Genomic DNA, 114,855 nt, shown 5'->3' on the forward strand with positions numbered 1-114,855 from the left:
GTACGGGGGGCTTTTTTCATTGTTCTTCAGGGCCCTTTCGCTGGCAAGCCAGCTCCCACAGGTACTGCACGGGCCTCAAGCTCGGTGATATCCCTGTGGGAGCTGGCTTGCCAGCGAAGGTCGCGCTGCGCGGTCAGCGGCTGCGCAGGCTTTCCAGCAGCTTGTGCGTCGGGTAGCCATCAGCCGGCCAGCCCTGCGCCTGCTGGGCACTGCGGATCGCCTTGCGCGTGTTCGCGCCGATGATCCCGTCTGGCGCACCCGCATCGTACTGGTGGGCACTCAGCAGCTCCTGCAACTCGATGCGCTCGCTGCGGCTCAGCGGCAGGTCATCCTTGGGCCACGAGCCGCGAATGAAGCCGGCGCTGTCAAAACGCTCGGCCAGCAGGCTCACCGCCAGGGCGTAGGACGACGAGTTGTTGTACTTGAGGATCGCGCGGAAGTTGTCCAGCACCAGGAAAGCCGGGCCACGTGCACCGGCCGGCAGCAGCAGGGCTGCAGACAGCTGCTCGGTGCCGGCCGGTGCGCGTGCGTCGGCCGGCAGGGTCACGCCCATCTGCTGCCACTCGGCCACGCTCTTGCGCAGGCTGCCGTCGGCCAGCCAGTAGTCGAAACCACTTGGCACCTGCACTTCGAAGCCCCACGGCTCGCCACGCTTCCAGCCGGAGCTTTGCAGGTAGTGCGCGGTGGAGGCCAGCGCATCGGCCGAGCTCTTCCAGATATCGCGGCGACCGTCACCGTCGAAATCCACGGCGTGGGTGTTGTAGGTGGTGGGGATGAACTGGGTCTGGCCCATGGCGCCGGCCCATGAGCCAAGCATGGCCTCGGGCTGGATATCGCCGTTCTGCAGGATCTGCAGCGCGGCAGTCAACTGTGCCTGGGCAAACGCCGGGCGACGCCCTTCGTAGGCCAGGGTCGCGAGTGAGCGGATCACCGACTTGCTGCCTTGGAACTGGCCGAAATTGCTTTCCATGCCCCACACCGATACCAGCACGCGCCGGTCGACGCCATAGCGTTGCTCAAGCTGGCTGAGCAGTACCGCGTGCTGCTCGAGCAGTTTCTTGCCGTTGCGCACGCGTACAGGCGACAGCGCACCGTCGAGGTACTCCCACACCGGGCGAGCGAATTCGGGCTGGCTGCGGTCGGCCTTGATCACATCCAGGTCAGGTGTGACGCCCAGGAATGCACGGTCGAAGGTGGTCGGGTTGATACCGGCCTGCAGGGCCTGCTGGCGAAAACCTGCCTGCCATTGGGCAAAGGTCTGCAGCGGCTGAATTTCAGGGCTGGCGTCTGCGCTCGGGGTGGGCAGGGTGACCACCGGGTTGGGTTGCGCGGGAGCCAGGGGCAGGGTGTCGGCGACGGTAGGTTGCTCGGCACAGGCGACGAGCAGGATGAGGCTGGAGGCTGCAGTCAGCTGGCGAAGTTGCCGGCGACGGGAAAGGCAGAAGGGCATGCATGGGTCCAGGTATTTCAGGTCAGGTGCCGACCATACCACGCCTGTGGGTTTCTTGCTTTCATGCGGCCAAAAAGTAAGAAGCCTCCCAATCTCTCGATTGGAAGGCTTCGCGGCGGTAGCTGCCTTTGCCTTTGCCGGCGGGTTCCTGGCGGCTGCGGAACAAGGGCTGGGCGACGATGGATTTGGCCTTGTTGGGCCGGTTTTTTGCTGGCTTTTTGCTCATGGCAGTGGTCCTGCTGAGTGGATGTCCGGCGCAATATAGGCGCTGAATCCTTCGCTGGCAAGCCAGCTCCCACAGGGATTTGCGGCGCTCATGAAAAACCTGTGGGAGCTGGCTTGCCAGCGAAGGCCGCGCCACAGTGAGTCAGGCTTACTCGGCCGGCAACGCCAGGCGCTGCCCTGCCATCAGCAGCGACAACCGCGACAGGCTCACCCACGGCGAACCCTGGGCCTGGCCCTTGATCTGCGCATCGATGCGCTGGGCATCCTGCAGCAATTGCCCCCAGCGTTGCGCCGAATGGCGTTGCAGGGCCTTGCTCATCAGCGGCCTGCGCTTGTCCCACACCGGGGGGCGGGCCTGGCTGAAAGCCTTGTCCAGCGGCACGCCCTGGCTGAACTGCTGGGCCAGGCCGGCCAGCACCCGCAACTCGCGCGCCAGCGCCCACAGAATCACCGGCGGCTCGACCCCTTCACCGCGTAAGCCCTGCAGCATGCGCAGGGCATGTGCCGCCTCGCCATTGAGGATCGCGTCGACCAGGCCAAACACGTCAAAGCGGGCACTGTCGGCCACCGCTCCCTGTACGGTTTCGACCGTGATCTGATTGCCATCGGCCAGCAGCTTGAGCTTTTCGATTTCCTGCGCCGCCGCCAGCAGGTTGCCTTCGACACGGGCGGCGATCAGTTCCACCGCATCGCGCTGGGCCGACAGCCCGGCCTGGGCCAGGCGCTGGTTGATCCATTGCGGCAACTGGTGGGTGTCCACCGGCCAGATCTGCACGAACTGCACCTGCTGGCCGTCGATCAGCGCCTTGCCCCACTTGGTCTTCTGCGCACTGCCGTCGAGCTTGGGCAGGCTGATCAGCAGCAGGGTGTCTTCGGCGGGGCGCGTGCAGTACTCGATCAGCGCGGCCGCGCCCTTGTCCCCCGGTTTGCCCGACGGCAGGCGCAATTCCAGCACCCGCTTTTGCGCGAACAGCGAGAGGCTGGCCCCGGCCTGCAGCAGGGTGCCCCAGTCGAAGTTGGCATCGGCACTGAATACCTGGCGTTCGTCGAAACCTTGCTGGCGGGCAGCCAGGCGGATGGCGTCGGCGGCTTCCTGGCACAGCAGCGGGTCGTCGCCACTGATCACGTAGACCGGCGCGAGGCTGCCTTGCAGGTGCTTGGGGAGTTGGGCGGGGGTGAGCTTCATGGGGTCAGGCGGGGCGCCGAAGCGCCCCGTTCAGGCTCAGTTGGCCGGCAGTTCCAGCGGCGATTGCTGGGGCTGCGCGTCTTGTGCACGGCGGGCAGCTTCGACCGCCTGGGCCTCGGCCTTGGCGCGTTCGTCGGCTTCCTGTTGCAGGGCGTTGAGTTGTTCCGGCGTCAGCAGTTGCAGGCGCAGGACCATCTTCTGCACCATTTCGCGGCGCATTTCATCACGAATCTGATCGGCTTCCTGGTCGGAGCCGGCCAGGTTGTTGCTGTCATGCACGTAGGTCTTCTGCACTTCGAGCTTGTCGGTCAGCAGGCTCAGGTTGTCCAGGCCGCGGATCTCGTAGGTCAGCTCGCTGTTCAGTTCGTATTCTGCCGAGCGCCCGCCGCCAGCGTAGCTGGCCGCGCGCCGGGTTTCCTGTTCGTTGGTCAGAATCAGCTTGTAAGGCGCACCCTTGTGCACGTTGACACCGCTGTTCTCGAGTACTTCACGCAGTTGCGTGACGGTCGTGCCGTAGGCATTGCGCGCGCTCAGGTCCAGTTCCTTCAGGCTCAGCTCGGTAACGCCGGTGCCGCGCAGGTGGAAACCGCAGGCGCTGAGCAGGACAGCCAGGCCCATCACCAGCAGATTGCGTTTGATCATCTTGTTGCTCCCTTGAACCTTGTGGGCTGTGCGGGCGCCGCTCAGGGCGCCCGTTGCTGTCAGTTGGCGACGATATTGACCAGCTTGCCGGGTACCACGATCACCTTGCGGATGCTCAGGCCTTCTGTGAAGCGCAGCACGTTCTCGTTGCTGCGCGCCGCGGCCTCGACCTCTTCGCGGCTGGCGGTGGCAGGCATCTCGATATGCCCGCGCAGCTTGCCGTTGACCTGGATTACCAGTGCAATGCTGTCCTGCACCAGTGCGCTTTCGTCCAGTACCGGCCAGCCGGCATCGATGACCGCGCCGTCGTGACCCAGGCGCTGCCACAGCTCATGGCTGATGTGCGGGGTGATCGGTGCCAGCAGCAGGGCGACGGTTTCCAGGCCTTCGTGGATCAGCGCACGGTCCTGTTCGGTGGCGTGCGAGGCTTTTTCCAGCACGTTCATCAGGGTCATCACCTGGGCGATGGCGGTGTTGAACTTGTGGTGTTGGCCCACATCGACGCTGGCCTGCTTGATGGCGGCGTGGATGGCACGGCGCACCAGCTTCTGGGCGTCGTCCAGGCTGGACAGGTCCAGCGTGCCCGGCAGGCCCTGGCCAACGTGGGCCTGGGCCAGGCGCCAGACACGGCGCAGGAAGCGGTTGGCGCCCTCGACACCGGAGTCGGACCATTCCAGGCTCATGTCCGGTGGCGAGGCGAACATCATGAACAGGCGGCAGGTGTCGGCGCCGTAGGCATCGATCATCGCTTGCGGGTCGACGCCGTTGTTCTTGGACTTGGACATCTTCTCGGTGCCGCCGATTTCCACCGGCAGGCCGTCGGTCTTCAGGCGCGCGCCGATGATCTTGGCCTTGGCATCACGCTCGATTTCGACGTCGGCCGGGTTGAACCAGTCCTTGCCGCCGTTGCTGGCGACACGGTAGTAGGTTTCGGCCACGACCATGCCCTGGGTCAGCAGGTTCTTGAAGGGCTCGTTGGAGGTGACCAGGCCTTCGTCGCGCATCAGCTTGTGGAAGAAGCGTGCGTACAGCAGGTGCAGGATCGCGTGTTCGATGCCGCCGATGTACTGGTCCACCGGCAGCCAGTGGTTGGCGGCCTTGGGGTCGACCATGCCGTGCTCGTAGTTCGGCGAGGCATAGCGTGCGAAGTACCAGGACGACTCGACGAAGGTGTCCATGGTGTCGGTTTCGCGCTTGGCGGGTGCGCCACAGGTCGGGCAACTGCATTCATAGAATTCGGGCAGGCGCGCCAGTGGCGAACCGGCGCCGTCCGGCACCACGTTCTCTGGCAGGGTGACGGGCAACTGGTCCTCTGGCACCGGCACGTCGCCGCAGGTGTCACAGTGGATGATCGGGATCGGGCAGCCCCAGTAGCGCTGGCGGCTGATGCCCCAGTCGCGCAGGCGGAACTGGGTGCGCGACTTGCCCAGTTCCTTCTTGATCAGGGCGGCTTCGATGGCGTCGAACGCACCGGCGAAGTCCAGGCCGTCGAACTCGGCCGAGTTGATCAGTTGGCCATGCTCGCCGTAGGCGGCCTGCCATTCGCTGCCCACTTCATCGCCGGCGCTGGTGCGCACCACGGCCTTGATTGGCAGGTTGTACTTGGTGGCGAACTCGAAATCGCGCTCGTCGTGGGCCGGTACGGCCATGACCGCGCCGTCGCCGTAGTGCATCAGCACGTAGTTGGCGACCCACACCGGCAGCTTCTCGCCGGTCAGCGGGTGTTCGACCAGCAGGGAAGTGGCCAGGCCTTTCTTCTCCTGGGTGGCGATGTCGGCTTCGGCGACGCTGCCGCCCTTGCAGGCATCGATGAACGCTTGCAGCTCGGGGTTGCCCTGGGCGGCGAGGGTGGCCAGCGGGTGCTCGGCGGCGACCGCGACGTAGGTCGCGCCCATCAGCGTGTCGGGGCGTGTGGTGAAGACCTTGAGTGCGCCGGCCTCGCCGATGCTGGCCTGGTCGTAGGGGAACGACACTTCCATGCCGCGCGACTTGCCGATCCAGTTGCGCTGCATGGTCTTGACCTGTTCAGGCCAGCCCGGCAACTCGTCGAGGCTTTCCAGCAGCTCGTCGGCGTACGCAGTGATCTTGAAGTAGTACATCGGGATTTCGCGCTTCTCGATCAGCGCGCCCGAACGCCAGCCACGGCCGTCGATGACCTGCTCGTTGGCCAGTACGGTCTGGTCGGCCGGGTCCCAGTTCACGGTACCGTTCTTGCGGTAGATCACGCCCTTTTCGAACAGGCGGGTGAACAGCCACTGTTCCCAGCGGTAGTAGTCCGGCTTGCAGGTGGTGACTTCGCGGGACCAGTCGATCGCCAGGCCCAGGCTCTTGAGCTGGGTCTTCATGTAATCGATGTTTTCGTAGGTCCACTTGGCGGGCGCGACGTTGTTCTTCATCGCGGCGTTTTCCGCCGGCATGCCGAAGGCGTCCCAGCCCATTGGCTGCAGGACGTTCTTGCCGAGCATGCGCTGGTAGCGCGCGATCACGTCGCCGATGGTGTAGTTGCGCACGTGGCCCATGTGCAGCTTGCCGCTTGGGTAAGGGAACATCGACAGGCAGTAGTACGTGTCCTTGCCTGGCTGTTCACTGACTTCAAAAGACTTGTGCTCGTTCCAGTAAGACTGGGCGGCGGCTTCGATTTCGCGGGGCTGATAGAGTTCGTGCATGGCTACTTTGCGCTGAGAAATGGGAGACCTTATCCAGGCTGGTTTAAAACCGTAGCGCCCGGCAATCCGGTGTCAAGAGTGAACGCCGTAGCATACATGACCCCCATCCATCGTGGGAAACCCTGATTGCATCAGTGTCGGCGTCGCGGGCCGTTGGTCGCGGCGCCGGGCCGGTTTTTCGAGTGCCGCTAAGCTGACGTGTGGGGGAGATGAATTCTATCTTCAATGAGGTGAACGGATGGGAGAGTCGCAGCTACAAGCACTGAAACCGGAGCTTTACGAGCGGTTGATCGACCGTCTGGGGCTTGCCCTGGACACCGCGCGCACCGCCGTTCGATTACGCGATGAAATGCCTGCTGAGTTGGAATTGCGTGGCCTGAGCCGCGCCGAATTCGATGTGATCAAGGCCTACCTGGAGTCGCTTCCAGCAGGCCGGCAGGGAAGCACCGGCGCGACACAGCAAGCGCAGTCGTCGCCTTCGGCCAGGGTTGTCTGGCTAAAGGACAAGGCCCGCTCCACCACCACGGAAAAACCCAGAACGCTGCACTGCAAATAACCGTTCGGGACAGTCAGGCGCAGCCGGAGTGTGCCACGTACATGTCAATCTCGCTGATCGGCGCCTGGTGATCGTTGTTGCCAGGCGTCGTTTCTCTGTAGCCTTGGGCATCCCTGGAGGTGCCTGATGCCATTGCGCTATTTCATCAAACAGATCCTCTTGCCGCCCGGCGTGCTGTTGCTGCTGCTGTTGGCTGCCTGGTGGCTGCGTCGTCGTTGGCCACGCACTGCGCTGCTGTGCCTTGTCTCGGGGCTGGGCGGGTTGTGGCTGATGAGCCTGCCGGTGGTGGTCGAGTTCGCCGCGCGCCAGTTGGAGAACGTACCGGCCATCGAGCCTGCGCAGTGGCCGGCGCTGGCCGCCCAGGCCGACGCGATCGTGGTGCTGGGCGCGGGGCGTGAGCGCGGGGACCCGGCGTGGGGCAATGCCGACCAGCCCTCCGGTGTGGCCCTGGAGCGCATGCGCTATGCCGCGCAACTGGCCAGGGCCAGTGGCTTGCCGCTACTGACCACGGGTGGTTTGCACTACGGCACGCCGCCCAGCGAAGCCAGGCTGATGGCTGATTCGCTGCAGCGTGATTTCGGCGTGAGTGTGCGCTGGCAGGAGGAGCAAAGCCGCACCACCTGGGAAAACGCTCAGATGAGCGCTGCGGTGTTGCTGCCGCAGGGCATCAGGCGCGTGGTGGTGGTGACCCAGTCCTGGCACATGAGGCGCTCGGTGTGGAGCTTCGAGCGTGCAGGCTTCGAGGTGATGGGCGCGCCGGTCGGCTTTCTGGGCAATGACAACGCCCGCCCGTTCGGCGGCTGGATGCCGGAGAACAAGGCGATGTGGCAAAACGGCCAACTGCTCAACGAAGCGGTCGGCCTGCTCGGCTATCGCCTGTTCTACTAGTGCGTCTAGACCGTCTTGGCGATTCGGCTGGCCAGCAAGGCCCAGCCGAACAGCAGCATGCAGACGATCAGCATGGGCCATGAGCGCCATTGCAGGTACGGCGTGAGCCCCTGCATCGGCACCACCTCGCCATAGAGAATGGCGCGTTCGAACTGCGGGATCTGCACGCTGATCCTGCCGAACGGGTCGATCAGCCCGGTGACGCCGTTGTTGGTTGCGCGGATCATCCAGCGCCCGGCTTCAAGGGCACGCATCTGCGCCATCTGCAGGTGCTGGATCGGGCCGATCGACTTGCCGAACCAGGTGTCGTTGCTGATGGTCAGCAGAATGTCGCTCCTGGCCGCAAGGCTGGCGGCCAGCTCCGGGTAGACCACTTCGTAGCAGATCATCGGGGCAAAGTGGTAGCCCTTGGCCTGCAGCATCGCCTGGTCTTCGGGGCCGCGGGCAAAGTCCGACATCGGCAGGTCGAAGAAGGCGATCAGGCCGCGCAGCATGTCCTGCAGTGGCACGTACTCGCCAAACGGCACCAGTTTCTGCTTGAGGTAGGTGCCATCGCCTTCGCCCACCACGGTGATGCCGTTGTAGTAACGGCGCTGCTGGTGCACCACTTCACGAATCGGTACCCCGGTGATCAGTGCCGAGTGGCGGTCGCTGGCGAAGCTGCCCATCATGTCCAGGTAACCCTGGGCCTGCTCCTTGAGCACGGGCACCGCTGTTTCCGGCCATACGATGATGTCCACCGGCCTGGAACTGAAGCTCATGTCGCGGTACAGCGCCAGTTGCCGGTTGAGCTGCTCGGGGTCCCACTTGAGTTCCTGTTCGACATTGCCCTGGATCGCCGCCACGCTCAGCGGCTCGCCCGCCGGCGTGGTCCAGGCATGGCCCTTGAGGGCCTGGCCGGCCATCCATGGCGCGAACAGCAGCAGCGCGCCGAGGGCCATGAAGCCCTTGCGCTCGCGCAGCCGGTGCAGGTTGCACAGCAGCGCAGCAGTCAGTGCCAGGGTGAACGACACCAGCCACATGCCGCCCAGCGGGGCCAGCCCGGCAAGCGGGCCGTCGAGCTGGCTGTAGCCGGCATAGAGCCACGGGAAACCGGTGAGGAACCAGCCGCGGAAGGCTTCCTGGCCCAGCCACAGGGCGGCAAAGCACAGTGCGTCTGCCAGTGGCGCCTCGGGGCGACGCAGCCAGCGCGCCCATAGCCAGGCCGGCAGGGCGAAAAACCAGGCAATGGCGGCGAAGAACAGCAGCATCAGGCCGCCGGCCAGCAGCGCCGAGGCGCCACCATAGTCGTGGATGCTGACGTAGATCCACCAGGTACCGGCGCCGAACAGGCCAAAGCCATAACACCAGCCGCGCCCCAGCGCCTGGCGCGGGGTGAGGTCGCGCAGCCCCAGATAGAAGAGCGCCAGCGACAGCAGCGACAGCGCCCAGATGTCGAAGGGCGCCAGCGTCAGCGGGGTCAGGGCACCGGCCGCCACGGCCAGCAGGTTACCGGGCCAGCCGGGGCGGGTGATCCAGCGCATGGTTGTCCTTAGCGGTTGATGGGGGTCAGGCGCAGCAGGTGGATCCGGCGGCTGTCGGCATTGAGGATGCGGAAGCGATACGGCCCGATCTCGGTGGTTTCGTTGCGCTTGGGCAGGTGACCGAAGGCACTCATCACCAGGCCGCCCACGGTGTCGAATTCGTCGTCGGAGAACTCGCTGTCGAAGAAGGTGTTGAAGTTCTCGATCGGGGTCAGTGCCTTGATCAGGAAGTCGCCGCTGGGCAGCGGCTTGATGTAGCTGTCCTCTTCGACGTCATGCTCGTCTTCGATGTCGCCGACGATCTGCTCGAGCACGTCCTCGATGGTTACCAGGCCTGCCACACCGCCGTATTCGTCGATGACGATGGCCATGTGGTTGTGGTTGGCGCGAAACTCGCGCAGCAGCACGTTCAGGCGCTTGGACTCGGGCACGAAGGTGGCCGGGCGCAGCAGGTCCTTGATGTTGAAGGTGTCGCCGTTCTCCTTGAGGATCAGCGGCAGCAGGTCCTTGGCCAGCAGCACGCCGAGCACGTCGTCATGGCTTTCGCCGACCACCGGGTAGCGCGAGTGCGCGGCGTCGATCACTGCCGGCAGGAATTCGCGCGGGGTCTGCGAGGCCTTGATGCTCATCATCTGCGAGCGCGGCACCATGATGTCGCGCACTTGCAGGTCGGCGACCTGGATCGCACCTTCGACAATGGTCAGCGCTTCGCTGTCGAGCAGCTTGTTCTGGTGCGCTTCGCGCAGCAGCTCGAGGAGCTCCTGGCGGTTTTTCGGCTCATGGGCAAAAGCCTGGGTCAGTTTGCCCAGCCAGGACTTTTGCCCGTTGCTCGATCGATCTTCGCTCATGGCGGTTACTCGTGATCCTTGCAGATATCAGTGTGGGGTGCGTCGTGTTCGTCGTCGGCGTACGGGTCGGGATGACCCAGTTCGGCAAGCAACGTTCGTTCCAGTGCTTCCATTTCCTCGGCCTCATCGTCATCGATGTGGTCGTAGCCCAGCAGGTGCAGGCAACCGTGGATGACCAGGTGCGCCCAGTGGGCCTCGAGGGCCTTGCCCTGTTCGGCGGCTTCGCGCTCGACCACCGCGATGCAGATGACCAGGTCGCCCAGCAGCGGGATGTCGAGCAGGTCGTCGGGCACGTCGGCGGGGAAGGACAGCACATTGGTGGCGTAGTCCTTGTGCCGCCAGGTGTGGTTCAGCTCGCGACCTTCGGCCTCGTCGACCAGGCGAATGGTCAGTTCCGAGTCGGCCGTGCGCTGGCGCAGGGCCAGGGCGCACCATTGGCGGAACTGGTCTTCGCTCGGGGCGGGCGCATCGCTTGCCAGTTGCAGATCGAGTTCAAGCATTGCGCGGTTTGCCTTCGGCCGGGTCCTGCTGAGCGTTCTCGAAGCGCTCATAGGCTTCGACGATGCGCTGTACCAAGGGGTGGCGCACGACGTCTTTAGGCTGGAAATGGGTAAAGCTGATGCCCGGTACGTCCTTGAGCACGCCGATGACGTGCGCCAGGCCCGACTTGGTGCCGCGCGGCAGGTCGACCTGGGTGATGTCGCCGGTGATCACGGCCGTGGAGCCGAAACCGATACGGGTCAGGAACATCTTCATCTGCTCGACGGTGGTGTTCTGGCTTTCGTCGAGGATGATGAAGCTGTTGTTCAGGGTGCGGCCGCGCATGTAGGCCAGCGGGGCGATCTCGATCACCTGGCGCTCGATCAGCTTGGCCACGTGCTCGAAGCCGAGCATTTCGTACAGCGCGTCGTACAGCGGGCGCAGGTACGGGTCGATCTTCTGGGCCAGGTCACCGGGCAGGAAGCCGAGCTTTTCGCCCGCCTCGACGGCCGGGCGCACCAGCAGGATGCGCCGTACCTGTTCGCGTTCCAGCGCGTCGACCGCGCAGGCCACGGCCAGGTAGGTCTTGCCGGTACCGGCCGGACCGATGCCGAAATTGATGTCGTTGCCGAGAATTTCCTTCACGTAGCGCTGCTGGTTCAGCCCGCGCGGGCGAATCATGCCCTTGCGCGTGCGCAGCGACACGCTGACTTCGTTGACGGCCGGGTGTTCCAGCGCTTCAACGGCCGATTCCTGAAGGAACAGGTGGACCATTTCCGGCGACAGCTCGGTGGCCTTGGTCTCGCGGTAGAGACGGCGCAGCAGCTGTTCGGCAGAGGAGGTCAGCTTGGGTTCGCCGATCAGTTCGAACTGATTGCCGCGGTTGCGGATCTCGATGGCCAGGCGCTGTTCGATCAAGCGCAGGTGCTCGTCGAATTGCCCGCACAGATTGGCGAAGCGATGAGCCTCGAAGGGCTCGAGGATGAAACGATGAGGTTCTATGGGTGCGTTCAAGGTCGTTTTTAGCCGCCCTACGGCAATGTGGATGAAACCAAGGATAACCCCACGCGCGCAACGGTGAAAGCGCTGAAACGATCAAGGGTCGCCGGGCCGTTCGTCGGGCCCGGCGTAGCGCCTTTACTGCACCAGCGAACCGAACAGCGAGTGCGGACGTGCATCGTCGATATGAATGTCGACGAACTGGCCGATCAGGGTGGGATTGTCGCTGCGGAAGTTGACGATACGGTTATTCTCGGTGCGCCCTTGCAGTTGCCCCGGGTCGCGGCGTGAATAGTCGGTGACCAGGATGCGCTGCAGGGTGCCGACCATCTGCCGGCTGATTTCAAAGCCCTGGTGATCGAGGCGGTGCTGCAGGGCGGCCAGGCGTTCCTTCTTGACGGCCTCGGGGGTGTCGTCGGGCAGGTCGGCGGCCGGGGTCCCCGGGCGCTGGCTGTAGATGAACGAGTAGGAGAAGTCGAAACCAACGTCGGCCACCAGCTTCATGGTGTTCTCGAAGTCTTTTTCGGTTTCGCCGGGGAAGCCGATGATGAAGTCGGAACTGATGCAGATACCCGGCACCGCGGCCTTGAGCTTGCGCAGCTTGGACTTGTATTCGAGCACGGTGTGCCCGCGCTTCATCGCCGCCAGTACCCGATCGGAACCGGACTGCACCGGCAGATGCAGGTGCTTGACCAGCTCGGGCACCTCGGCGTGGGCCTGGATCAGGCTGTCGGAGAACTCCAGCGGGTGCGAGGTGGTGTAGCGGATGCGGTCGATGCCGTCGACAGCGGCCACTACCCGGATCAGCTCGGCCAGGTCCGCCAGGCGGCCGTCGTGGGTCTGCCCGCGGTAGCCGTTGACGTTCTGCCCCAGCAGGGTCACTTCACGCACGCCGTTCTCGGCCAGGTGGATGATCTCGGCCAGCACGTCGTCGAACGGGCGGCTGACTTCTTCGCCGCGGGTATAGGGCACCACGCAGAAGGTGCAGTACTTGCTGCAGCCTTCCATCACCGACACGTAGGCGGTGGGGCCGTCGATACGCGGCTCGGGCAGGTGGTCGAATTTTTCGATCTCGGGGAACGACACGTCGACCTGGGGCAGGCCGGTGCTGCGCGCCGCGTCGATCATCTCGGGCAGGCGGTGCAGGGTCTGGGGGCCAAACACCACGTCGACATACGGCGCGCGCTTGCGGATCGAATCACCTTCCTGGCTGGCCACGCAGCCGCCGACGGCAATCACCATGTCGGGCCTGAGGTCCTTCAGTTCGCGCCAACGGCCGAGCTGCGAGTAGACGCGGTCCTGGGCCCGTTCGCGGATGGAACAGGTATTGAGCAGGATGACGTCGGCGTCTTCGGCCCGTGCAGTCACTTCCAGGGCTTGATGTTCACCCAGCAGGTCGACCATGCGCGAGCTGTCGTACTCGTTCATCTGGCAGCCGTGGGTTTCGATATAAAGCTTCTTGGTCATGCGGGATCATCAGGTGATTCAAAGAACCGCGCATTATAAGCGGCGTGGCCGAGGCTTCCTAGCGTTGTCGGCCGGGTGCCTATGTTATAGTTTGCGACTTATTTCCCCCTGCGATCGTTCCTGCCGACAATGACCAAGCGCGAAGCCCCCATCTATAAAGTGATCTTTCTCAACCAGGGTCAGGTGTTCGAGATGTACGCCAAACAGATCTACCAAAGCGATCTGTGGGGCTTTCTCGAAATCGAGGAATTCGTGTTCGGCGAGCGCACGCAGGTCGTCGTCGACCCCAGCGAAGAGAAGCTCAAGGCCCAGTTCGAAGGCGTGGTGCGCAGTTTTGTGCCGATGCATTCGATCGTGCGCATCGACGAAGTCGAGCGTCTGGGTACGCCGAAGATCAGCGAAGCGCGGGGTGTGAGCAACGTGATGCCGTTCCCGATGCCGATGCCGGAAAAATAGCCGGACGTCTTACGGCAGCGGGGCGAAGGGGGTGCGACCGTCGATGGTCTGCAGTTCCAGCAGGTACTTGCGAAAGATCTGGCCAAGTACCTGGGTGGCCACCTCCAGCTCGTCGCGCTGCATCTTGGCAGACACTTCGTCGGCCAGGTCCAGGGCGTCTTCGGCGCCATTCACCGCAGCCATCTTCAGCACGATATACGCCTGCACGTTGTTGGCTGCCACGCCTTCGCCGCGAAAGAACATGGTACCCAGCAGGTATTGCGCCTGGGCATGGCCTTGCAACGAGGCCTGCTCGAAGTAGCTGAGCGCCTTGTTCAGGTCTTGCGCAGTGTTCTTGCCGTCGTAGTAGAACTCGCCGAGCTCGAATTGTGCCTGGGCATCACCCGACTGCGCAGCTTGCTGGCAGCTGGCCAGGGCCTGTTGCAGCTCGTCGGCAGGCGTATTGAGGGTGCAGCGGCCTGTTGCCGGGATCAGCAACGAGTTACCGCCTGCGGTGGCCAGCAGGGGCTGAAGTAGCAACAGGCAGCCCAGTGCGAGGGCGCGGCCGGCGCGGTTCATGGTGATCGACTTACCTCTGCGAAGCTGCGGCCAATGTGTCTGGTGGCACATTATGGGATAAGCAGCGCCTACCTTACAAAGTCTTTACTCGATTTTCTGCTGAGGGGGGGCGAGCGGGGCGGTGTGTGACGCCTGTTCCGGCCTCTTCGCTGGCAAGCCAGCTCCCACCGGGCACGTGCAGGTCCCGAGTACAATGCACTACCTGTGGGGGCTGGCTGGCCAGCGAAGGGCTGCAGGGCAGCCCAGGGTTTCAGAGCTTGGCGAATGCCCGCTCGGCCGCATCCAGGGTGATCTGCAGCTCGGTTTCACCGTGCGCGATCGAGGTGAAGCCTGCTTCGAACGCACTCGGCGCCAGGTACACGCCGCCTTCGAGCATCAGGTGGAAGAAGCGCTTGAAGCGTTCGGCATCGCTGGCCATCACATCCTCGAAGGTGACGATGTCGTCGGCACCGCTGAAGTACAGGCCGAACATGGCGCCCGCCTGGGTGGTGACGAATGGCACGCCGGCCGCATCGGCACGCTGCTGCAGGCCCTCGAGCAGGCGGCTGGTGAAATCGCTCAGTTCGGCATGGAAGCCCGGGCGGCTGATCAGCTTCAGCGTGGTCAGGCCGGCCGCCATCGCCAGCGGGTTGCCCGACAGGGTGCCGGCCTGGTACACCGGGCCCAGCGGTGCGATCTGCTCCATGATGTGGCGCTTGCCGCCAAAGCAGCCCACCGGCATGCCGCCACCGACGATCTTGCCGAACGTCGACAGGTCCGGGGTCACGCCGTAGTGCGCCTGGGCGCCGCCCAGTGCGACACGGAAGCCGGTCATCACTTCGTCGAAGATCAGCACCACGCCGTGCTGGTCGCACAGGCTGCGCAGGCCTTCGAGAAAGCCCGGTGCCGGCGGCACGCAGTTCATGTTGCCGGCCACTGGCTCGACGATGATGCACGCCACTTCCTGGCCGACCTCAGCGAGCATCTTTGCCACCGCGTCGATGTCGTTGAACGGCAGGGTCAGGGTGTGTCTGGCGAATGCCGCCGGCACACCGGCCGAGCTTGGCACGCCCTGGGTCAGCAGGCCGGAACCTGCCTTGACCAGCAGGCTGTCGGAGTGGCCGTGGTAGCAGCCTTCGAACTTGATGATGCTGTCGCGGCCGGTGAAGCCACGGGCCAGGCGAATCGCACTCATGGTGGCTTCGGTGCCGGAGCTGACCATGCGTACCATTTCCATCGACGGCACGATCGCGCAGACCAGGTCCGCCATCTCGGTTTCCATCGCGGTCGGCGCGCCGTACGACAGGCCGTGGGCCAGTTGCTTGCGCACCGACGCGAGCACGTCCGGGTGGCTGTGGCCGAGGATCATCGGGCCCCAGGAACCGACGTAGTCGACATAGCGCTTGTCGTCTTCATCGGTGACATAGGCGCCTTCGGCATGCTTGAAGAACAGTGGCGTGCCGCCGACGCTCTTGAACGCACGCACGGGCGAGTTCACGCCACCGGGGATGTGCTTCTGGGCTTGGGCAAACAGGGTTTCGGAACGAGACATGTCGGGCTCTCTCAATCAGGCAGATGCGAACAGGGCGTTGAAGGCGCGGGCGCGGCGAGTGACCTCGGCCGTGCTGTCAGCGCCGAACAGGCCGTGAATCACCGCCAGCAGGTCGGCGCCATGGGCGACCAGCGGGGCGGCGTTGTCCAGGGTGATGCCGCCGATCACGGCAATCGGCAATTTGACCCGCGCCCGGGCCTGCTCCAGCAGGGCCAGGTCGCAGGCCGGGGCACCGGGTTTGGTGAGCGAGTTGAAGAAGCGGCCGAAGGCCACATAGCTGGCACCTTCGCGGGCCGCCTGTTCGGCCAGCTCGAGCTGGGCGTGACAGGTGGAGCCAATGATTGCATTGCGCCCCAGCAGGGTACGCGCAGGCGTCAGCGGGCCGTCGGTCTGGCCCAGGTGCAGGCCCACGCCCAGGCGCGCGGCCAGCTCGGCGTCGTCGTTGATCACCAGTTGGGTGCGATAGCGCTCGCACAGCTTCATCAGGGCCTCGGCCTCGCGCAGGCGGCGTGCCTCGTCCTGGCTCTTGTCGCGGTATTGCAGCAGGGTGACGCCACCCTCGAGGGCCGCTTCGACGTAGGGAAGAAAGCGTCCAGCCAACAGTTGGCTGTCGGTGATGGCATACAAACCACGTAACTTCATCGTGCAGGCCTCGGGGCGGTCGATCAGGAACAGAAATCCAGTGGCAGGCGGCGCGGCACGTACTGGCCCTTGCCCAGTTGCTCGGCGTCACGCAGGGTGCGCCAGGTGTAGTCCAGTGCCGAACGCACCGCACTGTGCAGCTGTTCGCCCAGCGCCAGGCGCCCGGCCAGGGCGCTGGCCAGGGTGCAGCCCGAACCATGGTAGTCCCCCGGCAGGCGCTGGCAGGTCCAGGTGTGGTGCTGGCCGTCGCGGCTGTACAGGCGGTTGTGGATTTCGTGCTCGTCGCCGTGGCCGCCGGTGATCAGCAGGTGCTTGACGAAGGGCAGCAGTTTTTCTGCGCACTGGTCGGCCGTGCCGTCCGGCAGCTCGGCCAGGATACGTGCCTCGGGCAGGTTCGGCGTGGCGATGGTGGCCAGCGGCAGCAGGCGCTCGCGCATGGCATAGCCGACCTCGTCCTTGCCCAGGCGGCCACCGCCGCCGGCGCGCAACACCGGGTCGCACACCAGGGGCAGGTGCGGGTGGGCGCTGAGCAGCTCGACCACGGTATCGACCATGTCCAGCGAGCCGAGCATGCCCAGCTTGACCGCCGCGACGGTCGAGTCGTTGAGCACGGCATTGGCCTGGGCCAGTACCCACTCGCGGTCGAGCACGCGAAAGTCAGTCACATTGACGGTATCCTGCACGGTCAGGGCGGTGACGGCCGGGGCGGCGTGACAACCTTGCGCGATCAGGGCTTCGATATCTGCCTGCAAGCCGGCGCCGCCACTGGGGTCGTGGCCGGAGAGACAGAGGACAACGGGGCGGGAGCTGTAGGTATTCATGGTGCGCGAGCTTACCACCAAACGCTTTTGGCGGGTCTGTCGGGCCGATGCAGTTTTTGAGCGGCGGGTCAGCTAATGCCTGAAGAAATGCCTGTAAGTGCCGATATAGAGCCTCTGTTTTGAGTTCCAAAGCCTCTCTGGCCGCGCCCGAAAGCTGTGCTAGAGTGCTCACAAATCGATAACAGGTACTGCCGCGACTCGTCGTCTCAAATGGACAGGAGGCCACCACGACGCGACCGCGCAGACCATGCTGGGGCTGTATGCGCACTGTGCTGATTGTTTTGCTGGGCTGGCTGCCACTGCTGGCCGGCGCGGTCGATTTCGACGATGCCACCCGCCAACTGCCGCTGGGGCGGCTGATGCAGGTGTATGAAGACCGTGACGGCAGCGCGAGCATCGCCCAGGTCAGTTCGCCGGCGTTTGCCGCGCAGTTTCGCCCGCACCAGGCCCAGGTGCTGAACGCCGGCTACTCGACATCGGTGTTCTGGGTCCGGTTAGACCTGCATTACGTTGCCCTGCCACAGGCCGCCCCGCGCAACTGGTTGCTGGAGCTGGCGTACCCGCCGCTGGACCATCTGGAACTCTACCTGCCCGATGCAGCCGGCCATTACGCCCTGGCACAGCGCACCGGTGATGCCTTGCCCTATGCCAGCCGACAGCTGCGCCAGGACAATTACCTGTTCAACCTGCCGTTTACCCCGGGCCAGTCGAGCACGCTGTACCTGCGCCTGCACAGCGAGGGCTCGGTGCAGGCGCCGCTGACCCTGTGGTCGAGCGATGCGTATCTGGAGGCCCAGCCCACCCGGCTGTACATGCTCGGGCTGATCTACGGCGTGCTGCTGGGGATGCTGGTGTACAACCTGTTCATCTATCTCAGCGTGCGCGATACCAGCTACCTCTACTACATCCTCTACATCGCCTCGTTCGGCCTGTACCAGGTGTCGGTCAACGGTGCCGGGGTGGCGTACTTCTGGCCCGACAGCCCCTGGTGGGCGAATGCGTGCACACCACTGTTCATCGGTGCGGCGGGGCTGTTCGGCTGCCAGTTTGCGCGCAGCTTCCTGCAGATGGCCAGCCTCAGTCGTGGTTTCGATACCTTCCTCAAGGTACTGATCGGCTGCTCGGCGCTGGTGATGGTGATGTCGCTGAGTTTCAGCTACGGCATCGCCCTGCGCCTGGCCACCGCGCTGGCGCTGGTGTTCACCGTGAGCATCTTTGCCGCCGGGGTGTTCGCCTGGCGCCGTGGCCTGCGGGTGGCGCGCTACTTCATCATCGCCTGGTCGGCCTTTCTGCTGGGCGGCCTGGTCAACACACTGATGGTGCTGGGCTACCTGCCCAACGTGTTTCTGACCATGTATGCCAGCCAGATCGGTTCGGCGCTGGAGGTGGGCCTGCTGTCGCTGGCGCTGGCCGATCGCATCAACAGCATGCGTGACGAGCAGGCCCGTACCCTGCGTGAAGCCGGGCAGACGCTTGAGCAGGCCAACCTGCAGTTGGCCCACAGCAACCGGCTCAAGGACGAGTTCCTGGCCACCGTGACCCATGAGCTGCGCACCCCGATGAACGGCGTGATCGGTTCGCTGGAGCTGATGCAGATGGTCTCCAGCGAGCAGGAACTGACCCAGTACCAGCACACCGCCAGTGCCGCGGCGCAGAACATGATGCGCATGGTCGACGACATTCTGATCCTTACCGAACTGCAAGCCGGCCGCCTGCGTGCGCAACCGGAGCTGTTCAACGTGCGCGGCCTGCTGCACGAGCTGCGGGTGCGCTTCCTGCCACTGGCGCAGGAAAAGGGCCTGTTCTTCAACCTGGACGCCGGCATGGACCTGCCGGACATGGTCTGGGGCGATCGGCGCAAGCTGGCGATGTGCCTGAGCTACCTGCTCGACAACGCAATCAAGTTCACCCACCGTGGCGGCGTACTGCTGACCGTGCGCATCCGCCAGCCCGCCGCGCCGCAGCCGGGCCTGACCTTCAGCGTTCGCGACAGCGGCATCGGCTTTGCGTGCCTGGATGACGCGGTGCTCTACCAGCGCTTCTTCCAGGTCGATGGCTCGATGAGCCGCGAGTACGGTGGCCTGGGCATCGGCTTGTCGATCTGTCGCAAACTGGCGCAGTTGATCGACGGGCACTTGCGCCACGAGTCACGCCCGGGCGAGGGCAGTTGCTTTGAACTGAGCCTGGCCACGCCGCTGCCGTGCGGTGTTGCCGCTGGGCTGGCGCCGGGGCAAGTCGTGGCGAATTAGGCGGTTTTGTCACTTTGAGTCGGGGGCAGGGCGTGATTCACTGAAAACCACGTCCGGATCAGCCAGGAGTCCCCGATGAACCTGCACCAGTACGCCGAAACCCACACGGTCACCAATCAGCCGCCGAGCCTGGATGGCGCCAACCTGTACCGTCTCGACCTGCCGTTGCAGGCGTGGGCCCGGCGCTATGGCGCTGGCTGGGCGCAGGCACGGATCGATGCCTACGGGGCGCTGGCGGGTGGCCCCCTGATGGCAGCAGGGTTCCTGGCCAATGCGCACAAGCCGCAGTTCAGCAGCCATGATCGCTATGGCCACCGGGTCGACCTGGTGGAGTTTCATCCCGCCTATCACGAGCTGATGCGCACGGCCATCGAGCACGGCCTGCCGTCATTGCCCTGGGCCGAGCCGCGCGCCGGGGCGCACGTGGCACGTGCCGCGATGACCTACCTGCACAGCCAGGCCGAAGCCGGCAGTGGCTGCCCGCTGACCATGACCTTCGCCTCGGTGCCTGCGCTCAGGCTGCAGCCCGAGCTTGCACGGTACTGGTTGCCCAAGGTGCTGGCCACTGCCTACGACCCGCGCAACATCGGCGACCGGCACAAGGTGGGGGTGACCCTGGGCATGGCCATGACCGAGAAGCAGGGCGGCACCGACGTGCGAGCCAACACCACACGCGCCTATCCGGTGGGCGCGGCGGGGCCGGGCCAGGCCTACGAGCTGGTGGGGCACAAGTGGTTCTGCTCGGCGCCGATGTGCGATGCGTTCCTGACCCTGGCACAGACCGACAAGGGCCTGAGCTGCTTTCTGCTGCCGCGCCATCGCCCCGATGACAGCCACAACCAGTTCTATATCCAGCGCCTGAAGAACAAGCTGGGCAACTGCTCGAACGCCTCCAGCGAAGTCGAGTTTCGGGGTGCCCTGGCCTGGATGATCGGTGAAGAAGGGCGGGGCGTGCCGACCATCATCGAGATGGTCGCCATGACCCGGTTCGACTGCATGGTCGGCTCCAGTGCATTGATGCGCCAGGCACTGACCCAGGCGGCGCACCACTGTGCGCACCGCACGGTGGGCGGCCGGGTACTGGCCGAGCAGCCGTTGATGCAGAACGTGCTGGCGGACCTGGCGCTGGAAAGCGAAGCGGCGCTGGCCCTGAGCCTGCGCATGGGGCACGCACTGGACCAGCCACAGGACGCGCATCAGGTGCGCTTTGCCCGGCTGGTGACCGCCGTGGGCAAGTACTGGATCTGCAAGCGTGCGCCGGCCATGATCAACGAGGCCGCCGAGTGCCTGGGCGGCGCCGGTTATGTGGAGGACAGCATCCTGCCCAGGCTGTACCGCGAGGCGCCGGTCAACTCCACCTGGGAAGGCTCGGGCAACGTGCAGTGCCTGGACGTGCTGCGCGCCGTGTCCAAGGAGCCCGGGGTGCTCGACACGCTGTTCGCCGAGCTGGGGGACGGCCATGGCGACCCGCGCCTGGCGGCGCATATCGGCAACCTCAAGGCGGCCCTCGCCGATACCGCCGACATCCAGTACCGGGCGCGCCAGCTCACCGAAGACATCGCGCTGGGGCTGCAGGCCAGGCTGCTGCTGGAGGCGGGCAATGCCGCCGTCAGCGACGCGTTCATCGCCAGCCGCCTGGGCGCTAGCGCACGGGTATACGGTGCATTGCCGCGCGGCGTCGATGTGGCGGCGCTGGTGCAACGCTCGACGCTGAACTGGCCGCTCTAACGTGCGTGCCTTTGCCGGCGGATGTAGGCAAGATGGGCCCATGCATGTCAGACAGGAAGTACATTGTGAGCCGTACTGATGAAGCCTTCGTTGTCGTAGAAACCGCCGAGCAAGCCGTCGATCGTCTGGCGGCGTTGCACGCGTGCGCCACTGCCGCCCTTAGCCAGGCGCTCAAGCGTTACCTCAAGGACCGTACCGAGCCGGATGCCGCTGAGCGTGCGCAGTTTCGCTACCCCGAACTGCGCCTGACCTACCAGTACCAGGGCGAGGTGCCGGTGATCACCCGCGCTTATGCCAAGGTACAACTGCCGGGCACCTACAGCATCACCGTGACCCAGCCGGCGGCCTTTCGCGGCTACCTGCTCGAGCAGCTCGGGCCGCTGATGCGAGACTTCACCGTGATGGTCGAGGTGGGCCTGAGCGAACAGAATATTCCCTACCCCTATGTGGTCGAGCAGGGTGATGAGCTGGCCGGCACCGGCATCACCGCCGCCGCGCTGGCGCGGGTATTCCCCAGTACCGACCTGTCGGCGGCCACCGACGGCATTGCCGACGGCCTGTACGACTGGGCCAATGTCGACCCGCTGCCGCTGGCGCTGTTCGACGCGGCGCGAGTCGACTTCTCGCTGCGCCGGCTGGTGCACTATACCGGCAGCGACTGGCGGCATGTGCAGCCGTGGATCCTGCTGACCAACTACCACCGCTACGTCGACCAGTTCATCACCCATGGCCTGGAGCAACTGCGCGAAGACCCGCGTTTCGTGCGTATGGTGCTGCCCGGCAACGTGGTGATCGAAAAGGCCATGGACAACGGCGAGGCCCAGGCGCTGGTGGCCGGGGTGGTGTGGCACCGTTACCAGATGCCGGCCTATCACCTGATCGCCGCCGACGGCCATGGCATTACCCTGGTCAACATCGGCGTGGGCCCCTCCAACGCCAAGAACATCACCGACCACCTGGCGGTGCTGCGCCCGCACTGCTGGCTGATGATCGGCCACTGCGGCGGCCTGCGTCAGTCGCAGACCATTGGCGACTACGTGCTGGCCCACGCCTACATGCGCCGCGACGGCATTCTCGACCGCGTCCTGCCCCCCAACATCCCGATCCCGGCACTGGCCGAGGTGCAGTTGGCCTTGCAGGAGGCTGCGGCACAGGTCACCGGTGAACGTGGCGACGAGCTGAAAAAACGCCTGCGCACCGGTACCGTGCTGACCTATGACGACCGCAACTGGGAGCTGCGCTGGGCTCAGGAGCGACCGCTGATCAACCTGTCCCGTGCCGTGGCCGTGGACATGGAAAGCGGCACCATTGCGGCCCAGGGCTATCGCCTGCGCGTCCCGTACGGCACGCTGCTGTGCGTGTCGGACAAGCCGCTGCACAGCGAGATCAAGTTGCCGGGGGCGGCCAACGCCTTCTACAACCGGGCGGTCAGCCAGCACCTGAAGATCGGTATCGCCGCACTCGACCTGCTGCGCACCGAACTCAATGCGCTGCACTCGCGTAAACTGCGCAGTTTCGACGAGCCGCCGTTCCGCTGAGGCCCCATGCCGTTACCCCCACGTTCCAAGCCGCGCCCTGGCGCGGCCAAACCCGCCGGCCCGCGTCGCCCGCCCAAGACACCGCCGGCCGAGCCGAAGCTGATCCTGTTCAACAAGCCGTTCGACGTACTGACCCAGTTCAGCGACGGCGAGGGCCGCGCCACGCTCAAGGACTTCATCGCCATTCCCGGCGTGTACCCGGCCGGGCGCCTGGATCGCGACAGCGAAGGCCTGTTGCTGCTGACCAATGACGGCCAGTTGCAGGCGCGCATCGCCGATCCCAGGCACAAGCTGCCCAAGACCTACTGGGTGCAGGTAGAGGGTGAACCGAGCGAAGCACAGTTGCAGCGCCTGCGTGAGGGCGTGGAACTGAACGATGGCATGACCTTGCCGGCCGAGGCGCGCCAGCTCGACGAGCCTGAGCTGTGGCCACGCAACCCGCCGGTACGCTTTCGCAAGAGTATCCCGACCGCCTGGCTGGAACTGGTGATCAGGGAAGGGCGCAACCGCCAGGTGCGGCGCATGACGGCCGCCGTCGGCCTGCCGACCCTGCGCCTGGTGCGCGTGCGGATCGGCGACTGGAGCCTTGACGGGCTGGCGCAGGGCCAGTGGCGCGAAGTGCCGGCACGGCGCTAGACGCCTTCGATGTAGCCGATGACCACGCTTTTGATGACGAAGGCGAGGATGCCCAGGCCCAGCACGAAAAACAGGATGAAGGTGCCGAACTTGCCGGCCTTGGATTTTTTCGCCAGGTCCCAGACGATAAAACCCATGAAACCAATCAGGAGGGTGACCAGGATGGTCATCATCCATTCTTCGAACAACGCAGGATCCATCGATCTTCTCCGGCAGGTTGAAGCGCGCCAGTATACGCCCGCCCTCCGGTGCTGACTAACGCAGGTGCGTGAGCGGCATTTCGGTGCTGGCCAGTACCTGGTTGAGCACAAAGCTGGAGCGTACGCTGGTGACGCCTTCGATACGGGTCAGGTGGCCGAGCAGCAGCTTCTGGTAATGGTCCATGTCGGGCACCACCACCTTGAGCTGGTAGTCGGCATCCATCCCGGTGACCAGGCTGCATTCAAGCACCTGGGGCAGGCCGCGAATCGCCGCCTCGAAGGTCTCGAAGCGCTCGGGGGTGTGCCGGTCCATGCCGATCAGTACATAGGCGGTCAGGCTCAGGCCGAGCTTCTTGCGGTCGAGCAGAGCCACCTGGCGCGAGATGTAGCCATCGTCCTCAAGCTGTTTGACCCGCCGCGAACAGGGTGAGGGTGACAGGCCGATGCGCTCGGCCAGTTCCTGGTTGGAGATGCGCGCATCGCGCTGCAGTTCGGCAAGAATGCTCAGGTCATAGCGGTCAAGCTTGCTCATGGATGAAGCCTTTTCTGTTTCGATTGCGGTGGATTATCAATCTTTAGTTAAAAATTGCGCAAGTGCTGTTTTGTTGAGCAATTTTAGCAATCCTCTGTCGTGCGACTTTCTTATTATGGTCAACAGAATCACTGCCCGGACAGATGTCCACGGCGGCGCCCCAATCAGGGGCGCTGCGGCCAGCAACCCCACCGGGTTGTGCTTGGCCCCCGGGCTGCACACTGTCCACCAGACGGCGTGAGGTGAGCAGGCGCCACAAGCGCCGAGCAAGGACGAAATTCTCGAAGGGTGGCCTCAGGGTCACCCTTTTTTGTTGCCTGTGATTTTTCATCGAGCTGGCGATACTGCGTTGCAAACGGCCTGATAAAGTGAAGGCCAACCGCGAGCGGGAGAGTAACGCATGAAGTCGCGCATCTGGCAGTTGGCAGGTGTTGGTTTGCTTTGTTTGAGCCTGAATGTGCAGGCGCTGGGTGATCGCCATGGTCCACAGCAGGACCCCAATGGCGGGGAGCGTGCGCCGGCGTCTTCGCCACTGAATTCGCGCCCCGACGAGGTGCAGCAGACCCAGCCGCCACGCCAGGGTTATTACCGTGATGTACCACGGCGCAACGACGGCAATCAGCATTGGCAAGCCGGCGGGCCCGGCCAGCGGCCGGGCAATGGTAATGGTCACGGCAATGGCAATGGCTGGGGCCCAGGGCCGCAGTATCGGCCGGGGCACACCATCGACCGCTTCCCCGACCCGTACCGGCGCGTGCCGTATCGCGGTCACGACTATTACTACTCCGGCGGCTATTGGTATCAGCCGCAGGGGCCACGTTATGTGGTGGTGGCGCCGCCTTACGGGGTGCGGGTGAACTACCTGCCCGACTATGCGCGGCAGGTGTGGGTGGGCAGTGCGTTGTTCTTCCTGGCCGCCGGCACCTACTACCAGTACCAGGAGGACAGCCGTGAGTACGTGGTGGTGAACCCGCCGGTGGCCAGTGCCCCGGTGCAGCAGGGCAGCGGCTATGACGTGATTGCCTACCCGGCCTACGGGCAGACGCCGCAGCAGGTCGAGCAGGACCGTTACCAGTGCCATCGCTGGGCGGTGGAGCAGACCGGGTTTGATCCGGCCGCAGCGACCTATGCACCGCCGGCGCAGGTGGCGGACAGCTACCGCAGGGCGTTGGGCGCGTGCTTGAGCGGGCGCGGTTACAGCGTCAACTGACGATCAACAGCTTCGCTGGCTTGCCAGCGAAGAGGCCCTTGGTTACCCCACCGGGTCGGCATGCACCAGCACTTCGGCCTTGGGATACGCGCGGTGAATCGCCGCTGCTGCTGCATCGCACAACCCGTGCGCCTCGGTCAGTGGCATCGCCCCCGGCAATTCCAGGTGCACCTGCACGAACCAGTGGTTGCCCGACACCCGAGTACGCAGGTCATGTGCACCCACCACCCCGGGCACGCTGCAGGCCAGGGCCAGCATCTGCTCGCTCACGTCGCCGGGCAGTTCCTTGTCCATCAGGATCGCCGCGCTTTCACGGGCGATCTGCAGTGCGCTCCACAGGATGTACAACGCGATCCCCAGCCCGAAGAACGCATCCAACTGCGGCCAGCCAAATCGCGCCAGCACCAGCGCCAGCAGAATGCTGGCGTTGAGCAGCAGGTCGGAGCGGTAGTGCAGCGAGTCCGCACGCACTGCCGTGGAGCCCGTGATGCGTACCACCCGCGCCTGCAACAGCAGCAATGCCACGGTCAGCGCCAGCGACAGCAGCATGACCACGATACCCAGCGTTGCATCGCCCAGCGGCTGCGGGGTCTGCACGCGTTCCAGCGCCTGTGCCCCGATCAGCACCGCGCTCACGCCGATGAACAGCGCTTGCGCCATACCGGCCAGCGCCTCGGCCTTGCCGTGTCCATAGCGGTGATCGTCGTCGGCCGGGCGCAGCGCGTAGCGCACCGCCAGCAGGTTGAGAAACGAGGCCACGCCGTCGAGCAGCGAGTCGGTCAGCCCGGCCAGCAGGCTCACCGAGCCGCTGAACCACCAGGCGATCGCCTTGCTCACGATCAGGATGGCGGCCACCGCCAGCGAGGCGCTGGTGGCCAGGCGCAGCAGGCGGGCGTGTTCTGCGCGGGTGTGCATCACGCCGCCGGCTTGAGGCCGTACATCGCCAGTTGCTCGACACTGCCCTTGTGCTGGATCAGGCGTGGGTCGTTGAGCGGCAGGCGCTGGCCCAGTTCGCTTTCCAGGATGGCCTGCAGGCGCGCATTGTCGACCTTGCCGTCGGCACCGATGGCCTGTTGCAGCGACTGCGGGTCGACCTGAGCGGTGGTGCCGCCAGGCAGATAGATGGCGCCAGTGGCGAAGTCGATGCCGAACGCGATCAGCCCCGGGATGACATAGAACAGGATGCCAATGGCATCCAGCGCGACGATGACCGGGTCCACCTTGCCTTCGATCTGGCCGCGGCGGTCGGGGTAGAACAGGGTGCCGCAGGCGCTCAGCTGGGTCAGCAGGGTAGCGACCAGAGCGCCGCCGATGACACGTGAAGGAATACGCATGTGAATCTCCGCAAAGAAGGCCGCAACGATACCGGCAAAATGCCGGGGCATGCGGGTAAGACCATGATAAGTCAGGCAGGGTTCGCCGTTATACTCGGCCGACTGTTCGAGGGCTACCATGAATTCATTACCGATCGATGCCGTATTGCCCGCCTTGCGCACGGCGTTGCAGCAACGTCACGAGGCCGTGCTCGAGGCGCCGCCCGGCGCCGGCAAGACCACCCGTGTGCCGCTGGCCCTGCTCGACGCGCCGTGGCTGGCCGGGCAGCGCATCCTGATGCTCGAGCCTCGCCGATTGGCTGCACGTGCCGCTGCCGAGCGCCTGGCCAGCGAGCTTGGCGAGGCGGTGGGCGAAACCGTGGGCTACCGCATACGGCTGGACAGCAAGGTCGGCCCGCGCACCCGCATCGAAGTGGTCACCGAAGGTATCCTCACCCGGCGCCTGCAGGACGACCCGGCGCTGGAGGGGGTCGGGCTGCTGATCTTCGACGAGTTTCACGAGCGCAGCCTGGATGCCGACCTGGCCCTGGCCCTGAGCCTCAATGGTCGCGAACTGCTACGTGACGAGCCACCGCTGAAAATCCTGCTGATGTCCGCCACCCTGGAAGGCGAGCGCCTGTCTGCGCTGCTTGACGATGCGCCGGTGATCAGCAGCGAAGGGCGCATGTACCCGGTGCAGATGCGCTGGGGGCGGCCGTTTCAGCCGGGTGAATTCATCGAGCCGCGCGTGGTGGATAGCGTGCTGCAGGCGTTGGCCGACGAGGCCGGCAGCCTGTTGGTGTTCCTGCCCGGCCAGGCGGAGATTCGCCGCGTGCATCACTCGCTTCAGGACGCGCTTGGCGATCGTCGCGACATTCTGTTGTGTCCCTTGCATGGCGAACTCGACCTCAGTGCCCAGCGTGCCGCGATCGAAGCGCCGGCCAAGGGCCTGCGCAAGGTGGTGCTGGCCACCAACATCGCTGAGACCAGCCTGACCATCGACGGCGTGCGGGTGGTGATCGACGCCGGGCTTGCGCGCGTGCCGCGCTTCGACCCCGGCAGTGGCATGACCCGCCTGGACACCCAGCGCATTTCGCGCGCCAGTGCCACGCAACGGGCCGGGCGCGCCGGGCGCCTGGAGCCGGGGGTGTGCTACCGGCTGTGGTCCGAAGCCCAGCATGAGCAACTGGCCGCCTACGCCAGTGCCGAAATCCTGCAGGCGGACCTCGCCGGGCTGGCGCTGCAATTGACCCGCTGGGGCGTGACCCCGGCGCAGTTGAGCTGGCTCGACCTGCCGCCTGCCGCCGCCTACGCCCAGGCCCAGGATCTGCTGCTGCGCCTGGGTGCGCTCAAGGCGGGGCAGTTGCTGGCCCTGACCGAGCATGGCCAGGCGATGGCCGAATTGCCGGCCCATCCGCGTATCGCGCACCTGCTGCTGCGCGGCCAGGACCTGGGGCTGGCCGCGATGGCGTGTGACGTGGCGGCCTTGCTGGGTGAACGCGATATCCTGCGCGGTGGCGGCGCCGACCTGCACAGCCGTCTCAGCCTGCTGGCCGGTGAAACCCGGGGGGCACGCGGCGGCCAGGGCGGGGTACAGCGTGCGCGCCAGCTTGCACGCCAATACCGCAGTTACCTGCGCGGCAAACCGACTTCGGCGGTGGCCGAGCCGCAGCATGAACGCTGGCTGGGGGCGCTGCTGGCGCTGGCCTATCCTGACCGGGTCGCGCAGCAGCGCCGTGCCGGTGGCGCCGAGTACCGTCTGGCCAATGGCCGGGCGGCGTTGTTCGGTGAGGCCGACGCCCTGATGAAGTCACCCTGGCTGGTGATCGCCGACCTGGGCAGCCGCCAGGGCCAGCGGGAAGAGCGTATCTACCTGGCCGCCGAATTCGATCCGGCGCTGTTCGACGGTGTGCTGGCCGAGCAGGTGCGCACGGTCGAGCAACTGGACTGGGACGAGCGTGAAAACGTGTTGCGTGCCGAGCGCCAGCGCAAGGTCGGCGAGCTGGTGCTCAGCCGCGAGCCGTTGACCGGGCTGGATGAAGAAGCGCGTGCCCGCGCGCTGCTTGAGCTGGTGCGTCGCAAGGGCCTGGAACTGTTGTCATGGACCGCGGAGCTGCGCCAATGGCAGGCCCGGGTGGCCTTGCTGCGCCAGCTTGACCTGGCCGCCGGCGGAGCAAGCGAATGGCCGGACCTGAGCGATGCCGCGTTGTTGGCAAGCCTTGGCGACTGGCTGCAGCCCTATCTGGGCAAGGTCACCCGTCTCAGCCATTTCGCCCAGCTGGACCTGTCGTCGATACTGCGCAACCGGCTGCCCTGGCCGTTGCCGCAGCGCCTGGACGAGTGGGCACCGGCGCACCTGAGCGTGCCGTCGGGGTCGAACGTGCGGCTGGACTACAGTGAAACCCCGCCGATCCTCGCGGTACGCCTGCAGGAACTGTTCGGCCTGGCCGAAACCCCGCGCATTGCCCAGGGCCGCCAGCAGGTGCTGCTGCACTTGCTGTCACCGGCGCGGCGCCCGGTACAGGTCACCCAGGACCTGGCCAACTTCTGGCGCAGTACCTATGCCGAGGTGAAGAAAGACCTCAAGGGTCGCTACCCCAAGCATTACTGGCCGGACGACCCGCTGGTGGCCGAGGCCACCGCACGGGTCAAACCGCGCAAGTGACCTACGGCGGCGTCGGCAACAGCAGGCGCACGCTCAGCGGCAGGTGGTCGGAGATCTGCAAGGTGTCCTGTTGCAGCACCCGCGCACCCAGGCGCTGCAGCTTGGGGCTGTGGAACAGGTAGTCGAGGGTGCGGTCCGGGCCCTCGAGTCGCGGATCGTTGGGGTAGTGGGTCAGCCAGGCGCTGCGCTCGGCGCCACCCGCCTCGGCATTGCTGGGGATCATCGGGTACTTGTCCCACAGCAGGTGCAGGTCGCTGTCGGCAGCATAGTGCTGGCGCTGGGCCGGGTTCAGGCGGCGGTACTGGCCCAGCGGCAACAGGTTGAAGTCACCGCCGATCAACCACGGCGTGCCTTGGCTTTCCAACGTGTCGAGCAGGTCGCTCAGGTGCTGAACCTGCTGGCGCTGCACATCACCGCCGGGGATGTACGGTGCGAGGTGGGTGTTGAGTACCGCCAGGTGGCCGCCATCGCGCAGCGGCAGGTAACTGGCCAGTACCGCCTGTTGCGGCTGCAGCAGGCGGCTCAGTGCATTGTCTGGCGCGGAAGGCAGGGCCAGGCGCTCGGCCTGCTTGATCGGGTAGCGGCTCAGGGTCGCCAGGCCGCGCCCGGCACTGCCGAACACATGCCAGTCGGGGACAAAGTCGGCCTTCCAGTCATAGGCCTGCGCAGCGCAGGGGTAGAGATCGACCAGGCGCTCGCGCAGCAGCGCCAGCTGGTCCTGATAGGCACTGGCCTTGGCATCGGTATCGAGTTCCTGCAGCAGCACGATGTCGGGGTTGTCGGCGCGGATCACCCGCGCCACCTCGTCGAGGTTGAAGGCCAGGTCCTGCTCGGTGGGGCGGGTGTCGCTACCCTGGCCTTCGTCGTACCAGAACACGTACCCCTTGCCAGCCAGGTACTGGATGTTCCAGCTCATGACCTTGAGCGCCTGCCCCGGCACCAGCGTTGGTGCCGGGCCGCGACAGGCCACCGGCAGCGCCTCGCGCGGTTCGGGTTGCCAGCCCAGTTGGTCGGCCAGCAGCCACAGCAGGGCGAATATCAACAGCAGTAGCAGCAGGGCGTTGCGCAGTAGTCGGATCATCGGCTCGGCTTGGCTTCGCAGGTGAGCTGCGAGCATACCCGAGCCGTTCGTCGCGTGCTCGCTTCAGCGTTCGGCGCGTTGCAGGGCGGGGTCGGTGACCAGCATGAACAGGCGGAAACTGACCAGGGTACTGAATAGCGTCAGGAAGCCATTGAGGCAGTCAACCAGCACACTCAGCAACGCGGTCGGGTTCTCGCCCAGCAGGCTCTGCAGCAGCGCACTGATCAGCCACAGCGGCAACATCACGCCGATGATGCACACCAGGATCTGCCAGAAATGCCCTTTGCAGAGCACGAAACTCTGGCGAATCGCAGCCAACGGCTGCAGCCCGCGCAGTACCAGCAGGTACTCGGCGAACACCAGGTTGACCATGACCCAGATGCCCGGCAGCACCAGCAGGCTGATACCGGCCATGATCATCAGCATGCAGATGATCACCAGCAGCGCGAACGAGGGCCACAGGCGCAGGGACGTGGCCAGCAGGTCCCGCTTGCGTGGTTCCTCGCCCTGGCTGCGGGCGTCCATGTAGAGAATCAACGCGCCGCTGTAGAGCGGATAGAAGATCAGCCCCAGCAGTACGCTGTAGGCCAGCGTGCTGGGCTGTTCGCCCAACTGGACATAGAGCACATGCCCCAACAGCGTTTCGAGAACCACCAGCGGCAGGCACAGCTTGGCGATGCTGAGCAGGTGGCTACGGAAGAAGTACAGGGAGTCTTGCAGAACACTGAGCGGATTCATCGGTCGATATCGCAGTAAAAGAGCAGGCCGCTACTTTAGCCCAGTGACATAACCTGAACAAAGTTTCATGCCATGGGTGCATTGAATCACCGATGCTTGAACCCCATCTTGCGTACACCCGAATTCCCCGGCTATCCAGTGAGGTCGCCCCATGAACCACGAAGAGCAAACCCTGATCGACGGCCTGTTCGGTCGCCTGCAGCAAGCCGAGCGTGAAGGTGCGCCACGTGATGCGCTGGCCCAGGCGCGCATCGCCGAGCACCTGCAGCAGCAGGCCTCGGCGCCGTACTACATGGCCCAGGCCATCCTGGTGCAGGAAGCGGCGATCAAGCGCCTGGACGAGCAGAACAGGCAGTTGCAGGGCGAACTGGCCCAGGCTCGTGCCCAGACGGCGAGCGCACCGAGCGGTGGCGGCTTTCTGTCGAGCATCTTCGGCGGTGCTGCCCGTCAACCCGAGCCGCAACGCCAAGTGCAAGCGTCCTTCAACCAGGCCCCGGCGCCGCGTGCGGCGAGCACGGGGGGTGGCTGGCGTGAGCCGTCCAGCGGCCTCAATGGCCCGGGCGTCGCGCCCCAGCAGCAGGGCTTCAATGCAGCGCCACAAGCCGCGCCGGCCCGCGGCGGCGCCAGCAGTTTCCTCGGCGGTGCCTTGCAGACCGCGGCCGGTGTGGCCGGCGGGGTGATGCTGGCGCAGGGCATCAGCAGCCTGTTCAACCATAATGCCGCGCAGCCGCAGGAAGTCACCGAGGTGATCAACGAGGCACCGGCACCGGTCAGCGACAGCGGCTGGGGCGGCAACGAGGAACAGCGCCTGACCGCCGACAACGGAGGTTACAGCCAGGACCAGGGTGGCTTCACGAATACCGATTACGCCGATGAGGGGGGTGGCTTCTTCTCCGACGACGACTCCTTCGTCTGACCGCGTGCATACCCGTGCAGCCGCGAGGCTGGCATACTGGGCGCCGAAACGGCCCCGGTATGCGCGGCCGGCCCCTGGCGTGACGAGGAAGTGCGGTGAAGAAGATTGCGGTGTTCGCCGATGTCCAGAACCTCTATTACACCGTGCGCCAGGCCTACGGTTGCCACTTCAACTACGCCGCCTTCTGGGCTGACGTCAGCCAGCGCGGCGAGATCGTCGAGGCGGTGGCCTATGCCATCGACCGCGGCGACAGCAAGCAGCAGCAGTTCCAGCAGATCCTGCGCAACCTCGGTTTCACCGTCAAACTCAAGCCGTACATCCAGCGCAGCGACGGCTCGGCCAAGGGCGACTGGGACGTCGGCATCACCCTGGATGTGATCGACGCCGCCTCGCGGGTCGACGAAGTGGTGCTGGCCTCCGGCGACGGCGACTTCGACCTGCTGCTGGAGCGGGTGATCAACCGCCACGGCGCCGAAGCGGTGGCCTATGGCGTGCCGGGGCTGACCGCCAATTCGCTGATCCGCGCTGCCAGCCGCTATGTGCCGATCGATGGCGCACTTTTGCTCAAGCACTGAGTTCATCCCGAGGTTTTTTGTGGAACGTATTGCCGTCATCGACTTTGAAACCACCGGCATCTCGCCGGGTGCCTACTGCCGCGCCACCGAAGTGGCGGTGGTGATGCTGGAGCGTGGGCGTATCGTCGATCGCTACCAGAGCCTGATGAATGCCGGCGTGCCGGTACCGGCGTTCGTCGCCGGCCTCACCGGCATCACCACCGCGATGCTGCGCAGCGCACCGGCCAATGCCCAGGTGATGAACGAGGTCGCCGGCTTCGTCGGCAGTACGCCGCTGCTGGCGCACAACGCCTCGTTCGACCAGAAGTTCTGGGACTATGAACTGGGCCTGATCGGCCGTTCACGGGTGCAGTCGTTCGCCTGCTCGATGCTGCTGTCACGCCGCCTTCTGCCGGCGGCACCGAACCACAAGCTCGGTACCCTGACGCGCTGGGCCGGCCTGCCGGACACCGGCACCGCGCACCGGGCCATGGCCGATGCCGAGATGGCGGCCAACCTGGCCCAGCACCTGGCCGGCGAGCTGCGCCAGCGCCATGGCATCAGCGAGGTCTCCCACCCGCTGTTCTGCAGCCTGCAGAAAGTCCCCGCGGCGAAAATCGCCGAAACCCTCAAGCGCTACCGCTAGGCTTTCTTGCCATTGCCCTCCAGCTGACCGAGCGGTACCCGCCGTTCGACTGCACTGGACAGGATGATCGAGGTCTTGCTGAAGCCGAACTGCGCCACGCGGTTGATCAGCTCTTCAAGTTCAGGCATCGAACCCACGGCGGCTTGCATGATCACGCAAGGGTCGCCCGTCACGCGGTGGCACTCGGTGAGCTGCGGGATGCGCGTCAGGTCTTCATAGGCTTGCTGGTTGCCGTGGCTGGTCAGGCGCAGTTCGATCACGCACTGGATCGGCAGGCCGATCTTGCTCATGTCGACCTTGGCCTGGTAGCCGGTGATGACCCCGCTGGCTTCAAGCTTGGCGACCCGCTCGGCCACGGCCGGTGCCGACAGGTTGACCTTGCGCGCAAGCTCGGCGAACGACGCTCGGCCGTTGTCCAGCAGCGCGGCGAGGAGGGTGCGATCGTACTTGTCCATACAGGGTTGCTCCTGGCTTTTGAATCCATGGCGGAACTGGAAAACATCCGTTTTTTCGAAAGTATGCCACCGCGATAAACAGGCTTTGTAACTTAAAATTGCACGTTCAGCTTTCTAAACTATCGCCACACAATCATAAGCTCGAGCCTCCCATGCCTGCCCCCCGTCGCGTTCCGTTGGTGCTGATCGGTGCCTTCCTGGCCCTCTACCTGGTATGGGGGTCGACCTATCTGGTGATTCGTATCGGCGTGGAGTCGTGGCCGCCGCTGCTGATGGCCGGTGTGCGCTTTGTGCTGGCCGGCGGCCTGCTGTACGGGTTCCTGCGCTGGCGCGGCGTGCCGGCGCCGACCTGGGCGCAGTGGAAGGCAGCGGGGCTGATCGGTGTGTTGTTGCTCAGTTGCGGCAACGGTGGCGTCACGGTGGCCGAGCATGCCGGTGTGGCCTCTGGGGTGGCGGCGTTGGCGGTCGCGACGGTGCCGTTGTTCACCTTGCTGTTCGGGCTGTTCTTCGGGCACCGCAACACCCGTCTGGAGTGGGCCGGCATCGGTCTGGGCCTGCTGGGGATCGCGTTGCTCAACCTGGGTTCGAACCTGCAGGCCAGCCCGCTGGGGGCGGCACTGATCCTGTTTGCCGCAGCGTCGTGGGCATTCGGCTCGGTCTGGAGCAAGAGCCTGCCGCTGCCGGCAGGGCCGATGGCCAGCGCTGCCGAGATGCTGGTGGGGGGCGCGGTACTGCTGCTGGGCAGTGCCCTCAGTGGTGAACGCATGACCCATGCGCCGACCGCCGCGGGCTGGGGGGCGTTGCTCTACCTGGTGTTCTTCGGCTCCATCCTGGCCTTCAGCGCCTACATGTACCTGCTCAAGCATGTGCGCCCTGCAGCCGCTACCAGTTATGCCTATGTGAACCCGGCGGTGGCGGTACTGCTGGGCATCGTGTTCGCCGGCGAGCAGATCGGTGTCGAGGAGTGCCTGGCGATGGCGGTGATTATCGGCGCGGTGGTGTTGATCGGACTCCCGCAATGGCGCAAGGTGCCAGCCAGCGTGGCCACCCCGGTCGACGCCTTGAGGGGTGAGTTGTCCAAGTGAAGCGGCGTATTACCATGGCCGGCGTGTTGGCTGGCGTGTTGTCCGGTTGCAACGAGCAGGAGGTGGGCCTGAGTTTTCAGGTGTCGGTGATCGACCCTTACACCTATGGCCATGTGGACGTCTACTACGACGAGGCGGTACGTAGCCTGCTGGCCGAGCAGCAGATCGACCCGGCCCAGGTGCAACTGTGGGCCGATGAGGATAACCCGTGGGTGGTGAACCTGCGCCTGCCGGGCGACACCTTGACCCCGGTGCGGCGCGAGGCCTTGCAGGCAACGGTCGACGCCGTGCAGGCGGCGCGCCAGGCGGTTACCGGCAACGTCACGCTGACCCTCGCGGATCGACCGGACGAACCGATCGCGCTGCGCCTGGCCTTCCCCAACGATATCGCGATCAAGAGTGACACCACGCTCAGTGAAGCGCTGCGCTCGCTGACCGAGAACACGGCGCGTGCCCGGGTCGATTGCCGGGTGCCGGTCAGGCTCAGGGCCAACCTGCCTTTTGAAGTGCTCGACTACCGCCAGGGCGTGATGACCCTGCGCACCCCGGACCAGAAACTCAGGCGTACGCCGGTGCGTCTGGAGTTCGCCGATGGCGGGTTGCGCAATCAGGTGGGGCGCGGGCAGGTGACGGTCAGTTTCAGCCGCGACAAGGACCGCGACCACATGATCTTCGAATTGGGGTCGCTGGGCATGCAGAGCTGGACGCCGATGTCGGCGCGCGATTCGAGCCTGAACGAGATCTATGGCCTGTGCCGTTCACGCGCCACCCAGCTGGGGCGGCCGCTGTCGCTGTTTGTCGGCAATGGCCTGGACCGCCTGACGTACCTGTACCTGCCGCCCGCCGATTGAAGCTCGGTGAAGCAGCGCCGAACAGGGTAAACTTGCGCCATTGCTGAAATCCCCTGACGGTATTGCCATGACATTCGCCAAACTTGGCCTGATTGAACCCTTGCTGCGCGCGCTCGACACCCTCAAGTACACCACGCCGACCCCGGTGCAGGCTGCGGCGATCCCGGCCGTGCTGGCTGGCCGCGACCTGATGGCCGCCGCGCAGACCGGCACCGGCAAGACCGCCGGTTTTGCCTTGCCGCTGTTGCAGCGCCTGGTGATGGAAGGCGAAAAGGTCGCGAGCAATTCGGTGCGTGCGCTGGTGCTGGTACCGACTCGCGAGCTGGCCGAGCAGGTGCACGCGAACATCGCCGAGTATGCCGAGCACCTGCCGCTGCGCACCTACGCGGTGTACGGCGGGGTGAGCATCAACCCGCAGATGATGAAGCTGCGCAAGGGCATCGACCTGCTGGTGGCAACGCCGGGGCGCCTGCTCGACCTGTTTCGCCAGAACGCGGTGAAGTTTTCGCAGTTGCAGGCGCTGGTGCTCGATGAAGCCGACCGCATGCTCGACCTGGGCTTTGCCGAAGAGCTGCGTTCGATCTACGCGGCGTTGCCGGTCAAGCGCCAGACGCTGCTGTTTTCGGCGACCTTCTCCGACGAGATTCGCCTGATGGCCGGGCAGATGCTCAATGACCCGCTCAGTGTCGAGGTCAGCCCGCGCAACGTGGCGGCCAGCAGCGTCAAGCAGTGGGTTGTGCCTGTGGATAAAAAGCGCAAGCCTGAACTGTTCATGCACCTGCTGCGCAAGCAGCGCTGGAAGCAGGTGCTGGTGTTCGCCAAGACCCGCAATGGCGTGGACGCGCTGGTGGAGCGCTTGCAGGCGCAGGGCGTGAACGCCGACGGCATCCACGGTGATCGCCCGCAAGCCACGCGTCAGCGTGCGCTGGACAGCTTCAAGGCGCGTGAAATCCAGATCCTGGTGGCCACCGATGTGGCGGCGCGCGGGCTGGATATCGATGACTTGCCGCTGGTGGTCAACTTCGACCTGCCGATCGTGGCCGAGGACTACATCCACCGTATCGGGCGTACCGGGCGAGCTGGCAACACCGGCGAGGCGATTTCGCTGGTGTGCGCCGACGAGGTGAACATGCTGTCGGCGATCGAGATGCTCACGCGCAAGACTTTGCCGCGCCATGAAGAGCCGGACTTCGTGCCAGAGCACCGTGTGCCCGAGACCGATGCCAGCGGGCAGGTGGTGAAGAAGCCGAAGAAGCCTAAAAAGCCCAAGCAGAGCGGCAGCAAGGGCAGCCTGGGGCGTTGGACCGACAGCGGTGATGCGCCAGCAGCGGCGCCGCAGGTCAAGCCGGTGCGCAAGGTGCCGACCTTCAATACCGGGCCGCGCAAGCGCAAGCCTTGAAATAGCTAGGGGCTGCGCTGCAGCCCCTTCGCTGGCAAGCCAGCTCCCACAGAGTTCTGCGGCGCACATAGAACCTGTGGGAGCTGGCTTGCCAGCGAAGGGCTCAGCGTCGCAACCACTCCAGCACCCCCAATCCCGCCTGCCGCCCGCTCGCAAAACACGCCGTGAGCAGATACCCCCCGGTGGGCGCCTCCCAGTCGAGCATCTCGCCCGCACAGAACACCCCTGGCACCTGGCGCAGCATCAAGCCCTGGTCCAGCGCTTCAAACTTCACCCCACCCGCACTGCTGATCGCCTCATCCAGTGGGCGAGGGCGCACCAGTTCGATCGGCAAGGTCTTGATCGCTGCCGCCAATCGCGCCGGGTCTGCGAATACCTCAGGGCCGGTCAGCTCGCGTAGCAATGCCGCCTTCACGCCTTCCAGCCCCAACTGGCCTTGCAGGTGCCTGGCCATCGAACGTGAACCGCGCGGCTTGCGCAGTGCAGCCTCGATCTTGTCCACAGGCTTGCTCGGCAACAGGTCCAGCAACACGGTGGCCGCGCCCTCGCGGTTGATGGCTTCACGAATCTGCGCCGACCAGGCATACACCAGGCTGCCTTCCACGCCACGTTCGGTGAGCACGAATTCACCCGCACGCGGACTATGCCCGGCCAGGCTCAGGGCGATGTTCTTCAACGGCGCGCCAGCGAACTTGCTCGTCAGCAGCTCGCTCCAGCCCGCCACCTCAAAGCCGCTGTTGGCCGGCTGCAGCGGCGCGACATCCACACCGCGCGCCTGCAGCCATGGCAGCCAGGCGGCGTCAGAACCCAGCCGGGCCCAGCTGCCGCCGCCCAATGCGAGTACCACGGCATCGGCCTGCACGCTCAATTCGCCCTGTGGATAAGCCAGCCGCAGTGCACCGTCGGCGTTCCAGCCCAGCCAACGATGGCGGGTGTGGATAACTACGCCGGCATCGCGCAGGCGCTTGAGCCAGGCGCGCAGCAGCGGGGCGGCCTTCATGTCGGTGGGGAACACCCTGCCGGATGTACCGACGAAGGTGTCGATGCCCAGGCCGTGTATCCACTGGCGCAATGTTGTGGCATCGAACCCCTCCAGCAGTGCCGCAATCTCGTCAGCGCGTTCGGCGTAGCGCGAGATGAAGGCCGGGTACGCCTCGGAATGGGTGATGTTCATGCCGCCCACGCCGGCCAGCAGGAACTTGCGCCCCACCGACGGCATGGCGTCGTACAGGTCGACCTTCGCGCCCGCCTGGCTGAGCACCTCGGCGGCCATCAGGCCGGCCGGCCCGCCTCCGATAATGGCAACGTGGGGGGCGGCGTTTGGGCGGGTGTCGGTCATGGGCGGCTGCAGGCTGGGGATAAAGAGCCGGCATTCTACCCGACGCAGGCCCGTGCAGGCACTGTACAAAAAACACTCAGTGTTCTACAGGGCCCGCATTCAAAGGGCTGGAAGGGCTTGCGCGCAGGTTATCCACAGGCGGTTCCACAGTCATTGTGGGTAATTGAGTACCCGTTGCGCACTGTGGTGCAGGATGCCGTGGCGCCGTGCCAGGGCCTGGCGGTCCTTGCTGTAGCCGCCGCCGATCACGCCCACCACCGGGATGTCGCGGCCCAGGCAATGGCGCAGCACGGCTTCGTCGCGCGCGGCGACACCGGCGTCGGTCAGTTGCAGGTAGCCCAGCGCGTCGTCCTTGTGCACGTCGACGCCGGCGTCGTACAGCACCAGGTCGGGTTGATAGAGCGCCAGCAGGTAGTTGAGCGCATCGTCCACCACCTTCAGGTACGCCGCGTCGCCCATGCCGCGTGGCAGCGGGATGTCCCAGTCGCTCTGCGCCTTGCGCGCGGGGAAGTTCTGTTCGCAGTGCAGCGATACGGTGATGGCGTCCGGGGTGTCGTGCAGGATGCGCGCGGTGCCGTCGCCCTGGTGCACATCGCAGTCGAAGATCAGCACCCGGTGCACGCGCCCGGCTTCGAGCAGGTAGCGGCTGATGACGGCCAGGTCGTTGAAGATGCAGAAGCCGGCCGGGTGATCGTAATGGGCATGGTGGGTGCCGCCGGCCAGGTGGCAGGCGATGCCCTGCTGCAAGGCCTGCTCGGCGGCCAGCAGCGAGCCGCCGACCGCGCGCACCGTGCGCCGGGCCAGCGCTTCGCTCCAGGGCAGGCCGAGGCGGCGCTGGTCTTCGCGGCTGAGCTCGCCGTTCATGTAGCGCTCGATGTAGCCGCGATCATGCGCCAGCGCGAGGATGTCGTTGGGGCAGATCTCGGGGCGCAGCAAGGCCGCGTCGGTGGTCAGGCCGCTGTCGACCAGGTGATCGCGCAGCAGGCGGAACTTGTCCATCGGGAAGCGGTGCTCGGCAGGGAAATCCGGGCTGTAGTCGTCGTGGTAGATCAGGGGCAGGTGCATGGCAGCTTCTAACCGGGGCAAGCCTCGATCTTGCCAGTTGCTGCCTGCCGCGCGCCAGCGTTCTACACTGGCGGCAGGATTGAGGAGCAGGCGATGACCCCGATACTGGAAATGGAGAGCGCGCGGCTGCGGCTGCGCCAGTGGCAGGACGATGACCTCACCGAGTTTGCCGCCCTGTGCGCCGACCCGCAGGTGATGCAGTATTTTCCAGCAGCGTTGAGCCGGGTCGAGGCCGCTGCCCTGATTGGCCGCATTCGTGGTCATTTTGCCGAGTACGGTTTCGGCCTGTGGGCACTCGAGCGCCAGGACTCGGGCGCGTTCATCGGCATGACCGGGCTGCTGCATGTGGGCTTCGATGCTGCCTTCACCCCCGCAGTGGAAATCGGCTGGCGCCTGGCGCGCCGTCACTGGGGCCAGGGCTTTGCCAGCGAGGCCGCCTGGACCTGCCTGCGCTGTGCGTTCGCCCAGCTGGGCCTGGATGAGGTGGTGTCGTTCACCACCCAGGGCAACCTGGCGTCGCAGAAGGTGATGCAGGCGATCGGCATGCACCCCGACCCGCTGGGCGACTTCGAACACCCGCGGCTGGAGCCTGGCCACCCGCTGCGCCCACACGTGCTGTACCGCATCAGCCGCGCCCAATGGCAGGCCACCCTACGTGGCTGAATCGCAGAACATACAGGCCGCCAATGGCAAACCCTGTATTATTTGCGCCCTGGGCCTTGCTTTGGAGAATCTCGAATGAGCCACGTGTTGGACGACCTGGTCGACCTGTTGAGTCTGGAAGCGATCGAGGAAAACCTCTTTCGCGGACGTAGCCAGGACCTGGGCTTTCGCCAGCTGTATGGCGGTCAGGTATTGGGCCAGTCGCTGTCGGCGGCCAGCCAGACGGTAGAAGAGGCGCGTCATGTGCATTCGCTGCACGGCTACTTCCTGCGCCCGGGCGACGCGTCGATGCCGGTGGTGTATTCGGTGGACCGCGTGCGCGATGGCGGCAGTTTCAGCACCCGGCGGGTGACGGCGATCCAGAAGGGTCAGCCGATCTTCACCTGCAGCGCGTCGTTCCAGTACGACGAAGAGGGCTTCGAGCACCAGGGCCAGATGCCGCAGGTGGTCGGCCCCGACAACCTGCCGTCGGAGGTGGAACTGGCCCAGCGCATGGCCGACCAGTTGCCCGAGCACATCCGTGACAAGCTGCTGTGCGCCAAGCCGATCGAAGTGCGCCCGGTGACCGAGAAAGACCCGTTCAACCCCAAGCCGGGCGATCCGGTGAAGTACGTGTGGTTTCGCGCCGACGGCAACCTGCCCGACTCCCAGGCGCTGCACAAGTACATGCTGGCCTACGCCTCGGACTTTGGCCTGCTGACCACCGCGCTGATGCCCCATGGCAAGTCGGTGTGGCACCGCGACATGCAGCTGGCCAGCCTGGACCATGCCCTGTGGTTCCACGGCAACCTGCGCGCCGACGACTGGCTGCTGTACGCCATGGACAGCCCATGGGCGGGCAATGCGCGCGGGTTCTCGCGCGGCAGCATTTTCAACCGTGCCGGGCAACTGGTGGCCTCGTCGTGCCAGGAAGGGCTGATCCGTCAGCGCAAGGACTGGGCATGAGCCTGCAGCAGATCCGTCACTGGGTGTTCGACATGGACGGTACGCTGACAGTGGCCGTGCATGATTTCGCGGCGATTCGCGTTGCGCTGGACATCCCTGCACAGGACGACATCCTCACCCACCTGGCGGCGTTGCCGGCGGCAGAGGCTGCGGCCAAGCATACCTGGCTGCTGGCGCACGAACGCGAGCTGGCAGTGGCTTCGCAAGCGGCGCCGGGCGCGGTGGCGCTGGTGCGGGAACTGGCCGCGCGGGGTTGCCGGCTGGGCATCCTCACGCGCAATGCGCGCGAGCTGGCGCATGTGACGCTGGAAGCCATCGGGCTGGCGGACTGCTTCCCGGTACAGGACATCATCGGCCGTGACGAGGCGCCGCCCAAGCCGCACCCGGGTGGGTTGCTGCACCTGGCCCAGGCGTGGGACGTGGCACCGGCCGAGATGGTAATGGTCGGCGATTATCGCTTCGACCTGGACTGCGGCCGTGCGGCGGGTGCGCGTACGGTGCTGGTGAACCTGCCCGATAACCCGTGGCCGCAGTTGGTGGATTGGCATGCGGCGGATTGTGGCGTATTGCAGGCGATGTTGGAGCGCTGAAGCCGTGGCGCCCTGATCGGGCTAAATGGCCGTCATCGTGGTTTGCTGGCGGATTGTGCACGTGCTGGTGCTTGACCTGTGGCGGGCGTAGGCAAAGACTGGTCGACCCTTCATTTGCATGAGCGAGGCGCGTCCCATGAGCCACAAGGCCATTTACGTTCAACCCGGCGGTGGTTACGACAAGGTGCTGGTGGGCACGTGCGAAGCGGCGGCGCCACAGGCGGGCCAGATCACGGTGCGCGTGCGCGCCAGCTCGCTCAACTACCATGACTTTGCTGTGGTCAGTGGCATGTGGGGGCCGGCGGTGCCGCGCATCCCGATGGCCGATGGCGCCGGTGAGGTGGTGGCAGTGGGCGCCGGGGTGACCGAGTTCGCCGTGGGTGATGCGGTGGTCAGTACCTTCTTCCCGGACTGGCTGGATGGCGAGCCGCTGATCGAAGGCTTTGCCACCGTGCCGGGTGATGGCGTCGACGGCTATGCCCGCGAGCAGGTGACCGCCCGCGCTACTTCGTTTACCCATGCCCCCAAGGGGTGGAGCCACGCAGAAGCGGCCACCCTGACCACCGCAGGCGTTACCGCCTGGCGCGCATTGATGGCCGACGACGCGCTCAAACCGGGCGATACGGTATTGGTGCAGGGCACGGGCGGGGTGTCGATCTTTGCCCTGCAATTGGCCAAGCTGGCAGGCGCCACGGTGATTGCCACGTCGTCCAGCGATGCCAAGCTCGAGCGCCTCAAGGCGCTGGGTGCCGACCACCTGATCAACTACCGCACCACCCCCGCCTGGGGCGAGAAGGTACGTGCCCTGACCGGCAATCGCGGGGTGGACCACGTGATCGAAGTGGGTGGCCCGGCCACGCTGGAGCAATCGATGATCGCGGCGCGTATCGGCGGGCACATTTCGCTGATCGGCATTCTGACCGGCGTAGCAGGGGAGCTGCCGCTGGTGCAGGCGCTGGTGCGTCAGTTGCGTCTGCAAGGGGTACTGGTGGGCAGCCGCGCCCAGCAGCAGGCACTGGTGCGCGCCATCGATGCCAATGGGCTGCGCCCGGTGATCGACAAGCACTTTGGCCTGGAGCAGATCGCCGAGGCGTTCCGCTATCAGGAGACCAATCAGCATTTCGGCAAGATCGTGCTGGATATCTGAGGTACACCACACACAACAAAGCCCGCTTCTGGCGGGCTTTGTTGTGTGTGGCAGTTGCGATCAGAAGTCGTAGCGCACGTTTGCGGTGAACGTATCCGCGTCGAAGCCGCTGCTGGTCAGGTAGTTGTACGAACCGCCCACGCTCCAGGCACCTACGCGGTAGGTCGCGCCCAGGCCCAGCTCGTAGCTGTCACGCGCCGGTGTTGCGCCTTTGGTGGTGAACGGGGTACCGCCAAGCACGAAGGTGGAGGTGGTACCGGCCTTGTCGCCGATGAAGTCGTGCCAGGCCATCAGCTTGGCTTCCGGCTCCAGGCTACCTACGCCGACGTCGAATGCGCCCGCCAGGCGTGCACCCAGGCCCATCTCGCCGATCTCATAGCGCTGGCTGCCGACATTGAGGGCCGCCGAGCTGCCTTTTTCACGGTACGAGTCGATCGAGACGTTGGCGTAGCGCGCGCCGATCTGTGGTTCGAGTACCACTTGGCGGTCGAGCTGGAAGGTATAACCGGCCAGCGCGTTGACCCCGAAGATCTCGCTGTCGTAGTCGGCCTTGGCGCGGCTACCGGCGATGTAGCGCTTGGACTCGTTGTCGTTCCAGCCATACATCAGCGAGGTATCGACGAAGAAGTTGTCGTGGGTCCAGTTGCCATACAGGGTCAACGCGTGGCCGCTGACATCGGTCTTGTTGCCGCGGTCGGTTTTGACGTCGCTGGTCAGGTTGCTGTATGCCAGGCCCACCGTGGTGTTGGCATCGAGCTTGCCATCGGCACCCACGGCGATGCCGTTGGTGTTGGCATCGTAACCGTCGATGCCGTTGCGGCGATCCTGGTCGGCATCGCTGGACAGCGCTTGCAGCCACACGCCGGTATCGGCCAGGCCTTCGCCGGACGACAGGCCGTTACGCGCATTGCTGGAACGGCGGGTGACGGCGTTGCCTACCAGTGTCTGGCTGCTGGTGGCTGCATTGATCGCGCCGCGGCTGACGTCCGGAGTCAGGGTTTCGGCAAGCTTGGCCAGCTCTGCGTCGCTGCTGGCATTGGCGAAGGCCTGGAACACCGGGTCGCTCTCGCCCAGTTGGCCCATGACGCTGTTCTTGAACGGCTGAATGGCATTGACCGCATTGCGCGACGCGTTGGCGCCGAGCAGGTTCTGTGCAATCACATCATCGCTGCGGGTAGAAACCAGCGCCTTCACATCCTGGCCTTGGATGCCGAAGTTCTTCACTTCAAGCAGCGCGGAGGACGAGACCACCGAGAGGTTCTGCGCCTCTTCCCAGGTGCCGGAATTGAGCAGGGTGTAGCGGGTGCCTTGTGCCGACGTGCGGAAGTCGTCGGAGCGCGCCTGCAATTCGATCTGGCTGCCTTTGGCGAAGTAGGTATTGCCGGTGACTTTCAGGATCGGTGCGTTGGGCTTGGTGTCGTTGTCCAGCAGCAGGCGCAGGCGCGAGGTGCTGTTGTCCAGGTCGAGGTCACCGATGATGGTGGTTTGCGGGCGCAGCAGGGTCAGGCGGGCATCACCGACATCCACGTAATCGGCACGGATGGTCGAGCCGTCGAAGGCCACGTCACCCTGTACCAGTACGCCGGTCAGGCCCAGCAGGTCGCCTTTGACATCGCCGCCCTTCCAGTAGAAGAAGGACTGGTTGCGTGTGCTGTCGGCCTTGATGGCGGCAATACCGCCTTCCAGCAGGCCGGCGGTCTGGGTGACCGAGAACTGGCTGTTGTCCTTCAGGTTGACCAGATGGATGCCGATGCCATCCGCAGAAAGGGTGCCGCTGTTGTTGATGCTGCTTTTGTAGGGCGGTGTGGTGGCGCTGGTGAACGTAGCGTTTTCGATTTCGATACCGGCCGAGTCGACGCCCTGCGCGATGATGGTCCCGCTGTTGTTGATGCTCGCCTGAGTGGAGGTGATCATCATGCCGTTGGCATTTTTGCCGGACACGGCGATGTTCCCGCTGTTGGTCACATCGCCGGCGATGGTCGTCTGGTACACATCAAGCCCCATTGCACCGTTGCCGGTCACGGTGATGTCGCCCTGGTTGATCAGGCTGCCACCGATCTTGTTGTCGAGGCTGAGAGTGATGCCCGATGGGATGTCGTTGGCGTTCGCCGCGCCCAGGTTGATTGCGCCTTTGTTGGTGAAGTCGCCCGCAACGGTCGCGCGGTCCATTGTTACACCTGTTTGCTGCGACGTTCCGCTGAAGGTAGCGCTGTTGAAGACACCACCGAGGTTGCTGTAGGCGCCCGTGCTCAGGTCGTGATTCAGGTCAGGCGCGGGGGCGGCATGGGCGGTGGTAGCGGCGGCAACGGACAGCGCCAGCAGCGAGCGGCGCAGGTGTGAAATAGTCAAGGCGTTATCCCTTCCAAGCTCGGAAACCGACGGGGAGTAACGGGCGCATCGGCGTCTGTTTCGAGCGTCCCTGCCGGCTTGTCAGTAAAAAAACAGAATCAAGCGCGGCGACTGTACAGGAAGGTTGTAGGACAATTCACACGGAAAGGTCTGGAAACGACTAAAAATCATAAAAATGTGAATTAGGCGAAGTTTGAGCAAAATAAGCTGAAATTCGATGGAATTTTGCCAAAAGGGTGCGGTCCCTTGGTGTGGCTTTTTCTTCACGGTTGGTGGCTTTTGGCCTGAACGAGGCCGGCCAGGGCTGCCCCGAGCACCACGACGGTGATCAGGGCATTCATGGCCGGTTCATGCGCAGGTTATGGGTCAGGCGAAGCTGATGTTGATGCGCTGCTGACCATAGACGACTTTTGCGGCCGAGATCAGCTGGTGCGGAATTTCCACGAATGGGATGTCGGAGTTGGTCAGTGCGATATCCACCATTTGCACCATGATCGAGTTCTTGCGCACCAGGATCACGTCCGACCAGTCGGTATTGGTCATTGCCAGGGGAATGAAGTCCGAGCGTTTCATGAAGCTGCTCAACGCCTCGAGCACCCCCAGGTTCTGCTTGGTGCCGTTGACGCTGTGGCAGCAGTCGTTGAGCAGGATGAAGCCGTCCGGGCCGACCAGTTCCTGGTAGTACATCAAGTCGCGCAGGATGAATTCGTACTGGTGGCTGGCATCGATATAGACGACATCGAAGGTATCGATGCCGGTACGGGGCTTGATCGCGTCGATGGCGCTGATGGTGTCGGCGCGGATCACGGTGACGTTGTCCTTGTCGGCGAAGCGGTCCAGGCATTCCTGGTAGAGCTTGTCGAAGGTCGCCTGCTCATACATCGGGCCGCCGTAGTAGTAAGCGTATTTCTCTGGTGGCTCGACCCAGGGTGGCAACTGGTCGAACGGGCTGTAGTCGTCATTGGAGGCAGGGTTCCAGCTGTCGATCAGCACCATCTTTTCCGGGGTAAGGGCCTGGTAGAGCTTCATGGCGTTTTCGCCGCGCAGCACGCCCAGTTCTGCCACCACCGGCTGCTTGCCATAGGCGGTGAATACGGCATTGAGTACGTGATAGAAGGTTTCACGGTAGGTAGTGCAGACTTTCATCGGGGACCTGCTCTGCTGCTTGTTCGATTGCCAAGTGTATCGGCCTGAAGTTCGATTTCGAGAGGGCAGGTTCAATCAATTTGTGGGCGCGCCGGTTCAGCGCGCCACGATCGATCGTTCAAGCCACCCAGGGCTGGAGTTCGCCATCGGGCATATCTATCTGGCTGAAGGCGAGGAGGGGGGAGCCCCCCATGCCCGGCCGCTCAGGTGGTTAGCGCGAGGCCCAGGCGTTGAAGCGTTGCTCCAGTTGCTCGCCATGGTCTGCCCAGAACAGGGGGTCTACCGGCACCTGCTGGGCGAGGTTCGCTGGCGCGGTGGGCAGTTCGGCGATGCGGGCTGTGTCGAGCAACTGCATGGCCTGCAGGTTGGCGGCGCCGTAGTCGATATGCTCGGCGAAGTTTTTCTGCTGCGTGGGGTCGAGCGTGAAGGCAATGAACTCGCGGGTCTTCTCTTGCCGTGAAGCGCCTCGCGGGATAGCCCACGAGTCGAATTCGTAGAGGCCGCCGGACCAGACGATGTCCAGGTTATACTTCTTCTTCTGCTGGGCCGAGAGACGGCCGTTATAGACCGAGCTCATCACCACGTCCCCCGCCGCAAGGTACTGAGGTGGCTGGGCGCCGGCCTCCCACCACTGGATGTGCGGTTTGATCTCATCCAGCTTGGCGAACGCGCGGTCTTGCCCGGCTTTGGTGGCCAGTAGCGCGTAGACGTCTGCGTGCGCTACCCCATCGGCGATCAGGGCGAACTCCAGGGTTGATTTCGCCAGCTTGCGCAAGCCGCGCTTGCCCGGGAATTTCTCCACATCCCAGAAATCCTTCCAGCCGGTGGGGGCTTGCTTCAACTTGCTGGTGTTGTAGGCCAGTACCGTTGAGTAGACGAGGAAACCGATGCCGCAGGGTTGAATGGCACCGGGAACGAAATGCGTGGTGTCGAGGCCGATCTGAGCGGGGTCCAGCGTCTCGAACATACCCTCTTCGCAGCCCCGGGCGAGCTCGGCGGACTCCACCTCCACGGCATCCCAGGAGACGCTGCGGGTGTCGACCATGGCTTTGACCTTGGCCATTTCGCCGTTGTACTCGCCGGAAATGATCGTGCTGCCCCGGGCTTGCTGCCAGGGCTTGTAGAAGGCCTTTACCTGGGCCTCCTTGTTGGCGCCACCGAAAGAGACGATGGTGAGATCGGCCGCGAGGCCGTGACTGGCAGTGAGTATCCCCGTTGCGAGTGCTGCGAATTTCAGAGCTTTGATCATTATTGTTATCTCCTACTGTTCAAGGGTGATTGCACATCACTCGAGACACCGGGATCAATCGGTCCTCCCAGACGAGAGACATCCGGTTCTCGTTCCCTACGCCGCAGAGCAAGCCGCACGGGCCATCAGCAGGGCTCGCAACGAAACGTAGTTTGTATGCCTGTGGTCCTTTTTAGTGCCCTGTAAGGTTTCATGGGGGTAAGGAGGGTAAAAGCTGACTTTTCCGATTCTTGGGTCGGGGTTTACTAAACTATGCAAGGGAGGGTGGGCGGGTGACGCCTCTGGGTTCAGGTTGAGCTGCCGTTGGCTCGGCTTCAGCGGGTATGGGTGCTGCGCTGGGTGGATTGCCTGGAACACGGGCACACTCAGGCGCCTCCACCATTCAAGAGCAAGACAGCCTTTTACGGGATCGATTTTTCTCAGGCACTGATTCGGTATTCCAAAGATTAGCCCCCGGATGGACTGGAATACCGTCTGGAATACCCGAATGGCTGGAACTCAAAAACTCTAAAAGGACCGTAAAAGCACTGGAGGCCACGTATTTACTGGGTCGCAGGCACAAAAAAAGACGTCCGAGGACGTCTTTTTTTTGTGGATTTGGTGGAACCGGGGGGATTTGAACCCCCGTCCGCCAGTACTCCGCTGTCGGTACTACATGCTTAGCCGTGTCTATTGAGTTAATCCGCAGCCGCCCGACGGGCAGGGTGCTTTGGACGAGTTGTGTAAGTTTTAGCCGATTCGTCCACAACGTACTGCACGGCGATCCTGTTCTGTATGACAATCACTTCGGGTTTACAGGCATCCCCTAGTGATTGCTGGAGCCGAAGCTACCAGGAGAGCGGGCTCGGCTGCTTACGCAGCGAGAGCGTAACCCTCGTAGTTTTCGTCATTGGCAACTATAGAAAGTTGCAACAGTGGATTTACGAGTTCTGTTACCAACTCGGCATGCACCTAGAGTTTCATCACCGGCGTCGAATCCTAATCGGCCCCATTTTTTACTGCTCTAGCGCTAGCACCGTTTCGGGTGCGTAAGACGGAGTATACGCCATCGGTCGGGCGACGTCGACTGTCCGGTCCGGTCGCCCGACCCCGCAGGCTACGAACCGCTGGAACCACTGTCGCCCTTGGTGGCTTTATCCTGATCCTGCAGAATTCTGCCGGTGATCTCGATGCAGTCCTTGGTGTTGCCTGCAGCCTGAGCCGCCTTGGCATCATCCACATCGTTCTTGAGGCTGTTCTGGGTGTCCTGGGAGGTTGCCCCCGCCGTCGCCATGTTGTCGTCAATCTTCTGCAGGTTGGTCGCACACAGGTCGTCTGCCGCAAACACAGGCGAGGCAAGCAGTGCGGCACTCAGGAACAGGCCGGTAATCGCAGTACGCTTCATGTGAGTCTCCTTGGCTGGGAAGGCCTCAGGATAAGGGGCCTATTTTCATGGACTGTGCCCAATGCCAGGGGTTCACACGGATGATGCAGTGCCTCGCCAGCAGGGCCGGCGAGGTGTATTCAGAGCACCCTGGCCCGGGTCACCCGATCTACCAGATACACCAGGCCGTGATAGTCGATCCCGCCGTGCTGGCTCAAGCCGATCTCGCAGGTGCGGCTCGTGGAAATCCCTTCGCTGCAATACTGCACCGCGTCCTTGAGGCTGCGCAGCGAGTGCGCGTTGAGTTCCGGGGTGGTGAAGCCCTTGTCGCCGGCAAACCCGCAGCAATGAATGCCTTCGGGAATCACCACCGCCTTGCTGCAACGCCGTGCCAGGTCGATCAGGGCCTGGCTCTCGCCCAGGTGCTGGGTGCTGCAGGTCACATGCACCGCGATCGGTGCGTCCTGCGGCGTGAATTCCAGCTTGTCCACCAGGTGCGTGCGGATGAAGCGCACCGGGTCGTACAGGTCCAGGCGCGGGTCCTTGAGGTCTTGCACCAGGCGCAGGGTGCACGGGCTGGTGTCGCAGTAGATCGGGTCCAGGCCGCCACGGCTGGCATGCAGTAACGCGCCGATCAGTTCCTGGCGCTTGTGTTCGGCCTGCTCGGCATAGCCTTTGGAGGCGAACGGCTGGCCGCAGCACAGGCTGTCCTGGTTCTCTGGAAACACCACCTGGTAACCGGCCTTTTCCAGCAGGCCACGGGTCTTGTCGAGCAATGAGGTCTGCTCGCTGTCGCCGGCAGCCGGCCCCATGACCCGCGATACGCATGCGGCCAGGTACACCACGCGAGGCCGCGCGTCGTTGCTCGCCGGGCTGAACTGCACCGCCTGCAGCGGTTGCGGCATGGCCGCTGTCCACTGTGGCAGGCGCCCGTTGCTGGCCTTGCTCAGTGTGCGGCTGATGTGCCCCAGGCGCGGTGCGCCCAGCAGGCGGCGGGCACCGTTGGCGATGCGCAAGGTGAGCCGTGCACCACTCAGGGCAGTATGGAAATTGTCCGCCAGCCAGTCTGCAGTCTTTACATGGTGGGCGGCCTGGCCACGCAGCTTTTTCACCAGCTCGCCGGTATTGATGCCTACCGGGCAGCGTTGTGCGCACAAGCCGGTGGCCGCGCAGGTGTCGATGCCCTGGTACTGGTAGTCGCGCTCGAGTTCGCGGGTGTCGACACCGGCACGCTTCTTCGCCTGGATGTCGCGCCACATCACGATGCGCTGGCGCGGGCTCAGGGTCAGCCCTTTGGACGGGCACACCGGCTCGCAGAAGCCGCACTCGATGCACTTGTCGACGATCTCGTCGGCGGCCGGTAGCGGCTTGAGGTGCTTGAGGTGGATCTGCGGGTCTTCGCTGAGCACCACGTCCGGGTTGAGGATGCCGTTGGGGTCGAGCAGGCGCTTGAGCTTCCACATCAACTGATAGGCATCCTGGCCCCATTCCAGTTCGACGAACGGTGCCATGTTGCGCCCGGTGCCGTGTTCGGCCTTGAGCGAGCCACCGAACTCGACCGCCACCAGTTGCGCGACGTCGTCCATGAAGGCCTGGTAGCGCGTCACTTGCTCAGGGCTGCTGAAGCCCTGGGTGAACACGAAGTGCAGGTTGCCCTCCAGCGCATGGCCGAACAGGATCGCTTCGTCATAATGGTGCTTGTCGAACAGCTCGATCAGACGGTTGACGCCAATGGCCAATTGCTCGACCGGGAAGGTCACGTCTTCGATGATCACTGTGGTGCCGGTCTTGCGCACGGCGCCGACCGCAGGGAAGGTGTCTTTGCGGATGGCCCAGAGCTTGGCGTTTTCCTTTGCATCCTCGGTGAAGTCGACCTGCTTTTCGACCGGGAACCCGGCCAGCGAGGCCATGATCAGGTCCAGCTGTTCATGCAGCAAGGCCTGGGTCGCAGCGCGCGATTCGATCAGCAGCGCGCAGGCACCCTCGGACAACTGCTGGACGAAGGCCGGCATGCCGGGCTTGTCCTGCACCGAGCGCAGGCTGCGTCGGTCGAGCAGTTCCACCGCCGATACTGGTTGGCGCTTGAGTACGGTCACGGCGGTGCAGCAGGTTTCCACGTCGGGAAACACGATGAGTGCCGAGGCCTTGTTCGGGTGATCGATCACGGTGTCGTAGGTGACCGCGCTGATGAACCCCAGGGTGCCCTCGGAGCCGACCAGCAGGTGGTTGAGGATGTCCAGCGGCCGGTCGTAGTCGACCAGCGCATTGAGCGACAGGCCGGTGGTGTTCTTGAGCCGGTACTTGTGGCGGATCTTCGCGGCCAGTTCGGTGTTGGCGCGGGTCTCGCGGCCCAGTTGCGCCAGAGACTGGAGCAGGTCGGCGTGGCTGTGTTCGAAGGCCGCGACACTGGCCGGGTCTTCGCTGTCCAGGCGCGTGCCGTCGGCCAGCACCAGGCGCAGGCCGGCGAGGGTGTGGTAGGTATTCTGCGCAGTACCGCAGCACATGCCGCTGGCGTTGTTGGCGACGATGCCGCCGATCTTGCAGGCGTTGATCGAGGCCGGGTCCGGGCCGATCTTGCGCCCGAACGGTGCCAGCCAGGCGTTGGCCTGCGCGCCGATCACGCCGGGCTGCAGGCGGATCTGCTGGCCCTGATCACGAATTTCCCGGCCATTCCAGTTGTCGCCCAGCACGATCAGCACCGAGTCGCTGATGGCCTGGCCCGACAGGCTGGTGCCGGCGGCGCGGAAGGTGACCGGCACGCGGTCGCGCTGGGCCAGTTGCAGCAGGCCCACCACTTCGTCCTCGCTTTCGACCCGCACCACCAGCTTGGGGATCAGCCGATAGAAGCTGGCATCGGTGCCGAAGGCCAGGGTCGAGGTCGGGTCGTCGAAGCGGCGCTCGCGGGGTATCAGGTGTTGCACCGAGTCGAGGAACGCGGTGGGCAGGCTCATGCAATCTCCTCGCGGGGCCGTGGCGTCTGGTGCGCCGCGTGCCCCGGTCAATCAGGCGGTGATGGAGGGGCGGGCTGTCAGGCGCCCAGTTCGCGTACCAGCGAGTCGCGGGTGATCTCGCTGATGGACTTGGCGCCGGTCAGCACCATGGCCACGCGCATTTCTTTTTCGAACAACTCCAGCAGGTTCTTCACGCCGGCTTCGCCTGCGGTGGCCAGGGCGTAGAGGAACGCCCGGCCGATCAGTACGGTGTCGGCGCCCAGGGCGATCATGCGCACCACGTCCAGGCCGCTGCGGATGCCGGAGTCGGCGAGGATCTTAAGGTCACCCTTGACCGCATCGGCGATGGCCGGAAGTGCGCGGGCGCTGGACAGCACACCATCGAGCTGGCGGCCGCCGTGGTTGGACACCACGATGCCATCGGCGCCGAACTTCACGGCGTCCCTGGCATCCTGCGGGTCGAGGATGCCCTTGATGACCATCGGGCCATCCCAGAACTCGCGGATCCACTCCAGGTCCTTCCAGGAAATCGAGGGGTCGAAGTTGGCGCCCAGCCAGCCGATGTAGTCGGCCAGGCCAGTCGGGCTGCCACGGTACTGGGAAATGTTGCCCAGGTCGTGCGGCTTGCCCAGCAGGCCCACGTCCCACGCCCACTGCGGGTGTGTCATGGCCTGCCACATGCGGCGCAGCGGCGCGTTCGGGCCGCTCATGCCCGAATGTGCGTCACGGTAGCGCGCGCCCGGCACGGGCATGTCCACGGTGAACACCAGGGTGGTGACGCCGGCGGCCTTGGCCCGCTCCAGCGCATTGCGCATGAAGCCGCGGTCCTTGAGCACATAGAGCTGGAACCACATCGGCCGGTCGATGGCCGGGGCGACTTCTTCGATCGGGCATACCGAGACCGTCGACAGCGTGAACGGAATGCCTTTGGCGGCCGCGGCGCGAGCCGCCTGCACTTCACCGCGACGGGCATACATGCCGGTCAGGCCGACGGGCGCCAGGGCGATCGGCATGCTCAGGGTTTCGTTGAACAGCTGGGTCTCGAGGCTCAGCTCGGACATGTTCTTCAGCACGCGCTGGCGCAGCGCGATGCTGGCCAGGTCTTCGACGTTATGGCGCAGCGTGTATTCGGCGTAGGCACCGCCGTCGGCATAGTGGAACAGGAAGGGCGGCAGCTTGCGTTGGGCCGCGGCGCGATAGTCGGTAGAGGCAGAAATGATCATGTGATCTCGCAGCGTTGGTTGAAAGAGGCGGTGGCCGGGGGCGTCGAAACACACCCGGCCTCTGTCACTTTAGTGAACCAGCATGCCGGTCAGCCAATAGGCCTGGACCAGCGTGATCAGGCCGACGATGGTGGCGAAGAACAGGCTGTGCTTGAGGGTGAAGCGGAACAGGTCCGATTCCTTGCCGACCAGCCCGGTGGCCGCACAGGCCACGGCGATCGATTGTGGCGAGATCATCTTGCCGGTCACGCCGCCGCTGGTGTTGGCGGCTACCAGCAGGGTGTCGTTGACCCCGATCTGGTGGGCGGTGGTGGCCTGCAGCGAGCTGAACAGCGCGTTGGACGAGGTATCGGAGCCGGTCAGGAACACGCCCAGCCAGCCCAGGAACGGCGAGAAGAACGGGAACGCAGCGCCGGTGCCGGCCAGTACCAGGGCCATGGTCGAGGACATGCCCGAGTAGTTGGTGACGAAGGCGAACGCCAGCACCATGCCGATCGACAGGATCGGCCAGCGCAGCTCGACGAAGGTTTCCTTTAGTGTGGTCAAGCCGGTCTTCAGGTTGATCTTGAGCACCAGCATGGAGATCAGTGCAGAGAAGAAGATCGCAGTACCGGTGGCCGAGATCGGGTCGAGCTTGAACACGGCAGGCATGGCGGTCGCGTTGGCGACGATCGGTGCAGTCTTGATCACCAGTTGGTCCAGGTGCGGGATGGCGAAGTTGAACACCCAGCTGTACATCGAACCGCCGGCGGCGAAGGCGGCCTTGAACGGCTTGAGGGTCCAGATGGTGACCAGCACGGTCAGGATCAGGAACGGCGACCAGGCCTTGAAGATTTCACCGAAGCTGTACGGCGAAGGCTGGCTGCCACTGCTATTGACTACCGCAGCGCCGACGCTGGCAGTGGCCATTGTCATCGAACGCTTGGGCTGCCAGACCTTGAGGAACAGGGTCAGGGAAATCAGGCTGGCCAGGGCCGAAGTGATGTCCGGCAGCTCCGGGCCGATGAAGTTGGAGGTGAAGTACTGGGTCACGGCGAAGCTCAAGCCGGCCACCAGTGCCGCAGGCCAGGTCTCTTTGACGCCGCGCAGGCCGTCCATCATGAACACCAGCCAGAACGGTACGAACAGCGACAGCAGCGGCAACTGACGGCCGGTCATGGCGCCGATCTTGAACGCGTCGATGCCGGTGACCTGGCCGGCCACGATGATCGGGATGCCCAGTGCGCCAAAGGCCACCGGGGCAGTGTTGGCGATCAGGCACAGTCCGGCGGCGTACAGCGGGTTGAAGCCCAGGCCTACCAGCAGTGCAGCGGTGATTGCCACGGGGGCGCCGAAACCGGCCGCGCCTTCCAGGAAGGCGCCGAAGCAGAAGCCGATCAGCAGCACCTGCAGGCGCTGGTCGTCGGTGATCGACAGTACCGAGCTGCGGATCACTTCGAACTGGCCGCTCTTGACCGTCAGTTTGTACAGGAATACCGCCGCTACGATGATCCAGGCGATGGGCCACAGGCCATAGGCAAAACCGTAACCGGCAGCGGCAAATGCCATGTCGGCCGGCATCTGGAAGGCGAAGATGGCCACCAGGATCGAAAGCCCCAGGGTGATGCTGCCCGCCACATGCCCCTTGAGGCGAAACACGGCCAGCGCCAGGAAGAAGAACACGATGGGAATGACTGCCGCCATGGCGGACAGGCCCAGACTGCCGAGTGGACTATAGAGTTGTTGCCAGGTTTGCATATGGGGTGGCCCCTAATTGTTGTTGGTCATGCAGTGCATTGGTTAATTGGTCATACCAATTTACAATGTCGAGGCGCTAGGTTAAAAGCCTCGTGGCAGGTGTGTCAATTTGCCTCGCTAAAACTTTCGTCGCAGGGTGTGGGAAAGGGGCGCTGAATGGCTGGGAAAAATACCAACTGATGGGTGTGGCGGGGGCGCGGATAGGCCAAAATAGACAGCCCCGAACGTACTCGGGATTGTGGAGAGCATGTGATGGTTTTCAACCAGGTCCGCCAGCGCCGTTTGTCCGACGATATTGTCGAGCGCCTGGAGGGGATGATTCTTGAGGGCACCCTGACTGCTGGTGCTCGGTTGCCGGCCGAACGGTTATTGGCCGAGCAGTTCGGTGTGTCGCGTCCCTCGTTGCGCGAGGCGATCCAGAAACTGGTGGCCAAGGGCATGCTGGTCAGCCGCCAGGGGGGGGGGCAACTATGTCGCCGAGTCGATGGGCTCGACCTTCAGCGACCCGCTGCTGCAACTGCTGGAGAACAACCCTGAAGTCGAGCGCGACCTGTTGGAGTTTCGTCACACGCTGGAAGCGTCGTGCGCCTACTATGCGGCGATGCGCGCCACCGAGGTGGACCGGGCACGGCTGAAGGCCGCGTTCGATGCGTTGCAGGATTGCTATACGCGGGTCGACGAGGTCAGTCGGGCCGAGGAGGGCGCGGCGGATGCGTCGTTCCACCTGGCCATTGCCGAGGCCAGCCATAACGCGGTGCTGCTGCACACCATTCGCGGTTTGTTCGACCTGCTCAAGCGCAACGTGGTGACCAACATCGGCGGCATGTACAAGCAGCGCAGTGAAACCCGCGACATGCTGATTGCCCAGCACCGCGACCTGTACCTGGCGATTGTCGAAGGGCGTGCGCAGGATGCGCGCGAGGTGTCGAGCCGGCACATTCTGTATGTGCAGGAGGTGCTCGAAGAGGTGCGCCAGGAAGTGCAGCGGGTGGCGCGGGCAGAGCGGCGCAACGGGCGATAGCCCGAAGCTGGAAGGCTGGCGCCTTCCTTCGCTGGCAAGCCAGCTCCCACAGGGTTCCCTGCACACCGCAGAACCCTGTGGGAGATGGCTTACCAGCAAAGAGGCCAGGGCGGGCGACCCGAGGTTGCCCGTGAACGATTACTCGTCGCGGCCCTTGCTGCGCACGGCGCGCTGTAATTCGCGGTCCGAATCACGCTCGCGCTGGGTATCGCGCTTGTCGTATTCCTTCTTGCCTTTGCCCAGGGCAATCTCGCACTTGATCAAGTGCTTGCTCCAGTAGATCGACAAGGCCACGCAGGTATAGCCTTTCTGCTGTACGCCCACATACAGGCGCTCCAGCTCACGGCGGTTGAGCAGCAGTTTACGGGTACGGGTCGGGTCGGCGATCACGTGGGTGCTGGCTGCGGCCAGGGGGGTGATATGGCAGCCCATCAGCCATGCCTCACCGTCCTTGAGCAGCACGTAGCTGTCCACCAGATGCGCCTTGCCGGCACGCAGACTTTTTACTTCCCAACCGGACAGGACCAATCCGGCCTCGAACTTGTGCTCGATGAAGTAATCGTGACGCGCCTTTTTTGTTCTGCGCGATGGTCCCTGTCGGATGCTTCTTTTGTTTAGCCATAGGGGCGGCATTATAGGCAGTCGTTGCGTTGTCGGCTACGGGGTAGCGGTGCGCTTGAGCCGCTGGAGTGAATCCCGGACAATGCCTGCTGTTTTTTCTTCTTGATGCGCCATGTGGCGCTCCTCGGCATTCTGATCGTGTTTGCCGCTCAGCTTTGGAAGTGACGCCTGGATGACTACCCATATTCAACGTTCGGCGCTGTTGCCGTACCCCGCTCAGGCGCTGTATGACCTGGTCAATGACGTCGCGCGCTATCCCGAGTTTTTGCCTTGGTGCTCGTCGAGCACCGTGCTGGAGGAGACTGATACGCTGATGCGGGCCAAGGTCGAGGCGGCCAAGGGGGGGATGAGCCAGAGTTTTGTTACGCGAAATGTGCTGGTGCCTGGGCAATCGATCGAAATGAACCTGGAAGAGGGGCCGTTCAACCAGTTGCACGGCGTATGGACGTTCAAGGCATTGGGTGAAAAGGCCTGCAAGATCAGCCTGGACCTGTCCTTCGACTACGCCGGGCCACTGGTGCGGGCGACCTTGGGGCCGATCTTCAACCAGGCGGCCAATACCCTGGTCGATGCATTTTGCCAGCGGGCCAAGCAGCTCAATGGCTGAGCCGATGCTGCCCATCGAGGTGGTCTATGCCACGGCCGAGCAGCAGCTGTTGCTGGCGCTCGAAGTGCCGGCAGGGACGACGGTGGGCGAGGCGGTGAAGTTGTCGGGGATTGCCGGGCGATTGCCTGAGGGGGCGGTGCAAGACTGCCCGCTGGGTATCTTCGGCAAGGTGGTGGCGCCTGAGCGTGTGATAGCGGCCGGGGACAGGGTCGAGGTGTACCGGCCATTGCTCGCCGACCCCAAGGAAGTGCGCAAGCAGCGGGCCGCCAAGGTGGCCAGGGTGTTCAAGAAGGCCAAGCGGTAAACGCAGCGCACAAAAAAGCCCGGGCTGAGCCGGGCTTTTTATTGCCTGCGCAGTGCTTACTGCGGCGAGGTGTCCAGCGGTTCCTGCACCGGAACCGGCATGACTTCGATGGTATCGACGTCACGTTGGATCGTGTCTTCCAGCGAGCCCGGCCTGGCCGGTTTCGATTCGACCGGCTCCGTGCCCTGTGCTGGGCTGACGGTGGTGCCGGCTTCGCTGCCGAGTATTTCCTGGTCGCGGCTTACGCCCGGCATGAAGTCACCGGAAAGGCTCGCGAGCTGGTCGTTCTCGTTGAAGATGACGCTCATCCGCTCCTGCTGGCGCTCACCGCCACCTGGTTGCAGACTGTACAGGTAGTCCCACCGGTTGGTGTGGAAGGTATCCTGGATCAAGGGGTTGCCCATGATAAACCGTACTTGCCGACGGGTCATTCCCGGCCGCAATTGGTCTATCATGTCCTGCGTGACGACATTGCCCTGCTGGATGTCGATTTTGTAAACCCCGGGGAACGAGCAACCGGCGAGTGCGAGCAGTCCCACAAAGGTGAGGCTGGTTAGCAAGAGCTTGGTGTTTTGCATCGGTGGGCGACTTCCACTATCTTGGCTGGACAACGTAAACCCCGATCATACCCGTATTCAGAGAAGCTGCGAAGCAGCATCGGCGAGAAAGCTGACCATGGTTGAAAATAGCGAATTACGCAAAGCCGGTCTCAAGGTGACCCTGCCTCGAGTCAAGATTCTACAGATGCTCGACTCCACCGAGCAGCGCCACATGAGTGCTGAAGACGTCTACAAGGCGTTGATGGAAGCAGGCGAGGACGTCGGTCTGGCCACGGTTTACCGTGTTCTGACTCAGTTCGAGGCGGCAGGTCTTGTCGTTCGCCACAACTTCGACGGCGGTCATGCGGTGTTTGAACTGGCCGATGGCGGCCACCACGATCATATGGTCAACGTGGAGTCTGGCGAAGTCATCGAGTTCTTCGATGCCGAGATCGAAAAGCGCCAGAAGGAAATCGTGCTGGAGCACGGCTACGAGTTGGTAGACCACAACCTCGTGCTGTACGTGCGCAAGAAAAAGTAAGCATTTTGCTTTGATTGCACGGCATAGAAGGCGACCCTGGGGTCGCCTTCGTGCTGTGTGGGGCAAGCGTTTTGCTGGCGGCTGGCGGATTATGAGGCGTTGCGCCAGCAAGGCGGGGTAGGTCAGGCCTGGCTGGTCACGACCATCTTGCGGGCGTGCGCCAGCGACTCTTTGGTCAGGTCGATGCCGCCCAGCATGCGCGCCACCTCTTCGACACGTTCGCGCTTGCCCAGGCTGGCGACGGCCGTGTGGGTGGCATCGCTGTTGCGCACCTTGTGCACGAACAGGTGGTGATGCCCTTGGGCGGCGACCTGCGGCAAGTGGGTTACCGTCAGTACCTGGCCGCGCTCGCCCAGGCGGCGCAACAGTTGGCCGACGATCTCTGCGGTGGGGCCGCCGATGCCCACGTCCACTTCGTCGAACACCAGGGTCGGGATGCGTGAGGTCTGCGCGGTGATCACCTGGATGGCCAGGCTGATGCGCGACAGCTCACCGCCCGATGCCACCTTGGACAGCGCCTTGAGCGGCTGGCCTGGGTTGGCGCTGACCAGCAGTTCTACCTGTTCGAGGCCCTGAGGCAGCAGGTCGTCGCTGTTGTTGGCCCGCAGCTCGATGCTGAAACGCCCGCCCGGCATGCCCAGGCGCTGGATCTCCAGCTCCACGGCGCCAGCCAGTTGCGTCGCCGCCTGTTGGCGCAGCCCGCTCAGTTCGGCCGCCTTTTCGTGATAGTGGCGCGCATAGGCCGCCAGCTCTTCGCCAAGCCGCTCGATGGATTCGTCGTTGGCGTTCAGGCCCTCGAGCTCTTCCATCAGCCGTTGCTGCAGGTCGGCCAGCTCGCTTGGGTTGACGCGGTGCTTGCGCGCCAGGGTGTACAAGGCGTCGAGCCGTTCTTCGAGCAGTTGCAGGCGCGCCGGGTCGGCATCGAAATGGTCGAGGAAGCGGTTGAGTTCGCCCACTGCCTCTTCGACCTGGATCTGCGCGCTGGCGATCATGGTGGCCGCTTCGCCCAGCGCCTTGGGGGCGTTGTGCACGGCGGTCAGGCGGTTGAGGCTGACGGTCAGCGCGCTGAGCACGTTGCCCGAGTCGCTTTCGCTGCAGTGGTCGATCACCTGGCGACAGATACCGAACAACGCCTCGGCATTGGTCAGGTTCTTGTGCTCCTGCTCCAGCAGTTCGAGCTCGTTTTCGCCCAGGTTGAGGTTCTCGAGCTCTTCGAGCTGGTAGCTGAGCAATTGATGCTGCGCGCGCTGCTCGTCGCCGGAGTTGGACAGCCGCTCGAGCGCCTGGCGCGTCTGCCGCCAGCGCTGGGCTGCCAGTTGTACCTGGCGGGCCAGGTCGGTGGCGCCGGCATATTCGTCGAGCAGGCGGCGGTGGGTGTCGCTCTTGAGCAGCGACTGGTGCTCGTGCTGGCTATGGATGTCGATCAGCAGTTCGCCCAGCGCCTTGAGATCGCCCAGTGGGCAGGGCGTACCGTTTATATAGCCACGGCTGCGACCCTCGGCGGTGATGACCCGGCGCAGGATGCACGGGCCGTCGGTGTCCAGGTCGCGCTCGGCCAGCCAGGCGCGTGCCTCGGGAATGTCGCCCAGATCGAAGGTGGCAAGGATGTCGGCCTTGTCGGCCCCGGGCCGCACCACGCCGCTGTCGGCACGATCGCCCAGGGTCAGGCCGAGGGCGTCGAGCATGATCGATTTGCCGGCACCGGTTTCGCCCGTGATGACGCTCATCCCGCGGGCAAGTTCGAGGTCCAGGTGTTCAACGATGGCATAGTTGTGTACGGAAAGGTGCACCAGCATTGGGGCGGCTCCCAGGCGTAAGGTCTGGTTATTTATACAGTGTTTTCAAATCGGCTGACAATGCCTGTGCTTAGTTCGATTCGCTCAGCTGTAGCTGCTTTTGATCGCAAGCGGTTATGAGACCTTTGCGCTTGCCTGCACATCAGCCCTTGAACCTGCGTTTTAAGACCCCATATAGCCGGCAGACGTGCGAGTAAGCTCGCTGACGAAATTGCAAAGGAGAGATTTTATGGCTGACGAACAGACGCTGGATGAACAGAATCTGAACGCCGACAAGTCCGCCGACGCGGCCGGCGATGACCTGAGCACCCGTGTGCAGGTGCTCGAAGAGCAACTGGCGGCGGCCCAGGATCAATCCCTGCGCACCGCTGCCGACCTGCAGAACGTTCGCCGCCGTGCCGAGCAGGATATCGAGAAGGCGCACAAGTTCGCCCTCGAGAAATTCGCCGGTGACCTGCTGCCGATCATCGACAGCCTCGAGCGCGGCCTGGAGCTGTCCAGCGCCGAAGACGAGAGCATCCGTCCGATGCGCGAAGGCATCGAGCTGACCCTGAAAATGTTCCACGACACCCTCAAGCGCTTCAACCTCGAGGCGATCGATCCGCACGGCGAACCGTTCAACGCCGAGCAGCACCAGGCGATGGCCATGCAGGAAAGCGCCGAGGTCGAGCCCAACAGCGTGCTCAAGGTGTTCCAGAAGGGCTACCAGCTCAACGGTCGCCTGTTGCGCCCGGCCATGGTCGTGGTCAGCAAGGCGCCGGCACCGGTTTCGCCCTCGATTGACGAGAAGGCTTGAAATTAGCCGGGCGGCCCCCATTTAAGTGTCAAGCGTTTAAGTGCTACCGCAGTTGGCAACCACCGCTGCGGCAACCAAATCCAAAGTTTCGGGAGAGTTAACATGGGCAAAATCATTGGTATCGACCTGGGGACCACCAACTCCTGCGTCTCCATTCTGGAAAACGGCAACGTCAAGGTTATCGAGAACGCCGAAGGCACTCGTACCACCCCTTCGATCATTGCCTATGCCAACGACGGCGAAATCCTGGTAGGCCAGTCCGCCAAGCGTCAGGCGGTCACCAACCCGCACAACACCCTGTACGCGGTAAAGCGCCTGATCGGTCGTCGCTTTGACGAGGACGTCGTTCAGAAAGACATCCAGATGGTCCCTTACAAGATCGTCAAGGCTGACAACAACGACGCCTGGGTTGAAGTGAACGGTCAGAAAATGGCGCCGCCACAGATCTCGGCGGAAATCCTGAAAAAGATGAAGAAAACCGCCGAAGACTACCTCGGCGAGGCAGTCACTGAAGCGGTCATCACCGTACCTGCCTACTTCAACGACAGCCAGCGTCAGGCCACCAAGGACGCCGGTCGCATCGCCGGTCTGGACGTGAAGCGCATCATCAACGAGCCCACCGCAGCCGCACTGGCCTATGGTATGGACAAGGCCAAGGGCGACCACACCGTGATCGTCTACGACCTGGGTGGCGGTACCTTCGACGTGTCGGTGATCGAGATCGCTGAAGTCGATGGCGAGCACCAGTTCGAAGTGCTGGCCACCAACGGTGACACCTTCCTCGGTGGTGAAGACTTCGACATCCGTCTGATCGACTACCTCGTGGACGAGTTCAAGAAAGAAAGCGGCATGAACCTCAAGGGTGACCCGCTGGCCATGCAGCGCCTGAAAGAAGCCGCTGAAAAAGCCAAGATCGAGCTGTCCTCGAGCCAGATGACCGACGTCAACCTGCCGTACATCACCGCAGATGCGACCGGCCCTAAGCACCTGAACGTGAAGATTTCTCGCGCCAAGCTGGAGTCGCTGGTCGAAGACCTGGTTCAGCGCACCATCGAGCCATGCCGTATCGCCATGAAAGATGCCGGTATCGATGTCAGCAAGATCGACGACGTGATTCTGGTCGGCGGTCAGACCCGCATGCCGCTGGTGCAGAAGGCGGTTACTGATTTCTTCGGCAAGGAAGCGCGTAAAGACGTCAACCCTGACGAAGCCGTTGCCATGGGTGCAGCCATCCAGGGTGCGGTACTGGCCGGTGATGTCAAAGACGTGCTGCTGCTGGACGTCAGCCCGCTGACCCTGGGTATTGAAACCATGGGTGGCGTAATGACCGCGCTGATCGAGAAGAACACCACTATCCCGACCAAAAAGTCGCAAGTGTTCTCGACGGCCGATGACAACCAGGGTGCCGTGACCATTCACGTGCTGCAGGGTGAGCGCAAGCAGGCTACGCAGAACAAGTCCCTGGGCAAGTTCGACCTGGCCGACATTCCACCTGCACCACGTGGCGTGCCGCAGATCGAAGTGACCTTCGACATCGATGCCAACGGCATCCTGCACGTAGGTGCCAAGGACAAGGCGACTGGCAAGACCCAGTCGATCGTGATCAAGGCCAACTCCGGCCTGTCTGATGAAGAAATTCAGCAGATGATCCGCGATGCCGAAGCGAACTCGGAAGAAGACCGCAAGTTTGAAGAGCTGGCCGCAGCCCGCAACCAGGGTGATGCACTGGTTCACTCGACGCGTAAAATGGTCGTTGACGCCGGTGACAAGGTAACCGCCGACGAGAAGACCGCGATCGAAGCTGCCGTGGTTGCCCTGGAAGCCGCTGTCAAAGGCGACGACAAGGCCGCCATCGAAGCCAAGGTCGAAGAGCTGTCGAAGGTCTCCGCGCCAGTGGCTCAGAAGATGTATGCCGAGCAGGCCGAACAGCCTCAGGCCGGCGCACAGCCACAAGCTGAAGAGCCCAAGCACGATGACGTGGTCGATGCTGAGTTCGAAGAAGTCAAAGACAACAAGTAACTGCTACAGGTTGTCGGCCGGTTGACTGCTGTTTGGCAGTGACTGGTAGGATGTCGCCGCGCGGGGGCTTGCTCCCGCGTTGGCGTGTCTGGAATACCCGAATTTTTACAGCATTCGAGCGGGCTTGAATGCTGGCGGCACAGCGCGAAACGCGCAGAGGTATGCCGAACGTCCTCAAGAGTGCAAAGACTTATGGCAAAGCGTGACTATTACGAGGTTCTGGGGGTCGAGCGTGGCTCGAGCGAGGCCGACCTGAAGAAGGCCTATCGCCGCCTGGCGATGAAGCATCACCCGGACCGTAATCCTGATGACAAGGCCTCCGAAGAGCTCTTCAAGGAAGCCAACGAGGCTTACGAAGTGCTCTCCGATGCCAGCAAGCGCGCGGCGTATGACCAGTATGGTCACGCCGGTGTCGACCCGAGCATGGGGGGCGGCGGTGCCGGTTTTGGCGGTGCCAACTTCTCCGACATCTTTGGCGATGTGTTCAGTGACTTCTTCGGCGGCGGCCGTGGCGGTGGTCGCGGTGGCGCCCAGCGTGGCAGCGACCTGCGCTACACCCTGGAGCTGAACCTGGAAGAGGCGGTGCGTGGCACTACGGTCAATATCCGTGTACCAACACTGGTCAACTGCAAGCCGTGCGACGGCTCGGGTGCCAAGAAAGGCTCGTCGCCGTCGACCTGCCCGACCTGTGGCGGTATCGGTCAGGTGCGCATGCAGCAAGGCTTCTTCTCGGTGCAGCAGACCTGCCCGCGTTGCCATGGCCAGGGCAAGATCATCACTGATCCTTGCGATTCGTGTCACGGCGAAGGGCGTATCGAAGAGTACAAGACCCTTTCGGTCAAGGTGCCTGCCGGCGTCGACACCGGTGACCGCATTCGCCTGTCCGGCGAAGGCGAGGCGGGCTCCCAGGGCGGCCCGACCGGTGACCTGTACGTGGTCATCAATGTGCGCGAGCACCCGATCTTCCAGCGTGACGGCAAGCACCTGTACTGCGAAGTGCCGATCAGCTACACCGACGCGGCGCTGGGTGGCGAGCTGGAAGTGCCGACCCTCGATGGTCGCGTGAAGCTGAAGATCCCGGAAGGTACCCAGACCGGCAAGCAGTTCCGCCTGCGTGGCAAGGGTGTTGCGCCGGTGCGTGGCGGTGGTGCGGGCGACCTGATGTGCCGTGTGGCGGTGGAAACGCCGGTCAACCTGAGCCGTCGTCAGCGCGAGCTGCTTGAAGAGCTGCGGGTGTCGCTGGACGGTGACAGCTCTCACTCCCCCAAGGCCAATGGCTGGTTCGAAGGCGTGAAGCGCTTCTTCGGCGATCTGTAAAAGGAGCAGGGCATGCGACGTATAGCGGTAATGGGCGCGGCAGGGCGCATGGGCAAGGCCTTGATCGAGGCGGTGCACCAGGCGTCGGGCGCCGGATTGACGGCGGCCGTGCACCGTGCCGACAGCTCGCTGGTGGGCGCCGATGCGGGTGAGCTGGCGGGGCTGGGGCGTATTGGTGTGCCGTTGTCGGGTGATCTGGATCGGGTGGTCGACGAATTCGACGTGCTGATCGACTTCACGCACCCGTCGGTGACCCTGAAGAACCTGGCGTTCTGCCGCAAGGCCGGCAAGGCCATGATCATCGGCACCACCGGTTTCAGCGTTGAGGAGAAGCAGTTGCTGGTGGAGGCGGGCAAGGATATCCCCATCGTCTTTGCGGCCAACTTCAGCGTCGGCGTCAACCTCAGCCTCAAGCTGCTCGACATGGCGGCGCGGGTGCTGGGTGATGAGGTGGATGTCGAGATCATCGAAGCGCACCACCGGCACAAGGTGGATGCGCCCTCGGGTACTGCGCTGCGCATGGGTGAAGTGGTTGCCAATGCGCTCGGGCGAGACCTGCAGAAAGTTGCCGTGTATGGCCGTGAAGGCCAGACCGGTGCGCGTGATCGCCAGACCATCGGCTTTGCTACCGTGCGTGCCGGTGATGTGGTCGGTGATCACACCGTGCTGTTCGCTGCCGAGGGTGAGCGCCTGGAGATTACCCACAAGGCCTCCAGCCGCATGACCTTCGCCAAGGGTGCGGTGCGTGCCGCGTTGTGGCTGGACGGGCGCGAGCCTGGCCTGTACGACATGCAGGACGTGCTCGACCTGCGTTGATCCGATGCATCCGGGGCCGCCATGCGGCCCTTTCGCCGGCCTGGCCGGCGATGCTTTCCAGCCTGTCGACGTCCTGTCGCATTCCTATGCCTTTTGGGCACATCAGCGGTAGACCAAAAAAGCCTTTTTCTGTAAGCTACAGCTTTAGTGTGTCCACTAAAAGCGCGCAGATAATTCGATGAAGAAAGCGGGGTGACGTGTCTATACGTCATTCCGCTTTTTTGCAACCTGCGATCGCCCCTTCAGGCTTTATTTTTGGGAGGTCTTCTTGACTAAGCCAGCCATACTCGCCCTTGCCGATGGCAGCATTTTTCACGGTGAGGCCATTGGAGCCGACGGTCAGACCGTTGGTGAGGTGGTGTTCAACACCGCAATGACCGGCTATCAGGAAATCCTGACTGACCCTTCGTACTCGCAGCAGATCGTTACCCTGACCTACCCGCACATCGGCAACACGGGTACCACGCCTGAAGATGCCGAGTCCGACCGCGTATGGTCGGCTGGCCTGGTGATCCGCGACCTGCCGCTGATTGCCAGCAACTGGCGCAACACGCTGTCGCTGTCCGATTACCTCAAGGCCAACAATGTGGTGGCGATTGCCGGTATCGATACCCGTCGCCTGACCCGCATCCTGCGTGAGAAGGGCGCGCAGAACGGCTGCATCCTGGCCGGCGACAACATTACTGAAGAGGCGGCCATCGCAGCCGCACGCGGCTTCCCGGGCCTCAAGGGCATGGACCTGGCCAAGGTCGTGAGCACCAAGAGCAGCTACGAGTGGCGCTCCAGCGTGTGGAGCCTGAAGACCGACAGCCACCCGACCATCGAGGCCAGCGAGCTGCCGTACCATGTCGTGGCCTACGACTACGGCGTCAAACTGAACATCCTGCGCATGCTGGTCGAGCGCGGTTGCCGCCTGACCGTGGTGCCGGCGCAGACCCCTGCCAGCGAAGTGCTCGCGCTCAACCCCGATGGCGTGTTCCTGTCCAACGGCCCTGGCGACCCGGAGCCGTGCGACTACGCGATCCAGGCAATCCGCGAGATCCTCGAAACCGAAGTGCCGGTATTCGGCATCTGCCTTGGGCACCAGTTGCTGGCCCTGGCCTCCGGCGCCAAGACCGTGAAAATGGGCCATGGCCACCACGGTGCCAACCACCCTGTTCAGGACCTGGATACCGGCGTTGTGATGATCACCAGCCAGAACCACGGTTTTGCGGTTGATGAAGCGACCCTGCCGGGCAATGTCCGCGCCATCCACAAGTCGCTGTTCGACGGTACCCTGCAGGGCATCGAGCGCACCGACAAGAGCGCCTTCAGCTTCCAGGGGCACCCTGAAGCAAGCCCGGGCCCGACCGACGTCGCGCCACTGTTTGATCGTTTCATCGATGCCATGGCCAAGCGCCGCTGAACCCTCTGCCGAGGCAGCCCTGAACCGGCCCTGACCGTGTTCAGGCGCGCCCCGGACAGCGTGTTCAACCAGCTTGCCCACTGACCTGCGGATTTGAGTGACAACCCATGCCAAAACGTACAGACATTAAAAGCATCCTGATTCTCGGCGCTGGCCCGATCGTGATCGGCCAGGCCTGCGAATTCGACTACTCCGGCGCCCAGGCCTGCAAGGCCCTGCGTGAGGAAGGCTATCGCGTCATCCTGGTGAACTCCAACCCGGCCACCATCATGACCGACCCGGCCATGGCCGACGCCACCTACATAGAGCCGATCAAGTGGCAGACGGTTGCCAAGATCATCGAGACCGAGCGCCCTGACGCGCTGCTGCCGACCATGGGTGGCCAGACTGCTCTGAACTGCGCCCTGGACCTGGAGCGCGAAGGCGTGCTGGAAAAGTTCGGCGTGGAAATGATCGGTGCCAATGCCGACACCATCGACAAGGCCGAAGACCGCTCGCGTTTCGACAAGGCCATGAAGGCCATCGGTCTGGAATGCCCGCGTTCCGGTATCGCCCACAGCATGGATGAGGCCAATGCGGTCCTCGAAAAGCTGGGCTTCCCGTGCATCATTCGTCCGTCCTTCACCATGGGCGGCACCGGCGGTGGCATCGCCTACAACCGTGAAGAGTTCGAAGAAATCTGCGCCCGTGGTCTGGACCTGTCGCCGACCAAGGAACTGCTGATCGACGAATCGCTGATCGGTTGGAAAGAGTACGAGATGGAAGTGGTCCGCGACAAAAAGGACAACTGCATCATCGTCTGCTCCATCGAGAACTTCGATCCGATGGGTGTGCACACCGGTGACTCGATCACCGTTGCGCCAGCGCAGACCCTGACCGACAAGGAATACCAGATCATGCGCAACGCCTCGCTGGCGGTGCTGCGTGAGATCGGCGTTGAAACCGGTGGTTCCAACGTACAGTTCGGTATCTGCCCGGACACCGGCCGTATGGTCGTGATCGAGATGAATCCGCGGGTTTCGCGTTCCTCGGCGCTGGCCTCCAAGGCCACCGGTTTCCCGATCGCCAAGATCGCTGCCAAGCTGGCCGTGGGCTACACCCTCGACGAGCTGCAGAACGACATCACTGGCGGGCGCACCCCGGCGTCGTTCGAGCCATCGATCGACTACGTCGTCACCAAGCTGCCGCGCTTTGCCTTCGAAAAATTCCCGAAGGCCGATGCCCGCCTGACCACCCAGATGAAGTCCGTGGGTGAAGTCATGGCCATCGGCCGGACCTTCCAGGAGTCTCTGCAGAAAGCCCTGCGTGGCCTGGAAGTCGGTGTCTGCGGCCTGGACCCCAAAGTCGACCTGGCGAGCCCAGACGCTGCCAGCATTCTGAAGCGCGAACTGACCGTGCCGGGCGCCGAGCGTATCTGGTACGTGGCCGACGCCATGCGTTCGGGCATGAGCGTTGAAGAGATCTTCGCCCTGACCATGATCGACCGCTGGTTCCTGGTGCAGATGGAAGACCTGATCAAGGAAGAAGAGAAGGTCAAGACCCTGGGCCTGGCCGAGATCGACAAGGCGCTGATGTTCCGTCTCAAGCGCAAGGGCTTCTCCGACCAGCGCCTGGCCAAGCTGCTGGGCATCACCGACAAGAACCTGCGCCGTCATCGTCACAAGCTGGAGATCTTCCCGGTCTACAAGCGTGTCGACACCTGCGCCGCCGAGTTCGCCACCGATACCGCCTACCTGTACTCGACCTATGAGGAGGAGTGCGAGGCCAACCCGTCGACCCGCGACAAGATCATGATCCTGGGTGGCGGCCCCAACCGTATCGGCCAGGGCATCGAATTCGACTACTGCTGTGTGCACGCGGCACTGGCGCTGCGTGAAGACGGGTACGAGACCATCATGGTCAACTGCAACCCGGAAACCGTTTCCACCGACTACGACACCTCCGACCGCCTGTACTTCGAGCCGCTGACGCTGGAAGACGTGCTGGAAGTGGTGCGTGTCGAGAAGCCAAAAGGCGTGATCGTCCACTACGGCGGCCAGACCCCGCTGAAACTGGCCCGTGCCCTTGAAGAGGCCGGCGTGCCGATCATCGGTACCAGCCCGGACTCGATCGACCGCGCCGAAGACCGTGAGCGCTTCCAGCAGATGGTTCAGCGCCTGAACCTGCTGCAGCCGCCAAACGCCACCGTGCGCAGCGAAGACGAAGCCATTCGTGCCGCTGGCGTCATCGGCTACCCGCTGGTGGTGCGTCCGTCCTACGTACTGGGCGGCCGTGCGATGGAGATCGTCTACGAGCTGGATGAACTCAAGCGCTATCTGCGTGAAGCGGTACAAGTGTCCAACGACAGCCCTGTGCTGCTCGACCACTTCCTCAACTGCGCCATCGAGATGGACGTGGATGCGGTCTGCGACGGCACCGACGTGGTGATCGGCGCGATCATGCAGCACATCGAGCAGGCCGGCGTTCACTCCGGTGACTCGGCCTGTTCGCTGCCACCGTACTCGCTGCCTGCCCACGTGCAGGACGAAGTGCGCGACCAGGTCAAGAAGATGGCCCTGGAACTGGGCGTTGTCGGCCTGATGAACGTGCAACTGGCCCTGCAGGGCGACAAGATCTATGTGATCGAAGTCAACCCGCGTGCTTCGCGTACCGTGCCGTTCGTGTCCAAGTGCATCGGCACCTCGCTGGCGATGATCGCGGCCCGTGTCATGGCAGGCAAGACCCTGAAAGAGATCGGCTTCACCCAGGAAATCATTCCTAACTTCTACAGCGTCAAGGAAGCGGTGTTCCCGTTCGCCAAGTTCCCGGGTGTGGACCCGATCCTGGGCCCGGAGATGAAGTCCACCGGTGAAGTCATGGGTGTCGGCGACACCTTTGGCGAAGCCTTCGCCAAGGCCCAGATGGGTGCCAGTGAAGTGCTGCCAACCGGCGGTACCGCGTTCATCAGCGTACGTGACGACGACAAGCCGCAAGTGGCTGGCGTCGCGCGCGACCTGATCAACCTGGGCTTCGAGGTTGTAGCCACCGCAGGTACCGCCAAGATCATCGAGGCGGCCGGCTTGAAAGTGCGTCGCGTGAACAAGGTGACCGAAGGTCGTCCGCACGTGGTCGACATGATCAAGAACGACGAAGTGTCGTTGATCATCAACACCACCGAAGGTCGTCAGTCGATCGCCGACTCCTACTCGATTCGTCGCAATGCGTTGCAGCACAAGATCTACTGCACCACCACCATTGCGGCCGGTGAAGCCATCTGCGAAGCGCTGAAGTTCGGTCCGGAAAAAACCGTACGTCGCTTGCAGGATCTGCATGCAGGACTCAAAGCATGAGCATTACCAAGTATCCGATGACCGTTCAGGGCGCTCGCGCCCTGGAGCAAGAGCATCTTTTCCTGAGCAAGACCGAGCGTCCACGCCTGAGTCAGGCGATTGGCGAGGCCCGCGAGCTGGGTGATCTCAAGGAAAACGCCGAATACCACGCTGCCCGTGAAGAGCAGGGCATGGTCGAGGCGCGTATCCGCGATATCGAAGGTCGCCTGCAGAACGCTGTTGTGATCGACGTCACCAGCATTGCCCACACGGGCAAGGTGATCTTCGGTACCACCGTGGACCTTGAAAACACCGAGACCGGCGATCAGGTGACCTACCAGATCGTTGGTGAGGACGAAGCGGACGTCAAGAATGGCAAGCTTTCTGTCGGTGCTCCGATCGCCCGCGCCATCATCGGCAAGGAAGAGGGCGATACCGTTGTGATCAAGACGCCAAGCGGTACAGTCGAGTACGAGATTGTCGAAGTCCGTCACGTTTGATCGCCCGCGCGGCTTTGTCGCGTCGGCGGTGATCTGGCAGCTGGCCCAGGTGCTCTGGGTCGGCGGCGTGTGGATGCTGCATTTTGCAGTACTGCCGGTGCTGGGCCAGATTGGCCTGGCGCCGCTGCTGGTCGAGGATTTCGGCGCGCTGGCCGCTTCGTTGCTGGTTGCTTTTGCGGCTGTGGGCTGCGGCGTGCAGGTGCTGGTGCTGATTCAGGTCGAAGGCCTGGCCAGTCTGTGGCGATGCATGCGTGGGCAACTGCTGTTGATGGCAGTGGCGGCGTGCGTGATGTACTTCGTCTTGCGCGAAGGCGGGGCGGGGCAGTTGCGTTGGCAACTGTTCTGCTACCTGGTTCTGGGGCTCAGCGGCCTGCTGCTGGTGCTGCAGCCGGTGCCGGGCAGGGCGCGCAGGGCGCGCCACTGAACGGCGCGAGCATCACTTGTAGCGATGGATGTTCGACAGCTGCTTGTTCGGCTGTGGGTTGCGACGGTAGATCAGTGCCTTCTTGCCGATGGTCTGCACCAGTTCGGCGCGGCCGGCCTTGCACAGCGCGGCGATGGCGGCAGCACGTTCCTCGCGGTCTTCCGAGCGGATCTCGACCTTGATCAGTTCGTGATCGGCCAAAGCGCGTTCAAGTTCGGCGATAACGCCTTCAGTCAGGCCATTGCCTGCCACAATCAGAACTGGTTTCAGATCGTGGCCAATGGATTTGTACTGTTTCTTCTGCTCGTTATTGAGCGGCATAATCTGACCCTTTGTCTAGATTCTGTAAAAATGGCGGCCATTTTACCCGAGGGCCCGTGGATCCGCCCAGTTAATCACGACCCTTATCATCGAGGTGCCCAGTGGCGCGTTCCAAGACAAGCCTTGGCTGGCTGAAAGAACATTTCAACGATCCTTACGTCAAAAAGGCGCAAAAGGACGGATATCGCTCGCGTGCGAGCTACAAATTGCTCGAAATCCAGGAAAAGTACCGTTTGATCCGCCCGGGCATGAGCGTGATCGACCTGGGCGCCGCCCCCGGTGGGTGGTCGCAGGTGACCAGTCGTCTGATCGGCGGTCAGGGCCGCCTGATCGCATCCGACATCCTGGAAATGGACAGCATCCCCGATGTCACCTTCATTCAGGGCGATTTTACCCAGGATGCGGTGCTGGCGCAGATTCTCGAGGCCGTCGGTAATTCGCACGTGGACCTTGTGATTTCGGATATGGCCCCCAATATGAGTGGTACGCCTGAAGTGGATATGCCCAAGGCCATGTTCCTGTGCGAGCTGGCCCTTGATCTGGCTACCCGGGTACTCAAGCCCGGTGGCGATTTCGTGATCAAGATTTTCCAGGGTGAAGGGTTTGACGTCTACCTGAAGGACGCTCGCAAGAAGTTCGACAAGGTAGTGATGCTCAAGCCGGACTCTTCACGCGGCCGCTCCCGCGAGCAATACATGCTGGGGCGTGGTTACAAGGGTGAGTAGGGCTCAGGCCGGCGACTTACAGGGTGCCCGATAGCTTTTTCCAATCGGATGTCCTGCCTGACCTGGATCGACATCGTGTAGTCTAGGTTTCACAAAGGGTTACAGACGGCGCCTGCAGACATGTAGGTAATGTAGTAAGTTAAGCCGGTGATTATCATGCGAGGCATGGCTGCGCCTATAGCCTGTCTCAGAGGGTAGCTAATTGAACGATATGGCAAAGAATCTGATCCTGTGGTTGATCATCGCCGCGGTCCTGGTGACTGTGATGAACAACTTCTCAAGCCCGAACGAGCCGCAGACCCTCAACTATTCCGACTTCATTCAGCAGGTCAAGGATGGCAAGGTCGAGCGCGTCACGGTTGACGGCGCCGTCATCATCGGCAAGCGGACCGATGGCGACAGCTTCAAGACGGTCCGTCCCGCGATCGCCGACAACGGCCTGATCGGTGACCTGGTCAACAACAACGTCGTGGTCGAAGGCAAGCAGCCCGAGCAACAGAGCATCTGGACCCAGTTGCTGGTGGCCAGCTTCCCGATCCTGGTGATCATCGCCGTGTTCATGTTCTTCATGCGCCAGATGCAAGGCGGTGCGGGCGGCAAGGGCGGCCCGATGAGCTTTGGCAAGAGCAAGGCGCGCCTGCTCTCCGAAGACCAGGTCAAGACCACCCTGGCCGACGTCGCAGGTTGCGACGAAGCCAAGGAAGAGGTCGGCGAACTGGTCGAGTTCCTGCGCGACCCGGGCAAGTTCCAGCGTCTGGGCGGCCGTATCCCGCGTGGCGTGCTGATGGTTGGCCCGCCAGGTACCGGTAAGACACTGCTGGCCAAGGCCATCGCTGGCGAAGCCAAGGTGCCGTTCTTCACCATCTCCGGTTCCGACTTCGTCGAGATGTTCGTGGGTGTCGGCGCCAGCCGCGTGCGCGACATGTTCGAGCAGGCCAAGAAGCATGCGCCCTGCATCATCTTCATCGACGAGATCGACGCTGTTGGTCGCCACCGTGGCGCCGGCATGGGCGGCGGTCACGACGAGCGCGAGCAGACCCTCAACCAGTTGCTGGTAGAGATGGACGGCTTCGAAATGAACGACGGCATCATCGTGATCGCCGCCACCAACCGTCCTGATGTGCTCGACCCCGCGCTGCTGCGTCCTGGTCGTTTCGACCGTCAGGTGGTCGTGGGCCTGCCCGATATTCGTGGTCGCGAGCAGATCCTCAAGGTTCACATGCGCAAGACGCCGATTGGCGACAACGTGAACCCGGCCGTGATTGCCCGTGGTACCCCTGGTTTCTCCGGTGCAGACCTGGCCAACCTGGTCAACGAGGCCTCGCTGTTCGCCGCTCGCGGTGGCAAGCGGGTGGTCGAGATGAAAGAGTTCGAACTGGCCAAGGACAAGATCATGATGGGCGCCGAGCGCAAATCCATGGTCATGTCCGAGAAAGAGAAGCAGAACACGGCTTATCACGAAGCGGGTCACGCCATTGTGGGGCGCGTCGTGCCTGAGCACGATCCGGTGTACAAGGTTTCCATCATTCCCCGTGGTCGCGCCCTGGGCGTCACCATGTTCCTCCCTGAAGAGGACCGTTACAGCCTGTCCAAGCGCGCGCTGATCAGCCAGATCTGCTCGCTCTATGGCGGCCGTATCGCCGAAGAGATGACCCTGGGCTTCGACGGTGTCACCACCGGTGCCTCCAACGACATCATGCGAGCCAGCCAGATTGCCCGCAACATGGTGACCAAGTGGGGGCTGTCAGAAAAACTCGGTCCGTTGATGTATGCCGAGGAAGAGGGCGAAGTGTTCCTGGGTCGCAGTGCCGGTTCCCAGCACGCCAGCGTGTCGGGTGAGACTGCCAAGCTGATCGACTCCGAGGTTCGCAGCATCATTGACCAGTGCTATGCCACGGCCAAGCAGATCCTCACCGACAATCGCGACAAGCTCGATGCCATGGCCGACGCGTTGATGAAGTACGAAACCATCGATGCCGACCAGATCGACGACATCATGGCCGGTCGCGAGCCGCGTGAGCCGCGCGACTGGGAAGGTGGTTCGGGTACTTCGGGCACCTCTGCGCCGCAGAGTGATCGTCCTGAGTCTCCGATTGGCGGCCCGGCTGCGCAGCTCTAAGGGTTGACATGACTTCACAGCAGTACCCAACCCGGTTGCCTTGCGGCAACCGGGTTCTCGACCTTTCCCGTACCCATGTAATGGGTATCTTGAATGTAACCCCTGATTCCTTCTCTGACGGTGGGCGCTTCACCCAGCGTGACGCTGCTCTGCGCCATGCCGAGGCGATGGTGGCAGCCGGTGCTACGCTGATCGATGTCGGCGGCGAGTCGACTCGCCCCGGCGCACGCATGGTGACTGCACTTGAAGAGCTCGAGCGCGTCGCGCCGATTGTCGAGGCGATCAATCGCGAGCTGGAGGTGATCATTTCGGTTGATACCTCCACGCCTGCGGTCATTCGCGAGTCGGCCCGGCTCGGTGCCGGGCTCATCAACGACGTGCGCTCGCTCAGTCGTGACGGTGCGCTGGATGCGGCTGCGGCGACCGGGCTGCCCGTGTGCCTGATGCATATGCGGGGTGAGCCGGGTGACATGCAGGACGACCCGCGCTACGACGATGTGACCGCCGAGGTGGCCAGCTTTCTCGAGCAGCGGATGCGGGCCTGTGCCGCAGTGGGCATTGGTGCAGAACGTATCGTGCTGGACCCTGGGTTCGGGTTTGCCAAGACCCTGGAGCACAACCTCAGCCTGTTCAAGCATATGTCGGCGCTGTATCGTCTCGGGCGGCCACTGCTGGTGGGTGTTTCACGCAAGAGCATGATCGGCCTGGCGCTGGGGCGCCCGGTAGGTGAGCGGCTGTATGGCAGCCTGGCGCTGGCCGCACTGGCGGTGACTCAGGGTGCAAGCATCCTGCGTGTGCATGATGTGGCCGAGACCGTCGATGTGGTAAGGATGATTGCAGCGATCAACGCCGCCGAATAAGAGTGACGGAGCATTAAGTTATGAGCAGAAAATATTTTGGTACCGACGGCATTCGCGGCCGTGTCGGCGAATACCCGATCACGCCCGATTTCATGCTCAAGCTGGGGTGGGCGGCGGGTATGGCCTTCCGCAAGCTGGGTGCCTGTCGCGTGCTGGTGGGCAAGGATACGCGCATCTCCGGCTACATGTTCGAGTCGGCCCTGGAAGCCGGGTTGTCTGCCGCTGGCGCCGATGTGCTGCTGCTGGGGCCGATGCCGACCCCCGCCATTGCCTACCTGACGCGCACCTTCCATGCCGAAGCCGGTATCGTGATCAGTGCGTCGCACAACCCGCATGACGACAACGGCATCAAGTTCTTTTCGGGCCAGGGCACCAAGTTGCCCGACGAAGTCGAGAAAATGATCGAAGAGCTGCTCGACAAGCCCATGACCGTGGTGGAGTCGAGCAAACTGGGCAAGGTGTCGCGTATCAACGACGCGGCCGGTCGCTACATCGAGTTCTGCAAGAGCAGTGTGCCGACCAGCACCGACTTTGCCGGCCTCAAGCTGGTGGTCGATTGCGCCCACGGCGCTACCTACAAGGTGGCGCCCAGCGTGTTTCGCGAGCTGGGTGCCGACGTCACGGTACTGGCAGCGCAGCCCGATGGCCTGAACATCAACGAAAACTGTGGTTCGACGCACATCGAGTCGCTGCAGGCGGCCGTGCTGGTCGGGCATGCGGACCTGGGCATCGCCTTCGACGGTGACGGTGACCGCGTGCTGATGGTTGACCACACCGGTGCCATCGTCGACGGTGACGAGTTGCTGTTCATCATCGCCCGCGACCTGCAGGAGCGCGGCAAGCTCAATGGTGGCGTGGTGGGTACACTGATGAGCAACCTGGGCCTTGAGCTGGCCTTGCAGGAGCTCTCGATTCCGTTTGTGCGGGCCAAGGTGGGTGACCGTTACGTGATGGCCGAGCTGCTGGCGCGTGACTGGAACATCGGCGGTGAGAACTCCGGTCACGTGGTGTGCTTCAGCCACACCACGACCGGGGATGCGATCATCGCTGCCCTGCAGGTGCTGATGGCCCTCAAGCGCCGCGGCGAAACCCTGGCGCAGTCGCGTCAGGCCTTGCGCAAATGCCCGCAGGTGCTGATCAATGTGCGCTTCGGCGAAAGCAAGGTCGACCCGGTCGAACACCCTGAGGTCAAGCTGGCCTGTGCGCGTGTCACCGAGGCGATGGCGGGGCGTGGTCGCGTGTTGCTGCGCAAGTCCGGCACAGAGCCGCTGGTGCGTGTCATGGTCGAAGGCGACGACGAAAGTCAGGTGCGCGGGCATGCCGAAGCATTGGCAAGACTGGTAAGTGAAGTTTGCGTCTGATTTGCACTTGCCACCGGTGATCGGGTTGGGTAACATCTGCGCCCACTTTGACCGACGAGGTACAGCATGCGTCGCCCTATGGTAGCTGGTAACTGGAAGATGCACGGTACCCGCGCCAGCGTCGCTGAGCTGATCAAGGGCTTGAGTGATCTCGCCCTGCCGAGCGGTGTTGAAGTTGCGGTGTTCCCGCCCTGTCTGTACATCAATCAAGCGATTGAAGGTCTGCTGGGCAAGTCGATCGCCGTGGGTGCGCAGGATTCTGCGGTAGAGCCCCAGCAAGGCGCGCTGACAGGTGAGATTGCACCAAGTCAGCTGGTCGATGCAGGTTGCGAGCTGGTACTGATCGGGCACTCCGAGCGCCGCCAGATTCTTGGTGAGAGCGGCGAGGTGCTCAATCGCAAGTTCGCAGCGGCACAGGCTTGTGGGTTGAAGCCAGTGCTCTGTGTGGGGGAAACCCTGGAAGAGCGCGAAGCCGGCAAGACGCTTGAAGTCGTGGGGCGTCAGTTGGGCAGCATCATCGAAGCATTCGGTGTTGAGGTCTTCGCTGGTGCAATCATCGCCTATGAGCCTGTATGGGCCATCGGCACCGGCCTTACGGCCACGCCGCAACAGGCTCAGGATGTGCATAAAGCCATTCGCGAGCAGTTGGCGCAAAAGAATTCAGAAGTCGCGATGAATGTGCGGCTTCTATACGGCGGCAGCGTGAAGGCGGCCAATGCGGCTGAGCTGTTCGGCATGCCGGATATCGATGGGGGGCTCATTGGTGGAGCTTCCCTGAACGCAGACGAATTCGGTGCAATTTGTCGCGCCGCAGGAAACTGAAAAATGCTGGAAACAGTCGTAGTAGTTTTTCATCTGTTGGGCGCACTGGGTTTGGTAGTGCTGGTGTTGCTGCAACAGGGTAAAGGTGCGGAAGCAGGTGCATCTTTCGGCGCAGGGGCTTCAAATACTGTGTTCGGAAGCCAAGGTTCTGCTACCTTTCTTAGTAAGTTTACTGCTATACTTGCCGCCAGTTTCTTCATAACCGCCCTGGGGTTAGGTTACTTTGCTAAAGAGAAGGCTCATGGGCTGACTCAGGTAGGGCTTCCAGATCCAGCGGTACTTGAAGTGCAGCAGCAAAAACCGGCAACAGATGATGTACCGGTGCTCCAGGAGCAAAAGGCACCCGCCAGCAACACCGGCGACGTACCCCCAGCTCAAGAGCAGAAGTAACGGGTTTCAAAGTAGTATTGCCGAGGTGGTGGAATTGGTAGACACGCAACCTTGAGGTGGTTGTGCCCATAGGGTGTAGGGGTTCGAGTCCCCTTCTCGGTACCAATTGAAACAAGACAGCCCGCTACAGCGGGCTTTCTTGTAGGTGGAGGTTAGATTGACCCCTCGCGGGGTTCGGTCGTATACTTTCGCCCCAGCTTTGACGCGGGGTGGAGCAGTCTGGTAGCTCGTCGGGCTCATAACCCGAAGGTCGTTGGTTCAAATCCAGCCCCCGCAACCAGTTTCAGCAGAGCCCCTTTTCAGGGGCTTTTTGTTAGCTGATCAGTTCTCAGCGCCGGTATTCAGTCGGCGTATCAGGGATGGGCGCTTCGCCCATTTTTTATTTGCATAGCATGCACAAGGGGGTTCAGGTGTCGAGCAAGCTAGAAGAGTTGCAGGCCTTGTTGGCCCCGGTGGTCGTGGCCCTAGGCTATGAATGCTGGGGTATCGAGTTTTCGGCTCAAGGCCGCCACTCAATGTTGCGCGTTTATATCGATAAAGAAGGCGGTGTGCTGGTGGATGATTGCGCCATCGTCAGCCGTCAGATCAGCGGCATTCTGGATGTCGAAGACCCAATTGCCGTCGAATACACCCTTGAAGTTTCCTCTCCTGGCATGGAACGCCCGCTGTTCACGCTTGAACAGTTTGCCAAGTATGTCGGTGAGCAGGTGAAGATTAAACTGCGCTCGCCTTTCGAAGGTCGACGTAATTTTCAGGGCCTTCTGCGCGGTGTGGAGGAGCAGGATGTCGTGGTGCAGGTAGATGACCATGAATTCCTTCTGCCGGTCGACATGATCGACAAGGCCAACATTATTCCCAGTTTTGACTGAGACATGCCGGGTCCGATAGACCGTGCGGACCCAATGGCTTGCGAAAGGCGAGGCGTACGATGAGCAAAGAAGTACTGCTGGTTGTTGAGTCGGTATCCAATGAAAAGGGTGTACCGGCAGACGTGATTTTTGAAGCCTTGGAAGTGGCCCTGGCCACGGCGACCAAGAAGCGTTTTGAAGATGAAGTCGACCTGCGTGTGGAAATCAACCGCCACACCGGTAACTACGAGACCTTCCGTCGCTGGACGGTCGTCGAGGAAGCGGATCTTGACGATCCTGCAATCGAAACCTGGCCAAGCAAAGTTCAGGAAACTCATCCTGAAGCCAAGGTTGGCGATGTCATCGAAGAAAAGATCGAGTCCATCGAGTTCGGCCGTATCGCCGCACAGACCGCCAAGCAGGTCATCGTGCAGAAGGTCCGCGAGGCCGAGCGTGCACAGGTGGTCGATGCTTACCGCGAGCGTCTGGGCGAAATCATCTCGGGTACCGTCAAGAAGGTTACCCGCGACAATGTGATCGTCGACCTGGGCAACAACGCCGAAGCGCTGCTGGCCCGTGAAGATATCATTTCCCGCGAGACGTTCCGGGTCGGTGTGCGTGTACGTGCACTGCTCAAGGAAATCCGCACCGAGAACCGCGGTCCGCAACTGATCCTGTCGCGTACCGCGCCACAGATGCTGATCGAGCTGTTCCGCATCGAAGTTCCGGAAATCGCCGAGGGCCTTATCGAGGTCATGGCGGCTTCCCGTGATCCGGGTTCGCGCGCCAAGATCGCTGTCCGCTCCAAGGACAAGCGCATCGACCCGCAAGGCGCCTGCATCGGTATGCGCGGTTCGCGCGTACAGGCAGTGTCTGGCGAGTTGGGTGGTGAGCGTGTGGATATCGTCCTGTGGGACGACAACCCGGCCCAGTTTGTCATCAACGCCATGTCGCCGGCCGAAGTCGCGGCGATCATCGTTGATGAAGATGCCCACGCGATGGACATCGCTGTAGCCGCGGACAACCTGGCGCAAGCCATTGGCCGTGGTGGTCAGAACGTACGTCTGGCCAGCCAGTTGACCGGCTGGACCCTGAACGTGATGACCGAGTCGGACATCCAGGCCAAGCAACAAGCTGAAACCGGCGACATTCTGCGTAACTTCATCGAAGAGCTGGAAGTCGACGAAGAGCTGGCGCAGGTTCTCGTTGACGAAGGTTTCACCAGCCTGGAAGAAATTGCCTACGTACCGCTGGAAGAAATGCTCAACATCGATGGCTTCGACGAGGAGATCGTCAATGAACTCCGCGCGCGTGCCAAGGACCGCCTGTTGACCAAAGCCATCGCTACTGAGGAAAAACTGGCAGACGCCCACCCGGCCGAAGACCTGCTCTCGCTTGAGGGTATGGACAAGGACCTGGGGGCGGAACTGGCGGTGCGCGGCGTGGTTACCCGCGAAGACCTGGCCGAGCAGTCGATTGATGACCTGCTCGACATCGACGGCATCGACGAAGAACGTGCCGGCAAGTTGATCATGGCCGCCCGAGCCCACTGGTTCGAGTAAGTAGGCTGGCCTGAGGAGAGAAGTGCATGACGCAAGTCACGGTGAAAGAATTGGCCCAAGAGGTCGCTGCACCGGTAGAGCGCCTGCTGCAGCAGATGCGTGAGGCAGGTCTGCCGCACACCGACGCCGGTCAGGTAGTGACCGACAGTGAGAAGCAGGCTCTGCTGACTCACTTGAAAAGCAGCCACAAGGCGAAAGTGGAAGAACCGCGCAAGATCACCTTGCAGCGCAAGACCACCAGCACCCTGCGTGTTGCCGGCAGCAAAAGCATCAGTGTAGAAGTACGCAAGAAGAAAGTTTTCGTACAGCGCAGCCCGGAAGAGATCCAGGCTGAGCAGAAGCGCGAGCTGGAAGAACGTCGTGCCGCTGAAAACGCAGCACGCGACAAGTCTGAAGCCGAAGCGCGTAAACGTGCCGAAGAAAACACCAGCCGCCAGCCGGCCAGCACCCCAGCGCCAGCCGCTGCAGCGCCAGCCGTAACGGCCGCGCCTGCTGCTGCCGAGCCGGTGGCTGCGCCTGCTCCGGGTGTCGAGCGCAAGAAAGCCGAAGACGCACGTCGCAACGACAAGTCGCGTGACGACGATCGTCGTGGCGGCGAGCGCCGCAACGAAGCGCCGCGCGTATCGGTCAAGGTCAAGGAAAAGGAAAAGGCGCCCGCTCCACGTGCCGCTCCGCGTACCACCGAAGAGGAAAGCGACAGCTTCCGCCGTGGTGGTCGTGGCAAGGGCAAGATGAAGAAGCGCAATGCCCACGGCTTCCAGAGCCCGACCGGTCCGGTTATCCGCGACGTGGCCATTGGCGAGACCATCACCGTTTCCGAGCTGGCACAACAGATGTCGGTCAAGGCCGCTGAAGTCGTCAAGTTCATGTTCAAGATGGGCACTCCGGTGACCATCAACCAGGTGCTCGATCAGGAAACTGCTCAGCTGATCGCCGAAGAGCTGGGCCACAAGGTCACGCTGGTCAGCGACAACGCGCTGGAAGATTCCCTGGCCGAGTCGCTGAAATTCGAAGGCGAGTCGTTCTCGCGTGCCCCGGTCGTGACCGTAATGGGCCACGTTGACCACGGCAAGACCTCGCTGCTCGACTACATCCGTCGTGCCAAGGTTGCTGCCGGCGAAGCCGGTGGTATCACCCAGCACATCGGTGCGTACCACGTGGAAACCGACCGCGGCATGGTCACCTTCCTCGACACCCCGGGTCACGCCGCGTTTACCGCAATGCGTGCCCGTGGTGCCAAGGCGACCGACATCGTGATCCTGGTGGTCGCGGCGGACGACGGCGTGATGCCGCAAACCCGTGAAGCGGTCCAGCACGCCAAGGCTGCTGGTGTTCCACTGGTTGTTGCGGTGAACAAGATCGACAAGCCAGGTGCAGACCTGGACCGTATCCGCAACGAGCTGTCTGTCGAAGGCGTTACCTCCGAGGACTGGGGTGGCGACACGCCATTCGTCCAGGTATCGGCCAAGATGGGTACCGGTGTCGACGAACTGCTCGAAGCCGTTCTGCTGCAGGCCGAGATCCTCGAACTCAAGGCCACGCCATCGGCGCCTGGTCGTGGTGTCGTGGTCGAGTCGCGCCTGGACAAGGGCCGTGGCCCGGTGGCTACCGTGCTGGTTCAGGACGGTACCCTGCGTCAAGGCGACATGGTCCTGTGCGGTTCGAACTATGGCCGTGTACGTGCCATGCTCGACGAGAATGGCAAACCTGTTAAGGAAGCCGGCCCGTCGATCCCGGTCGAGATCCTCGGCCTGGACGGCACCCCGGATGCGGGTGACGAACTGAGCGTGGTTGCCGACGAGAAGAAAGCCCGCGAAGTGGCGCTGTTCCGTCAAGGCAAGTTCCGCGAAGTCAAACTGGCACGTGCCCACGCAGGCAAGCTCGAGAACATCTTCGAGAACATGGGCCAGGAAGAGAAGAAGACCCTCAACATCGTGCTCAAGTCCGATGTACGTGGTTCTCTGGAGGCCCTGCAGGGCTCCCTGAGCGGTCTGGGCAACGACGAAGTACAGGTTCGCGTGATCGGCGGCGGTGTCGGTGGTATCACCGAGAGCGATGCCAACCTGGCCCTGGCGTCCAATGCAGTACTGTTCGGCTTCAACGTGCGTGCCGATGCCGGCGCGCGCAAGATCGTCGAGCAGGAAGGTCTGGATATGCGTTACTACAACGTGATCTACGACATCATTGAAGACGTCAAGAAAGCCCTGACCGGTATGCTCGGCAGCGATGTTCGCGAGAACATCCTGGGTATCGCCGAAGTGCGTGACGTGTTCCGTTCGCCCAAGTTCGGCGCCATCGCCGGCTGCATGGTCACCGAGGGTGTGGTTTACCGCAACCGTCCGATCCGCGTACTGCGTGAGGACGTGGTGATCTTCGAAGGCGAGCTGGAGTCGCTGCGTCGCTTCAAGGACGATGCGTCCGAAGTACGTGCCGGCATGGAGTGCGGTATTGGCGTCAAGAGCTACAACGACGTCAAGGTCGGCGACAAGATCGAAGTCTTCGAGAAAGTCCAAGTGGCTCGCACGCTCTAAGCCGCGAGCTTGGGAACCGCAGGCCGTTCGTCGCAAGGCGACGGTCGGCGGCTCTGAACGCAACGCCCGGTCCGGCTCAAGCCTGGCCGGGCGTTTGCCGCTTTAGTTACAGGTAGCAAAACATGGCAAAAGAATATAGCCGTACCCAACGCATTGGCGATCAGATGCAGCGCGAGCTGGCCCAACTGATCCGCCGTGAAGTCAAAGATCCACGTGTCGGCCTGGTGACCATCACCGCCGTCGACGTCAGCCGCGACGTGGGCCATGCCAAGGTGTTCATCACCGTCATGGGCCAGGACAGCGCGGAAGACATCAAGCAAAGCATCAAGGTGCTCAACAGCGCTGCCGGTTTCCTGCGCATGCAGCTGGGCAAGGAAATGAAGCTGCGCAGCGTGCCGCAACTGCACTTCCATTACGACGAAAGCGTGACCCGCGGTGCCCACCTGTCGGCACTGATCGAGCGCGCGGTCGCCGAAGACAGCCAGCATCAGGCCGACGGCACCCCCCTGGACACCAAGGAGTAAGCGGTGGCTCAGGTCAAGCGTATCCGTCGTAACGTCAGTGGCATCATCCTGCTCGACAAGCCATTGGGGTTCACCTCCAATGCGGCTCTGCAGAAGGTGCGCTGGCTGCTCAATGCCGAGAAAGCCGGGCACACCGGCAGCCTCGACCCGCTGGCCAGCGGCGTGCTGCCGCTGTGCTTTGGCGAGGCCACCAAGTTTTCGCAGTACCTGCTCGAGTCCGACAAGGGTTACGAGACGGTCATGCAACTGGGGCAGACCACCAACACGGGTGATGCCGAAGGCGAGATTCTGCAGACCCGCGAAGTGACCGTTGATCGCAGCGACGTTGAAGCGGTATTGCCACAGTTTCGTGGCCCAATCAGCCAGATACCGCCGATGTACTCGGCGCTCAAGCGTGATGGCCAGCCGCTGTACAAGCTGGCACGTGCAGGCGAAGTAGTGGAGCGTGAACCGCGTTCTGTTACTATTAACCGTCTGGAGTTGCTCGAGTGCGAAGGCACGCGGGTACGTCTCTCGGTCGGTTGCAGCAAGGGGACGTATATCCGTACGCTGGTCGAAGACATCGGTGAGCAGCTTGGCTGCGGCGCCTATGTCGCCGAGCTGCGTCGCACCCATGCCGGCCCGTTCGCGCTGGCCCAGACCGTCACCCTCGAAGAGCTCGAGCAGGTGCATGCCGACGGCGGCAACGAAGCGGTCGACCGCTTCCTGATGCCGTCCGACAGCGGGTTGCAGGACTGGCCATTGCTGCACTTTTCGGAGCACAGCGCGTTCTACTGGTTGCACGGTCAGCCGGTTCGCGCACCGGATGCCCCGAAGTTCGGCATGGTGCGGGTACAGGATCACAATGGCCGCTTCATCGGTATCGGTGAAGTGAGCGAAGACGGGCGCATCGCGCCGCGTCGACTGATTCGGTCAGAATGATCGAAACCTTCAGTATCGGGTTTGCGCCCGGTACTGGTGGGCAAGAGGATGGCTGTCAATAGGCACGGTCACGCCTCACTTTTAAATACAGGGATCTGTCCCTGGCCTATTGGAAACCGTTTGTTCGGTTTCCCTTGATTTGGAGAAGCCAGATGGCACTCAGCGTTGAAGAAAAAGCAAAGATCGTTGGTGACTACCAGCAAGCCGCCGGTGATACCGGTAGCCCGGAAGTGCAGGTTGCACTGCTGACCGCCAACATCAACAAGCTGCAAGGCCACTTCAAGGCCAACGGTAAAGACCACCACTCGCGTCGTGGCCTGATCCGTATGGTAAACCAGCGTCGCAAGCTGCTGGATTACCTGAAAGGTAAAGACACCACTCGTTACAGCGCCCTGATCGGTCGTCTGGGTCTGCGTCGCTAATAGCGGCCTGGCCAGTGGTGTGTTCGGCGTGTTGCAGTCACCCGCCGGGGGCTTCGGTCTCCGTGCGGGTGAGCACGCCGGGCGTATCTATGAGGTTGGCTGTCTGTCTCGCTCGTGCGGTTTACCGCAAGGGCAGGGCAGGCTCCCAACCTCTAGTTTTATCTGGACTGCCCACAGGGCCGATTCCCTGTGCTGCCCAAGAATTCGCAAGAACCAGTTCCCCCAGAGCCACTGAAAAAGGTAGGAAACCGTGAACCCGGTAATCAAGAAATTCCAATTCGGTCAATCGACCGTTACCCTCGAGACGGGCCGTATTGCTCGTCAAGCGTCCGGCGCCGTATTGGTCACCGTCGACAACGATGTCACCGTGCTGGTGACCGTGGTCGGTGCCAAACAGGCCGATCCAGGCAAAGGCTTCTTCCCCCTGTCCGTTCACTATCAGGAAAAGACCTACGCCGCCGGCAAGATCCCTGGTGGTTTCTTCAAGCGTGAAGGCCGTCCTTCCGAGAAAGAAACCCTGACCTCGCGTCTGATCGACCGCCCGATCCGCCCGCTGTTCCCAGAAGGCTTCATGAACGAAGTGCAGGTCGTCTGCACCGTCGTTTCCACCAGCAAGAAAACCGATCCGGACATCGCTGCGATGATCGGTACCTCGGCTGCGCTGGCGATCTCCGGCATTCCATTCGAAGGCCCGATCGGCGCCGCGCGTGTTGCTTTCCACGAAAGCACCGGCTACCTGCTGAACCCGACCTACGAGCAGCTGGCTGCCTCGAGCCTGGACATGGTCGTTGCCGGTACCTCCGACGCCGTGCTGATGGTTGAGTCGGAAGCCAAAGAGCTGACCGAAGACCAGATGCTGGGCGCCGTACTGTTCGCCCACGACGAGTTCCAGGCGGTGATCCAGGCGGTCAAAGAGCTGGCTGCCGAAGCTGCCAAGCCTACCTGGGACTGGACTGCCAAGGCCGAGAACACCCCGCTGCTGAGCGCCATCCGTGGCGAATTCGGTGCGGCGGTTTCCGACGCCTACACCATCACCGTCAAGGCCGACCGCTACGCCAAGCTGGGCGAGCTGCGCGAGCAGGTCATCGCCAAGTTCTCCGGTGAAGAAGGCCAGCCGAGCGCCGCTGAAGTCAAAGAGATCTTCGGCGAGATCGAGTACCGCACCGTTCGCGAAAACATCGTCAACGGCAAGCCTCGTATCGACGGCCGCGACACCAAGACCGTACGTCCGCTGAACATCGAGGTCGGTGTACTGCCCAAGACTCACGGTTCGGCCCTGTTCACCCGTGGCGAAACCCAGGCCCTGGTCGTTGCGACCCTGGGTACTGCCCGTGACGCACAGCTGCTGGACACCCTGGAAGGCGAGCGCAAAGACCCCTTCATGCTGCACTACAACTTCCCTCCGTTCTCGGTGGGCGAGTGTGGTCGCATGGGCGGCGCTGGTCGCCGTGAAATCGGTCACGGCCGTCTGGCCCGTCGTTCGGTCCAGGCCATGCTGCCAGCTGCCGACGTGTTCCCTTACACCATCCGTGTAGTGTCGGAAATCACCGAGTCCAACGGTTCGAGCTCGATGGCGTCGGTCTGCGGTGCCTCCCTGGCCCTGATGGACGCCGGTGTGCCGATGAAGGCGCCCGTTGCCGGTATCGCCATGGGTCTGGTCAAGGAAGGCGAGAAGTTCGCCATCCTCACCGACATCCTGGGTGACGAAGACCACCTGGGCGACATGGACTTCAAGGTAGCCGGTACTGCCAAGGGTGTTACTGCGCTGCAGATGGACATCAAGATCAACGGCATCACCGAAGAGATCATGGAAATCGCCCTGGGCCAGGCCCTGGAAGCGCGCCTGAACATCCTCGGCCAGATGAACCAGATCATTGGCCAGTCGCGTACCGAGCTGTCGGAAAACGCACCGACCATGATCGCGATGAAAATCGACACCGACAAGATCCGTGACGTCATCGGTAAAGGCGGTGCGACCATCCGTGCGATCTGTGAAGAAACCAAGGCTTCGATCGACATCGAAGACGACGGTTCGATCAAGATCTTCGGCGAAACCAAGGATGCCGCAGAAGCTGCCCGTCAGCGCGTACTGAGCATCACGGCCGAAGCCGAGATCGGCAAGATCTACGTCGGCAAGGTAGAGCGCATCGTCGACTTCGGCGCATTCGTCAACATCCTTCCTGGCAAGGACGGTCTGGTTCACATCTCGATGCTCAGCGATGCCCGCGTCGAGAAAGTGACCGACATCCTCAAAGAAGGCCAGGAAGTCGAAGTGCTGGTACTGGACGTGGACAACCGCGGCCGTATCAAGCTGTCGATCAAGGACGTTGCTGCGGCCAAGGCTTCGGGCGTCTGATGAGGCAGCGGGGCAGTTGACTGCCCGGTAGTGCCAATGCCCCGTATCGCAGGATACGGGGCATTTTTTGCCTTCAGCCAGCAGCTGCGAAGCGCCGGCGCCCCAATTTGCTGATGATCAGGGCCAGCGAGTCGGCGTTGGCCAGGATCAGGTCTGTGCGCACGTGTGGATCGTTGTAGAAGGCGGTGCGTGCGGCTGCCAGCGTATTGGTCTTGCTCAGCCGGTAGATCGCCGGCAAGGCCGATCCATCCTTGTTCTTGATGTCTCTCCAGGTCTGGGTCGAGGTGTCGAACGTCCGGAACAGGGCCTGGGGGGATGTGTTGATTGAAAACCCGTCGCGTTTGTAGCCAAGGATCGTCTGGTAGGCGATACGTCCACCTCGTGTATGCCGGTTGATCTGATCAGGGAAAGGGGCCGCGGCCTCCACGTAGGCGATGTCTACGGTTCGCAGCACCTGATGGGAAAGCTCATGTATCAGTGTCGCAGCTTGCTGGTGGGCGAGCAGATCGACGGCTGGGGGCGTTGCGTAAACCGAAACATCCCATGGCAAGGTGAAAAAGCGTTCGGTGAAAAAGATACGTTTGCCTGGATCTTCGCGATAAGTGAAGGCGTACGTATCGCGTTGGTCCGGCATGTTCATGCCAACCACGATGCGCTTGGAGGTGGCTGTATCCATCGAGGCAGACAACAGTTCGTGAAGAATGCGTTGGGCGTACTCCCGTAGCAGGCCCACGGTCTGGTCGGAGGGAGGGTGGTCGAACGCAGTTTGCAATACCGTTAGCGTTTCGGGCGGCAGCGGTGCCTGGGGCGATGACGAATTGAGATTTTCCAGGCACGTTTCCAGGTAATTTCGGCTCTGGGTGTGGGCACGCAGGAGCATCTGGTACTTGTTCGGGTGGAGCATGGCGATGTCTCTCATACCCGAGGCCAGTACCGTGTAACGCAGGGAGATGTCTTCGTTCGCAATGGCTGTCTCGAAGCTGCTGTATGCAGCGCCGCCGCCGCGTAGCCCCTCTTGCAGATCAACCCGCCACTGATTCTGCGTTCTTTGCAATTTTGGTCCGAGCCTGCCTTCCTTGATAATTTGCCACTGCTGCCCAGGCTTGACCACTTCATAGACGTGGCCCGCGATCACACCATAGAAACGCTCGGTGGCTGGGGCAAGGTAAAGCCCCAAGGTGGTGTTTTCGACCATGTCCTTGAGTTGCACGTTTTGAGCCTGCAGGTCGCTCAACTGATTGGGTATCAACGGGGTGAGCAGCACCTCGTCCCAGACCGGGTCCAGTTCCAGGGGAGGGGTGACTGGGGGCGTCTGGTGCTGTGCCTTCCGGCTCACGCTCGAGCCGCTCGGGCGAGCGGTTGCCAGGCCGCTCAAGGCGGTGACGAATTCCGCAAGCGACTCCCCCCAATTGTGCTGCAGGGCGGCCTTGCCGGACGCTTGCAACCACTGGACACTCTGTAGTGAGTTGAGCGTCGCTGCCAGCTTGCCAGGCAGGAAAAAGGAGCTCTGTTCAATGGCAAGCCCCATGACATAGCGCAACACATTCCAGTACTCCTCGGCGGTAGTGACCGTACGTGCCTTGGTCAGCGCCAGCAGAAACGCCACGTTCTCGGTGAACAGGTAGTCAAGCGCATTGCCTTCAATCTCACTGCGCACCAGTTCGACCGCACCGGGGGTCGTCGCGAAGTCGAACACGTCCGAGGAAGACCAGAACAGGTGGGGGTGAACAAAGCCCTTGTGGTCGTATCGCGACTGCACGGCTTCGGGTAGCCGGGCCAGAATGTCTTTCTGCAAGTGTGCGTCCGCGAGAATGGTGTTGCGCAAGGCCGCCTGGTCCGTGAATTCGAGCAGTATGTTCTCGGGCCGGTAGGCGCTGTACAGCACGAGCGGACCGTCCTGCTCGCCCTGCGGCCCGATCACGTACATGCCGCGCACAGTATCCGGTACAAACCCTTCTGCGGCCCGCAGTTGCAGTTGAGCGATCGTGATCTTCCTGCCCTCAACAGGCTCTCGCGCCAGGGCATCTGGCTTGGCCAGCACATGCGAAAAGTAATACAACGCCGTTGCCGATAATTTTTTCTCGAGAAAGTGCTGGTAGGCCTCCTCCATCAGGTAGGCGGTGGATGTCTGTGTGTAGCGATGATGGCGTGTGAGGTAATCCGGATCCTGTGGGGAGAGTTTTTTCTGCAACAGGGCCCGGAATGCACTGGCCACATCGAGGCGATCGACCATGTTACGGATGGTTTCTGCATTCAGCTCCTGAGCAGGCAGGCCGGGCCGCATGGCGCTGACCTTGACGCTGGTGGCAGTCCCCGTCAGTTGGCTATGGGTCAGGGCATACTCGGTCAGGGTTTTGCTTGTGGTGAACACGTCCGAGGACATCGGCGAGGGCGTCTGGCCGGGCAGTACCAGGTTGGGTGTGAAGTGAGTAAAGGTGACGATAATCAGGTTGGGGTCGCCCGGTGCGCTCGGATAGTCCTGGGCGAGGCCTGCCCGGAGCTGCTGATCGGCGAAGCTGTTGAGCGTCGGAATCGAGAACAGGTAGTTGAACTTGGGGTTGCTGACGCGAGCGCTGGCTTGCACCAGTTGTGCATAGTTTTTCATTTGCAGCGGCGTCGCATGGCGCAGCCATGACGGCAACAGACTTTGAAAATACTGGCACTCGATACTGTCGCGCACCCGTTTCAAGGCACCTTCGAACGGGTGCCTGGCAGCCTGGTTATCGATAACACGTTGCAGCAGCGAACTGGTGAACCTGCTACGCAGGCTGTAGCTCAAGTAGTAGCGACGGGTCGAGCTGCGAAAGCTGGCAGCGCTGTGAGCAAGAAACCCGAACAGGTCGCTCTGCTCGATCAAGCGCACGTCAGGCTGGCTTGCCCCAGGCCACTGCGCCGGGGTGTGCCAGTGGCTCAGGTCTTCGCAGTTTACCAGTCCCAGCCACTGCTGGAGTTTCTCCGGCTCGTCGAAGGCGCTACCCATCTGCGAGCGCAATGCTGCCTGGTTGCTGAATTGGCTCAGTGGCTCAAGCGGTGACCAGAGCAGCAGGCTGCCATCATCCGCAGTCGCCCGCTGCAGCACGAATGTACAGGCCAGCGCCAGCAGGCCGGACTTGCCGGGCACCGACAGGCTCAGGCTGTACAGTCGCATTGGGCTGTGCCCAGGCCGGTCCAATGCCTGCTGCAGCAGGTCGAGCAGATCGTTGTCGATGGCTGTGTTTTCGCGTGCCTGGGCCAACTCGATGCGCAGCAACGCTTCGTGCAAGGCACGCAGGGTCTTGAAGGGCGATACGACGCCGTCCTGGAGACGTACGTGCCCCGTGTCGAACGCCTTGAGCTGATCCAGATAGGCAGGCGAGAAGTCCATTTTCAGATTGTCGAGCTGTTGCTGGATCAGCTGCGCTGAAGGCCATGTCAGTGGCATGCCCTGACGGTCCTGGACCTGTACGCCCTGCAGCACGCTCTGGGTACCTATATCCTTCAACTGCTCAAGGAAGACGTCGGTCAGTGAGGCGGTCTTTCTTGCCCACGTGAGCTGAATGTCCTGCGCCTGCAACTGGCCGTCGCTGAGGGCGGCGAGGCTGGGGGCAAGCATGTCCTGCACACAGCCCTGTACATCTGGTTGGGCACCGGCCAGGTGTTGGAACAGCTGATACAGTGCGCGTGCGCGGGTGAGGCGCTCTACCAGCGTCAGGCTTTGGCTGGGGGGCGCTGGCAAGCTCACAGGGCGCTCCTGGCGCTGGGTGGGCCTCCATCGACCGCTTACTCCCAGATGCGTCAGACGCCTATCCACAAGGGCACGCATGTCCAGCGCATCCTCCACCCTCGCACGGGCGGTGCTGCTCTGGGCACCGGGGAAACGCAGGGCATGGGCCAGGCGACGGTTGATCAGCGCGATCAGCGCGTCAGCGAGCACCAGGAACGCCGGTTGGCTGACTTCAGCCAGCTTGAGGTCCGGCGTCGCGCCGTTTTGCAACTGGTCCCAGTGGTCGGGGCTGATCGAGGCAGGGCAACTTGCCTGGGTGAGCAGGGCTTGGCAATGCCGTTGAAGTGCAGCCTGATCGGTAAAATGTTGAAATCCGGCCCGTGTGTCAAACAGAAACACACCTTTGTCGCTGTCGTCGGGCTGATGCAGTGCCAGGCTGTCGGCCAGCAGCACGGTCTCGCCTTCGTCCTGGGTTGCTGGGACGAATGTCAGTGTACTGACCCGCAAGGCAACCACGCTGGGGATCAGCGCCTCGCGCAGCCATTGCAACTGGGCAGCGTCGATAAGCCGGCTGTTGGCGGCGCGCAACAGCGCACGGCAGTAGTTGTCCGCCAGGCCAAGCGCCAAGGCTTGGCGGTTGTCGGTGCCCCCTTCGTTATCTGCGCTGTCCCAGTAGGCGCGCAAGGTCTGGGCGAAAGCGCCCGAGACGAGGCTGGCAGTGCTCACAAGGGCCTGTTCGAAGGCCAGGTGATCGGGCGTATCGTGTGTTACTGCGCCATCGCGCAAGAACCGGTACTTCAGGCCGTCGCCCAGGGCCTGGCCGCTGAATGCGTTCAGTGCAACGTCGGCGAGGGCCTCTGTGCGCACCACGCTGTCGTCGCTCGCAATCACCTGTACGCGTTGTTGCGCGCTTTGCGCGACGCCCTCCAGCAAGGTCGAGAAGGATGTGCTCAGGCAACTGTCGAGGATACTGGCCAAGGTCGGCAGTTCTGCCAGGCTGCGTGATTGCCGGCGCAGCCAGTCGACTTGTTGCTGAATCAGGCGCTGTGACCACTGGCTAAATACCGAATCGCTCAAGCACTCGAACTGCAGTGGCTCGCTGGGCACGCCCAGGCATTTCAGTTGAGCCTGCAGTGCACTCTGAAGCTGGCTGAGTGTGTTGAAGCCCTGCACGCCATGCAACGGGCTATAGAGGTAGGTGGCCTCAAGCTGAGGGTCGCTCTGGCGGATGACCAGGCAACTGACGGACAGCGGTTGGGGGGTGCTCCATACCTCGACCAGCATGCTGGCCGGCGGGGTGGCTTCATCGGCCAGGCGGTGCAGCCACCCTGCTTCGATGATGCTCAGGCTCAGTTCACGCAGTGCGGTCTGGAGTGCGGTGATGAAATCTGCACGCAAGGTGCCGGTTTCAAAGTAGGGCGCGGTGATCATGGCGTTTCCTGCAGCGGAGTGCTCCGGCTTATCCGGTTCACGATCTCGCCACAGTAGGTAGCGTCGTGCAGCAGACGGCGGTACATACTGCTGACGTCGCTTGCTTCCCAGCCTAGGGGCAGCGGTGTTTTGTGAACATGCAACTTGCACGCGCATCCACCGCAAAGCATGCAATGTGCACGATGGGTTATTTTTGATATTTTTTTAAGCTGTTGATTATTAAGAGATTTATTTTTTATTTGGGTTGGCACAGCTTCTGCAATATCCCTGTTACCTGCTGCCAGGAATGACGGCGCAGACTTTTCGAAAAACAGGAGTGTCTCGTATGAAGAAGTTCGCTATTGCTGCCGCTACTGCTACCGCGCTGACCCTGACCATGGCTAACGCTGCTTTCGCTGCTCAACAAGCGTCCCACGCGCCGATGATGCTGGCTGCTGGCGAGGTGACGGAAGCCAAGCAAGGTGTATCCGATACCTGGATCACCACCAAGGTCAAGGCTGACCTGGTGACCGAGAAAGGCATTCCGGGTACCGATATCACAGTCGAAACCAATCAGGGTGTTGTGTCCCTGTCGTCGACTGTCGCTGTGAGCGACTCGCAGAAAGATGTGGCTGTGGCCATTGCCAAGAAGATCAAAGGCGTGAAATCCGTATCGGCTGACGGCCTGAAAACCAACTGATCAGTACGATTGCTTCGCTCGCTGACCCTGACGGTTCATGCGAAAGGCCACACGGATGTGGTCACCCAAAGCCCCGGCGCAGTGTGCCGGGGCTTTTCTTTGGACGCTTTATTCGGCGTCCAGGTGCAACGGTGAAATCACGCGGCCATCGGCCTCGGCCTGGCCGAGTGCCGCATCGACGAAGTACACCCGGTCATCTTCCAACTGGCCCTTGTCGACCAGGTAGTCCTTGATGCTGCTGGCGCGCGCCTGGCCCAGTTGACGCAACAGCACCGCGCTCTCCGCCCATGACTTGATCACCGCTTCCTGCAACTTGCCCGTGCGCCCGGTACGGTCCAGTTGCTCCCACTGCGCTGGCGGCTGTTGCTTGAGACGGGTACGGTAGATGCCCTCGAGCATGGCTGGCTTGTCGCCCTCCGGCACCTGCAGGTCAGCGGCTTGTGCAGGTACCTTGTCGCCACGACGCTGCAGGATCTTGTAGTAGGTACTCTGGTACTCGCGCTCCAGGCGCTGCGCTGCAATCAGCGGACCATCGCTGCTCTGGGCGCTGGTGCCTTCGATTTCCAGGCGCAGGGCAGGGCGTTCCTTCAGCGCTGCCGCCAGCTTGTCCAGGGAGCCTTGGGCATCACTGCTCAAGTCGCTGGAGCCGGCTGCGAACGACACTGTGCCGAGGTCTTCAGCACTGCCGCCGGTGACCAGCCCGCCGATGAACTTGAACGGTGCCTGGGCTGCGCGCAGTACCAGGTTGCGCAAGGTCTGCCAGACAATCGGCATGACGCTGAACTGCGGGTTGTTGAGGTCACCCGATACCGGCAGCTCGATGGAGATCTTGCCGTCGGTATCCTTGAGCAGCGCCACCGCCAGACGCAGCGGCAGGTCGACGGCATCGGGGCTGTCGACCTTCTCGCCCAACTGCAGTTGCTCGATCACCACCTTGTTCTCGGCCTTGAGCTGGCCTTTGGTGATCAGGTAGTGAAGGTCCAGGTTCAGGCGTCCCTTGCGGATCCTGAAGCCGGCGAACTTGCCCGAGTACGGGGTCAGCGTGGTCAGTTCGACGCGCTTGAAACTGGTGGCGATGTCCAGGCTGGCCATCGGGTCGAACGGGTTGAGCGCGCCCTTGATGGTGACGGGCGCATAGCGGTCCACCTTGCCCTTGATGTCCACCTTGGCCGGGTTGGGCTGGCGGTTGTCGATGGTGCCGATCTGGCCGTTGAGCTGCTGGATGGCGGTGGCGAAGTTGGGGGTGAGGCTGAAGTCGGCAAAGTTTGCCGAGCCATCGTTGATATCCACACCGCCAATACGGATACCCAGCGGCTTGTCGCTGCTGGCCGCCTTGGCCTGGGGCTTGCCGGCACTGCCGGCAGGCTGAGGAATCAGCAGGTCATCCACGCTGGTGGTACGGTCTTCGTTGATCATGAAGCGGGCGTAGGGCTGGCGCAGGCTGACCTTGCCGATGCTCAGCGCATCGCCATGGCGATACTCGAGGCCATCGAGGTTCAGTTGCTGCCATTTGACGAAGTCGCGGCCCTTGATGGTATCGAGGGTGTGCAACTGGTTGACCTGGGCCTTGCCATTGATGCTGAAGGCCAGTGGCGCGGTACTCTTGAGGTCCACATCCAGATCGCTGCCAAGCATGCCGCTGCGCAGCTCCAGGCGAATGAACGGCGTGATGTAGGCCTGGGCCACACGCAGGTCGATATCCTGGGTGCTGACCTTGAGCCTGGCCGTCACCGGCGCCAGGTTGACCTCGCCGGCCGCTTGCAGCTTGCCTTGGCGGCCAACACCGCTGTCGAGCCTGAGGGTGAAGGGTGAGCCGTTGAGGCTGTCGAAATTCTGCAGGTCGACGTTCAGTGGGCCCAGGTCCAGCGCAACCGGCTCCTTCTGCGAGCGGTCCGCCAGGTGCACCTGATAATTGCGCAACTGCACGTCGCGCAGCAGCACCTGCCAGGGTTTGCTCGGTGCGGCAGGTGTCGCTGCAGAGGTGGCCGGTTCTGCCGTCGCGGGCGCAGCTTTTTCCTTCGGGGTGGCCTTGGCCGGCTGGCTGGCGAACAGTTTCTGCCAATCCAGTTGGCCATCGGCCTCCAGTGCCGCCCAGGTTTCCAGTTTTTCGCTGCGGATCTTGCCTACGCTGACCCGCTGCTTGGCCAGATCGACCGATGTTTCGCTGACCTCCAGCCGCGCCAGGCGAGCCAGTGGGCGCCCGTCGGGTGCCTTGATCGCGAAGGGGGCGATGCTCAGCGAGGTATTGTCCAGCAGCAGCTCGGTCTGCTTGGACAGGTTCAGCTTGTAATGGGTGTTCAGGTTGAGCACGCCGTCTTCGAGTACCAGTGGTACCGCATCGCGCACGTAGGGCCACCACAGCTTCATCTTGCCGTCGGTGATCTTCAGGGTGCCCTCGGAGGCGATCGGCACCAGGCTGAAGCTGCCGGACCAGTCGATTCGCCCGCCTTCAGGGCCGGCAGCAACCAGGGTCATGTCGGTGTTGTCATCGGGCAGGGTGCTGAGGTTCTTCAGCTCCAGGTTCATCGAGTCGTAGAGGAACTCGATCGGCTCGCTCGGGCGCACGTCCTGAAAGTGCAGGTAACCTTCGTTCAGCTTGATGCTGGCGATGCGCAGCGGGAAGGGCTCGCTGACCGGTGTCTCGGGTTTGGGCTCGCTGGGCGGCAGCTTGAACAGCGCCGTCAGGTTGAGGCTGCCGTCCTTGGCGAACAGCACCTCGGTGCGCGGCTTGTCCAGTTCCAGACTGTCCAGGTGCAGCGCACCCGTCCACAGGCTGTCCAGCTGCAGGTTGGCGTACAGACGCTCGAAACCGACATGCTCCTTGCCCGGCTCGCCGATCTGCAGGCCCCACAGGGTCAGCTCGAGGCTGAACGGGTTGAGTTCGATGCGCTGGATCTGCGCGGGGACCGTCGCGTAGTTGGCCAGTTGCTGGTTGGCGATGCGCAAGGCAATGCCAGGCAGGATCAGGAAACCAAGGAGGCTGTAAAAGGCCAGGACGGCCAACAAGGCGCCGAGGGCGCGTTTCAATCCTTTGGGCATGTGTGGCGTCGTCTGTCTGGAACGGAGGTGCCTTGGAGTATGGCACGATAATTCGGTTCCGAAGGTAGTCCAAAATACCCGACCACCTGCGGATTTCTTCCTTTACAGCTGCAGTATCAAGCACTTCAGCGGAGGCTGGCCATCCTGCGACGGAAAATCGCCAGCCGGTGTGAGGACCTGCCATTCACGCACCGGTCGGCCGACTTTCTGCGCACAGCGCAGTACCTGCTCGCGCCAGTCGTCGAGGCTGACCTTGGCCAGATTGTTGCAGCAGATCAGCACGCCGCCCTCGGCGGTACTCAGCAGTGCGGGCTTGAGCAGGCTCTGGTAGTCGCGCAGCAGGTCGACGGTGCCGAAGGCGCTCTTGGCCCAGGCCGGCGGGTCGAGCAGCACCAGGTCGAACTCGCGTGGTTCCAGCCGCGGGTAGGGCGGCAGCTTGTGTCCGCGGCGCTGGCTGACGGGCAAGCCGGCCAGTTGGCGGATGGCCGGGAAATAGTCGGACTGGATGAACGCCATCGGCGTCAGTTGCGGGTTGAGCGCGCCGTTTTCGCGGCCCACCGCCAGGTTGCCTTCGGCAAAGTCCAGGTTGCACACCGCGCTGGCACCACCGGCGGCAGCACTCAGGCCAACCCCGCAGGTGTAGGCGAACAGGTTGAGCACGCGTTTGCCGGCGCTGTGCTGCTTGACCCAGCCACGCGCGTTGCGCAGGTCCAGGAACAGCAGGGGGTCCTGGCCGGCATGGCGCCCGCGTACCCGGTAGTTCAGGCCCCATTCGTGGGCCACCAGGTCGGCCAGTGCCGCCTCGCTGGCCTGATACACCGGGTCGCGTCGGTCGATGCGGCTGTTGCCCTGGGAGCGGTCGTTGTACACCAGCAGCAGCGGCACGCCCAGCGCCTGCTCGACCGTGGCATGCAGGTCGAGCAGCGTGTCGCGTTCGAGCACCTGGTGAAAGCTCTGCACCAGCAGCTGCGGGCCATACCGGTCGATGGTCAGCCCACCTGCGCCTTCCTGGCTACCATGGAACAGGCGGTAACAATCGGTGCCCTGGGCGTGCAACTCGCTGATGAGTGGCTGGCGGGCGTCGAGGGCGGCGCGCAGCGCCTGATTCAAGGAGGACATGCACGTAGCCTTGGTTTGCGGGCGTGCAGTTTACCGCAGGTGGGCGCCTGGCGCCCGGTTCAGGCGATGCCCACACGCCGCCTGGCGCGGTGCAGCGAGCTGTCGCGCATGGCCCAGCGCAGTACCGGTGCGGTGCTGTCGATACCCAGGCCGACCAGCCTGGCCTTGAGCGGACGCTGGGTCAGTGCCAGCAACTCGCTTGCCCAGTGCGGCAGCAAGCCGATGCCGGCGTGCATCATCAGGCCGGCCACCGGTTTGGCCAGGCGGCTGGGGGCGGGGGCGGCGAGCAGTACCCGCACCACTTCATGGCTGCGCGCGTCGCACACCAGTTGCGGGCGCATCGCCTGCAGATAGTCTGCTACCGCCTGGCGCGTACGCGGCACATGGCGTGCGCCCAGACGCTCGGCCACCAGGGCGATTTCAGCGTAGTAGGCATCCTGATCGGCCGACGACAACTGCGGGTTGCGGTAGCGCAGGTGCGCGGCCATGAAGCTGCTGACTTCCGCCACATGCACCCAGGTCAGCAGGTCCGGGTCGCTGGCAGCGTAAGGGCGCCCGTCGGCAGCGGTGCCGGTCACCTGCAAATGGATGGTGCGCACTTTCTCGATCAACCAGTCGGCGTCGCGGGTCGAGCCGAAGGTGGTGCCGGAGATGAACTGGCTGGTGCGGCGCAGGCGGCCGATGATGTCCTGGCGAAACGTGGAGTGGTCCCACACCCCGGCCAGCGCCAGCGGGTGCAGCACTTGCAGCAGCAATGCGCTGATGCCGCCGATGAGCATGCTGGGAAAATCCCCATGCACCTGCCAGCTGATGCTGCGTGGGCCGAACAGCCCGGGGTCACCCTTGGGCTGTTCAAGGTCCAGTTGGCCCAGGGCCAGGCCGGTGAGGCTCAACAGCTGTGTTTCGATGCGGCGGCGTAGCGCTTCCATGGGTACCTTTTCAGGCACCGTCGCTGCGGTGCCGCTTATTGATTCAGGCGTGTGTCGATCAGACCTTGCACCACGCTCGGGTCTGCCAGTGTCGAGGTGTCCCCCAGGTTGTCCAGCTCGTTGCAGGCGATCTTGCGCAGGATGCGTCGCATGATCTTGCCTGAACGGGTCTTGGGCAGGGCCGGGGCCCACTGGATCAGTTCGGGTTTGGCAAAGCTGCCGATTTCCTTGCTGACCAGTGCCAGCAGCTCCTGCTTGAGGCTGTCGCTCGGGGTCACCTCGTTCATGGGCGTGACAAAGGCGTAGATGCCCTGGCCCTTGAGGTCGTGAGGGTACCCGACCACGGCGGCTTCGGCGATGCTGTCGTGCAGCACCAGCGCACTTTCCACCTCGGCGGTACCGATGCGGTGCCCGGACACGTTGATCACATCGTCGATGCGGCCGGTTATCCACAGGTCGCCGTCGGCATCGCGGCGTGCGCCGTCGCCGGTGAAATAGTAGCCCGGCAGCGGTTTGAAGTAGGTGTCGATCATGCGCTGGTGGTCGCCGTACACGCTGCGGATCTGCCCGGGCCAGCTGGCCTTGATCGCCAGCAGGCCGCTGCCTGCGCCTTCGATCAGCCTGCCCTTGTCGTCCAGCAGCACCGGCTGCACACCGAACAGCGGCTGGGTGGCGCAGCCGGGCTTGATGCGGCGGGTACTGACCAGCGGGCTGAGCATGATGGCCCCCGTCTCGGTCTGCCACCAGGTGTCGACAATCGGGCAGCGCTTCTGGCCGACGGCCTCGAAGTACCACTCCCAGGCTTCCGGGTTGATCGGTTCGCCGACACTGCCGAGCAGGCGCAGGCTTTTGCGCGAGGTCGACTGGAGCGGGCGCGGGCCTTCGCGCATCAGTGCGCGCAGGGCGGTGGGGGCGGTGTAGAAGATATTGACCTGATGTTTGTCCACCACCTGCCAGAAGCGCGAGGCGTCGGGGTAGTTGGGCACGCCCTCGAACATCAGCGTGGTGGCGCCATTGGCCAGCGGGCCGTAGACGATGTAGCTGTGGCCGGTCACCCAGCCGACGTCGGCGGTGCACCAGAATACTTCGCCGTCGCGGTAGTCGAATACCACCTTGAACGTCAGTGCCGCCTGCAGCAGGTAACCGGCGGTGGTGTGCAGCACGCCCTTGGGTTTGCCGGTGCTGCCGGAGGTGTACAGGATGAACAGCGGGGCTTCGGCGTCCATCGGTTCGGGTGGGCAATCGTCGCCCACCTGCTCGATCGCCTCGTGGTACCAGAGGTCGCGCCCATCGGTCCAGGCGACCTGCCCACCGGTGCGGCGTATCACCACCACGCTGCTGACGCCGGGGCAGCTTTGCAGGGCCTTGTCGACGTTGTTCTTGAGGCCGATGCTCCTGGCGCCGCGCACCCCTTCGTCGGCGGTGATCACGGCGCGGCAGTCGGCGTCGAGAATGCGGTCGCGCAGGGCGTCCGGAGAAAAGCCGCCAAACACCACTGAGTGGACCGCACCGATGCGCGTGCAGGCCAGCATGGCGAAGGCGGCTTCGGGAATCATCGGCATGTAGATGCACACCCGGTCGCCCTTTTTCACCCCGCGCTGCTTGAGCACGTTGGCCAGTCGGCACACCTGCTGGTGGACCTGGCGGTAGGTGAGGGTGGTGGACTGCTGCGGGTCGTCGCCTTCCCAGATGATTGCCGGCTGATCGGCGCGGGTGGCCAGGTGACGGTCAAGGCAGTTGTAGCTGACGTTGAGCTGGGCGTCCTTGAACCAGCTGGCCTGGCCAGTACGCAGGTCGCTCTGCTGCACCTGCGACCAGGGTTTTATCCAGTCCAGGCGCTTGGCCTGTTCGGCCCAGAACGTGTCGGGGGATTCGATGGATTGTTGGTACAGGCGCTGATAGTCGGCCTGGGAGAGTTGTGCCGCCTTGCTGACGGCATCGGCTTCGGGGTAGTCGCTGATATCGAACATTGGGGGGGCCTTTGCTGTTGGGGATGGGTGTCGTTCCTTTCGCTGGCAAGCCAGCTCCCACAGGTATCCACTGTTCTCAAGACCAGTGCTGTACCTGTGTGGGCTGGCTTGCCAGCGAACGGTTCAACCACATCCCGACAGTGTAGCCCCTAGCCCCGGTGACGCCCGCGGAAGTAGTTGATCAGGCCCTGGGTCGAGGCGTCCTCGGCCGGCTCCTCGATGCCGCCGGTCAGGCGCTGATACACGCCCTTGCCCAGTTCCTTGCCCAGCTCCACACCCCATTGGTCGAAGGCGTTGATGCCCCATACCACGCTCTGCACGAACACCTTGTGTTCATACATTGCCACCAGCGCACCCAGGCGCCGCGGGCTGATGCGCTCGACCACCAGGGTGTTGCTCGGACGGTTGCCCGGGATCACCTTGTGCGGCGCCAGGCGCTGCACTTCGGCCTCGGCCATGCCCTTGTCGCGCAGTTCGGTTTCGGCCTCGGCGCGGGTCTTGCCGAGCATCAGCGCCTGGCTTTGCGACAGGCAGTTGGCGTACAGCCACTGGTGATGGTCGGCCACTGGGTTGAAGCTCACCACCGGCACGATGAAGTCGGCCGGAATCAATTGGGTGCCCTGGTGCAGCAACTGGTGGTAGGCGTGCTGGCCATTGCAACCCACGCCGCCCCAGATCACAGGCCCCGTGTCATGGTTGACCGGCGTGCCGTCCTGGCGAACGCTCTTGCCGTTGGATTCCATGTCCAGCTGTTGCAGGTGCTTGGTGATGTTGCGCAGGTAGTGGTCGTACGGCAGGATCGCGTGCGCCTGTGCCCCCCAGAAGTTGCCATACCACACGCCGAGCAAGGCCAGCAGGACCGGCATGTTCTGCTCGAACGGCGCGTTCTGGAAGTGCTGGTCCATGGTGTGGGCACCCGACAGCAGTTCCTTGAAGTTGGCGGTGCCGATGGCCAGTGCAATCGGCAGGCCGATCGCCGACCACAGCGAATAACGCCCACCGACCCAGTCCCACATCGGGAAGATGTTCTCTTCACGGATACCGAAGGCCACCGCGGCGGCCTTGTTGCTGGAGACTGCGATGAAGTGCTTGTACAGCTCGGCTTCCGAGCCACCCTGGGCCAGGTACCAGGCACGCGCAGCCTGGGCATTCTTCAGGGTTTCGAGGGTGTTGAACGACTTGGACGAGACGATGAACAGCGTGGTCTCGGCGCGTAGCTTGGCCGACAGCTCATGGAACTCGCTGCCATCGATATTGGCCAGGTAGTGGCAGCGCACGCCGCGCTGGGCATACGGCAGCAAGGCTTCGGAGACCAGCTCCGGGCCCAGGAACGAGCCGCCGATGCCGATGTTGACCACGTCGGTGATCGGCTTCTCGCTGTAGCCGCGCCACAGGCCGTCGTGGATGCGCCCGACCAGCTCGGTGACCTGGTTCAGCACCTTGTGCACGTCGGGCATGATATTCACGCCATTCACGCTCAGCTTGTCGCCCACCGGGCGACGCAGGGCCGTGTGCAGCGCCGGGCGGCCTTCGGAGGCGTTGAGGATCTCGCCGGCGAACAGCGACTTGATCGCCTCCTGCAGGCCGACTTCATTGGCCAGGCCCACCAGCAGGTCGCGGGTCTGGTGGTCGATGAGGTTCTTGGAATAGTCCAGGAACAACCCGCAACTGCTCAGGGAAAATTGCTCGAAGCGCTGCGGGTTGGCGCTGAACGCGTCGCGCATGCTGAAGTCCTGCATGGCATCGCGGTGCTGCTCAAGCGCATGCCAGGCGGGCAGCGTGGTCACATCATGGGGGGTGCGGTAGTACGCCATCGCTGCAGGTTTCCTTATTGCGTGAACTGCCTTGGACACTGGAAAAGCGAGCCCGTTTCCAGTTTGGCAGGTTTATTGCCCGGCGGGCCGGCCGGGTGCTTGTTACTGTTGGTCGAGGTTCAGGTGCAGGTTGTCGATCAGGCGCGTGGCGCCCAGCACCGCCGCGACCAGGATCACCAGGTCACGGTCATCGGCGCCTGCCGGGCGCAGGTTCAGCGCCTGGCGAATCTCCAGGTAGTCCGGCTTGAAGCCGGCATCGCTGATTCGTTGCTGGCTTTCGGCAAGCAGCGCCGGGTAGTCGCGTCGGCCCTGGCGAATCGCGTCGGCCATCTCGCTCAGGGTACGGTATAGCGCAGGTGCGGTGGCACGCTGCTGTTCGCTCAGGTAACCGTTGCGCGATGACAGCGCCAGGCCATCGGCGGCGCGTACGGTCGGCTCGCCGATGATCTGGATCGGCATGTTGAGGTCACGTACCAGTGCGCGAATCACCGCCAACTGCTGGAAGTCCTTCTGGCCGAACACCGCCAGGTCAGGCTGAACCATGTTGAACAGCTTGCTGACTACGGTGGCCACGCCTTCGAAATGCCCGGGGCGGCTGGCGCCACACAGGCCCTCGGACAGCTGCGGCACGCTGACCAGGGTTTGCGCGTTCATGCCGTCGGGGTACATCTCTTCGACAGTGGGGGCAAACAGCAGGTGGCAGCCGGCCTGCAACAGGGTTTCCTGATCGGCGGCGAGGGTGCGCGGGTACTTGTCGAGGTCTTCGCCGGGGCCGAACTGCAGCGGGTTGACGAAAATGCTCGCGACCACGAAGTCGGCCCGTTGCGCCGCCCTGGTCACCAGCGCGCCATGCCCGCTGTGCAGGTTGCCCATGGTCGGCACGAAGCCGATGCGTTTGCCTTCACTGCGTGCTCGGGCCACGGCGGCGCGCAGTTCACGCACGGTCTTGACGGTATTCATGCGCTGAACCCATGTTCGCTGGCAGGGAAGGTGATCTGCTTGACTGCTTGCACGTAGGCGCTGAAGGCGCCGGCGATGTCCGCCTGGCCGAGCATGAAGTTCTTCACGAACTTGGGCACGCGGCCGCTGAGCGAGAGACCCAGCATGTCATGCATCACCAGCACCTGGCCGTCGGTGGCACTGCCGGCACCGATGCCGATCACCGGTATGCTCACCGCCTGGGTGATTTCGGCCGCCAGCTCGCTGGGTACGCACTCGAGCAGCAGCATGGCGGCGCCGGCCTGTTCCAGGGCGATGGCGTCGGCACGCATCTGGCGCGCCTGGTTTTCCTGGCGACCCTGTACCTTGTAGCCACCCAGGATGTTGACGGTCTGCGGGGTCAGACCCATGTGCGCGCACACCGGTACGCCACGTTCGGCCAGCAGTCGGATCGTCTCGGCCAGCCAGGCGGCGCCCTCGACCTTGACCATGTGCGCGCCGGCCTGCATCAAGGCGCCGCAGTTGGCGAAGGCTTGCTCGGTGGTGGCACAGGCCATGAACGGCAGGTCGGCCAGGATCAACGCACCGTCATTGCCGCGTTTGACGCAGGCGGTGTGGTACGCCATCTCGGCGGTGGTCACCGGCAAGGTGCTGTCATGGCCCTGAAGGACCATGCCCAGGGAGTCACCCACCAGCAGTATTTCCACACCGGCCTGGCTGGCGACCTTGGCAAAGGTCGCGTCGTAGCAGGTCAGCATGGTTATTTTCTCACCCTTGGCCTTGAGGCTCTGCAGGGTGGTCAGGGTTACTTCTGGCATGAAAGGAATCCTCGTTCAGGCGCTGTGAAAAACGACTGCGTACAACGCGTGTATTCATCTTCTGGAACAGCACATCATCGACTGTGGTGTTTGGAATACGCTCTGTTCCAGGCCTATATACGCCTTTTTGCGGCGCTTGGGCGCCACGGGACGCCTATAGTCGTGAGCGGCAGGAGCGAAGTCAATTACCCTGTTACCGCATTGTTACGAAGGCTCTGTTACGGACGTTACCGCGTGGGGGACAGCCCGGTTACAGGCGTTCCAGGCCGACGAACGGGCATTCTGCCAGCAGCTGTGAGAGCGGGCGCTGGTCGGGCAGGCAGAAGTCGGTGGGCACCAGCTCCGCCAGGGGATAGAGCACGAACGGGCGCGCGTGCATATGGTAGTGGGGGACGGTGAGGCGCGGCTCGTCGAACACCTGGTTGCCGTACAGCAGGATGTCCAGGTCCAGCGTGCGCGGGCCCCAGCGTTCCTTGCGCTCACGGCCCTGCTCGGCTTCGATGGCCTGCAGTGCATCGAGCAGCGCCAGCGCCGGCAAGCTGCTGTCGAGGGCGGCGACCGCGTTGGTGTAACGCGGCTGGCCAGGCGACAGCGAGTCGCTGGCATAGAACGCCGAGACGCCGGCCAGTTGCGAGCCAGGCAAGCGGCCCAGCGCCTCGAGGGCGCTGCGCAATTGCTGCTGCGGGTCGGCCAGGTTGCTGCCCAGGCCGATGTAGGCGCGCACCATGCTGTGTTACTCGCCTGCGGCGCTGTCGGCGCGCTTGCGTTTGCTCGGGCTGCGCTTGCGTTTGCGCGGGCCGGCACCGGCACCGTCGTCGCGGCTGCCCAGGTCGCGAATCATGTCGCGGCGCTCGCTGTCGTTACAGTCCTGGTAGTCGGTCCACCATTGGCCCAGGCCGTCGGTTTCTTCGCCTGCGCTTTCGCGCAGCAGCAGGAAGTCATAGCCGGCACGGAAGCGCGGGTTGTCCAGCAACAGGTCGGCGCGTTTGCCGCTGCGCCGTGGCAGGCGCTCCTGCATGTCCCAGATCTCGCGGATCGGCAAGGTGAAGCGCTTGGGGATGGCAATGCGTTGGCACTGCTCGGCGATCAGCTCGTGCGCGGCTTCCTGCAGCGCCGGGATCGGCGGCATGCCGCGGCTCTGCAGGCGCAGGGCACGGCCTGGCAGGGCAGGCCAGAGCATGGCGGCAAACAGGAACGCGGGGGTGACCGGCTTGCCTTGCTTGATGCGCAGGTCGGTGTTGATCAGCGCCTGGCTGATCAGCGTGTGGGTGTAGGTCGGCTGCTCTTCCAGGGCCTCGGCGCTGGCCGGGAACAATGGGTCGAACAGCTGCAGGTCGACCAGCATCTCGAAGGTGCTGGCGGCATGGCCGGACAGGAACAGCTTGAGCGTCTCTTCGAACAGGCGCGCTGCCGGGATCTCGCGCAGCATCGGGGCCAGCTCGCGGATCGGCTGCACGGTGTGCTTCTCGATGCCGAAGTTCAGCTTGGCGGCAAAGCGCACCGCGCGCAGCATGCGCACCGGGTCTTCCTGGTAACGCTGTACCGGGTCGCCGATCAGGCGGATCAGGCGGTTGCGAATGTCGTGTACGCCGTTGGCGTAGTCGAGGATGCGCTCGCTGACCGGATCGTAGTACAGGGCATTGATGGTGAAGTCGCGGCGTTGCGCGTCTTCTTCCAGGGTGCCATAGACGTTGTCGCGCAGGATGCGCCCGCTCTCGTTGCGCGAAGACGTGTGGCTGTTCTCTTCCTCGACTTCGGGATGGTTGGCGCGGAAGGTGGCAACCTCGATGATTTCGCGACCGAAATGGATATGCACCAGCTTGAATCGCCGGCCGATGATCCGTGCGTTGCGAAACTCGCCGCGCACTTGTTCGGGGGTGGCGCTGGTGGCCACGTCGAAATCCTTGGGGGTGATGCCCAGCAGTTGATCGCGTACGCAACCACCCACCAGGTAGGCCTGGTAGCCGGCGTTCTGCAGGCGCTCGACGATGTTCACCGCGTGACGGCTGAACTGGCCGCGCTGCAGCGAATGTTGACCACTATTGATCACTTCGGGCGTGGTGCGAATAGGGTGCTGGCCACGCACGGTAGGACGGAATGACTGGAACAGCTTCTTCAGCATGGGATGCACTGTTTGAAGGAATGTTCGGCCAAAAACGAAGAATGGCCGCATGATGGGCGGGGATTCTAGCATTTACTCGAAGGATGGTGTAGGCGGGAGCATCGGGCGGGCTGAAAGGCAGAAACTACAAGGGGAGCCGAAGCTCCCCAAGAAGTAGTTGCATGCTCTTATTGTTTTTTTGCCGGGCTTCTTGTTTTTGTTGAGTGCCCTACCCACAAAACCCTGAGGCTTGTGGACGGTCTCCCTAACCGGGAGTCAAGAGCAAACGGATTGCTTTGGTCGCTGAGGTTGCAGTGATCATGCGATCCAACCAGTTCAGGCCCTGCTTGAGTGCAGTTTTTGTTGTTCTCTGCCTGGTTGTGGGGCAAGCCCCAAATACAACTCCTCTCCAAAAGAATCAGTTAGCTGCGCCTCCGCCGTCTTGTTCTTATTGTGCGTGAGCCGATTCGTCTTATTTTTATTGTCTTTTGCAGTGCTTGTTATTGTTCTTGTACCGAACATATAGCAGGTGCCGTGCCAACTTTTGCAAACCCCAGTAAAACAAGGGGTTAGGGGCTGAGAGGGGCGTTTTCAGGGCAAAAAAAAGCCGGGGTTTCGTTACCGTATGCCCCGGCTTCTGTTACGTGTTCAGTGTGAGGTAACATTTTTTTCACACGCTATGGTGTTACCCGCAGGTAACACCCCACACCGCTGAAAGGGATCAGCTCTCGTTGGTGGCCCCGCTTTTGCGCCGCGGGATACCCAGGCGCTGGCGGCGTTCCCACAGGCACTTGCGGCTTACGCCCAGCTTGCGTGCCAGCTCGGTCTCGGTCATGTGGTCCTGATGCTCGAGCACGAAGTGCTGGAAGTAGTCCTCCAGGGACAGGTCCTCGGTGGGTTCGTGGCTGGTGTTGCTACCGGCCCCATTGCTGGAGGGCAGGCCGGCGAACACGTCGTCGTCTTCCAGGTCGGCCAGCTCGATGTCGATGCCCAGCAGGTCGGCGGAGATTTCCGGGCTCTCGCACAGGATCACCGCACGCTCCACCGCGTTCTCCAGCTCGCGCACGTTGCCTGGCCAGGCGTAATGCCGGATGGCCTGTTCGGCGTCGTGGGCGAACTTCAGGTCGTTGCGGCCGATGCGCGCGCTCTGGCGGGCCAGGAACGCTGTGGCGATCTCGTTGACGTCGGCGCCACGTTCGCGCAAGGCCGGCAGTTTCAGTGCGATCACGTGCAGGCGGTAATACAGGTCTTCACGAAACTGGCCAACCTTGGCCAGGTTCTTCAGGTCACGGTGGGTGGCGGCAATCAGGCGCACATCGACCTTTTGCGACTGCACCGAGCCAACGCGGCGAATCTCGCCTTCCTGCAGTACACGCAGCAGGCGGGCCTGGGCTTCGAGCGGCAGTTCACCGATTTCGTCGAGGAACAGCGTGCCACCGTCGGCGGCTTCGACCAGCCCTGCACGCCCGGCGCTGGCGCCGGTGAATGCGCCTTTCTCGTGGCCGAACAGTTCGGACTCGATCAGGCTCTCCGGGATCGCGGCGCAGTTGACCGAAATCATCGGTGCCTTGGCCCGCCGCGACAGGTTGTGCAGGGCGCGGGCCACCAGTTCTTTGCCGGTGCCCGACTCACCCTGGATCAGCACATTGGAGTCGGTGGGCGCGACCTTGCGGATCTTGCTGTACAGGTCCTGCATCGGTGGGCACGAGCCAATGATGCCGATCTCGCCGTTGGCATTGCTGGCGCCTGGCTTGTCGGCCGGGGCGCTGGGCTTGCCGTTGCTGCGTTCGACCGGCGCGGCAGGGGCGTTCTGGCGATCGCGCAGGATGCGCGCGACGGCCTGCAGCATTTCGTCGTGGTCGAAGGGTTTGGCGATGTAGTCCACCGCGCCCATCTTCATCGAGTCGACGGCCGAGCGCAGGCTGGCGTAGCTGGTCATGATCAGTACGGGCGTGCCCTGGCCCAACTTGATCAGTTCGGTACCCGGTGCGCCGGGCAGGCGCAGGTCGCTGACAATCAGGTCGAAGGTCGCAATGCTGAAACGCTCCTGGGCTTCCTGTACCGAGCCGGCCTCGCTGACCTGGTACTGGTTGCGTTCCAGCAATCGGCGCAACGCCGAGCGGATGATGGTTTCGTCTTCGACGATCAGAATATGCGGCATTGATTCAATTCTCTCGACGGTCTCAGTTCACAGCGGACGTCGCTACGACATGACGCGGCAGGGTCACTCGGATCCGGGTGCCACGCTGGCTTTGGGTATCGGCCGGGCTGTCGATGGTGATCTGTCCATAATGCTCTTCCACGATGGAATAGACCAGAGCGAGCCCCAGCCCGGTGCCTTCGCCCGGATCCTTGGTGGTGAAGAACGGTTCGAACAGGCGGTCCATGATGTTCTTCGGGATGCCGCTGCCTTCGTCTTCGACGATCAGGTCGACGGTATGTTCGCTGGCTTCGCTCTTGACCCGCACCGCACTGCCGGCCGGGGACGCATCGCGGGCGTTGGACAGCAGGTTGATCAGCACCTGCGCCAGGCGTTGCGGGTCACCCTCGACCCAGTGGTCCGGGTCGCACAGGTTGAAGAACTGTACTTCGAAATTGCGCCGGTTCAAGGCCAGCAGACCGATGGCATCCTGCGCCACCTCGGCCAGGCACACCGGCTCGTCGCTGTGCTGATGGCTGCCGGCGTGGGCGAAGCTCATCAGCGACTGCACGATGCGTGAAATGCGTTTGGTCTGTTCGAGGATCTGGCTGCTCAGCTCGGTGATTTCGCCATCGTCCTCGCGCTCTTCGCGCAGGTTCTGCGCCAGGCAGGCGATGCCGGTGACCGGGTTGCCGATCTCGTGAGCCACCCCGGCGGCCAGCCGGCCAATGCTGGCCAGGCGCTCGGAATGCACCAGCTTGTCTTCGAGCATCTGGGTCTCGGTGAGGTCCTCGACCAGTAGCACCAGGCCGCTGTTGCCCGGTGCCAGCGGCTCGTCGATGGCGGCCTTGTGCAGGTTGAGCCAGCGCGTCTGGCCATCGAGCCCCAGGCGCTGCTTGTGCAGGTGTTCGTCGGGCACATGGATGAAGCCCAGCAACAGGCCGCGCCACGGTTCGCCGATGGTGGTCAGGCGCGAGCCCACCACGCGCTTGGCGGGGATGCCGGTGAGTTCTTCCATGGCCTTGTTCCACATCAGGATCTCCTGATCCTTGGCCAGCGAGCAGACGCCCATGGGCAGCTCCTGCAGGGTCTGGCGGTGGTAGCGGCGCAGGGCGTCGAGCTCGGCGGCAAGGCCGGTGAGGCGTGAGTGGTAGTCTTCCAGGCGGCTTTCGATGAAGTGGATGTCTTCGGTGACATAGTTTTCGCTGCCGGACTTGTAGGGCAGGAAGGTCTCGACCATGTCTTGCGCAACGCTTGGGCCCATCAGGCCGGAAAGGTTGGCCTCGATCCTGTCACGCAGGCGTCGCAGCGCATAAGGGCGGCGCTCGTCGAAGGGCAGGTAGAGGTCACGCAGGGCCTGCTCCACTTCTTTTTGCGCGGCCTTGGCCCCCAGCGGCTTGGCCAGCTGGGTGGCGAACTCCTGCGGCGAGGCGGCATGCAGTTCACGCCGTTGCGGGCGGCGTACGTTATCCACCGCGCAGGCTTCGGCGGCGGCGACTTCTTCGGCGCTGGCATTGCTGAACAGCGAGATCAGCGTGAACAGCAACACGTTGGCCGCCAGCGAGGCGATCGCCGCCATGTGCCAGCTGGTGTCGTCGAGCACATAGATCATGTTCAGCAGCGGAATGTAGAAGCCCTGCAGGTTGCCCACCAGCGGCAACAGCATGGTCACCATCCACACGAAGATCCCCGCCAGCAGCCCGGCGATGAAACCGCGCCGGTTGGCGGTCGGCCAGTACAGTACCGACAGTACCCCGGGCAGGAACTGCAAGGTAGCAACGAAGGCGACGATGCCCAGGTTGGCCAGGTCCTGCTGGGCGCCCAGCAGCAGATAGAAGCCGAAGCCGGCGGCAATGATCGCCACGATCAGCGCGCGGCGGGTCCATTTCAGCCAGCGGTAAATGTTGCCTTCGGCCGGAGGCTGGTACAGCGGCAGCACCAGGTGGTTGAGGGCCATGCCCGACAGCGCCAGGGTGGTGACGATGATCAGGCCGCTGGAGGCCGACAGCCCGCCCACGTACGCCAGCAGCGCCAATGACTTGTTGTTGGCGGCAATGCCCAGGCCCAGGGTGAAGAACTCGGGGCTGGTGCTGGCGCCCAGCTTGAGCCCGGCCCACAGGATCAGCGGCACCGCCAGGCTCATCAGCAGCAGGAACAGCGGCAGGCCCCAGCTGGCGCTGACCAGCGAGCGCGGGTTGAGGTTCTCGGTGAAGGCCATGTGGTACATGTGCGGCATCACGATCGCCGAGGCGAAGAACACCAGCAGCAGGGTGCGCCAGGGGCCTTCCTGCAGCGGCGTGTGCAGCGCGGCGAGGGCGGTCTGGTTCTGCAGCAGCCAGACTTCCAGCTCGTGCGGCCCGCCGAACACGCCGTACAGCGCGTACAGCCCGATACCGCCCAGCGCCAGCAGCTTGACCACCGACTCGAAGGCAATCGCGAACACCAGGCCTTCGTGTTTTTCACGGGTGGCGATATGGCGCGAGCCGAAGAAGATGGTGAACAGCGTGATCATCGCGCAGAACGCCAGGGCCACGCGGCTTTTCACCGGCTCGCCGGTGAGGATGCTGATCGAGTCGGCCACGGCCTGGATCTGCAGCGCCAGCAGCGGCAGCACCCCGATCAGCATGAAGATGGTGGTCAGGGCGCCGGCCCAGGTGCTGCGAAAGCGGAATGCGATCAGGTCGGCCAGCGACGAGAGCTGGTAGGTGCGGGTGATCTTGAGGATCGGGTAGAGCAGCACCGGCGCCAGCAGGAACGCCCCTGACACCCCCAGGTAACAGGCCAGGAAGCCATAGCCGTACTGGTAGGCCAGGCCCACCGTGCCATAGAAGGCCCATGCGCTGGCGTACACGCCCAGCGACAAGGTGTAGGTCAGGGGGTGGCGGATGATCGCGCGCGGGATCATGCCGCGCTCGCTGATCCAGGCCACGCCGAACAGCACCAGCAGGTAGGCGGCGCTGATCAGGATCATCTGGGTCAGGCTAAAGCTCATCGGCATCACGTTGGCTCTGCAGGATAAAGGTCACGACGATCAGGATCAGCCACAGCAGGTAGGGGCGGTACCAGGCACCGGTCGGTTCGATCCACCAGTCCATGATGGCCGGGGAGAACAGGTAGATCCCCACTACCAGAAGCAGGACCAGACGATAGATGTACATGCGGACCTCGTTGGATGTCGCAGCGGCGTGCCTGGGCTTATTATTGGCGCACTTTGGCGTCGATGGTAACGGAAGGGCCGGTGCCTGCAAACGACCTTCGTGAGATTGCCCAAGGATTTGAATTCATTGGGCTTTGTGCTGCCTGTGGAGGCGGCTGCTACAGGTCGGCTTCGGGAATGCTCAGGCGTCGCGGCAAGGCGTCGGGGTTCCAGTGCCGGGCGGCATGCGCCAGCACTTCGCCCGGTGTGCCCAGCGCCATGGCCGCCTCGACCGGTTGGCCCAGCGCACGCAGCGCGCGCAGCAGCAACGGCGTGGCCTGCTCCGGCGGCAGTGGCGCCGAGCGGTACGACTTGCCCAGCTTGTGCCCGTCGGGCTGGGTAATCAGCGGCACGTGCAGGTAGCGCGGCTGTGACAGGCCCAGCAACTCCTGCAGGTACAGCTGGCGCGGGGTATTGTCGAGCAGGTCGGCGCCGCGCACGATATCGGTCACACCCTGCCAGGCATCGTCCAGCACCACCGCCAACTGATAGGCAAACAGCCCGTCGCGGCGTTGAATCACGACGTCGCCCACCTCGCGGCCCAGATGCTGCTCGAAGCGGCCCTGCAGGCGGTCGACAAAGTGGTAGCTCACCTCCGGCACGCGCACGCGAATGGCGGCGTCTTTCTGAGCGTGGCCCAGGTTGCGGCACAGCCCCGGATAAATGCCGTGATACCCCTCGAGCTGTTTGCGCGAGCAGCTGCAGGCGTAGGCCAGCCCCTGCTGGAACAGGCGCTGCACCACGGCGGCGTAGGCCTCGTGACGTTGGCTCTGGTACACCACTGCGCCGTCCCACTGCAGGCCGTAGCTTTCCAGGGTGTGCAGGATGGCGGCCTGGGCGCCGGGGGCTTCGCGCGGCGGGTCGATGTCTTCCATGCGCAGCAGCCATTGCCCGCCCACGGCGCGCGCGTCCAGCCACGAGGCGAGGGCGGCGACCAGCGAGCCGAAATGCAGGAAACCACTGGGGGTAGGGGCGAAGCGCCCGATGTAGCGAGGCGTATTCATCACAGGCAGGAAGGTCCGGCAGCCATAAATGAAACGGGGCGCCTTGAGCGCCCCGTTCTGTTCAGGTCAGGCCTTGCCGACCTGTTTTTCCTTGATTTCCGCAAGGGTCTTGCAGTCTGTACACATGTCGGCAGTCGGGCGTGCCTCAAGGCGTTTCACGCCGATCTCCACACCGCAGCTCTCGCACCACCCGTACTCTTCGTCCTGAATCAGTTGCAGGGTCTTGTCGATCTTCTTGATCAGCTTGCGTTCGCGGTCACGTGCCCGCAGTTCCAGCGCAAACTCTTCTTCCTGGCTGGCACGGTCGGCGGGGTCGGCAAAGTTGGCCGCTTCTTCCTTCATGTGCCCTACCGTGCGATCCACCTCTTGCATCAGGTCCTGTTTCCACTTGTTCAGGATGGAGACAAAGTGGGCCCGCATGTTGTCGCTCATGTACTCCTCACCCTTGGCTTGCGCGTAGGGGGTGAAGTCGCTCACGGCTTGAGCGTTTTTTTGCTTTTCTTGGGTGGACATGAATAGACCGCCTCTCACTTTTCTAATCCATTGCGCAGGCTTCTCCATCTCCGGCGCCCGCCGGCCCTGCGACTGCGAGCCGCCGAACTTACCAGATCGAATCGGGGCGCGCTACTCCCGGTTGTCTTCCCGGTTGACCACGGCTTTACCCACACGTTCGTTCCTCTGCATGGGTAGAATCATCATTCTAGACCCATTTGAGAGAAGGCCATGGCCCAGCCCTACAGTGCGCGCAGTCGCGCCATCGAACCTTTCCATGTCATGGCGCTGCTGGCACGGGCCAACGAACTGCAGGCAGCCGGGCATGACGTGATCCATCTGGAAATCGGCGAGCCGGACTTCACCACCGCCGCGCCGATTGTCGAGGCGGGCCAGGCTGCGCTGGCCGCCGGACACACCCGCTACACCGCCGCGCGCGGCCTGCCGGCGCTGCGCGAAGCGATTGCGCAGTTCTATGCGCAGCGCTATGGGGTGAGTATCGACCCGCATCGCATCCTGATCACCCCGGGGGGCTCCGGCGCGCTGCTGCTGGCGGCCAGCCTGCTGGTGGACCCCGGCAAGCACTGGCTGCTGGCCGATCCCGGCTACCCGTGCAACCGGCACTTCCTGCGCCTGGTCGAAGGCGGTGCACAACTGGTCCCTGTAGGGCCTGAGGCCAACTACCAGCTCAATGCCGACCTGGTCGAACGCTACTGGGACAGCCAGACGGTGGGTGCCCTGGTGGCATCGCCTGCCAACCCCACCGGCACGGTGCTGGACCGCGCGCAACTGGCCAGCCTGTCGGCCGCCACCCGTGCCCACAACGGCCACCTAGTGCTGGACGAGATCTACCACGGCCTGACCTACGGCATGGACGCCCCCAGCGTGCTGGAAGTCGATGACGAGGCATTCGTCCTTAATAGTTTCTCAAAATATTTCGGCATGACCGGTTGGCGTCTGGGCTGGCTGGTTGCGCCCCCTGCGGCAGTCGCTGACCTGGAGAAGTTGGCGCAGAACCTCTACATCAGCGCGCCGAGCATGGCCCAGTACGCGGCACTGGCGTGTTTCGAGCCGCGTACGCTGGCGATCTTCGAAGAGCGTCGTGCCGAATTCGCCCGTCGTCGCGACTTTCTGTTGCCGGCGCTGCGCGAGCTGGGTTTCGGGATTGCGGTGCAGCCTCAGGGGGCCTTTTACCTGTATGCCGATATCAGTGCGTTCGGCGGTGATGCCTTCGGTTTCTGCCAGCACTTTCTCGAAACAGAGCATGTGGCGTTTACCCCGGGCCTGGATTTCGGTCGTCACCAGGCCGGTCACCATGTGCGTTTCGCCTACACCCAGAGCCTGCCGCGCCTGGAACAGGCGGTCGAGCGGATTGCCCGTGGCCTGCGGAGCTGGCAAGGCTGATGCGTTTTTCTCCCGAACTTGAAGAAGGGCGTCTGCTGCGACGCTACAAGCGCTTCCTGGCGGACATCGAACTGCCGACGGGCGAGCAGATGACCATTCATTGCCCCAACACCGGCTCGATGCTCAACTGCATGCTTGAAGGCGGCAAGGTCTGGTTCAGCCGTTCCAACGACCCCAGGCGCAAGCTGCCCGGCACCTGGGAGATCGCCGAAACGCCGCAGGGCCGGCTGGCGTGTGTGAACACCGGGCGCGCCAACGCGATCGTCGAGCAGGCCCTGCGTGCCGGGCACATCACCGAATTGGCTGGTTTCACGGCGCTCAAGCGTGAGGTGGCCTACGGCGAGGAGCGCAGCCGCATCGATTTTCGCCTGGAGTTTCCGGCGGGGCCCGCCTACGTCGAGGTCAAGAGCGTGACCCTGGGCTTTGACGGGACGCGTGTAGCGGCGTTTCCCGATGCGGTGACCCAGCGCGGCGCCAAGCACTTGCGCGAGTTGTCTGCATTGGTGCGCCAGGGGGTGCGAGCGGTACAGCTGTACTGCGTGAACCTGAGCGGTATCGACGCCGTACGCCCGGCCGAGGAAATCGACAGCGCGTATGCCGCCGCACTGCGGGCGGCGGCGGCCGAAGGCGTGGAGGTGCTGGCCTATGGTGTGCAACTGGACGCCGAGCAGATCTTCATCGACCGCGCCCTGCCCGTGCTGCTCACGCCGTGAGCCAGATGCCCCGGCTGTCTTCCAGGCAGCCGAGGGCCTGCAGGGCGTCTCCCTCGCACGGCCCGGTGATGCACTCGCCGGACTCCGGCACGAACAGCGCGCCGTGGTGCACGCAGGCGATCAGGTGGGCGCTGGGATCGAGAAAGGCATCGGGCTGCCAGTTCAGCGTGATGCCGCGATGCGGGCAGCGGTTGCGGTAAAGGTAGACGCGGCCTTGGCGGCGTACACCGAACAGTTCCAGGCCCGGTGCACTGAAGCCACGGCTCTGGCCTTCAGCCAGCTCAGCCGACAAGCAAAGAAAATGCATGATTAAGATCACTTCAGGAAACGAGAGTCGGCTTGACGCTTAAATGCAAATAATTATCAAATTGGCTGTATCGACCCGGCTGGGCGCAGTCTGTACCGCGAGTAGGTTATACCGCGAGCAGGCGCCCGGCTCTACCGTTATCCCAGTGGATGACGGCCCGTCTCTATTGAAGGAAACCCGTTATGCGCCGACCTGCCAGCCTGATCGCCCTGTGTATCGGGCTTGTTTTCCACCCGGTGTTGCAGGCCGCCGACCCTGTGGCGCAGCGCTGGGTCAGCGCCGGGGGCGCGGTCAGCGAGTGGGTAGTGGCGCTGGGTGGAGAGTCCCGCCTGGTGGGCGTAGACACCACCAGCCAGCACCCACTCAGCCTCAAGGCCCTGCCCAGTATCGGCTACCAGCGCCAGTTGTCGGCCGAAGGTGTGCTCAGCCTGCGCCCGGACCTGCTGGTGGGCACCGAGGAGATGGGCCCGCCCGCGGTGCTCACGCAGATACGCGGCGCCGGGGTGAAGGTCGAGCTGTTCTCGAGCAAGGCCGACCTGCCGTCGCTGGAAGGCAACCTCAAACAACTGGGGCAACTGCTGGGCCAGGCGCAGCAGGCCGAGCAACTGTTCAGCGGCTACCGCCAGCAGCTCGACGGCTTGAGCGCCCGGATCAAGGCGGTGCAGGGCAGTCAGGCGGCGCCGGGGGTGATCCTGCTGGTCGGGCATGGTGGCGCCAAGCCGATGATTGCCGGCAAGGGCACCGCTGGCGACTGGCTTATCCGTCAGGCCGGCGGACGCA

The 114,855-nt window shown here is 63.3% G+C and carries 95 protein-coding genes, 2 tRNA genes, 1 other RNA gene and 3 pseudogenes (1 of these 101 only partly in view); 50 read left to right on the forward strand and 51 right to left on the reverse strand.

Going from position 1 to position 114,855, the window contains the following annotated elements:
* Window positions 1-133: 133 nt before the first annotated feature.
* The 5 genes from KUO17_RS16580 to leuS all read right to left on the reverse strand — a co-directional run bounded on the left by KUO17_RS16580 (window position 134) and on the right by leuS (window position 6,169).
* Entirely contained in the window at window positions 134-1,450 is a 1,317-nt protein-coding gene (locus tag KUO17_RS16580) for a lytic murein transglycosylase (protein WP_217976623.1), read from the reverse strand.
* A gap of 61 nt (window positions 1,451-1,511) precedes the next feature.
* Window positions 1,512-1,676, reverse strand: coding sequence for an alternative ribosome rescue factor ArfA (gene arfA / locus KUO17_RS16585; RefSeq protein WP_217976624.1), 165 nt, complete (start codon window positions 1,674-1,676; stop codon window positions 1,512-1,514).
* A gap of 147 nt (window positions 1,677-1,823) precedes the next feature.
* The gene (gene holA, locus KUO17_RS16590; RefSeq protein ID WP_217976625.1) at window positions 1,824-2,861 is read right to left on the reverse strand and encodes a DNA polymerase III subunit delta; all 1,038 of its coding nucleotides are present in this window, start codon (window positions 2,859-2,861) and stop codon (window positions 1,824-1,826) included.
* Between the two features lie 36 nt (window positions 2,862-2,897).
* Window positions 2,898-3,503, reverse strand: coding sequence for an LPS-assembly lipoprotein LptE (locus KUO17_RS16595; protein WP_217976626.1), 606 nt, complete (start codon window positions 3,501-3,503; stop codon window positions 2,898-2,900).
* A 59-nt stretch (window positions 3,504-3,562) separates the two neighbouring features.
* Window positions 3,563-6,169 (reverse strand): leucine--tRNA ligase, encoded by a 2,607-nt coding sequence (gene leuS / locus KUO17_RS16600; RefSeq protein WP_217976627.1) that lies wholly within the window; start codon window positions 6,167-6,169, stop codon window positions 3,563-3,565.
* Between the two features lie 238 nt (window positions 6,170-6,407).
* Between leuS and KUO17_RS16605 the strand changes: the two genes are divergently transcribed.
* Together KUO17_RS16605 and KUO17_RS16610 are read left to right on the forward strand one after the other, a co-directional pair.
* A complete protein-coding gene (locus KUO17_RS16605) occupies window positions 6,408-6,725 on the forward strand; it encodes a hypothetical protein (protein WP_217976628.1) in 318 nt (105 codons plus the stop codon).
* Between the two features lie 126 nt (window positions 6,726-6,851).
* Window positions 6,852-7,613 carry a YdcF family protein gene (locus KUO17_RS16610; RefSeq protein ID WP_217976629.1) on the forward strand — a complete coding sequence of 254 codons (762 nt, stop codon included), beginning with the start codon at window positions 6,852-6,854 and terminating at the stop codon, window positions 7,611-7,613.
* 5 nt (window positions 7,614-7,618) lie between these two features.
* Here the strand turns inward: KUO17_RS16610 and lnt are convergent, their stop codons facing one another.
* The 5 genes from lnt to miaB all read right to left on the reverse strand — a co-directional run bounded on the left by lnt (window position 7,619) and on the right by miaB (window position 12,930).
* On the reverse strand, window positions 7,619-9,136 hold the full coding sequence (gene lnt, locus KUO17_RS16615) for an apolipoprotein N-acyltransferase (protein ID WP_217976630.1): 1,518 nt from the start codon (window positions 9,134-9,136) through the stop codon (window positions 7,619-7,621).
* Window positions 9,137-9,144: 8 nt separating this feature from the next.
* Window positions 9,145-9,984 carry an HlyC/CorC family transporter gene (locus KUO17_RS16620; protein WP_217976631.1) on the reverse strand — a complete coding sequence of 280 codons (840 nt, stop codon included), beginning with the start codon at window positions 9,982-9,984 and terminating at the stop codon, window positions 9,145-9,147.
* Between the two features lie 5 nt (window positions 9,985-9,989).
* Entirely contained in the window at window positions 9,990-10,484 is a 495-nt protein-coding gene (gene ybeY, locus KUO17_RS16625) for an rRNA maturation RNase YbeY (RefSeq protein WP_217976632.1), read from the reverse strand.
* On the reverse strand, window positions 10,477-11,478 hold the full coding sequence (locus KUO17_RS16630; protein ID WP_217976633.1) for a PhoH family protein: 1,002 nt from the start codon (window positions 11,476-11,478) through the stop codon (window positions 10,477-10,479). The genes ybeY and KUO17_RS16630 overlap by 8 nt, the downstream gene beginning before the upstream one ends.
* A 123-nt stretch (window positions 11,479-11,601) precedes the next feature.
* Window positions 11,602-12,930, reverse strand: coding sequence for a tRNA (N6-isopentenyl adenosine(37)-C2)-methylthiotransferase MiaB (gene miaB / locus KUO17_RS16635; protein WP_217976634.1), 1,329 nt, complete (start codon window positions 12,928-12,930; stop codon window positions 11,602-11,604).
* Window positions 12,931-13,059: 129 nt separating this feature from the next.
* Here miaB and KUO17_RS16640 point away from each other — a divergent pair, with 129 nt between their 5' ends.
* Window positions 13,060-13,386, forward strand: coding sequence for a DUF1820 family protein (locus KUO17_RS16640; protein ID WP_038606593.1), 327 nt, complete (start codon window positions 13,060-13,062; stop codon window positions 13,384-13,386).
* 9 nt (window positions 13,387-13,395) lie between these two features.
* Here the strand turns inward: KUO17_RS16640 and KUO17_RS16645 are convergent, their stop codons facing one another.
* From KUO17_RS16645 to KUO17_RS16660, 4 genes are all read right to left on the reverse strand, one after another.
* Window positions 13,396-13,944 (reverse strand): tetratricopeptide repeat protein, encoded by a 549-nt coding sequence (locus tag KUO17_RS16645; protein WP_217976635.1) that lies wholly within the window; start codon window positions 13,942-13,944, stop codon window positions 13,396-13,398.
* Between the two features lie 250 nt (window positions 13,945-14,194).
* Entirely contained in the window at window positions 14,195-15,475 is a 1,281-nt protein-coding gene (gene hemL / locus KUO17_RS16650) for a glutamate-1-semialdehyde 2,1-aminomutase (protein ID WP_217976636.1), read from the reverse strand.
* A gap of 15 nt (window positions 15,476-15,490) precedes the next feature.
* Window positions 15,491-16,117, reverse strand: a complete 627-nt coding sequence (thiE, locus tag KUO17_RS16655) for a thiamine phosphate synthase (RefSeq protein WP_217976637.1) — start codon at window positions 16,115-16,117, stop codon at window positions 15,491-15,493.
* A 23-nt stretch (window positions 16,118-16,140) separates the two neighbouring features.
* Window positions 16,141-16,938, reverse strand: coding sequence for a hydroxymethylpyrimidine/phosphomethylpyrimidine kinase (locus KUO17_RS16660; RefSeq protein WP_217976638.1), 798 nt, complete (start codon window positions 16,936-16,938; stop codon window positions 16,141-16,143).
* A gap of 260 nt (window positions 16,939-17,198) precedes the next feature.
* Between KUO17_RS16660 and KUO17_RS16665 the strand changes: the two genes are divergently transcribed.
* The 4 genes from KUO17_RS16665 to KUO17_RS16680 all read left to right on the forward strand — a co-directional run bounded on the left by KUO17_RS16665 (window position 17,199) and on the right by KUO17_RS16680 (window position 23,089).
* The gene (locus tag KUO17_RS16665) at window positions 17,199-19,187 is read left to right on the forward strand and encodes a sensor histidine kinase (protein ID WP_217976639.1); all 1,989 of its coding nucleotides are present in this window, start codon (window positions 17,199-17,201) and stop codon (window positions 19,185-19,187) included.
* A gap of 75 nt (window positions 19,188-19,262) precedes the next feature.
* Window positions 19,263-20,915, forward strand: a complete 1,653-nt coding sequence (locus KUO17_RS16670) for an acyl-CoA dehydrogenase family protein (protein WP_217976640.1) — start codon at window positions 19,263-19,265, stop codon at window positions 20,913-20,915.
* Window positions 20,916-20,947: 32 nt separating this feature from the next.
* Window positions 20,948-22,453 (forward strand): AMP nucleosidase, encoded by a 1,506-nt coding sequence (amn, locus tag KUO17_RS16675; RefSeq protein ID WP_425274869.1) that lies wholly within the window; start codon window positions 20,948-20,950, stop codon window positions 22,451-22,453.
* Window positions 22,454-22,459: 6 nt separating this feature from the next.
* A complete protein-coding gene (locus tag KUO17_RS16680) occupies window positions 22,460-23,089 on the forward strand; it encodes a pseudouridine synthase (RefSeq protein ID WP_255263629.1) in 630 nt (209 codons plus the stop codon).
* Here KUO17_RS16680 and KUO17_RS16685 read toward each other — a convergent pair.
* Both KUO17_RS16685 and KUO17_RS16690 read right to left on the reverse strand, forming a co-directional pair.
* On the reverse strand, window positions 23,086-23,289 hold the full coding sequence (locus tag KUO17_RS16685; protein ID WP_163949688.1) for a DUF2788 domain-containing protein: 204 nt from the start codon (window positions 23,287-23,289) through the stop codon (window positions 23,086-23,088). The two genes, KUO17_RS16680 and KUO17_RS16685, sit on opposite strands and share 4 nt — an antisense overlap.
* Window positions 23,290-23,344: 55 nt before the next feature.
* Window positions 23,345-23,821: an Lrp/AsnC family transcriptional regulator gene (locus KUO17_RS16690; RefSeq protein ID WP_163949685.1), complete on the reverse strand. Its 477-nt coding sequence runs from the start codon at window positions 23,819-23,821 to the stop codon at window positions 23,345-23,347.
* Between the two features lie 400 nt (window positions 23,822-24,221).
* On the opposite strand from KUO17_RS16690, the gene KUO17_RS16695 reads away from it, so the two are divergent.
* Window positions 24,222-25,031, forward strand: coding sequence for a DUF6515 family protein (locus KUO17_RS16695; protein ID WP_217976642.1), 810 nt, complete (start codon window positions 24,222-24,224; stop codon window positions 25,029-25,031).
* 42 nt (window positions 25,032-25,073) lie between these two features.
* On the opposite strand, the gene KUO17_RS16700 is transcribed toward KUO17_RS16695, so the two are convergent.
* Both KUO17_RS16700 and KUO17_RS16705 read right to left on the reverse strand, forming a co-directional pair.
* Entirely contained in the window at window positions 25,074-25,946 is an 873-nt protein-coding gene (locus KUO17_RS16700; protein WP_217976643.1) for a cation diffusion facilitator family transporter, read from the reverse strand.
* A complete protein-coding gene (locus KUO17_RS16705; RefSeq protein WP_217976644.1) occupies window positions 25,946-26,365 on the reverse strand; it encodes a polyribonucleotide nucleotidyltransferase in 420 nt (139 codons plus the stop codon). The genes KUO17_RS16700 and KUO17_RS16705 overlap by 1 nt, the downstream gene beginning before the upstream one ends.
* Window positions 26,366-26,483: 118 nt before the next feature.
* Between KUO17_RS16705 and hrpB the strand changes: the two genes are divergently transcribed.
* Window positions 26,484-29,009: an ATP-dependent helicase HrpB gene (hrpB, locus tag KUO17_RS16710; RefSeq protein ID WP_217976645.1), complete on the forward strand. Its 2,526-nt coding sequence runs from the start codon at window positions 26,484-26,486 to the stop codon at window positions 29,007-29,009.
* A gap of 1 nt (window position 29,010) precedes the next feature.
* Here the strand turns inward: hrpB and KUO17_RS16715 are convergent, their stop codons facing one another.
* Together KUO17_RS16715 and KUO17_RS16720 are read right to left on the reverse strand one after the other, a co-directional pair.
* Window positions 29,011-30,090: an endonuclease/exonuclease/phosphatase family protein gene (locus tag KUO17_RS16715; RefSeq protein WP_217976646.1), complete on the reverse strand. Its 1,080-nt coding sequence runs from the start codon at window positions 30,088-30,090 to the stop codon at window positions 29,011-29,013.
* A gap of 63 nt (window positions 30,091-30,153) precedes the next feature.
* The gene (locus KUO17_RS16720; protein WP_217976647.1) at window positions 30,154-30,828 is read right to left on the reverse strand and encodes a YciC family protein; all 675 of its coding nucleotides are present in this window, start codon (window positions 30,826-30,828) and stop codon (window positions 30,154-30,156) included.
* Between the two features lie 151 nt (window positions 30,829-30,979).
* Between KUO17_RS16720 and KUO17_RS16725 the strand changes: the two genes are divergently transcribed.
* The 3 genes from KUO17_RS16725 (at window position 30,980) to KUO17_RS16735 (ending at window position 32,944) form a co-directional block, all read left to right on the forward strand.
* The gene (locus KUO17_RS16725; protein ID WP_217976648.1) at window positions 30,980-31,744 is read left to right on the forward strand and encodes a DUF2076 domain-containing protein; all 765 of its coding nucleotides are present in this window, start codon (window positions 30,980-30,982) and stop codon (window positions 31,742-31,744) included.
* Window positions 31,745-31,839: 95 nt separating this feature from the next.
* Window positions 31,840-32,319, forward strand: a complete 480-nt coding sequence (locus KUO17_RS16730; protein WP_217976649.1) for a LabA-like NYN domain-containing protein — start codon at window positions 31,840-31,842, stop codon at window positions 32,317-32,319.
* Window positions 32,320-32,338: 19 nt separating this feature from the next.
* A complete protein-coding gene (locus KUO17_RS16735; RefSeq protein WP_217976650.1) occupies window positions 32,339-32,944 on the forward strand; it encodes a 3'-5' exonuclease in 606 nt (201 codons plus the stop codon).
* On the opposite strand, the gene KUO17_RS16740 is transcribed toward KUO17_RS16735, so the two are convergent.
* Complete coding sequence (locus tag KUO17_RS16740) at window positions 32,941-33,399, reverse strand: Lrp/AsnC family transcriptional regulator (protein ID WP_217976651.1); 459 nt, start codon at window positions 33,397-33,399, stop codon at window positions 32,941-32,943. The genes KUO17_RS16735 and KUO17_RS16740 overlap by 4 nt on opposite strands.
* Before the next feature lie 152 nt (window positions 33,400-33,551).
* Between KUO17_RS16740 and yedA the strand changes: the two genes are divergently transcribed.
* The 3 genes from yedA (at window position 33,552) to rhlE1 (ending at window position 36,734) form a co-directional block, all read left to right on the forward strand.
* Complete coding sequence (gene yedA / locus KUO17_RS16745; RefSeq protein ID WP_217976652.1) at window positions 33,552-34,484, forward strand: drug/metabolite exporter YedA; 933 nt, start codon at window positions 33,552-33,554, stop codon at window positions 34,482-34,484.
* Window positions 34,481-35,335, forward strand: a complete 855-nt coding sequence (locus KUO17_RS16750) for a hypothetical protein (protein ID WP_217976653.1) — start codon at window positions 34,481-34,483, stop codon at window positions 35,333-35,335. The genes yedA and KUO17_RS16750 overlap by 4 nt, the downstream gene beginning before the upstream one ends.
* Window positions 35,336-35,402: 67 nt before the next feature.
* A complete protein-coding gene (gene rhlE1, locus KUO17_RS16755) occupies window positions 35,403-36,734 on the forward strand; it encodes an RNA helicase RhlE1 (protein WP_217976654.1) in 1,332 nt (443 codons plus the stop codon).
* A gap of 103 nt (window positions 36,735-36,837) precedes the next feature.
* Here rhlE1 and KUO17_RS16760 read toward each other — a convergent pair whose 3' ends face one another.
* A complete protein-coding gene (locus KUO17_RS16760; RefSeq protein WP_217976655.1) occupies window positions 36,838-38,073 on the reverse strand; it encodes a TIGR03862 family flavoprotein in 1,236 nt (411 codons plus the stop codon).
* A 150-nt stretch (window positions 38,074-38,223) separates the two neighbouring features.
* On the reverse strand, window positions 38,224-39,138 hold the full coding sequence (locus tag KUO17_RS16765; protein WP_217976656.1) for a histone deacetylase family protein: 915 nt from the start codon (window positions 39,136-39,138) through the stop codon (window positions 38,224-38,226).
* 93 nt (window positions 39,139-39,231) lie between these two features.
* Here KUO17_RS16765 and KUO17_RS16770 point away from each other — a divergent pair, with 93 nt between their 5' ends.
* The 4 genes from KUO17_RS16770 (at window position 39,232) to KUO17_RS16785 (ending at window position 42,483) form a co-directional block, all read left to right on the forward strand.
* Complete coding sequence (locus tag KUO17_RS16770; RefSeq protein ID WP_217976657.1) at window positions 39,232-39,801, forward strand: GNAT family N-acetyltransferase; 570 nt, start codon at window positions 39,232-39,234, stop codon at window positions 39,799-39,801.
* Window positions 39,802-39,876: 75 nt separating this feature from the next.
* Complete coding sequence (tesB, locus tag KUO17_RS16775) at window positions 39,877-40,746, forward strand: acyl-CoA thioesterase II (RefSeq protein ID WP_217976658.1); 870 nt, start codon at window positions 39,877-39,879, stop codon at window positions 40,744-40,746.
* On the forward strand, window positions 40,743-41,336 hold the full coding sequence (locus tag KUO17_RS16780) for an HAD family hydrolase (protein WP_217976659.1): 594 nt from the start codon (window positions 40,743-40,745) through the stop codon (window positions 41,334-41,336). The genes tesB and KUO17_RS16780 overlap by 4 nt, the downstream gene beginning before the upstream one ends.
* A gap of 136 nt (window positions 41,337-41,472) precedes the next feature.
* Window positions 41,473-42,483: a zinc-dependent alcohol dehydrogenase family protein gene (locus tag KUO17_RS16785; protein ID WP_217976660.1), complete on the forward strand. Its 1,011-nt coding sequence runs from the start codon at window positions 41,473-41,475 to the stop codon at window positions 42,481-42,483.
* Between the two features lie 60 nt (window positions 42,484-42,543).
* On the opposite strand, the gene KUO17_RS16790 is transcribed toward KUO17_RS16785, so the two are convergent.
* The 8 genes from KUO17_RS16790 to KUO17_RS16825 all read right to left on the reverse strand — a co-directional run bounded on the left by KUO17_RS16790 (window position 42,544) and on the right by KUO17_RS16825 (window position 54,501).
* Window positions 42,544-44,832, reverse strand: coding sequence for an autotransporter family protein (locus tag KUO17_RS16790; protein ID WP_217976661.1), 2,289 nt, complete (start codon window positions 44,830-44,832; stop codon window positions 42,544-42,546).
* Between the two features lie 366 nt (window positions 44,833-45,198).
* Window positions 45,199-45,978: a class I SAM-dependent methyltransferase gene (locus tag KUO17_RS16795; protein WP_217976662.1), complete on the reverse strand. Its 780-nt coding sequence runs from the start codon at window positions 45,976-45,978 to the stop codon at window positions 45,199-45,201.
* A gap of 211 nt (window positions 45,979-46,189) precedes the next feature.
* Entirely contained in the window at window positions 46,190-47,227 is a 1,038-nt protein-coding gene (locus KUO17_RS16800; RefSeq protein WP_217976663.1) for an ABC transporter substrate-binding protein, read from the reverse strand.
* Between the two features lie 598 nt (window positions 47,228-47,825).
* Window positions 47,826-48,217, reverse strand: a transfer-messenger RNA (tmRNA) gene (gene ssrA / locus KUO17_RS16805).
* A gap of 106 nt (window positions 48,218-48,323) precedes the next feature.
* Complete coding sequence (locus tag KUO17_RS16810) at window positions 48,324-48,611, reverse strand: hypothetical protein (RefSeq protein WP_217976664.1); 288 nt, start codon at window positions 48,609-48,611, stop codon at window positions 48,324-48,326.
* Window positions 48,612-48,730: 119 nt separating this feature from the next.
* Window positions 48,731-51,541, reverse strand: a complete 2,811-nt coding sequence (locus KUO17_RS16815; RefSeq protein ID WP_217976665.1) for an FAD-binding and (Fe-S)-binding domain-containing protein — start codon at window positions 51,539-51,541, stop codon at window positions 48,731-48,733.
* A gap of 77 nt (window positions 51,542-51,618) precedes the next feature.
* Complete coding sequence (gene lldD, locus KUO17_RS16820) at window positions 51,619-52,764, reverse strand: FMN-dependent L-lactate dehydrogenase LldD (RefSeq protein WP_217976666.1); 1,146 nt, start codon at window positions 52,762-52,764, stop codon at window positions 51,619-51,621.
* Window positions 52,765-52,833: 69 nt separating this feature from the next.
* The gene (locus tag KUO17_RS16825; protein ID WP_217976667.1) at window positions 52,834-54,501 is read right to left on the reverse strand and encodes a lactate permease LctP family transporter; all 1,668 of its coding nucleotides are present in this window, start codon (window positions 54,499-54,501) and stop codon (window positions 52,834-52,836) included.
* Between the two features lie 252 nt (window positions 54,502-54,753).
* Between KUO17_RS16825 and KUO17_RS16830 the strand changes: the two are divergent.
* Window positions 54,754-55,522 (forward strand): annotated as a pseudogene (locus KUO17_RS16830) (GntR family transcriptional regulator).
* Between the two features lie 138 nt (window positions 55,523-55,660).
* Here the strand turns inward: KUO17_RS16830 and smpB are convergent.
* Window positions 55,661-56,144: pseudogene (gene smpB / locus KUO17_RS16835) on the reverse strand (SsrA-binding protein SmpB).
* A gap of 171 nt (window positions 56,145-56,315) precedes the next feature.
* Between smpB and KUO17_RS16840 the strand changes: the two are divergent.
* Complete coding sequence (locus KUO17_RS16840; protein WP_217976668.1) at window positions 56,316-56,750, forward strand: type II toxin-antitoxin system RatA family toxin; 435 nt, start codon at window positions 56,316-56,318, stop codon at window positions 56,748-56,750.
* Window positions 56,743-57,054 carry an RnfH family protein gene (locus KUO17_RS16845; RefSeq protein WP_217976669.1) on the forward strand — a complete coding sequence of 104 codons (312 nt, stop codon included), beginning with the start codon at window positions 56,743-56,745 and terminating at the stop codon, window positions 57,052-57,054. Before KUO17_RS16840 ends, KUO17_RS16845 begins: the two co-directional genes overlap by 8 nt.
* 56 nt (window positions 57,055-57,110) lie before the next feature.
* Here KUO17_RS16845 and KUO17_RS16850 read toward each other — a convergent pair whose 3' ends face one another.
* Entirely contained in the window at window positions 57,111-57,632 is a 522-nt protein-coding gene (locus tag KUO17_RS16850) for an outer membrane protein assembly factor BamE (RefSeq protein WP_217976670.1), read from the reverse strand.
* Window positions 57,633-57,729: 97 nt separating this feature from the next.
* On the opposite strand from KUO17_RS16850, the gene fur reads away from it, so the two are divergent.
* The gene (gene fur, locus KUO17_RS16855; RefSeq protein ID WP_043863835.1) at window positions 57,730-58,134 is read left to right on the forward strand and encodes a ferric iron uptake transcriptional regulator; all 405 of its coding nucleotides are present in this window, start codon (window positions 57,730-57,732) and stop codon (window positions 58,132-58,134) included.
* 122 nt (window positions 58,135-58,256) lie between these two features.
* Here fur and recN read toward each other — a convergent pair whose 3' ends face one another.
* Entirely contained in the window at window positions 58,257-59,930 is a 1,674-nt protein-coding gene (gene recN / locus KUO17_RS16860) for a DNA repair protein RecN (RefSeq protein WP_217976671.1), read from the reverse strand.
* Between the two features lie 229 nt (window positions 59,931-60,159).
* Between recN and grpE the strand changes: the two genes are divergently transcribed.
* From grpE to KUO17_RS16900, 8 genes are all read left to right on the forward strand, one after another.
* Window positions 60,160-60,726 (forward strand): nucleotide exchange factor GrpE, encoded by a 567-nt coding sequence (gene grpE / locus KUO17_RS16865; protein ID WP_217976672.1) that lies wholly within the window; start codon window positions 60,160-60,162, stop codon window positions 60,724-60,726.
* 102 nt (window positions 60,727-60,828) lie between these two features.
* Window positions 60,829-62,745 (forward strand): molecular chaperone DnaK, encoded by a 1,917-nt coding sequence (gene dnaK / locus KUO17_RS16870; protein ID WP_217976673.1) that lies wholly within the window; start codon window positions 60,829-60,831, stop codon window positions 62,743-62,745.
* Window positions 62,746-62,937: 192 nt separating this feature from the next.
* The gene (gene dnaJ, locus KUO17_RS16875; protein WP_217976674.1) at window positions 62,938-64,062 is read left to right on the forward strand and encodes a molecular chaperone DnaJ; all 1,125 of its coding nucleotides are present in this window, start codon (window positions 62,938-62,940) and stop codon (window positions 64,060-64,062) included.
* 12 nt (window positions 64,063-64,074) lie between these two features.
* On the forward strand, window positions 64,075-64,878 hold the full coding sequence (gene dapB, locus KUO17_RS16880; RefSeq protein WP_217976675.1) for a 4-hydroxy-tetrahydrodipicolinate reductase: 804 nt from the start codon (window positions 64,075-64,077) through the stop codon (window positions 64,876-64,878).
* A 268-nt stretch (window positions 64,879-65,146) separates the two neighbouring features.
* Window positions 65,147-66,283, forward strand: a complete 1,137-nt coding sequence (gene carA / locus KUO17_RS16885; protein WP_217976676.1) for a glutamine-hydrolyzing carbamoyl-phosphate synthase small subunit — start codon at window positions 65,147-65,149, stop codon at window positions 66,281-66,283.
* Between the two features lie 107 nt (window positions 66,284-66,390).
* Window positions 66,391-69,612 carry a carbamoyl-phosphate synthase large subunit gene (gene carB, locus KUO17_RS16890; protein ID WP_217976677.1) on the forward strand — a complete coding sequence of 1,074 codons (3,222 nt, stop codon included), beginning with the start codon at window positions 66,391-66,393 and terminating at the stop codon, window positions 69,610-69,612.
* Window positions 69,609-70,091, forward strand: a complete 483-nt coding sequence (gene greA / locus KUO17_RS16895) for a transcription elongation factor GreA (RefSeq protein WP_217976678.1) — start codon at window positions 69,609-69,611, stop codon at window positions 70,089-70,091. Before carB ends, greA begins: the two co-directional genes overlap by 4 nt.
* A gap of 28 nt (window positions 70,092-70,119) precedes the next feature.
* Window positions 70,120-70,515 carry an MFS transporter gene (locus tag KUO17_RS16900; protein WP_217976723.1) on the forward strand — a complete coding sequence of 132 codons (396 nt, stop codon included), beginning with the start codon at window positions 70,120-70,122 and terminating at the stop codon, window positions 70,513-70,515.
* Window positions 70,516-70,527: 12 nt separating this feature from the next.
* Here KUO17_RS16900 and yhbY read toward each other — a convergent pair whose 3' ends face one another.
* On the reverse strand, window positions 70,528-70,836 hold the full coding sequence (gene yhbY, locus KUO17_RS16905; protein ID WP_038606752.1) for a ribosome assembly RNA-binding protein YhbY: 309 nt from the start codon (window positions 70,834-70,836) through the stop codon (window positions 70,528-70,530).
* A gap of 101 nt (window positions 70,837-70,937) precedes the next feature.
* Here yhbY and rlmE point away from each other — a divergent pair, with 101 nt between their 5' ends.
* The 15 genes from rlmE (at window position 70,938) to pnp (ending at window position 86,277) form a co-directional block, all read left to right on the forward strand.
* On the forward strand, window positions 70,938-71,561 hold the full coding sequence (rlmE, locus tag KUO17_RS16910; RefSeq protein ID WP_217976679.1) for a 23S rRNA (uridine(2552)-2'-O)-methyltransferase RlmE: 624 nt from the start codon (window positions 70,938-70,940) through the stop codon (window positions 71,559-71,561).
* Between the two features lie 211 nt (window positions 71,562-71,772).
* Window positions 71,773-73,680 (forward strand): ATP-dependent zinc metalloprotease FtsH, encoded by a 1,908-nt coding sequence (ftsH, locus tag KUO17_RS16915; RefSeq protein ID WP_163940837.1) that lies wholly within the window; start codon window positions 71,773-71,775, stop codon window positions 73,678-73,680.
* Window positions 73,681-73,688: 8 nt separating this feature from the next.
* Complete coding sequence (folP, locus tag KUO17_RS16920; RefSeq protein ID WP_217976680.1) at window positions 73,689-74,540, forward strand: dihydropteroate synthase; 852 nt, start codon at window positions 73,689-73,691, stop codon at window positions 74,538-74,540.
* A gap of 20 nt (window positions 74,541-74,560) precedes the next feature.
* Window positions 74,561-75,901 (forward strand): phosphoglucosamine mutase, encoded by a 1,341-nt coding sequence (glmM, locus tag KUO17_RS16925; protein ID WP_217976681.1) that lies wholly within the window; start codon window positions 74,561-74,563, stop codon window positions 75,899-75,901.
* Between the two features lie 66 nt (window positions 75,902-75,967).
* Window positions 75,968-76,723 carry a triose-phosphate isomerase gene (gene tpiA, locus KUO17_RS16930; RefSeq protein WP_217976682.1) on the forward strand — a complete coding sequence of 252 codons (756 nt, stop codon included), beginning with the start codon at window positions 75,968-75,970 and terminating at the stop codon, window positions 76,721-76,723.
* 3 nt (window positions 76,724-76,726) lie between these two features.
* Window positions 76,727-77,113 carry a preprotein translocase subunit SecG gene (secG, locus tag KUO17_RS16935; RefSeq protein ID WP_217976683.1) on the forward strand — a complete coding sequence of 129 codons (387 nt, stop codon included), beginning with the start codon at window positions 76,727-76,729 and terminating at the stop codon, window positions 77,111-77,113.
* 19 nt (window positions 77,114-77,132) lie between these two features.
* A tRNA-Leu gene (locus KUO17_RS16940) sits at window positions 77,133-77,218 on the forward strand.
* Between the two features lie 98 nt (window positions 77,219-77,316).
* Window positions 77,317-77,393 (forward strand) — tRNA-Met (locus KUO17_RS16945).
* 130 nt (window positions 77,394-77,523) lie between these two features.
* Window positions 77,524-77,982 (forward strand): ribosome maturation factor RimP, encoded by a 459-nt coding sequence (gene rimP / locus KUO17_RS16950; RefSeq protein ID WP_217976684.1) that lies wholly within the window; start codon window positions 77,524-77,526, stop codon window positions 77,980-77,982.
* Window positions 77,983-78,041: 59 nt separating this feature from the next.
* Window positions 78,042-79,523 (forward strand): transcription termination factor NusA, encoded by a 1,482-nt coding sequence (nusA, locus tag KUO17_RS16955; RefSeq protein ID WP_217976685.1) that lies wholly within the window; start codon window positions 78,042-78,044, stop codon window positions 79,521-79,523.
* 26 nt (window positions 79,524-79,549) lie between these two features.
* Window positions 79,550-82,054, forward strand: coding sequence for a translation initiation factor IF-2 (infB, locus tag KUO17_RS16960; protein ID WP_217976686.1), 2,505 nt, complete (start codon window positions 79,550-79,552; stop codon window positions 82,052-82,054).
* A gap of 122 nt (window positions 82,055-82,176) precedes the next feature.
* Window positions 82,177-82,578: a 30S ribosome-binding factor RbfA gene (rbfA, locus tag KUO17_RS16965; RefSeq protein WP_217976687.1), complete on the forward strand. Its 402-nt coding sequence runs from the start codon at window positions 82,177-82,179 to the stop codon at window positions 82,576-82,578.
* A gap of 3 nt (window positions 82,579-82,581) precedes the next feature.
* Window positions 82,582-83,499, forward strand: coding sequence for a tRNA pseudouridine(55) synthase TruB (gene truB, locus KUO17_RS16970; protein ID WP_217976688.1), 918 nt, complete (start codon window positions 82,582-82,584; stop codon window positions 83,497-83,499).
* Between the two features lie 152 nt (window positions 83,500-83,651).
* On the forward strand, window positions 83,652-83,921 hold the full coding sequence (gene rpsO, locus KUO17_RS16975) for a 30S ribosomal protein S15 (protein ID WP_110968912.1): 270 nt from the start codon (window positions 83,652-83,654) through the stop codon (window positions 83,919-83,921).
* Between the two features lie 250 nt (window positions 83,922-84,171).
* On the forward strand, window positions 84,172-86,277 hold the full coding sequence (pnp, locus tag KUO17_RS16980) for a polyribonucleotide nucleotidyltransferase (protein WP_217976689.1): 2,106 nt from the start codon (window positions 84,172-84,174) through the stop codon (window positions 86,275-86,277).
* A gap of 73 nt (window positions 86,278-86,350) precedes the next feature.
* On the opposite strand, the gene KUO17_RS16985 is transcribed toward pnp, so the two are convergent.
* The gene (locus KUO17_RS16985) at window positions 86,351-91,567 is read right to left on the reverse strand and encodes a M35 family metalloendopeptidase (protein ID WP_217976690.1); all 5,217 of its coding nucleotides are present in this window, start codon (window positions 91,565-91,567) and stop codon (window positions 86,351-86,353) included.
* 169 nt (window positions 91,568-91,736) lie between these two features.
* On the opposite strand from KUO17_RS16985, the gene KUO17_RS16990 reads away from it, so the two are divergent.
* The gene (locus tag KUO17_RS16990; RefSeq protein ID WP_217976691.1) at window positions 91,737-92,090 is read left to right on the forward strand and encodes a BON domain-containing protein; all 354 of its coding nucleotides are present in this window, start codon (window positions 91,737-91,739) and stop codon (window positions 92,088-92,090) included.
* 108 nt (window positions 92,091-92,198) lie between these two features.
* Here the strand turns inward: KUO17_RS16990 and KUO17_RS16995 are convergent.
* The 14 genes and pseudogenes from KUO17_RS16995 to dksA form a co-directional block, all read right to left on the reverse strand.
* Window positions 92,199-95,135: pseudogene (locus tag KUO17_RS16995) on the reverse strand (DUF748 domain-containing protein); the annotation flags it as partial.
* A 96-nt stretch (window positions 95,136-95,231) separates the two neighbouring features.
* Entirely contained in the window at window positions 95,232-96,248 is a 1,017-nt protein-coding gene (locus KUO17_RS17000; RefSeq protein ID WP_217976693.1) for a class I SAM-dependent rRNA methyltransferase, read from the reverse strand.
* 59 nt (window positions 96,249-96,307) lie between these two features.
* Window positions 96,308-97,177 (reverse strand): oxygenase MpaB family protein, encoded by an 870-nt coding sequence (locus KUO17_RS17005; RefSeq protein WP_217976694.1) that lies wholly within the window; start codon window positions 97,175-97,177, stop codon window positions 96,308-96,310.
* A 35-nt stretch (window positions 97,178-97,212) separates the two neighbouring features.
* Window positions 97,213-99,147: an acetate--CoA ligase gene (acs, locus tag KUO17_RS17010; RefSeq protein WP_217976695.1), complete on the reverse strand. Its 1,935-nt coding sequence runs from the start codon at window positions 99,145-99,147 to the stop codon at window positions 97,213-97,215.
* 149 nt (window positions 99,148-99,296) lie between these two features.
* Window positions 99,297-100,961: a glucose-6-phosphate isomerase gene (gene pgi, locus KUO17_RS17015; RefSeq protein ID WP_217976696.1), complete on the reverse strand. Its 1,665-nt coding sequence runs from the start codon at window positions 100,959-100,961 to the stop codon at window positions 99,297-99,299.
* 102 nt (window positions 100,962-101,063) lie between these two features.
* Window positions 101,064-101,921 carry a pantoate--beta-alanine ligase gene (panC, locus tag KUO17_RS17020; RefSeq protein ID WP_217976697.1) on the reverse strand — a complete coding sequence of 286 codons (858 nt, stop codon included), beginning with the start codon at window positions 101,919-101,921 and terminating at the stop codon, window positions 101,064-101,066.
* Window positions 101,918-102,718, reverse strand: a complete 801-nt coding sequence (gene panB / locus KUO17_RS17025; protein ID WP_217976698.1) for a 3-methyl-2-oxobutanoate hydroxymethyltransferase — start codon at window positions 102,716-102,718, stop codon at window positions 101,918-101,920. The genes panC and panB overlap by 4 nt, the downstream gene beginning before the upstream one ends.
* Window positions 102,719-102,968: 250 nt before the next feature.
* Entirely contained in the window at window positions 102,969-103,445 is a 477-nt protein-coding gene (gene folK, locus KUO17_RS17030; RefSeq protein WP_217976699.1) for a 2-amino-4-hydroxy-6-hydroxymethyldihydropteridine diphosphokinase, read from the reverse strand.
* A 6-nt stretch (window positions 103,446-103,451) separates the two neighbouring features.
* Window positions 103,452-104,840, reverse strand: a complete 1,389-nt coding sequence (locus KUO17_RS17035; RefSeq protein WP_217976700.1) for a polynucleotide adenylyltransferase PcnB — start codon at window positions 104,838-104,840, stop codon at window positions 103,452-103,454.
* Window positions 104,841-105,540: 700 nt separating this feature from the next.
* Entirely contained in the window at window positions 105,541-106,980 is a 1,440-nt protein-coding gene (locus tag KUO17_RS17040) for a sigma-54-dependent transcriptional regulator (RefSeq protein WP_217976701.1), read from the reverse strand.
* 22 nt (window positions 106,981-107,002) lie between these two features.
* Window positions 107,003-109,957, reverse strand: a complete 2,955-nt coding sequence (locus tag KUO17_RS17045; protein ID WP_217976702.1) for a sensor histidine kinase — start codon at window positions 109,955-109,957, stop codon at window positions 107,003-107,005.
* Entirely contained in the window at window positions 109,941-110,117 is a 177-nt protein-coding gene (locus tag KUO17_RS17050) for a hypothetical protein (protein ID WP_003250005.1), read from the reverse strand. Before KUO17_RS17050 ends, KUO17_RS17045 begins: the two co-directional genes overlap by 17 nt.
* A gap of 157 nt (window positions 110,118-110,274) precedes the next feature.
* Complete coding sequence (gene gluQRS, locus KUO17_RS17055) at window positions 110,275-111,159, reverse strand: tRNA glutamyl-Q(34) synthetase GluQRS (protein ID WP_217976703.1); 885 nt, start codon at window positions 111,157-111,159, stop codon at window positions 110,275-110,277.
* 66 nt (window positions 111,160-111,225) lie between these two features.
* On the reverse strand, window positions 111,226-111,672 hold the full coding sequence (gene dksA / locus KUO17_RS17060) for an RNA polymerase-binding protein DksA (RefSeq protein WP_217976704.1): 447 nt from the start codon (window positions 111,670-111,672) through the stop codon (window positions 111,226-111,228).
* A gap of 210 nt (window positions 111,673-111,882) precedes the next feature.
* Between dksA and KUO17_RS17065 the strand changes: the two genes are divergently transcribed.
* Together KUO17_RS17065 and sfsA are read left to right on the forward strand one after the other, a co-directional pair.
* Entirely contained in the window at window positions 111,883-113,055 is a 1,173-nt protein-coding gene (locus KUO17_RS17065) for a pyridoxal phosphate-dependent aminotransferase (RefSeq protein WP_217976705.1), read from the forward strand.
* Complete coding sequence (gene sfsA, locus KUO17_RS17070) at window positions 113,055-113,768, forward strand: DNA/RNA nuclease SfsA (protein ID WP_217976706.1); 714 nt, start codon at window positions 113,055-113,057, stop codon at window positions 113,766-113,768. Before KUO17_RS17065 ends, sfsA begins: the two co-directional genes overlap by 1 nt.
* On the opposite strand, the gene KUO17_RS17075 is transcribed toward sfsA, so the two are convergent.
* Complete coding sequence (locus KUO17_RS17075; RefSeq protein WP_217976707.1) at window positions 113,758-114,075, reverse strand: Rieske (2Fe-2S) protein; 318 nt, start codon at window positions 114,073-114,075, stop codon at window positions 113,758-113,760. The two genes, sfsA and KUO17_RS17075, sit on opposite strands and share 11 nt — an antisense overlap.
* A gap of 182 nt (window positions 114,076-114,257) precedes the next feature.
* On the opposite strand from KUO17_RS17075, the gene KUO17_RS17080 reads away from it, so the two are divergent.
* On the forward strand, window positions 114,258-114,855 hold the 5' portion of the coding sequence (locus tag KUO17_RS17080; protein WP_217976708.1) for a heme/hemin ABC transporter substrate-binding protein. 287 nt of this gene lie beyond the right edge of the window; the window shows 598 of its 885 coding nt (coding positions 1-598); it begins with the start codon at window positions 114,258-114,260; its stop codon lies off the right edge, out of view.

The organism is Pseudomonas aegrilactucae (assembly GCF_019168305.1).
Taxonomy (GTDB): domain Bacteria; phylum Pseudomonadota; class Gammaproteobacteria; order Pseudomonadales; family Pseudomonadaceae; genus Aquipseudomonas; species Aquipseudomonas aegrilactucae.

Coding starts and splice junctions, on each gene's coding strand:
- KUO17_RS16580 (WP_217976623.1), bottom strand. CDS start 1,450: ATGCCCTTCTGCCTTTCCCGTCGCCGGCAACTTCGCCAGCTGACTGCA.
- arfA (WP_217976624.1), bottom strand. CDS start 1,676: ATGAGCAAAAAGCCAGCAAAAAACCGGCCCAACAAGGCCAAATCCATC.
- holA (WP_217976625.1), bottom strand. CDS start 2,861: ATGAAGCTCACCCCCGCCCAACTCCCCAAGCACCTGCAAGGCAGCCTC.
- KUO17_RS16595 (WP_217976626.1), bottom strand. CDS start 3,503: ATGATCAAACGCAATCTGCTGGTGATGGGCCTGGCTGTCCTGCTCAGC.
- leuS (WP_217976627.1), bottom strand. CDS start 6,169: ATGCACGAACTCTATCAGCCCCGCGAAATCGAAGCCGCCGCCCAGTCT.
- KUO17_RS16605 (WP_217976628.1), top strand. CDS start 6,408: ATGGGAGAGTCGCAGCTACAAGCACTGAAACCGGAGCTTTACGAGCGG.
- KUO17_RS16610 (WP_217976629.1), top strand. CDS start 6,852: ATGCCATTGCGCTATTTCATCAAACAGATCCTCTTGCCGCCCGGCGTG.
- lnt (WP_217976630.1), bottom strand. CDS start 9,136: ATGCGCTGGATCACCCGCCCCGGCTGGCCCGGTAACCTGCTGGCCGTG.
- KUO17_RS16620 (WP_217976631.1), bottom strand. CDS start 9,984: ATGAGCGAAGATCGATCGAGCAACGGGCAAAAGTCCTGGCTGGGCAAA.
- ybeY (WP_217976632.1), bottom strand. CDS start 10,484: ATGCTTGAACTCGATCTGCAACTGGCAAGCGATGCGCCCGCCCCGAGC.
- miaB (WP_217976634.1), bottom strand. CDS start 12,930: ATGACCAAGAAGCTTTATATCGAAACCCACGGCTGCCAGATGAACGAG.
- KUO17_RS16640 (WP_038606593.1), top strand. CDS start 13,060: ATGACCAAGCGCGAAGCCCCCATCTATAAAGTGATCTTTCTCAACCAG.
- KUO17_RS16645 (WP_217976635.1), bottom strand. CDS start 13,944: ATGAACCGCGCCGGCCGCGCCCTCGCACTGGGCTGCCTGTTGCTACTT.
- hemL (WP_217976636.1), bottom strand. CDS start 15,475: ATGTCTCGTTCCGAAACCCTGTTTGCCCAAGCCCAGAAGCACATCCCC.
- thiE (WP_217976637.1), bottom strand. CDS start 16,117: ATGAAGTTACGTGGTTTGTATGCCATCACCGACAGCCAACTGTTGGCT.
- KUO17_RS16660 (WP_217976638.1), bottom strand. CDS start 16,938: ATGAATACCTACAGCTCCCGCCCCGTTGTCCTCTGTCTCTCCGGCCAC.
- KUO17_RS16665 (WP_217976639.1), top strand. CDS start 17,199: ATGCGCACTGTGCTGATTGTTTTGCTGGGCTGGCTGCCACTGCTGGCC.
- KUO17_RS16670 (WP_217976640.1), top strand. CDS start 19,263: ATGAACCTGCACCAGTACGCCGAAACCCACACGGTCACCAATCAGCCG.
- amn (WP_425274869.1), top strand. CDS start 20,948: ATGGGCCCATGCATGTCAGACAGGAAGTACATTGTGAGCCGTACTGAT.
- KUO17_RS16680 (WP_255263629.1), top strand. CDS start 22,460: ATGCCGTTACCCCCACGTTCCAAGCCGCGCCCTGGCGCGGCCAAACCC.
- KUO17_RS16685 (WP_163949688.1), bottom strand. CDS start 23,289: ATGGATCCTGCGTTGTTCGAAGAATGGATGATGACCATCCTGGTCACC.
- KUO17_RS16690 (WP_163949685.1), bottom strand. CDS start 23,821: ATGAGCAAGCTTGACCGCTATGACCTGAGCATTCTTGCCGAACTGCAG.
- KUO17_RS16695 (WP_217976642.1), top strand. CDS start 24,222: ATGAAGTCGCGCATCTGGCAGTTGGCAGGTGTTGGTTTGCTTTGTTTG.
- KUO17_RS16700 (WP_217976643.1), bottom strand. CDS start 25,946: ATGCACACCCGCGCAGAACACGCCCGCCTGCTGCGCCTGGCCACCAGC.
- KUO17_RS16705 (WP_217976644.1), bottom strand. CDS start 26,365: ATGCGTATTCCTTCACGTGTCATCGGCGGCGCTCTGGTCGCTACCCTG.
- hrpB (WP_217976645.1), top strand. CDS start 26,484: ATGAATTCATTACCGATCGATGCCGTATTGCCCGCCTTGCGCACGGCG.
- KUO17_RS16715 (WP_217976646.1), bottom strand. CDS start 30,090: ATGATCCGACTACTGCGCAACGCCCTGCTGCTACTGCTGTTGATATTC.
- KUO17_RS16720 (WP_217976647.1), bottom strand. CDS start 30,828: ATGAATCCGCTCAGTGTTCTGCAAGACTCCCTGTACTTCTTCCGTAGC.
- KUO17_RS16725 (WP_217976648.1), top strand. CDS start 30,980: ATGAACCACGAAGAGCAAACCCTGATCGACGGCCTGTTCGGTCGCCTG.
- KUO17_RS16740 (WP_217976651.1), bottom strand. CDS start 33,399: ATGGACAAGTACGATCGCACCCTCCTCGCCGCGCTGCTGGACAACGGC.
- yedA (WP_217976652.1), top strand. CDS start 33,552: ATGCCTGCCCCCCGTCGCGTTCCGTTGGTGCTGATCGGTGCCTTCCTG.
- rhlE1 (WP_217976654.1), top strand. CDS start 35,403: ATGACATTCGCCAAACTTGGCCTGATTGAACCCTTGCTGCGCGCGCTC.
- KUO17_RS16760 (WP_217976655.1), bottom strand. CDS start 38,073: ATGACCGACACCCGCCCAAACGCCGCCCCCCACGTTGCCATTATCGGA.
- KUO17_RS16765 (WP_217976656.1), bottom strand. CDS start 39,138: ATGCACCTGCCCCTGATCTACCACGACGACTACAGCCCGGATTTCCCT.
- KUO17_RS16770 (WP_217976657.1), top strand. CDS start 39,232: ATGACCCCGATACTGGAAATGGAGAGCGCGCGGCTGCGGCTGCGCCAG.
- tesB (WP_217976658.1), top strand. CDS start 39,877: ATGAGCCACGTGTTGGACGACCTGGTCGACCTGTTGAGTCTGGAAGCG.
- KUO17_RS16780 (WP_217976659.1), top strand. CDS start 40,743: ATGAGCCTGCAGCAGATCCGTCACTGGGTGTTCGACATGGACGGTACG.
- KUO17_RS16785 (WP_217976660.1), top strand. CDS start 41,473: ATGAGCCACAAGGCCATTTACGTTCAACCCGGCGGTGGTTACGACAAG.
- KUO17_RS16795 (WP_217976662.1), bottom strand. CDS start 45,978: ATGAAAGTCTGCACTACCTACCGTGAAACCTTCTATCACGTACTCAAT.
- KUO17_RS16800 (WP_217976663.1), bottom strand. CDS start 47,227: ATGATCAAAGCTCTGAAATTCGCAGCACTCGCAACGGGGATACTCACT.
- KUO17_RS16810 (WP_217976664.1), bottom strand. CDS start 48,611: ATGAAGCGTACTGCGATTACCGGCCTGTTCCTGAGTGCCGCACTGCTT.
- KUO17_RS16815 (WP_217976665.1), bottom strand. CDS start 51,541: ATGAGCCTGCCCACCGCGTTCCTCGACTCGGTGCAACACCTGATACCC.
- lldD (WP_217976666.1), bottom strand. CDS start 52,764: ATGATCATTTCTGCCTCTACCGACTATCGCGCCGCGGCCCAACGCAAG.
- KUO17_RS16825 (WP_217976667.1), bottom strand. CDS start 54,501: ATGCAAACCTGGCAACAACTCTATAGTCCACTCGGCAGTCTGGGCCTG.
- KUO17_RS16840 (WP_217976668.1), top strand. CDS start 56,316: ATGACTACCCATATTCAACGTTCGGCGCTGTTGCCGTACCCCGCTCAG.
- KUO17_RS16845 (WP_217976669.1), top strand. CDS start 56,743: ATGGCTGAGCCGATGCTGCCCATCGAGGTGGTCTATGCCACGGCCGAG.
- KUO17_RS16850 (WP_217976670.1), bottom strand. CDS start 57,632: ATGCAAAACACCAAGCTCTTGCTAACCAGCCTCACCTTTGTGGGACTG.
- fur (WP_043863835.1), top strand. CDS start 57,730: ATGGTTGAAAATAGCGAATTACGCAAAGCCGGTCTCAAGGTGACCCTG.
- recN (WP_217976671.1), bottom strand. CDS start 59,930: ATGCTGGTGCACCTTTCCGTACACAACTATGCCATCGTTGAACACCTG.
- grpE (WP_217976672.1), top strand. CDS start 60,160: ATGGCTGACGAACAGACGCTGGATGAACAGAATCTGAACGCCGACAAG.
- dnaK (WP_217976673.1), top strand. CDS start 60,829: ATGGGCAAAATCATTGGTATCGACCTGGGGACCACCAACTCCTGCGTC.
- dnaJ (WP_217976674.1), top strand. CDS start 62,938: ATGGCAAAGCGTGACTATTACGAGGTTCTGGGGGTCGAGCGTGGCTCG.
- dapB (WP_217976675.1), top strand. CDS start 64,075: ATGCGACGTATAGCGGTAATGGGCGCGGCAGGGCGCATGGGCAAGGCC.
- carB (WP_217976677.1), top strand. CDS start 66,391: ATGCCAAAACGTACAGACATTAAAAGCATCCTGATTCTCGGCGCTGGC.
- greA (WP_217976678.1), top strand. CDS start 69,609: ATGAGCATTACCAAGTATCCGATGACCGTTCAGGGCGCTCGCGCCCTG.
- yhbY (WP_038606752.1), bottom strand. CDS start 70,836: ATGCCGCTCAATAACGAGCAGAAGAAACAGTACAAATCCATTGGCCAC.
- ftsH (WP_163940837.1), top strand. CDS start 71,773: ATGGCAAAGAATCTGATCCTGTGGTTGATCATCGCCGCGGTCCTGGTG.
- folP (WP_217976680.1), top strand. CDS start 73,689: ATGACTTCACAGCAGTACCCAACCCGGTTGCCTTGCGGCAACCGGGTT.
- glmM (WP_217976681.1), top strand. CDS start 74,561: ATGAGCAGAAAATATTTTGGTACCGACGGCATTCGCGGCCGTGTCGGC.
- tpiA (WP_217976682.1), top strand. CDS start 75,968: ATGCGTCGCCCTATGGTAGCTGGTAACTGGAAGATGCACGGTACCCGC.
- secG (WP_217976683.1), top strand. CDS start 76,727: ATGCTGGAAACAGTCGTAGTAGTTTTTCATCTGTTGGGCGCACTGGGT.
- nusA (WP_217976685.1), top strand. CDS start 78,042: ATGAGCAAAGAAGTACTGCTGGTTGTTGAGTCGGTATCCAATGAAAAG.
- infB (WP_217976686.1), top strand. CDS start 79,550: ATGACGCAAGTCACGGTGAAAGAATTGGCCCAAGAGGTCGCTGCACCG.
- rbfA (WP_217976687.1), top strand. CDS start 82,177: ATGGCAAAAGAATATAGCCGTACCCAACGCATTGGCGATCAGATGCAG.
- rpsO (WP_110968912.1), top strand. CDS start 83,652: ATGGCACTCAGCGTTGAAGAAAAAGCAAAGATCGTTGGTGACTACCAG.
- KUO17_RS16985 (WP_217976690.1), bottom strand. CDS start 91,567: ATGCGCGTGCAAGTTGCATGTTCACAAAACACCGCTGCCCCTAGGCTG.
- KUO17_RS16990 (WP_217976691.1), top strand. CDS start 91,737: ATGAAGAAGTTCGCTATTGCTGCCGCTACTGCTACCGCGCTGACCCTG.
- KUO17_RS17000 (WP_217976693.1), bottom strand. CDS start 96,248: ATGTCCTCCTTGAATCAGGCGCTGCGCGCCGCCCTCGACGCCCGCCAG.
- KUO17_RS17005 (WP_217976694.1), bottom strand. CDS start 97,177: ATGGAAGCGCTACGCCGCCGCATCGAAACACAGCTGTTGAGCCTCACC.
- acs (WP_217976695.1), bottom strand. CDS start 99,147: ATGTTCGATATCAGCGACTACCCCGAAGCCGATGCCGTCAGCAAGGCG.
- pgi (WP_217976696.1), bottom strand. CDS start 100,961: ATGGCGTACTACCGCACCCCCCATGATGTGACCACGCTGCCCGCCTGG.
- panC (WP_217976697.1), bottom strand. CDS start 101,921: ATGAATACCGTCAAGACCGTGCGTGAACTGCGCGCCGCCGTGGCCCGA.
- panB (WP_217976698.1), bottom strand. CDS start 102,718: ATGCCAGAAGTAACCCTGACCACCCTGCAGAGCCTCAAGGCCAAGGGT.
- folK (WP_217976699.1), bottom strand. CDS start 103,445: ATGGTGCGCGCCTACATCGGCCTGGGCAGCAACCTGGCCGACCCGCAG.
- KUO17_RS17035 (WP_217976700.1), bottom strand. CDS start 104,840: ATGCTGAAGAAGCTGTTCCAGTCATTCCGTCCTACCGTGCGTGGCCAG.
- KUO17_RS17040 (WP_217976701.1), bottom strand. CDS start 106,980: ATGCCGCATATTCTGATCGTCGAAGACGAAACCATCATCCGCTCGGCG.
- KUO17_RS17045 (WP_217976702.1), bottom strand. CDS start 109,957: ATGCCGATGAGCTTTAGCCTGACCCAGATGATCCTGATCAGCGCCGCC.
- KUO17_RS17050 (WP_003250005.1), bottom strand. CDS start 110,117: ATGTACATCTATCGTCTGGTCCTGCTTCTGGTAGTGGGGATCTACCTG.
- gluQRS (WP_217976703.1), bottom strand. CDS start 111,159: ATGAATACGCCTCGCTACATCGGGCGCTTCGCCCCTACCCCCAGTGGT.
- dksA (WP_217976704.1), bottom strand. CDS start 111,672: ATGTCCACCCAAGAAAAGCAAAAAAACGCTCAAGCCGTGAGCGACTTC.
- KUO17_RS17065 (WP_217976705.1), top strand. CDS start 111,883: ATGGCCCAGCCCTACAGTGCGCGCAGTCGCGCCATCGAACCTTTCCAT.
- sfsA (WP_217976706.1), top strand. CDS start 113,055: ATGCGTTTTTCTCCCGAACTTGAAGAAGGGCGTCTGCTGCGACGCTAC.
- KUO17_RS17075 (WP_217976707.1), bottom strand. CDS start 114,075: ATGCATTTTCTTTGCTTGTCGGCTGAGCTGGCTGAAGGCCAGAGCCGT.